Annotated in this window: 111 protein-coding genes (2 of these 111 only partly in view); 60 read left to right on the plus strand and 51 right to left on the minus strand. The window is 68.9% G+C overall.

Going from position 1 to position 110,186, the window contains the following annotated elements; genetic code table 11:
- The 10 genes from gmhB to D8S75_RS03695 all read right to left on the minus strand — a co-directional run.
- Window positions 1–87, minus strand: partial view of a D-glycero-beta-D-manno-heptose 1,7-bisphosphate 7-phosphatase gene (gene gmhB / locus D8S75_RS03650; RefSeq protein WP_119964585.1) — the 5' end (the start) only. Its footprint begins 483 nt before the window's first position; only the first 87 of its 570 coding nucleotides appear in the window; its start codon is at window positions 85–87; the stop codon falls past the left edge of the window.
- Window positions 88–94: 7 nt separating this feature from the next.
- Window positions 95–712: a hypothetical protein gene (locus D8S75_RS03655; RefSeq protein ID WP_119964586.1), complete on the minus strand. Its 618-nt coding sequence runs from the start codon at window positions 710–712 to the stop codon at window positions 95–97.
- A gap of 1 nt (window position 713) precedes the next feature.
- Window positions 714–2,855 carry a glycine--tRNA ligase subunit beta gene (glyS, locus tag D8S75_RS03660; protein ID WP_119964587.1) on the minus strand — a complete coding sequence of 714 codons (2,142 nt, stop codon included), beginning with the start codon at window positions 2,853–2,855 and terminating at the stop codon, window positions 714–716.
- 18 nt (window positions 2,856–2,873) lie between these two features.
- The gene (glyQ, locus tag D8S75_RS03665; protein ID WP_119964588.1) at window positions 2,874–3,794 is read right to left on the minus strand and encodes a glycine--tRNA ligase subunit alpha; all 921 of its coding nucleotides are present in this window, start codon (window positions 3,792–3,794) and stop codon (window positions 2,874–2,876) included.
- A gap of 152 nt (window positions 3,795–3,946) precedes the next feature.
- The gene (gene fabB, locus D8S75_RS03670; RefSeq protein ID WP_119964589.1) at window positions 3,947–5,164 is read right to left on the minus strand and encodes a beta-ketoacyl-ACP synthase I; all 1,218 of its coding nucleotides are present in this window, start codon (window positions 5,162–5,164) and stop codon (window positions 3,947–3,949) included.
- Complete coding sequence (gene fabA, locus D8S75_RS03675; RefSeq protein ID WP_119964590.1) at window positions 5,161–5,685, minus strand: bifunctional 3-hydroxydecanoyl-ACP dehydratase/trans-2-decenoyl-ACP isomerase; 525 nt, start codon at window positions 5,683–5,685, stop codon at window positions 5,161–5,163. The genes fabB and fabA overlap by 4 nt, the downstream gene beginning before the upstream one ends.
- A gap of 81 nt (window positions 5,686–5,766) precedes the next feature.
- A complete protein-coding gene (gene lnt / locus D8S75_RS03680) occupies window positions 5,767–7,356 on the minus strand; it encodes an apolipoprotein N-acyltransferase (RefSeq protein ID WP_119964591.1) in 1,590 nt (529 codons plus the stop codon).
- Window positions 7,356–8,234, minus strand: a complete 879-nt coding sequence (locus D8S75_RS03685) for a CorC family transporter (protein ID WP_119964592.1) — start codon at window positions 8,232–8,234, stop codon at window positions 7,356–7,358. Before D8S75_RS03685 ends, lnt begins: the two co-directional genes overlap by 1 nt.
- A gap of 106 nt (window positions 8,235–8,340) precedes the next feature.
- Window positions 8,341–9,069 carry a GNAT family N-acetyltransferase gene (locus D8S75_RS03690; protein ID WP_119964593.1) on the minus strand — a complete coding sequence of 243 codons (729 nt, stop codon included), beginning with the start codon at window positions 9,067–9,069 and terminating at the stop codon, window positions 8,341–8,343.
- 159 nt (window positions 9,070–9,228) lie between these two features.
- A complete protein-coding gene (locus D8S75_RS03695) occupies window positions 9,229–9,711 on the minus strand; it encodes an Lrp/AsnC family transcriptional regulator (RefSeq protein ID WP_119964594.1) in 483 nt (160 codons plus the stop codon).
- A gap of 164 nt (window positions 9,712–9,875) precedes the next feature.
- On the opposite strand from D8S75_RS03695, the gene D8S75_RS03700 reads away from it, so the two are divergent.
- The 4 genes from D8S75_RS03700 (at window position 9,876) to phhA (ending at window position 14,114) form a co-directional block, all read left to right on the plus strand.
- On the plus strand, window positions 9,876–10,817 hold the full coding sequence (locus D8S75_RS03700; RefSeq protein ID WP_119964595.1) for an esterase/lipase family protein: 942 nt from the start codon (window positions 9,876–9,878) through the stop codon (window positions 10,815–10,817).
- Window positions 10,814–11,794: a lipase secretion chaperone gene (locus D8S75_RS03705; RefSeq protein WP_119964596.1), complete on the plus strand. Its 981-nt coding sequence runs from the start codon at window positions 10,814–10,816 to the stop codon at window positions 11,792–11,794. The genes D8S75_RS03700 and D8S75_RS03705 overlap by 4 nt, the downstream gene beginning before the upstream one ends.
- 163 nt (window positions 11,795–11,957) lie before the next feature.
- Window positions 11,958–13,100 (plus strand): 4-hydroxyphenylpyruvate dioxygenase, encoded by a 1,143-nt coding sequence (gene hppD / locus D8S75_RS03710; protein ID WP_119964597.1) that lies wholly within the window; start codon window positions 11,958–11,960, stop codon window positions 13,098–13,100.
- 174 nt (window positions 13,101–13,274) lie between these two features.
- Window positions 13,275–14,114 (plus strand): phenylalanine 4-monooxygenase, encoded by an 840-nt coding sequence (phhA, locus tag D8S75_RS03715; protein ID WP_119964598.1) that lies wholly within the window; start codon window positions 13,275–13,277, stop codon window positions 14,112–14,114.
- A 67-nt stretch (window positions 14,115–14,181) separates the two neighbouring features.
- Here phhA and D8S75_RS03720 read toward each other — a convergent pair whose 3' ends face one another.
- Complete coding sequence (locus D8S75_RS03720) at window positions 14,182–15,096, minus strand: esterase/lipase family protein (RefSeq protein WP_119964599.1); 915 nt, start codon at window positions 15,094–15,096, stop codon at window positions 14,182–14,184.
- Between the two features lie 150 nt (window positions 15,097–15,246).
- Between D8S75_RS03720 and D8S75_RS03725 the strand changes: the two genes are divergently transcribed.
- From D8S75_RS03725 to D8S75_RS03735, 3 genes are all read left to right on the plus strand, one after another.
- Entirely contained in the window at window positions 15,247–15,987 is a 741-nt protein-coding gene (locus D8S75_RS03725) for an FFLEELY motif protein (RefSeq protein WP_119964600.1), read from the plus strand.
- Window positions 15,988–16,055: 68 nt separating this feature from the next.
- Entirely contained in the window at window positions 16,056–17,744 is a 1,689-nt protein-coding gene (locus D8S75_RS03730) for an AMP-binding protein (RefSeq protein ID WP_119964601.1), read from the plus strand.
- Window positions 17,745–17,764: 20 nt separating this feature from the next.
- The gene (locus D8S75_RS03735; protein WP_119964602.1) at window positions 17,765–18,694 is read left to right on the plus strand and encodes an MBL fold metallo-hydrolase; all 930 of its coding nucleotides are present in this window, start codon (window positions 17,765–17,767) and stop codon (window positions 18,692–18,694) included.
- Between the two features lie 73 nt (window positions 18,695–18,767).
- Here D8S75_RS03735 and D8S75_RS03740 read toward each other — a convergent pair whose 3' ends face one another.
- Window positions 18,768–20,750, minus strand: coding sequence for a lytic transglycosylase domain-containing protein (locus D8S75_RS03740; RefSeq protein WP_119964603.1), 1,983 nt, complete (start codon window positions 20,748–20,750; stop codon window positions 18,768–18,770).
- Window positions 20,751–20,764: 14 nt separating this feature from the next.
- Here D8S75_RS03740 and D8S75_RS03745 point away from each other — a divergent pair, with 14 nt between their 5' ends.
- From D8S75_RS03745 to D8S75_RS03760, 4 genes are all read left to right on the plus strand, one after another.
- Window positions 20,765–21,337, plus strand: coding sequence for a 5-formyltetrahydrofolate cyclo-ligase (locus D8S75_RS03745; protein WP_119964604.1), 573 nt, complete (start codon window positions 20,765–20,767; stop codon window positions 21,335–21,337).
- Between the two features lie 254 nt (window positions 21,338–21,591).
- On the plus strand, window positions 21,592–22,437 hold the full coding sequence (locus tag D8S75_RS03750; protein ID WP_119964605.1) for a PaaX family transcriptional regulator C-terminal domain-containing protein: 846 nt from the start codon (window positions 21,592–21,594) through the stop codon (window positions 22,435–22,437).
- Between the two features lie 31 nt (window positions 22,438–22,468).
- The gene (locus tag D8S75_RS03755; RefSeq protein WP_119964606.1) at window positions 22,469–24,154 is read left to right on the plus strand and encodes an isovaleryl-CoA dehydrogenase; all 1,686 of its coding nucleotides are present in this window, start codon (window positions 22,469–22,471) and stop codon (window positions 24,152–24,154) included.
- A 107-nt stretch (window positions 24,155–24,261) separates the two neighbouring features.
- A complete protein-coding gene (locus D8S75_RS03760; RefSeq protein ID WP_119964607.1) occupies window positions 24,262–24,945 on the plus strand; it encodes a glutathione S-transferase family protein in 684 nt (227 codons plus the stop codon).
- 3 nt (window positions 24,946–24,948) lie between these two features.
- Here D8S75_RS03760 and D8S75_RS17845 read toward each other — a convergent pair whose 3' ends face one another.
- Window positions 24,949–26,874, minus strand: a complete 1,926-nt coding sequence (locus D8S75_RS17845; RefSeq protein WP_198673135.1) for a tetratricopeptide repeat protein — start codon at window positions 26,872–26,874, stop codon at window positions 24,949–24,951.
- 18 nt (window positions 26,875–26,892) lie between these two features.
- A complete protein-coding gene (locus tag D8S75_RS17685; protein WP_157982585.1) occupies window positions 26,893–27,333 on the minus strand; it encodes a hypothetical protein in 441 nt (146 codons plus the stop codon).
- A 183-nt stretch (window positions 27,334–27,516) separates the two neighbouring features.
- Between D8S75_RS17685 and D8S75_RS03770 the strand changes: the two genes are divergently transcribed.
- Window positions 27,517–27,801: a type II toxin -antitoxin system TacA 1-like antitoxin gene (locus D8S75_RS03770; protein WP_119964609.1), complete on the plus strand. Its 285-nt coding sequence runs from the start codon at window positions 27,517–27,519 to the stop codon at window positions 27,799–27,801.
- A gap of 20 nt (window positions 27,802–27,821) precedes the next feature.
- Window positions 27,822–28,115 carry a type II toxin-antitoxin system RelE/ParE family toxin gene (locus D8S75_RS03775; RefSeq protein WP_119964610.1) on the plus strand — a complete coding sequence of 98 codons (294 nt, stop codon included), beginning with the start codon at window positions 27,822–27,824 and terminating at the stop codon, window positions 28,113–28,115.
- Between the two features lie 9 nt (window positions 28,116–28,124).
- Here the strand turns inward: D8S75_RS03775 and D8S75_RS03780 are convergent, their stop codons facing one another.
- Window positions 28,125–28,577, minus strand: coding sequence for a hypothetical protein (locus D8S75_RS03780; protein ID WP_119964611.1), 453 nt, complete (start codon window positions 28,575–28,577; stop codon window positions 28,125–28,127).
- 51 nt (window positions 28,578–28,628) lie between these two features.
- On the opposite strand from D8S75_RS03780, the gene D8S75_RS03785 reads away from it, so the two are divergent.
- Window positions 28,629–29,876 carry a multifunctional CCA addition/repair protein gene (locus D8S75_RS03785; RefSeq protein WP_119964612.1) on the plus strand — a complete coding sequence of 416 codons (1,248 nt, stop codon included), beginning with the start codon at window positions 28,629–28,631 and terminating at the stop codon, window positions 29,874–29,876.
- Between the two features lie 13 nt (window positions 29,877–29,889).
- On the opposite strand, the gene D8S75_RS03790 is transcribed toward D8S75_RS03785, so the two are convergent.
- Together D8S75_RS03790 and D8S75_RS03795 are read right to left on the minus strand one after the other, a co-directional pair.
- Window positions 29,890–30,531 carry a DUF1109 domain-containing protein gene (locus D8S75_RS03790; RefSeq protein ID WP_119964613.1) on the minus strand — a complete coding sequence of 214 codons (642 nt, stop codon included), beginning with the start codon at window positions 30,529–30,531 and terminating at the stop codon, window positions 29,890–29,892.
- The gene (locus D8S75_RS03795; protein ID WP_119964614.1) at window positions 30,528–31,070 is read right to left on the minus strand and encodes a sigma-70 family RNA polymerase sigma factor; all 543 of its coding nucleotides are present in this window, start codon (window positions 31,068–31,070) and stop codon (window positions 30,528–30,530) included. The genes D8S75_RS03790 and D8S75_RS03795 overlap by 4 nt, the downstream gene beginning before the upstream one ends.
- A gap of 177 nt (window positions 31,071–31,247) precedes the next feature.
- Here D8S75_RS03795 and D8S75_RS03800 point away from each other — a divergent pair, with 177 nt between their 5' ends.
- The 4 genes from D8S75_RS03800 to D8S75_RS03815 are packed head-to-tail and all read left to right on the plus strand — an operon-like array spanning window position 31,248 to window position 33,660.
- A complete protein-coding gene (locus D8S75_RS03800) occupies window positions 31,248–31,547 on the plus strand; it encodes a BufA1 family periplasmic bufferin-type metallophore (protein WP_119964615.1) in 300 nt (99 codons plus the stop codon).
- Window positions 31,548–31,561: 14 nt separating this feature from the next.
- The gene (gene bufB / locus D8S75_RS03805; protein ID WP_119964616.1) at window positions 31,562–32,404 is read left to right on the plus strand and encodes an MNIO family bufferin maturase; all 843 of its coding nucleotides are present in this window, start codon (window positions 31,562–31,564) and stop codon (window positions 32,402–32,404) included.
- Window positions 32,395–33,168, plus strand: a complete 774-nt coding sequence (locus D8S75_RS03810; protein WP_119964617.1) for an HvfC/BufC family peptide modification chaperone — start codon at window positions 32,395–32,397, stop codon at window positions 33,166–33,168. The genes bufB and D8S75_RS03810 overlap by 10 nt, the downstream gene beginning before the upstream one ends.
- A 9-nt stretch (window positions 33,169–33,177) precedes the next feature.
- Window positions 33,178–33,660 (plus strand): DoxX family protein, encoded by a 483-nt coding sequence (locus tag D8S75_RS03815; protein ID WP_119964618.1) that lies wholly within the window; start codon window positions 33,178–33,180, stop codon window positions 33,658–33,660.
- A gap of 10 nt (window positions 33,661–33,670) precedes the next feature.
- Here the strand turns inward: D8S75_RS03815 and trxC are convergent, their stop codons facing one another.
- From trxC to D8S75_RS03835, 3 genes are all read right to left on the minus strand, one after another.
- Window positions 33,671–34,105: a thioredoxin TrxC gene (trxC, locus tag D8S75_RS03820; RefSeq protein WP_119964769.1), complete on the minus strand. Its 435-nt coding sequence runs from the start codon at window positions 34,103–34,105 to the stop codon at window positions 33,671–33,673.
- Window positions 34,106–34,314: 209 nt separating this feature from the next.
- Window positions 34,315–34,509, minus strand: coding sequence for a DUF2905 domain-containing protein (locus tag D8S75_RS03830; protein ID WP_119964619.1), 195 nt, complete (start codon window positions 34,507–34,509; stop codon window positions 34,315–34,317).
- Between the two features lie 2 nt (window positions 34,510–34,511).
- On the minus strand, window positions 34,512–35,645 hold the full coding sequence (locus D8S75_RS03835) for a class I SAM-dependent methyltransferase (protein ID WP_119964620.1): 1,134 nt from the start codon (window positions 35,643–35,645) through the stop codon (window positions 34,512–34,514).
- Window positions 35,646–35,654: 9 nt separating this feature from the next.
- Between D8S75_RS03835 and D8S75_RS03840 the strand changes: the two genes are divergently transcribed.
- From D8S75_RS03840 to D8S75_RS03875, 8 genes are all read left to right on the plus strand, one after another.
- Window positions 35,655–36,455, plus strand: a complete 801-nt coding sequence (locus D8S75_RS03840; RefSeq protein WP_119964621.1) for an SDR family oxidoreductase — start codon at window positions 35,655–35,657, stop codon at window positions 36,453–36,455.
- Window positions 36,452–36,850 carry a dihydroneopterin aldolase gene (locus D8S75_RS03845; protein ID WP_119964622.1) on the plus strand — a complete coding sequence of 133 codons (399 nt, stop codon included), beginning with the start codon at window positions 36,452–36,454 and terminating at the stop codon, window positions 36,848–36,850. The genes D8S75_RS03840 and D8S75_RS03845 overlap by 4 nt, the downstream gene beginning before the upstream one ends.
- Entirely contained in the window at window positions 36,847–37,227 is a 381-nt protein-coding gene (locus tag D8S75_RS03850; protein ID WP_119964623.1) for a dihydroneopterin aldolase, read from the plus strand. The genes D8S75_RS03845 and D8S75_RS03850 overlap by 4 nt, the downstream gene beginning before the upstream one ends.
- A 17-nt stretch (window positions 37,228–37,244) precedes the next feature.
- Window positions 37,245–38,183: a tRNA 2-thiocytidine(32) synthetase TtcA gene (ttcA, locus tag D8S75_RS03855; RefSeq protein WP_119964624.1), complete on the plus strand. Its 939-nt coding sequence runs from the start codon at window positions 37,245–37,247 to the stop codon at window positions 38,181–38,183.
- A gap of 52 nt (window positions 38,184–38,235) precedes the next feature.
- The gene (locus tag D8S75_RS03860; RefSeq protein ID WP_119964625.1) at window positions 38,236–38,829 is read left to right on the plus strand and encodes a DUF4136 domain-containing protein; all 594 of its coding nucleotides are present in this window, start codon (window positions 38,236–38,238) and stop codon (window positions 38,827–38,829) included.
- Window positions 38,830–38,833: 4 nt separating this feature from the next.
- On the plus strand, window positions 38,834–39,472 hold the full coding sequence (locus D8S75_RS03865; protein WP_119964626.1) for a histidine phosphatase family protein: 639 nt from the start codon (window positions 38,834–38,836) through the stop codon (window positions 39,470–39,472).
- Window positions 39,456–40,625 (plus strand): DSD1 family PLP-dependent enzyme, encoded by a 1,170-nt coding sequence (locus D8S75_RS03870; RefSeq protein ID WP_119964627.1) that lies wholly within the window; start codon window positions 39,456–39,458, stop codon window positions 40,623–40,625. The genes D8S75_RS03865 and D8S75_RS03870 overlap by 17 nt, the downstream gene beginning before the upstream one ends.
- Window positions 40,626–40,692: 67 nt before the next feature.
- Window positions 40,693–41,538, plus strand: a complete 846-nt coding sequence (locus tag D8S75_RS03875) for a lysoplasmalogenase (protein ID WP_119964628.1) — start codon at window positions 40,693–40,695, stop codon at window positions 41,536–41,538.
- On the opposite strand, the gene maiA is transcribed toward D8S75_RS03875, so the two are convergent.
- The 3 genes from maiA to D8S75_RS03890 are packed head-to-tail and all read right to left on the minus strand — an operon-like array spanning window position 41,539 to window position 43,772.
- Complete coding sequence (gene maiA / locus D8S75_RS03880) at window positions 41,539–42,183, minus strand: maleylacetoacetate isomerase (RefSeq protein WP_119964770.1); 645 nt, start codon at window positions 42,181–42,183, stop codon at window positions 41,539–41,541.
- A 5-nt stretch (window positions 42,184–42,188) separates the two neighbouring features.
- A complete protein-coding gene (locus tag D8S75_RS03885) occupies window positions 42,189–43,211 on the minus strand; it encodes a fumarylacetoacetate hydrolase family protein (RefSeq protein WP_119964629.1) in 1,023 nt (340 codons plus the stop codon).
- An 18-nt stretch (window positions 43,212–43,229) separates the two neighbouring features.
- On the minus strand, window positions 43,230–43,772 hold the full coding sequence (locus D8S75_RS03890) for a VOC family protein (RefSeq protein WP_119964630.1): 543 nt from the start codon (window positions 43,770–43,772) through the stop codon (window positions 43,230–43,232).
- Between the two features lie 102 nt (window positions 43,773–43,874).
- Between D8S75_RS03890 and D8S75_RS03895 the strand changes: the two genes are divergently transcribed.
- Window positions 43,875–44,789, plus strand: coding sequence for a LysR family transcriptional regulator (locus D8S75_RS03895; protein WP_119964631.1), 915 nt, complete (start codon window positions 43,875–43,877; stop codon window positions 44,787–44,789).
- Between the two features lie 149 nt (window positions 44,790–44,938).
- Here D8S75_RS03895 and cobA read toward each other — a convergent pair whose 3' ends face one another.
- Complete coding sequence (gene cobA, locus D8S75_RS03905; protein ID WP_119964632.1) at window positions 44,939–45,769, minus strand: uroporphyrinogen-III C-methyltransferase; 831 nt, start codon at window positions 45,767–45,769, stop codon at window positions 44,939–44,941.
- A 153-nt stretch (window positions 45,770–45,922) separates the two neighbouring features.
- Here cobA and D8S75_RS03910 point away from each other — a divergent pair, with 153 nt between their 5' ends.
- The 8 genes from D8S75_RS03910 (at window position 45,923) to D8S75_RS03945 (ending at window position 52,874) form a co-directional block, all read left to right on the plus strand.
- A complete protein-coding gene (locus tag D8S75_RS03910) occupies window positions 45,923–46,312 on the plus strand; it encodes a c-type cytochrome (protein ID WP_119964771.1) in 390 nt (129 codons plus the stop codon).
- Window positions 46,309–47,499, plus strand: coding sequence for a cytochrome D1 domain-containing protein (locus D8S75_RS03915; RefSeq protein ID WP_119964633.1), 1,191 nt, complete (start codon window positions 46,309–46,311; stop codon window positions 47,497–47,499). The genes D8S75_RS03910 and D8S75_RS03915 overlap by 4 nt, the downstream gene beginning before the upstream one ends.
- Window positions 47,500–48,531, plus strand: coding sequence for a siroheme decarboxylase subunit beta (ahbB, locus tag D8S75_RS03920; protein ID WP_119964634.1), 1,032 nt, complete (start codon window positions 47,500–47,502; stop codon window positions 48,529–48,531).
- A complete protein-coding gene (locus D8S75_RS03925; protein WP_119964635.1) occupies window positions 48,515–48,985 on the plus strand; it encodes an Lrp/AsnC family transcriptional regulator in 471 nt (156 codons plus the stop codon). The genes ahbB (D8S75_RS03920) and D8S75_RS03925 overlap by 17 nt, the downstream gene beginning before the upstream one ends.
- On the plus strand, window positions 48,975–49,457 hold the full coding sequence (gene ahbB / locus D8S75_RS03930) for a siroheme decarboxylase subunit beta (protein WP_119964636.1): 483 nt from the start codon (window positions 48,975–48,977) through the stop codon (window positions 49,455–49,457). The genes D8S75_RS03925 and ahbB (D8S75_RS03930) overlap by 11 nt, the downstream gene beginning before the upstream one ends.
- An 11-nt stretch (window positions 49,458–49,468) precedes the next feature.
- A complete protein-coding gene (gene nirJ / locus D8S75_RS03935; RefSeq protein WP_119964637.1) occupies window positions 49,469–50,722 on the plus strand; it encodes a heme d1 biosynthesis radical SAM protein NirJ in 1,254 nt (417 codons plus the stop codon).
- Window positions 50,715–52,343 (plus strand): cytochrome D1 domain-containing protein, encoded by a 1,629-nt coding sequence (locus tag D8S75_RS03940; RefSeq protein ID WP_198673137.1) that lies wholly within the window; start codon window positions 50,715–50,717, stop codon window positions 52,341–52,343. Before nirJ ends, D8S75_RS03940 begins: the two co-directional genes overlap by 8 nt.
- Window positions 52,344–52,514: 171 nt before the next feature.
- The gene (locus D8S75_RS03945; protein ID WP_119964638.1) at window positions 52,515–52,874 is read left to right on the plus strand and encodes a RidA family protein; all 360 of its coding nucleotides are present in this window, start codon (window positions 52,515–52,517) and stop codon (window positions 52,872–52,874) included.
- Here D8S75_RS03945 and D8S75_RS03950 read toward each other — a convergent pair.
- The 4 genes from D8S75_RS03950 to ruvB form a co-directional block, all read right to left on the minus strand.
- The gene (locus tag D8S75_RS03950; protein ID WP_119964639.1) at window positions 52,849–53,589 is read right to left on the minus strand and encodes an ABC transporter ATP-binding protein; all 741 of its coding nucleotides are present in this window, start codon (window positions 53,587–53,589) and stop codon (window positions 52,849–52,851) included. The genes D8S75_RS03945 and D8S75_RS03950 overlap by 26 nt on opposite strands.
- A 5-nt stretch (window positions 53,590–53,594) precedes the next feature.
- Window positions 53,595–54,821, minus strand: coding sequence for an FtsX-like permease family protein (locus D8S75_RS03955; RefSeq protein ID WP_119964640.1), 1,227 nt, complete (start codon window positions 54,819–54,821; stop codon window positions 53,595–53,597).
- Entirely contained in the window at window positions 54,821–56,104 is a 1,284-nt protein-coding gene (locus tag D8S75_RS03960; protein WP_232828884.1) for an efflux RND transporter periplasmic adaptor subunit, read from the minus strand. The genes D8S75_RS03955 and D8S75_RS03960 overlap by 1 nt, the downstream gene beginning before the upstream one ends.
- Before the next feature lie 131 nt (window positions 56,105–56,235).
- Window positions 56,236–57,300 (minus strand): Holliday junction branch migration DNA helicase RuvB, encoded by a 1,065-nt coding sequence (ruvB, locus tag D8S75_RS03965; RefSeq protein ID WP_119964774.1) that lies wholly within the window; start codon window positions 57,298–57,300, stop codon window positions 56,236–56,238.
- A gap of 157 nt (window positions 57,301–57,457) precedes the next feature.
- Here ruvB and D8S75_RS03970 point away from each other — a divergent pair, with 157 nt between their 5' ends.
- Entirely contained in the window at window positions 57,458–58,006 is a 549-nt protein-coding gene (locus D8S75_RS03970) for a hypothetical protein (protein WP_157982586.1), read from the plus strand.
- A gap of 65 nt (window positions 58,007–58,071) precedes the next feature.
- Here the strand turns inward: D8S75_RS03970 and D8S75_RS03975 are convergent, their stop codons facing one another.
- Both D8S75_RS03975 and ruvA read right to left on the minus strand, forming a co-directional pair.
- A complete protein-coding gene (locus D8S75_RS03975; protein ID WP_232828886.1) occupies window positions 58,072–59,625 on the minus strand; it encodes a trypsin-like serine peptidase in 1,554 nt (517 codons plus the stop codon).
- A 7-nt stretch (window positions 59,626–59,632) separates the two neighbouring features.
- Entirely contained in the window at window positions 59,633–60,208 is a 576-nt protein-coding gene (gene ruvA / locus D8S75_RS03980) for a Holliday junction branch migration protein RuvA (RefSeq protein ID WP_119964642.1), read from the minus strand.
- A 46-nt stretch (window positions 60,209–60,254) separates the two neighbouring features.
- Here ruvA and D8S75_RS03985 point away from each other — a divergent pair, with 46 nt between their 5' ends.
- From D8S75_RS03985 to D8S75_RS04005, 5 genes are all read left to right on the plus strand, one after another.
- A complete protein-coding gene (locus D8S75_RS03985; RefSeq protein ID WP_119964643.1) occupies window positions 60,255–61,205 on the plus strand; it encodes a PhoH family protein in 951 nt (316 codons plus the stop codon).
- A 62-nt stretch (window positions 61,206–61,267) separates the two neighbouring features.
- Window positions 61,268–61,726 (plus strand): rRNA maturation RNase YbeY, encoded by a 459-nt coding sequence (gene ybeY / locus D8S75_RS03990; RefSeq protein WP_119964644.1) that lies wholly within the window; start codon window positions 61,268–61,270, stop codon window positions 61,724–61,726.
- A gap of 298 nt (window positions 61,727–62,024) precedes the next feature.
- Complete coding sequence (locus D8S75_RS03995) at window positions 62,025–63,836, plus strand: FG-GAP repeat protein (protein WP_198673138.1); 1,812 nt, start codon at window positions 62,025–62,027, stop codon at window positions 63,834–63,836.
- 149 nt (window positions 63,837–63,985) lie between these two features.
- Window positions 63,986–64,726, plus strand: a complete 741-nt coding sequence (locus tag D8S75_RS04000; RefSeq protein WP_119964646.1) for a sulfite exporter TauE/SafE family protein — start codon at window positions 63,986–63,988, stop codon at window positions 64,724–64,726.
- Window positions 64,727–64,737: 11 nt separating this feature from the next.
- Window positions 64,738–65,982 carry an MFS transporter gene (locus D8S75_RS04005; protein WP_119964647.1) on the plus strand — a complete coding sequence of 415 codons (1,245 nt, stop codon included), beginning with the start codon at window positions 64,738–64,740 and terminating at the stop codon, window positions 65,980–65,982.
- Between the two features lie 55 nt (window positions 65,983–66,037).
- Here the strand turns inward: D8S75_RS04005 and dtd are convergent, their stop codons facing one another.
- A complete protein-coding gene (gene dtd, locus D8S75_RS04010; RefSeq protein ID WP_119964648.1) occupies window positions 66,038–66,490 on the minus strand; it encodes a D-aminoacyl-tRNA deacylase in 453 nt (150 codons plus the stop codon).
- On the minus strand, window positions 66,487–67,437 hold the full coding sequence (locus D8S75_RS04015) for a cation diffusion facilitator family transporter (protein ID WP_119964649.1): 951 nt from the start codon (window positions 67,435–67,437) through the stop codon (window positions 66,487–66,489). The genes dtd and D8S75_RS04015 overlap by 4 nt, the downstream gene beginning before the upstream one ends.
- Window positions 67,438–67,477: 40 nt before the next feature.
- On the opposite strand from D8S75_RS04015, the gene D8S75_RS04020 reads away from it, so the two are divergent.
- The 4 genes from D8S75_RS04020 to D8S75_RS04035 all read left to right on the plus strand — a co-directional run bounded on the left by D8S75_RS04020 (window position 67,478) and on the right by D8S75_RS04035 (window position 70,927).
- Window positions 67,478–68,962: a sensor histidine kinase gene (locus tag D8S75_RS04020; RefSeq protein WP_119964650.1), complete on the plus strand. Its 1,485-nt coding sequence runs from the start codon at window positions 67,478–67,480 to the stop codon at window positions 68,960–68,962.
- Window positions 68,959–69,582 (plus strand): response regulator transcription factor, encoded by a 624-nt coding sequence (locus tag D8S75_RS04025; protein ID WP_119964651.1) that lies wholly within the window; start codon window positions 68,959–68,961, stop codon window positions 69,580–69,582. The genes D8S75_RS04020 and D8S75_RS04025 overlap by 4 nt, the downstream gene beginning before the upstream one ends.
- A gap of 141 nt (window positions 69,583–69,723) precedes the next feature.
- Window positions 69,724–70,215: a GlcG/HbpS family heme-binding protein gene (locus D8S75_RS04030; protein WP_232828888.1), complete on the plus strand. Its 492-nt coding sequence runs from the start codon at window positions 69,724–69,726 to the stop codon at window positions 70,213–70,215.
- A gap of 13 nt (window positions 70,216–70,228) precedes the next feature.
- Window positions 70,229–70,927, plus strand: coding sequence for an ankyrin repeat domain-containing protein (locus tag D8S75_RS04035; RefSeq protein ID WP_119964653.1), 699 nt, complete (start codon window positions 70,229–70,231; stop codon window positions 70,925–70,927).
- A 67-nt stretch (window positions 70,928–70,994) separates the two neighbouring features.
- Here the strand turns inward: D8S75_RS04035 and dbpA are convergent, their stop codons facing one another.
- Window positions 70,995–72,413: an ATP-dependent RNA helicase DbpA gene (gene dbpA / locus D8S75_RS04040; protein ID WP_119964654.1), complete on the minus strand. Its 1,419-nt coding sequence runs from the start codon at window positions 72,411–72,413 to the stop codon at window positions 70,995–70,997.
- 122 nt (window positions 72,414–72,535) lie between these two features.
- On the minus strand, window positions 72,536–73,801 hold the full coding sequence (locus D8S75_RS17850; protein WP_119964655.1) for an MgtC/SapB family protein: 1,266 nt from the start codon (window positions 73,799–73,801) through the stop codon (window positions 72,536–72,538).
- Window positions 73,802–73,950: 149 nt separating this feature from the next.
- Here D8S75_RS17850 and D8S75_RS04050 point away from each other — a divergent pair, with 149 nt between their 5' ends.
- From D8S75_RS04050 to D8S75_RS04060, 3 genes are all read left to right on the plus strand, one after another.
- The gene (locus tag D8S75_RS04050; RefSeq protein ID WP_119964656.1) at window positions 73,951–76,020 is read left to right on the plus strand and encodes a putative bifunctional diguanylate cyclase/phosphodiesterase; all 2,070 of its coding nucleotides are present in this window, start codon (window positions 73,951–73,953) and stop codon (window positions 76,018–76,020) included.
- Between the two features lie 42 nt (window positions 76,021–76,062).
- Window positions 76,063–77,544, plus strand: coding sequence for an AMP nucleosidase (locus D8S75_RS04055; RefSeq protein ID WP_119964657.1), 1,482 nt, complete (start codon window positions 76,063–76,065; stop codon window positions 77,542–77,544).
- A gap of 67 nt (window positions 77,545–77,611) precedes the next feature.
- On the plus strand, window positions 77,612–78,769 hold the full coding sequence (locus D8S75_RS04060; RefSeq protein WP_119964658.1) for a GGDEF domain-containing protein: 1,158 nt from the start codon (window positions 77,612–77,614) through the stop codon (window positions 78,767–78,769).
- A gap of 46 nt (window positions 78,770–78,815) precedes the next feature.
- On the opposite strand, the gene D8S75_RS04065 is transcribed toward D8S75_RS04060, so the two are convergent.
- The 5 genes from D8S75_RS04065 to D8S75_RS04085 form a co-directional block, all read right to left on the minus strand.
- A complete protein-coding gene (locus D8S75_RS04065) occupies window positions 78,816–80,048 on the minus strand; it encodes an acetate/propionate family kinase (protein WP_119964659.1) in 1,233 nt (410 codons plus the stop codon).
- A 5-nt stretch (window positions 80,049–80,053) separates the two neighbouring features.
- Window positions 80,054–81,484 carry a bifunctional enoyl-CoA hydratase/phosphate acetyltransferase gene (locus D8S75_RS04070; RefSeq protein WP_119964660.1) on the minus strand — a complete coding sequence of 477 codons (1,431 nt, stop codon included), beginning with the start codon at window positions 81,482–81,484 and terminating at the stop codon, window positions 80,054–80,056.
- 31 nt (window positions 81,485–81,515) lie between these two features.
- Window positions 81,516–82,292, minus strand: a complete 777-nt coding sequence (gene fabI / locus D8S75_RS04075) for an enoyl-ACP reductase FabI (protein WP_119964661.1) — start codon at window positions 82,290–82,292, stop codon at window positions 81,516–81,518.
- Between the two features lie 82 nt (window positions 82,293–82,374).
- Window positions 82,375–82,812, minus strand: a complete 438-nt coding sequence (locus D8S75_RS04080; RefSeq protein ID WP_119964662.1) for a hypothetical protein — start codon at window positions 82,810–82,812, stop codon at window positions 82,375–82,377.
- Window positions 82,802–84,562, minus strand: a complete 1,761-nt coding sequence (locus tag D8S75_RS04085) for a PHA/PHB synthase family protein (RefSeq protein ID WP_232828890.1) — start codon at window positions 84,560–84,562, stop codon at window positions 82,802–82,804. Before D8S75_RS04085 ends, D8S75_RS04080 begins: the two co-directional genes overlap by 11 nt.
- Window positions 84,563–84,823: 261 nt before the next feature.
- On the opposite strand from D8S75_RS04085, the gene D8S75_RS04090 reads away from it, so the two are divergent.
- Genes D8S75_RS04090 through D8S75_RS04105 form a run of 4 tightly spaced genes read left to right on the plus strand, consistent with a single transcriptional unit; the run spans window position 84,824 to window position 88,506 of the window.
- The gene (locus tag D8S75_RS04090) at window positions 84,824–85,780 is read left to right on the plus strand and encodes an ATP-binding cassette domain-containing protein (protein ID WP_119964776.1); all 957 of its coding nucleotides are present in this window, start codon (window positions 84,824–84,826) and stop codon (window positions 85,778–85,780) included.
- Window positions 85,781–85,832: 52 nt separating this feature from the next.
- On the plus strand, window positions 85,833–86,660 hold the full coding sequence (locus tag D8S75_RS04095) for an ABC transporter permease (RefSeq protein WP_119964664.1): 828 nt from the start codon (window positions 85,833–85,835) through the stop codon (window positions 86,658–86,660).
- Window positions 86,661–86,665: 5 nt separating this feature from the next.
- On the plus strand, window positions 86,666–87,160 hold the full coding sequence (locus tag D8S75_RS04100; RefSeq protein WP_119964665.1) for a hypothetical protein: 495 nt from the start codon (window positions 86,666–86,668) through the stop codon (window positions 87,158–87,160).
- Window positions 87,157–88,506, plus strand: coding sequence for a GAF domain-containing protein (locus tag D8S75_RS04105; protein ID WP_119964666.1), 1,350 nt, complete (start codon window positions 87,157–87,159; stop codon window positions 88,504–88,506). Before D8S75_RS04100 ends, D8S75_RS04105 begins: the two co-directional genes overlap by 4 nt.
- A gap of 4 nt (window positions 88,507–88,510) precedes the next feature.
- Here D8S75_RS04105 and D8S75_RS04110 read toward each other — a convergent pair whose 3' ends face one another.
- Both D8S75_RS04110 and D8S75_RS04115 read right to left on the minus strand, forming a co-directional pair.
- Window positions 88,511–89,242, minus strand: a complete 732-nt coding sequence (locus D8S75_RS04110; protein WP_119964667.1) for a hemerythrin domain-containing protein — start codon at window positions 89,240–89,242, stop codon at window positions 88,511–88,513.
- 189 nt (window positions 89,243–89,431) lie between these two features.
- Window positions 89,432–91,006 (minus strand): GMC family oxidoreductase, encoded by a 1,575-nt coding sequence (locus tag D8S75_RS04115; protein WP_119964668.1) that lies wholly within the window; start codon window positions 91,004–91,006, stop codon window positions 89,432–89,434.
- 96 nt (window positions 91,007–91,102) lie between these two features.
- Between D8S75_RS04115 and D8S75_RS04120 the strand changes: the two genes are divergently transcribed.
- The 8 genes from D8S75_RS04120 to D8S75_RS04155 all read left to right on the plus strand — a co-directional run bounded on the left by D8S75_RS04120 (window position 91,103) and on the right by D8S75_RS04155 (window position 98,264).
- The gene (locus D8S75_RS04120; protein ID WP_119964669.1) at window positions 91,103–91,951 is read left to right on the plus strand and encodes a 3-hydroxybutyryl-CoA dehydrogenase; all 849 of its coding nucleotides are present in this window, start codon (window positions 91,103–91,105) and stop codon (window positions 91,949–91,951) included.
- 36 nt (window positions 91,952–91,987) lie between these two features.
- Window positions 91,988–92,590: a hypothetical protein gene (locus D8S75_RS04125; protein ID WP_119964670.1), complete on the plus strand. Its 603-nt coding sequence runs from the start codon at window positions 91,988–91,990 to the stop codon at window positions 92,588–92,590.
- Between the two features lie 142 nt (window positions 92,591–92,732).
- Window positions 92,733–93,194: a MarR family winged helix-turn-helix transcriptional regulator gene (locus D8S75_RS04130; protein WP_119964671.1), complete on the plus strand. Its 462-nt coding sequence runs from the start codon at window positions 92,733–92,735 to the stop codon at window positions 93,192–93,194.
- Window positions 93,195–93,245: 51 nt separating this feature from the next.
- Window positions 93,246–93,662: an organic hydroperoxide resistance protein gene (locus D8S75_RS04135; RefSeq protein WP_119964672.1), complete on the plus strand. Its 417-nt coding sequence runs from the start codon at window positions 93,246–93,248 to the stop codon at window positions 93,660–93,662.
- 144 nt (window positions 93,663–93,806) lie between these two features.
- Entirely contained in the window at window positions 93,807–94,574 is a 768-nt protein-coding gene (locus D8S75_RS04140; protein ID WP_119964673.1) for a metallophosphoesterase family protein, read from the plus strand.
- Window positions 94,571–96,007 (plus strand): serine/threonine protein kinase, encoded by a 1,437-nt coding sequence (locus D8S75_RS04145; RefSeq protein WP_119964674.1) that lies wholly within the window; start codon window positions 94,571–94,573, stop codon window positions 96,005–96,007. The genes D8S75_RS04140 and D8S75_RS04145 overlap by 4 nt, the downstream gene beginning before the upstream one ends.
- A 72-nt stretch (window positions 96,008–96,079) precedes the next feature.
- Window positions 96,080–97,171, plus strand: a complete 1,092-nt coding sequence (locus tag D8S75_RS04150; RefSeq protein ID WP_119964675.1) for a DUF2855 family protein — start codon at window positions 96,080–96,082, stop codon at window positions 97,169–97,171.
- A 52-nt stretch (window positions 97,172–97,223) separates the two neighbouring features.
- Window positions 97,224–98,264: a serine/threonine protein kinase gene (locus D8S75_RS04155; protein WP_119964676.1), complete on the plus strand. Its 1,041-nt coding sequence runs from the start codon at window positions 97,224–97,226 to the stop codon at window positions 98,262–98,264.
- Between the two features lie 109 nt (window positions 98,265–98,373).
- Here D8S75_RS04155 and D8S75_RS04160 read toward each other — a convergent pair whose 3' ends face one another.
- From D8S75_RS04160 to D8S75_RS04205, 10 genes are all read right to left on the minus strand, one after another.
- On the minus strand, window positions 98,374–98,823 hold the full coding sequence (locus D8S75_RS04160; RefSeq protein ID WP_119964677.1) for a hypothetical protein: 450 nt from the start codon (window positions 98,821–98,823) through the stop codon (window positions 98,374–98,376).
- A gap of 102 nt (window positions 98,824–98,925) precedes the next feature.
- The gene (locus D8S75_RS04165; protein ID WP_198673139.1) at window positions 98,926–99,480 is read right to left on the minus strand and encodes a hypothetical protein; all 555 of its coding nucleotides are present in this window, start codon (window positions 99,478–99,480) and stop codon (window positions 98,926–98,928) included.
- 290 nt (window positions 99,481–99,770) lie between these two features.
- The gene (htpG, locus tag D8S75_RS04170; RefSeq protein WP_119964679.1) at window positions 99,771–101,723 is read right to left on the minus strand and encodes a molecular chaperone HtpG; all 1,953 of its coding nucleotides are present in this window, start codon (window positions 101,721–101,723) and stop codon (window positions 99,771–99,773) included.
- 346 nt (window positions 101,724–102,069) lie between these two features.
- A complete protein-coding gene (locus tag D8S75_RS04175) occupies window positions 102,070–103,005 on the minus strand; it encodes an exopolyphosphatase (RefSeq protein WP_119964680.1) in 936 nt (311 codons plus the stop codon).
- A 106-nt stretch (window positions 103,006–103,111) separates the two neighbouring features.
- Window positions 103,112–104,392 carry an esterase/lipase family protein gene (locus D8S75_RS04180; RefSeq protein ID WP_119964681.1) on the minus strand — a complete coding sequence of 427 codons (1,281 nt, stop codon included), beginning with the start codon at window positions 104,390–104,392 and terminating at the stop codon, window positions 103,112–103,114.
- A 20-nt stretch (window positions 104,393–104,412) separates the two neighbouring features.
- A complete protein-coding gene (locus D8S75_RS04185; RefSeq protein WP_119964682.1) occupies window positions 104,413–105,429 on the minus strand; it encodes a pseudouridine synthase in 1,017 nt (338 codons plus the stop codon).
- 53 nt (window positions 105,430–105,482) lie between these two features.
- A complete protein-coding gene (locus tag D8S75_RS04190) occupies window positions 105,483–107,816 on the minus strand; it encodes a putative bifunctional diguanylate cyclase/phosphodiesterase (RefSeq protein WP_119964683.1) in 2,334 nt (777 codons plus the stop codon).
- The gene (locus D8S75_RS04195; RefSeq protein ID WP_119964684.1) at window positions 107,813–108,424 is read right to left on the minus strand and encodes a methylamine utilization protein; all 612 of its coding nucleotides are present in this window, start codon (window positions 108,422–108,424) and stop codon (window positions 107,813–107,815) included. The genes D8S75_RS04190 and D8S75_RS04195 overlap by 4 nt, the downstream gene beginning before the upstream one ends.
- Window positions 108,421–109,317: a DUF4394 domain-containing protein gene (locus tag D8S75_RS04200; RefSeq protein ID WP_119964777.1), complete on the minus strand. Its 897-nt coding sequence runs from the start codon at window positions 109,315–109,317 to the stop codon at window positions 108,421–108,423. The genes D8S75_RS04195 and D8S75_RS04200 overlap by 4 nt, the downstream gene beginning before the upstream one ends.
- Window positions 109,318–109,481: 164 nt before the next feature.
- A protein-coding gene (locus D8S75_RS04205; RefSeq protein WP_119964685.1) for a Crp/Fnr family transcriptional regulator crosses the window boundary here: on the minus strand, window positions 109,482–110,186 show its 3' portion. It continues 6 nt past the right edge of the window; the window shows 705 of its 711 coding nt (coding positions 7–711); its start codon lies beyond the right edge, outside the window — the gene reads right to left on this strand; its stop codon occupies window positions 109,482–109,484.

Here is a 110,186-nt window from a genome sequence, read left to right on the forward strand (position 1 = left end):
GGGAACCCAGTCCTCGGGCGAGGCCACGAACTCGTCGCTGCCCAGGGCATTGATGGTGCCGTCGCGGTTCAGGATGACGATTTTCATGGGGCCATTATCGAAGATCCGGCATGGACAGCGTGGATGGCTCCCCGGCCTGCCAGCGCGTGACGAAAAGCCCGTGGAAACGGCCGTGCGCCCAGTGCAGCAGCAGGGGCTGGCCCGGCCGCCACTGCGCGGCCCGCGGATCGTCGAGCACCAATTGGCGCGGCGCGGACAGCCCGGCCACGCGCAGCACGAGTTCGGTGCCGCCCACGGCGTGCAAGCTGGGCGGACGCGGCCGGCTGCCCAGCACCTCGGCGCGCACGGGCGATAGCGGCTGCAGCCCCCGCAGGTTCAGGTGGCGCTCCAGCAGCGCGCCGCTGCCCGCCAGCCAAAGCAGCGCCCAGGCCCAGGCCAGCACCGCGCGCACGCGCGCCCCGCCCCAGCGGCGCACGGCCCAGAACACCGCCAGGCCCAGCAGAAGAAGCGCGCCCATCGCCCAGAGAGCGGGCAGGAACAGGTCCAGCGCCGTGGCGGAGGGCGGCGCCATGGGCACGAGCGGCAGCGCCGGCAGTTGCGGCCGGCGCCCATCCTGCCATTGCAGGAACCAGCGCAGCCCCGCCAGCAGCGCGGGCGGCGCGAACAGCAGCCAGGCGGTGCGCCGCACGGCGGCAGGCTGGGACTCGGGCACCTCAGGCCGCCAGGCGCGAGAGGTCGGCCACGCGGTTCATGGCGTCGTGCAGGGTCTTGAGCAGGCCCTGGCGGTTCAGGCGCAGGTCGAGCTGCTCGGCGTTGACCATCACGTCATCGAAGAACGCATCGACCGGCGCGCGCAGCACGGCCAGGGTTTGCAGGCTGGCGGTGTAATCGCCCGCGTCGAACTGCGCGTTGGCCTCGGGCACGAAGCGCTGCAGCGCGGCATACAGGTCCTGTTCGGCCTGCTCCCGCAGCAGTTCGGGGTTGACATGGGCATCCACCGGGCCTTCGACCTCGGCCTTCTTCAGGATGTTGCCCACGCGCTTGTTCGCCGCCGCCAAGGCCGGGCTCTCGGGGAGCTGAGCAAACGCGCGCACGGCGGCGAGCTGCTGGCCGACCAGCGCCAGGCGCTGCGGGCGCAGGGCCAGCACGGCATCGACTTCCTGGGCGCGGTAGCCCTGCTCGCGCAGGCTGCCGGCGAGGCGGTCGTAGATGAAATCGGCCAGCGACGCCGTGGCGTCCTGGATCTTGTCGCCGAACGCGGGCACGGCGCTCTGCAGCAGCGCCTGCAGGTCCAGCGGCAGGTTCTTCTCGACCAGCATGCGGATCACGCCCAGCGCGTGGCGGCGCAGCGCGAACGGGTCGCGGTCGCCCGTGGGCAGGTTGCCGATGCCGAACATGCCCACCAGGGTTTCGAGCTTGTCGGCCAGCGCCACCACCACGCCGGCCAGGTTGCGCGGCAGCTCGTCGCCAGCGAAGCGGGGCTTGTAGTGGTCCTCGATGGCGTCGGCCACCTCGGTGGCCAGGCCGTCGTTGAGCGCGTAGTAGCGGCCCATGATGCCCTGCAGCTCGGGGAACTCGCCCACCATGTCGGTCACGAGGTCGGTCTTGGCCAGCAACGCGGCCTGGTCGGCCTGCTGCACGAGTTGCGCATCGCCCAGCTGCGTTGCGATGGCCTGGGCGATGGCGCGCACGCGCTCCACGCGCTCGCCCTGCGTGCCCAGCTTGTTGTGGTAGACCACCTTGGCCAGGCTGTCCACGCGCGAGGCCAGCGTCTTCTTGCGGTCCTGGTCGAAGAAGAACTTGGCGTCGGCCAGACGCGGGCGCACCACGCGCTCGTTGCCGCCGATGACGAAACTGGCGTCCTCGGGGCTGATGTTGCTCACCACCAGGAACTTGTTCGTCAGCTTGCCGGCCGCGTCGAGCAGCGGGAAGTATTTCTGGTTGGCCTTCATCGTGAGGATCAGGCATTCCTGCGGCACGCCGAGGAACTGCTCCTCGAACTCGCAAACCAGCACGTTGGGGCGCTCGACCAGCGCCGTCACCTCGTCGAGCAGGGCATCGTCCTCGATGGGACGCGCGCCGCCGCCCACGCGCGCGGCCGCCGCGGCCAATTGGCGCGCGATCTCGGCCTTGCGCTCGGCGAAGCTGGCGATCACGGCGCCGTCACGCGCCAGGGTGTCGGCGTACTGGTCGGCATGGGCCAGCACCACCTGGGCCTTGGCCGCCTCGAAGCGGTGGCCGGTGGTGGTGTTGCCTGCGCTCAGGCCCAGGGCCTTGACGGGCACCACGGTGCTGCCGTGCAGGGCCACGAGACCGTGCGCGGGGCGCACGAAATGCACGCTGCTCCAGCCGGGCAGCTCGCAGTCGGTCTCCAGCTGGTAGCTCATCACCTTGGGGATGGGCAGCTTGGCAATGGCCTCGTCCAGCGCTTTTTGCAGGCCGGTGTCGAGCGTGGCGCCGCTCACCAGGCTGTCATAGAACAGCACCTCGGCCTTGCCGTCGCTGGCGCGCTTGAGCGCTGCCACGGCGGCGGCCGGGTCGGACAGGTCGGCGCCCAGCGCCTGCAGCTTCTTGAGCAGGGCCGGCGTGGGAAGGCCCTCGGCGTTCAGGCCCACGCTCACAGGCATGAGCTTCTGCTGCACGGCCTTGTCCTCGGCCTTGAGCCAGACATGGCTCACATGGGCCGCCAGGCGGCGCGGCGAGGCAAAGGCGGTCACGCCCGAATCGGCGCCGACCAGGCCCAGCGACTTGAGCTGATCGAACAGCACGCCGGCGAAGGCATCGCCCAGCTTCTTGAGCGCCTTCGGGGGCAGCTCTTCCACAAACAGTTCAACGAGAAGGTTTTGGGTCGTCATGGTGTCGTGTTCCTGCGCTCAAGCGGCCTTCTTGGCGATCTGCTGCACCCACTCACGCGGTGCCATGGGGAAGCCCAGGCGCTCGCGGCTGTCGTAGTAGCTCTGCGCCACGGCGCGCGCCAGGTTGCGGATGCGGCCGATGTAGGCGGCGCGCTCGGTCACGCTGATGGCGCCACGCGCATCCAGCAGGTTGAAGCTGTGCGCGGCCTTGAGCACCTGCTCGTAGGCCGGCAGCGCGAGCTGCTGCTCCATCAGGTACTTGGCCTGCTTTTCGTGCGCATTGAAGGCAGTGAACAGGAAGTCGGCGTCGCTGTGCTCGAAGTTGTAGGTGGACTGCTCCACCTCGTTCTGCTTGTACACGTCGCCATAGGTGAGGCGAGAGCCGTCCGCGCCTTCCGTCCAGACCAGGTTGTAGACGTTGTCCACGCCCTGCAGGTACATGGCCAGGCGCTCCAGGCCGTAGGTGATCTCGCCCGTGGCGGGCTTGCAGTCGATGCCGCCGACCTGCTGGAAGTAGGTGAACTGCGTCACCTCCATGCCGTTGAGCCAGACTTCCCAGCCCAGGCCCCAGGCGCCCAGCGTGGGGTTCTCCCAGTCGTCCTCGACGAAGCGGATGTCGTTCTTCTTGAGGTCGAAGCCTAGCGCTTCGAGCGAGCCCAGGTACAGCTCCAGGATGTTGCTGGGCGCGGGCTTGAGGACCACCTGGTACTGGTAGTAGTGCTGCAGGCGGTTGGGGTTCTCGCCGTAGCGGCCGTCCTTGGGGCGGCGGCTGGGCTGCACGTAAGCGGCCTTCCAGGGCTCGGGGCCGATGGCGCGCAGGAAGGTGGCGGTGTGCGAGGTGCCCGCGCCCACTTCCATGTCGTAGGGCTGCAGGAGGGCGCAGCCCTGGGCGTCCCAGTAGGTCTGCAGCTTCAGGATGATTTGTTGGAATGTCAGCATGGCTGGGGATTCGGAGGGAGGGGCGCGGCGACTGCGCGCAAGCCCGTCATTTTACGGGGCGCGCCACACGCCGCAATTGATAAGCAAAAAGAGCTGCCAGCGCTTATTCAGCAAGCGCTGGCAGCTCTCTTTTTTGGAGCAACAAACCCGCCTTACGGCTTCCAGCGGCGCAGTACCAGGCTGGCGTTGGTGCCGCCGAAGCCGAAGCTGTTGGAGAGCACGGTGGCGAGCTGGGCGTCGCGCGTCTGCGTGACCAGGGGCATGCCGTCCAGCGCCGGGTCCGGCGTCTCGACGTTCACCGAGCCGGCGATGAAGCCCTTGTTCAGCATGATCAGGCAGTAGATCGCCTCCTGCACGCCCGTGGCACCCAGCGAGTGGCCAGTGAGCGACTTGGTGGACGAGAACGGCGGCACCTGGTCGCCGAACACCGCCTGCATGGCGCGCACTTCCTGCATGTCGCCCACGGGCGTGGAGGTGCCGTGCGTGTTGATGTAGTCGATGGGGCCGTCCAGCCCTTCCATGGCCTGCCGCATGCAGGCCATCGCTCCGTCGCCCGAGGGGGCCACCATGTCCTCGCCGTCGCTGGTGGCGCCAAAACCGACCACTTCGGCCAGGATGGTGGCGCCACGTGCCTGGGCGTGCTCCAGGCTCTCCAGCACCACGGCGCCGCCGCCGCCGGCGATGACGAAACCATCGCGGTTGGCGTCATAGGCGCGCGCGGCCTTCTCGGGCGTGGCGTTGTACTTGCTGGACATCGCGCCCATGCCGTCGAACAGCAGGGCCATGCCCCAGGACAGTTCCTCGCCGCCGCCGGCGAACATCACGTCCTGCATGCCCCAGGCGATCTGCTGCGCGGCCGCGCCGATGCAGTGCGCGGACGTGGAGCAGGCCGAGGTGATGGAGTAGTTGATGCCCTTGACCTTGAAGTTGGTCGCCAGGCAGGCCGAGACAGTGGAGCTCATGCAGCGCGTGACCTGGTAGGGCCCGACACGGCGGATACCCTTTTCGCGCAGCGTATCGGCCGCCTCGATCTGGTTGGCCGGCGAGCCGCCGCCCGAACCCATGATGAGGCCGGTGCGCGGATGGCTGACCTGCTCGGGGCTCAATCCTGCTTGCGCGATGGCGTCTTCGAGCGCGATCTGGGCGTAGGCCGCCGCGTCGCCCATGAAGCGCAGTTGCTTGCGGTCGATGCGCGATTCAAGGTCGATCTCGGGCACGCCCGCCACCTGGCTGCGCAGACCCAGCTCGGTGAACTTCTCCACGGCCTTGATGCCGCTCTTGCCCGCGCGCAGCGAGGCCTCGACGGTGGCCAGATCGTTGCCAATGCACGAGACGATCCCCGCGCCCGTGATGACGACACGCTTTTTCATGCTGCGGCTCCCGGAACGCCTTCCTCGCGCAGGAACAGGCCCACGCGCAGATCGTTGGCGACGTAGATTTCCTTGCCATCGGCCAGCAGGCGCGCATCGCCGATGGCCATGTTGAGCTTGCGCTTGATGACGCGCTTGATGTCGATCTCGTAGGTTACGAGCTTGACGTCGGGGCCGACCTCGCCGGTGAACTTGACCTCGCCCGCGCCCAGCGCGCGGCCCCGGCCCGGCAGGCGCAGCCAGGTGAGGTAGAAGCCGATGAGCTGCCACATGGCGTCGAGCCCCAGGCAGCCGGGCATGACCGGGTCACCCTGGAAATGGCAGGCGAAAAACCACAGATCGGGCTTGACGTCGAGTTCGGCGACGATCTTTCCCAGGCCATGCGCGCCGCCATCGCCGTCGATGTGCGTGATGCGGTCGAACATCAGCATGGGCGGCAGCGGCAGACGTCCGCTGTCAGGATTGAACAGCCGGCCTTCGCCCGAGGCGATCAGTTGTTCATAGGAAAAGGAATCTGCCATTTTCAGTCGTGCTCCAGATCGGCGGTCGTGCCGCCTTGATTGCCCATCGCGCCATCGCTTGTGTGGAATTGTAGGGACGCATTATCCCGCACGGCCCCCGGCCTCACGGCGCCGCAGCAGCAGCGCCGCCAGCACCACGAGCCCGCCCAGGCTCCACAGCGGCCACAGGCCCCAGCGCGCGGCCCAGGCGGCATAGGGCGTGGGCTCGCCCCCCCGGCCCTGCACCTGGCCGCGCAGGATGCCGCGCACATGGCGCTCGAGCTGGTGCGTGACCACGCCCCGGTGGTCGATGATGGCCGTGGCGCCGGTGTTGGTGGCGCGCACCATGGGGCGCTCGAATTCCAGCGTGCGCATGCGGCTGATTTGCAGGTGCTGGTCGATGGCCAGCGTGTTGCCAAACCAGCCGATGTTGCTCAGGTTGACGAACACCGTGGGCGCGCTGGCGGGGTCCCGAAAATGCGCCGCCAGCTCCTCGCCGAACAGGTCCTCGTAGCAGATGTTGGGTGCCAGGCGCTCGCCGCGCCACACGAACGGCGGCTGCGCCAGGCCGCCCCGGCCGAAGTCGCCCAGCGGGATCTCCATCAGCTCGGTGAACCAGCGGAACAACGGCGGGATGAATTCGCCGAACGGCACGAGGTGGTGCTTGTCGTAGCGGTAAGGCTCGGCCTGGCCGGCCTGCAGGCCCACGACCGAGTTGGTGTAGCCCGTCTCCAGGCTGCCCAGCGGCATGCCGAGCAGCGCGGCCTGGTCGCCACCGGCCACATGCTGCGCGATGGCGTCGAGGTAGCCCTGCGGGAGCTGCTGGGGCAGCAGCGGCACGGCCGTCTCGGGCGCCACCACCAGGGCGCCAGCCAGCGTGGTGAGCCGGTCGCCATACCACTGCAGCGCCATGGGCACGCCGCTGCCGGGCTGGAATTTCTCGTCCTGCGGAATGTTGCCCTGCAGCAGCGCCAGGGGCAGTGGCGGCGCGGGTTGCGCGATGGGCGTTTGGCACAGTTCCACGGCGCAATGGCGCTGCAGCGCGGCGCCCGCGCCCAGCGCGGCCAGCGCCAGGGCCAGCGCCCAGGCGCGCGCGCTGCGCAGGTCCTCCCCGCGCACCTGCACCAGCAGCATGGCGAGCAGGGCCGCCACGCCGCTGATGCCGTACACGCCAATCGCGCGCGCCAGCGCGGCCAGCGGGCCCTCGACATGCGCATAGCCGCCCGCGCCCCAGGGGAAGCCGGTCCACCAGACGCCGCGCGCCAGCTCGGCCAGCATCCACAGCGCTCCGAAAAAAATAGCTGCCAGCACTCGCCCATTGGGCGCCAGGGCCTTAAAAAGCCCTGAAATCACCGCGTAGTAGCTACCCAGGAAAGCCGCCAGCGCCAGCACGGCCGCTGCGGCCAGCGGCGCGGCCAGGCCGCCATAGGTGTGCATGGAAATGAACAGCCACCAGAAGGTGCCCGCCAGCCAGGCGGTGGCGAACAGCCAGCCCAGGCCGGCGGCGCGGCGCCAGGACGCGCTGCGGCGCAGCAGACCGGCCAGCACCGCCAGCGAGGCCAGTTGCAGCCACCAGGCGGGCTGTCCGTTGCCGGGCAGCGCCAGCGACGCCGCCTGCGCCAGACCGGCGCACAGCGCCAGCGGCCACTGCCACGCCGCCGCGCGCGGCGTTTGCGGGAAGGGCGCGGGCATCAGGGGGACTGCGTGTTGTCCTGCGCCACGGGTGCCACCTTGAACCAGCGCACCGCGCCACCCTTGGTGTGCAGCACGACGAATTGCAGGCCGGCCAGTACGGTCTGTTCGCCGCGCTTGGGCACATGGCCCATCTCGTGCGCGATCAGGCCGCCGATGGTCTCGAAGCTTTCCTCGGGGTCCGAGCCCGCGATGGCCACGCCGAAGGCTTCGGCCACGCGCTCGATGGGCGTGTCGCCGCTCACGCGGAAGGTGTGGTCGGCCAGGCCGAAGATGTCGCCCTCGTCCTCGGCGATGTCGAACTCGTCCTCGATTTCGCCGACGATCTGCTCCAACACGTCCTCGATGGTGACCAGGCCTGCGACGCGGCCGAATTCGTCGATCACCACGGCCAGGTGGTTGCGGTTGCCTCGGAACTCGCGCAGCAGGTCGTTCAGGCCCTTGCTCTCGGGCACGAAGACGGCCGGGCGCAGCAGGGCGCGGATGTTCAGCTCCGGGGCCCGCTGCAGCTTGAGCAGGTCCTTGGCCATGAGGATGCCGATGATGTTCTCGCGCTCGCCCTGGTACACCGGAAAGCGCGAGTGCGCCGTGCTGATCACGACGCGCAGCAGTTCTTCGAACGGCGCATCGATGTCGAGGAGATCCATGCGCGGAGCGGCGACCATCACGTCGCCGGCTGTCATGTCGGCCATGCGGATCACGCGTTCGAGCATCACGCGCGAGTCGGCGCCGATGACGTCGTTGCTCTCGGCCTCGGCCAGGGTTTCGATCAGCTCTTCCGGCGAATCGGGGCCGGGGTGGATGAACTCCACCACTTTTTGCAGGAATGTGCGCTTGTCTTCCTTTTCAAGCGCTCGCGCGGGGTGCGGGTCTGACACAGCCTTGGGGTGCAGGACGTGCGGTAGTGAAACAACCTCCTAGGATAACGGATTGTCGTGACACCCCGTCACGCGTCCGCCGCAGCCCGCCGCTGGCGGGCTGCGCTCACTCGGCGGACTGGTGGCGCGCGTTGCGCACGCCCTCGCGCACTTCCTGCACGCCGGCCAGGAAATCCCAGAACTGCTTGGCCTGGCGCTTGATCTGGTAGTCCACCTCGGCGAACTGCTGCTCGACCATCTCGGTCATGCGCGTGTCCAGGCTCGCGGGCGGCAGCTCCAGGAAGGCCTCGGACTCGGAGCCATCGCGGCGCACCACGGCGCCCGCGTTGCGCGCGATCTTGAGCATGGCGGTGTTTTCCGTCAGCGCATGGATGAACACCATGCTCACGCCCTCGTTGCGCGCATGCATCACGGCACGCTCGAACAGGCGCGCGCCATAGCCCCGGCCGCGCGCCGACTTGAGCACGGACACGCCGAACTCGGCGCAGTTCTTGTGCTCGGGCAGCGCGGTGTAGGCCAGGTGGGCCATGGCGATGAGCTCCAGGCGCCGGTTGTAGATGCCGAAGATGTCATCGTGCTCGAAATCGAGCTGGCTGGCATAGCGCCGCACCTGCTCGTCCGTGGCCGGGTAGCCGAAGCGCAGATAGCGGTCGGCCGGCTCCAGCGCCAGCAGGTGCGCGGTGATGCGCTCGCGGTACGTGGGGCCCAGGGAGCGGATCGGCACCATCAGCGGCGTGCTGACTTGGCCGGGCTTGGGCTCGCCGACCCCCACGGGGCGCAGCAGGTCCGTGCCCGCGTCCCAGGATGCCTTGAGCCAGTCTTTGGTAGCGATCATGCGACCAATGTAAGGGTTTTCCCTGAGACCTCCAAGTCTTTTTTGCTGCGTTGCAACAAATTAGAACCAAATGCCAAATCCTCCAATGGAATCAAGCATTTGTCTGCGCTCACCGGGTGCTTCCAGCAGATTCTGCTGTCGGCGGCGCGACAGGCGGGATCACACGGGAACCGCGGTCGTGGCCTTGACCCGGTCGAGCACGAAGCTGGTCTTGCAGTCCTGCACGCTGGGGTGCTTGAGCAGTGTGTCCATGATGAAACGGCTGTAGTGCGCCATGTCGGCCACCACCACGCGCAGCAGGTAGTCCATCTCGCCGGTGAGCGACGCGCACTCCACCACCTCGGGCCAGGTCTGCACGCTGGCACGGAACAGGTCCATGGGGTTGCGCTTGTGGCTTTCGGTGTGCTTTTCCAGCCGCACGTTGAGGTAGGCGGTGAGGCCCAGGCCCACGGCCTCGGGCTTGACCAGGGCCACGTAGCGATCGATCACGCCGCTGTCTTCCAGCCGCTTGACGCGGCGAAGCACGGCGCTGGGCGACAGGCCCACCTGCTCGCCGATGACATCGTAGGTTTCGCGGCCGTTTACCTGTAAACAGCGCAAGATGGCCCGATCAAGCTTGTCCAATGCGTCATTTGCACTCATGGCGCACGATTTTACAGACGCATCCGCCTTCTGTGGAACCTGTGGCACCGGCCCAGGGTATGTCCCGATGGTGACACCGGGCCACATGGCAAAAAATTTCCTCTGCAAAAACGCACGGTCGTTCGTTTTTGCAGCACCCATAAAAACCATTCCAGGAGACATCCATGACCGGTTTCTTCGGCCGCCTGCTGCGCGGCCTGGCCTTCGCCTCGGCCGCCTTCGCCCTGCTGCCCCTGCACAGCGCCCATGCCCAGAGCGGCTACACCCAGACGCGCTACCCCGTCGTGCTGGTGCACGGCCTGTTCGGCTTCGACAACGCCCTCGGGGTCGACTATTTCTACGGCATCCCCGATGCGCTGCGCCGCGATGGCGCCAAGGTGTACGTGGCCCAGGTGTCCGCCGCCAACAGCACCGAGGTGCGCGGCGAGCAACTGCTCGCGCAGGTGAAGAACATCCTGGCGCTCAGCGGCGCCAGCAAGGTCAACCTGGTCGGCCATTCGCACGGCGGCCCGACCACGCGCTACGTGGCCGGCGTGGCACCGCAGCTCGTGGCCTCGGTCACATCGATTGGCGGCGTGAACCGCGGCTCGCGCGTGGCCGACATCGTGCGCGGCGTGGCACCCGCCGGCAGCGTGAGCGAAACCCTGGCCAACGGTGCCGCCACGGCCCTGGTCACGCTCATCAACCTGGCCTCGGGCGGCTCCAGCCTGCCACAGCTGCCCACCGCGGCGCTCGACTCGCTGACCACCGCCGGCTCTGCCCAATTCAACCAGCGCTTCGCCGCCGGCGTGCCCACCAGCGGCTGCGGCAACGGCGCCGAGCTGGTGAACGGCGTGCGCTACTACTCGTGGACCGGCACCAAGACCCTGACCAATGTGTTCGATGTCAGCGACGGCGCGCTCGGCGTGCTGGGCCTGGTGTTCGGCGAAGCCAACGACGGCCTGGTGTCGGCCTGCTCCTCGCGACTGGGCAAGCACCTGGGCGACTACCGCCAGAACCACCTGGACGAGGTCAACCAGCTGCTGGGCCTGCGCGACTGGTTCTCCACCGACCCCGTCACGCTGTACCGCCAGCATGCCAACCGCCTGAAGGTGGCCGGACTGTGAAGCCCGCCACCGGCGTCCTGGCGCTGGCGGCCTGCGCGCTGCTGGCGGCGGGCGCCTTGTGGTGGACCCAGGCGGGCGAGCCCTCCGGCGGCACGGACGCCCTCGGCGCTGGCGCGGCCCGCCTCGCGCCAGGCGCCACGGTGCCGCACAGCGGCGGCCCGGCGGACGCACCTGCAGAGCCCTGGCGCGCCAGCCCCCGCGCCCCCCAGGGCCAGGCCCACAGCGACCCGCTGCTGGCCCCGGGCCTGCGCGATGCGCTCGAAGCACTGCTACACGCCGCGGGCGACGCCCCTGATCCGGAAACCCTCAAGCAGCGCCTGGAGGCCCTCGCCGGCCAGCACTTCCCGGCCGAACTCTCGACCCGCGCCCTGGCCCTGGCCCGCCGCTACGTGGACTACCGCGTGGCCCTGGGCCAGCTCAAGGCACCGGCCGACCTCACAGACCCCCGGGGCCTGCGCGAAGCCATGGAGGCGCGCCAGAAGGTGCGCCGGCAGTATTTCGACGCCGACGAATACGACGCCCTGTTCGCGCACGAAGCGGAACTGGACCAGTACATGCTGGCCCGCCTGGAGATCGAGCGCAACACCGCGCTGACCCCTGCGCAAAAACGCAGCGCCCTGCAGGATGCCGAGGCCGGGCTCGGCGCCGAACAGCGTGCCCAGCGCGCCGAGGCGGTGGCCCATGTGGGCGCGGCCCAGCAAACCGCCGCCTTCAATGCCCGAGGCACGGACGACCGCACGCGCCACGCCGAGCGCAGCGCCCAGTATGGCGAGGAGGCCGCCCAGCGCCTGGCGCAGCTCGACCAGCAGGAAAACGACTGGCAGTCGCGCCTGGACCAGTACCAGCAGGCGCGCGAGGCCACGCAGGACCCAGCGCGGCTGCAGCAACTGCGCAACCAGCTGTTCAGCCCGCAGGAACAATTGCGCATCGACGCGGCACTGGCCCTGCGCGCCCAACCCGCCGCCGCATCGCACTGATTTGCACAAGCACCGCGAAAGCACCAAAATTTCACCGCGCACTGCCTTGATTTCACGCAAATTTCCTGCAAATAGACCATATCGGGAGGCGCATTACGCCTGAATGCTGAGCACCCCCATCCCTACAGTGCATGACATACATCAATTCACTGACGGAGACACCATGAACGCAGCACTGCCCGGGCAGGCCCTGAACGACACCGCCGCCTGGGACAACCCCATGGGCACCGATGGCTTCGAGTTCATCGAATACGCCGCGCCCGACCCGGTGGCCATGGGCCGGGTGTTCGAAGGCATGGGCTTCAAGCCCGTGGCACGGCACCGGCACAAGAACGTGCTGCTGTACCGCCAGGGCGGTATCAACTTCATCATCAACGCCGAGCCCGACAGCTTCGCCCAGCGCTTCGCACGCCTGCACGGGCCCAGCGTCTGCGCCATTGCCTTCCGCGTGCACGACGCCAAGGCCGCCTACGAGCGCGCCGTGTCGCTGGGCGCCTGGGGCTATGCCGGCAAGGCCGGCCCGGGCGAGCTGAACATCCCGGCCATCAAGGGCATCGGCGACAGCCTGATCTACTTCGTGGACCGCTGGCGCGGCAAGGGCGGCGCGCAGCCCGGCGACATCGGCAACATCGGGTTTTTCGACGTGGACTTCGAGGCCCTGCCGGGCGTGAGCGCGGAGGAGGCGCTGCACCCCTTCGGCCACGGCCTGACCTACATCGACCACCTCACGCACAACGTGCACCGGGGCCGCATGGCCGAGTGGGCCGACTTCTACGAGCGCCTGTTCAACTTCCGCGAGATCAAGTACTTCGACATCGAGGGCCAGGTCACGGGCGTCAAGAGCAAGGCCATGACCAGCCCCTGCGGCAAGATCCGCATCCCGATCAACGAGGAAGGCAAGGACAAGCCCGGCCAGATCCAGGAGTACCTGGACATGTACAAGGGCGAGGGCATCCAGCACATCGCCATGGGCTCGGACGACCTCTACGCCACGGTGGACAAGCTGCGCGCCAGCGGCGTGCGCCTGCTCGACACGCCCGACACCTACTACGAACTGGTGGAGAAGCGCATCCCCGGCCATGGCGAGCCGCTCGAAGCCCTGCGCGAGCGCAAGATCCTCATCGACGGCAAGAAGGACGCGCTGCTGCTGCAGATCTTCAGCGAGAACCAGCTCGGCCCGATCTTCTTCGAGTTCATCCAGCGCAAGGGCGACGACGGCTTCGGCAACGGGAATTTCAAGGCGCTGTTCGAGTCCATCGAACTGGACCAGATCCGCCGTGGCGTGCTGCAGGCGCCCACGAAGTAAGGCAGCACCCCCCTGAGGTGCTGCGCACCTTCCCCCCGCTCTCGCAGCGCTGCGGGCAGGGGGACGCTCCCGGCGCGGCGGGGCGGCCCTTGCACGGGAGCCCTGGCCTGGGGCGCGCCCATTGCATGCGCCGTGGGTGGCGCGTGCACCATACAAAACCAGAAAGGAGACACCATGGCCGTCGAACCTGTCGTCTATGGCGCCAGTGAGCGCCCGCCGCGCGGCGACTATGCGCGCGCCAACGCGGACTACACCTGCGCCCAGGACTGGGCCGCCTACACCGCCCAGGACCACGATACCTACCGGCGCCTCTACGAGCGCCAGAGCGCCCAGCTGCCGGGTCTGGCGAGCGAGGCCTTCATCGCCGCCCTGCCCTTGCTCGGCATCAAGGACCATATCCCGCGCATCGACGAGATCAACGAGCGCCTGTACCGCGCCACGCGTTGGGAGATCGTGGCCGTGCCCGGGCTGATCCCGGAACTGCCGTTCTTCACGCTGCTGGCCAACCGCAAGTTCCCGGTGACGGACTGGATCCGCACGCCCCAGGAGTTCGACTACATCGTCGAGCCCGACATCTTCCACGACCTGTTCGGCCATGTGCCGTTGCTGTTCAACCCGGTGTTCGCCGACTACGTACAGCGCTACGGCCAGGGCGGCCTCAAGGCGCATGCCCTGGGCGCCTGCGAGATGCTGGCGCGCCTGTACTGGTACACCATCGAGTTCGGGCTGATCCGCGAGCCCGGCGGCCTGCGCGCCTACGGCGCCGGCATCCTCAGCTCGTCGGGCGAGCTGCCTTATGCCGTGCACAGCCCCGAGCCGCAGCGCCTGCCGCTGCAAATCGAACGCACCATGCGCACGCGCTACAAGATCGACAGCTACCAGCAGACCTATTTCGTGATCGACAGCTTCGAGCAGCTGTTCCAGCTGACCGAGCCCGACTTCACGCCGGTCTACGAGCGCCTGCGCGGCCTGCCCGAGTTCGCGCCCCATGGCCCGCTGGCCCAGGCCGCTTGAGAAGCATATTGCTACCAAATCAATAGCTAATGACGCTTGTACTGCAAGCGCCAGAGGCGATTTTTGCTCAAACCTTCAGTCCGCCCACCGAGCCCGCCAATGCCTCCAGGCTGGTCTGCACCACCCGTGGGTGGCAGGCCATGTCCACATGCGGCACGCCCTCGATGAAGCGGTGCGCCGCCCCGGGCAGGGCCGCCGTGCCCGCCGGGAAGACGATGTTGTCGCAGTTCGAGTACCAGCAGGTGAACAGGCCGGCACGCGCGCGCGGCTCGTCCGCCTGCAACTGGCGCACCCAGCCGCTGCCCAGCCGCATCTGCCGGCCGTTGGCGGTATGGCTGTAGCGGCCCAGCCAGGTGCCGCCGTGCGGCGTGCCCAGGGTGATGACGTGCTGCACGCGCGCATCGGCCTCGTAGGCGCGCAGCCAGGCGCGCGCGGCCAGTCCGCCCATGCTGTGGCCGATGATCACCGGCGCCATGCCGGTGGCCAGGGTCACGCGGCGCACCGCGTCCTCGATGAGGGCGGGGTAGTCGTCGATGGAACCGAACACCGGCTCCAGGTTCACCGCCACATAGGCATGGCCGCCCGCGCGCAGCCGCTCCATCCACGGCAGCCACAGCCCCCGGTTGCACAAGAAGCCGTGCACCAGCACCACGCCGCGCTGGCCCGTGGGGGCGCCCGGCAGCCAGTCGGGCACGGAGCGGCTGCGAAACGGCTGGCGCCAGCAGAACACCACCAGCGCCACTCCCATCTCGCGCCACCAGGCGCGCAGCACCAGCGGCAGGCCGGCGCGCGGCGCGGGGTCGGCACGGTTGGCGCGGTGCATCAGCACGAACTGCAGCCCCATCACCGCCGCGAAAATCACCCAGCCCAGCGCCACGCCGGCCAGCGCCCAGGCACGCGAATGCGGCCATAGCGCGAGCAGCCAGGCGAGGGGGCCCAGCACCAGGGCCAGGGTCCAGAGGGTTTGCATGCGGGCGATCATGGTGGGCGCGGGGGGAGGTCGGAACGGAACTCGGCGCAGGGTAACCGAAAGCGCGGGCGCCGCATTCGAGTGAACTGTCGAAAACGCATGCGCTGCACAGGGCCGTTTTTGGGTCTAATGGGCTCTTCTAGCGCCAACCCCCGGGAGCCCATGGACGCCGCCGACACCATCCGCAACAGCATCGCCGACGTGACGGCCCTGCGCAGGCACCGCATGGGCGACCCGTCCCTGGCCCAGGCGGTGCAAGAGGTCAAGGAACTGCAGTCGCGCCGCTTCACCGGCACCTATGCCGACCTCATGGCCGACCCGATGGTCCAGCCGGCCACGCATTTCTTCCTTGAAGAGCTCTACAGCCCGGGCGACTTCTCCGACCGCGACGACCAGTTCGGCCGCATCGCCGGCACGCTGCAGACCGTGTTCCCCAAGCCCGTGGTGCAGACCGCCGTGTCGCTGGCGCTGCTGCACGCCCAGACGGAGGAGCTGGACCATGCCATGGGCCATGCCTGGCGAGACCTGGCCGCCACCCCCGGCGAGGCCGCGCGCTACGCCCGCGCCTGGCGCGCCGTGGGCGAGCGTCCGGCGCGCCACCAGCAACTCGCCAGCGTCATCGCCATCGGCGAGGACCTCACGCGGCTCACGCGCATGCCCGGCCTGCGCACCCTGTTGCACATGATGCGCCGCCCCGCGCGCGCGGCGGGCCTGGGCGCGCTGCAACGCTTCCTGGAGTCGGGCTTCGACACCTTCGGCGAACTGGCGCGCCAGCGCGGCGCGGTGGAACGCTTCCTGGCCACGGTGCAGGAGCGCGAGTCGCGCCTGATGCAGACCCTGTTCGAGGCCCCCGCTGTCGCCTGCGAGACCGAATTGACGACCACCCTAGGACAAGCCCGATAACACCAAGCACCCGCTTGCTTGGAAAATCGTGGCCCACCCTTTCCACCTTTTTGACCACAGAACATCGCATGGACAAGATCTGGCTGAAGAACTACCCCGCTGGCGTGCCGCACGACGTGGACCCTGAGCAGTACCGCTCGGCAGCGCACCTGCTGGAAGAAGCGATGCGCAAGCACGCATCCAGCCCCTTCTCTGTGTGCATGGAACGCTGGATGACCTACGGCGAGCTGGACCGCCATTCCGCCGCCCTGGGGGCCTGGCTGCAGGGCCAGGGGCTGGAGCCCGGCGCGCGCGTGGCCATCATGCTGCCCAACGTGCCGCAGTTCGCCGTGACCATGGCCGCCGTGCTGCGCGCGGGCTACACCTGCGTGAACGTGAATCCGCTCTACACCGCGCGCGAGCTGGAGCACCAGCTCAAGGACTCGGGCGCCACCGCCATCGTCATCCTGGAGAACTTCGCCCACACGCTGGCCGAGGTCATCGACCACACCAGCGTCAAGCACGTCGTCATGGCCTCCATGGGCGACCTGCTGGGCTTCTGGTACGGCCAGTGGATCACCTTCGCCGTGCGCCACCTGGCCAAGATGGTGCCGGCCTACGACCTGCCGCTCACCGGCGGCCGCCAGGTGACCGGCTTCAAGAAGGCGCTGGCCCTGGGCGCGCGCCGCACGCTGCAGCCCAGCCAGGCCAACCACGACTCCATCGCCTTCCTGCAGTACACAGGCGGCACCACGGGCCTGTCCAAGGGCGCGGTGCTCACCCACCGCAACATCATCGCCGCCACGCTGCAGGCCGAGGCCTGGTTCACGCCGGCGCTGGCCAAGATCGGCGACCTGAGCAAGGCCAACAGCATCGCCGCGCTGCCGCTGTACCACATCTTCGCGCTCACGCTGTGCCTGCTGGCCATCCGCCAGGGCTCGCGCCTGACGCTGATCCCGAACCCGCGCGACATTCCCAAGTTCGTCGAGGTGCTGAAAAAACGCCCCTTCCACATGCTGCCGGCGGTGAACACGCTGTTCAACGCGCTCTTGCAGAACCCGCAGTTCCGCGCGCTCGACTTCTCGCACCTGTGCGTTTCGCAGGCCGGCGGCATGGCGGCGTCCGAGGGCACGGCCAAGCAGTGGCAGAAGGTTACGGGCAGCACCATGATCGAAGGCTGGGGCATGAGCGAGACCTGCGCCATCGGCACCAACAACCCGGTCAACAACACCACCTTCACCGGCAGCATCGGCCTGCCGCTGCCGGGCATCGAGATCGCCATCAAGGACGATGACGGCAACAGCGTGCCGCAAGGCGAATCGGGCGAGATCTGCATCCGCGGCCCCAACGTCATGCCCGGCTACTACAACCAGCCCGAGGAAAACGCCAAGGCCTTCACGCCCGACGGCTTCATGCGCACGGGCGACATCGGCATCATGGACGCCGAGGGCTACACGCGCATCATCGACCGCAAGAAGGACATGATCCTGGTCAGCGGCTTCAACGTCTTCCCCAACGAGATCGAGAACGTCATCTCCACCTGCCCCGGCGTGCTCGAATGCGCCGCCGTCGGCATCCCCGATGAAAAATCGGGCGAGGCCGTCAAGGTGTTCGTGGTGCGCAGCGACCCCTCGCTCGAAGAGGACGACGTGGTGCGCTTCTGCCACGACAACCTCACCGGCTACAAGCGGCCCAAGTACATCGAGTTCCGCGACGACCTGCCCAAGACCAACGTGGGCAAGATCCTGCGGCGCGAGCTGAGAACCACCAAGGCGTGACGCTATTTTTGTCATAGCTTATGACGCAGCATCCATCGGCCCTGCCGCCAGAAATCACGGTATTTGAACGCGGCTGGCTGTCGTCCAACAACGTCCTGTTCACGGGGAAGCATTCGGGGGCGGCGCTGGTGGACACGGGCTACTGCACCCACGGCGCGCAGACCCTGGCGCTGGTGCAGTCGGCGCTGGACGGGCGGCCACTCGACCGCATTCTCAACACCCACCTGCACAGCGACCACTGCGGCGGCAACGCCGCGCTGCAGCAGGCCTGGCCAGCAGTGCAAACCGCCATTCCGCCCGGCCAGGCCGCGCATGTGCGCGACTGGGACCCGTATGCGCTGAGCTACACGCCCACCGGGCAGGAATGCCCGCGCTTCCGCTGCGACGCGCTGCTGCAGCCCGGCACCGAGGAGCTGCTGGGCGACCGCCCCTGGCAGGTGCACGCCGCGCCGGGGCACGACCCGCACTCCATCGTGCTGTTCGAGCCCCGGGACCGCATCCTCATTTCGGCCGACGCGCTGTGGGAGAACGGCTTTGGCGTGGTCTTTCCCGAACTCGACGGCGAAGGCGCCTTCGCCGAGGTGGCCGCCACGCTCGACCTGATCGAGCGCCTGGCCCCGCGCACCGTGATCCCCGGCCACGGCCCGGTGTTCCACGACGCCCCCCGCGCCCTGGGCGTGGCGCGCAAGCGGCTCGATGGCTTCGCCAGCCACCCCGGCAAGCACGCGCTCTATGCCGCCAAGGTGCTGCTCAAGTACAAGCTGCTGGAGTGGCAGCGCATCAGCCTGGCCGACCTGCGCGCCTGGACCGACGCCACGCCCTACTTTGGCGCCATGCATGCGCGCCATTTCAGCGACCGCGGCCAGGGCGAATGGCTGGAGGGGCTGATGGACGAGCTGGTGCGCTCGGGCGCGGCGCGGCGCGAGGGCGAGTGGCTGGTGAACCTGTGAGACAGCAGGCGTGTAAGCTATTAAAAATATAGCTGATGACGCTTGATGCGTAAGCCCAGAGGCCCAAAAACACTCAAGGAAGATCCTTGTTCGACTCCGGCTCCGCGCTGCCCCGGGGGCCCACGGTGCCCAGGCGGCTCTTGAGCGACTGCGGCTGACCGGTGATGAGCGCCGCGTAGTTGGTGGTGTTGGCCAGCACCTTCTTCACGTAGTCGCGCGTTTCGGCGAAGGGCACGTTCTCGGCCCAGATGGCGGCGTCCAGCACCGGGCCGTTGCGCCAGTTGCGCGGGCGGCCCGGGCCGGCGTTGTAGGCGGCGGCGGCCATGGGCATGGAGCCGGCGAAATCGTCCAGCGCCAGCTTGAGGTAGGCCGTGCCGATGGCGATGTTGGTGTCGCGCTGGGTGATGTGCTCGGGGCGGAAGTCGGTCAGGCCGATCTTCTTGGCCGTCCAGCGCGCCGTGGCGGGCATGACCTGCATGAGGCCCGAGGCGCCCACGTGCGAGCGGGCGTCCATGATGAAACGGCTTTCCTGGCGGATGAGCCCGTACACATAGGCCGGGTCCAGTCCGATGGCGCGCGAGCGCTCCAGCACCGCGTCGCGGAACGGCATGGGAAAGCGCTGTGCCATGTCGATCACGCCGCGCGTGCGCTCGCTGGTGTTGATGCAGCGGTCCCACACTTCCTGCGCACAGGCAAAGTCGGCGGCGGCCAGCAGCTCGCGGTCGTTCATGCCGCCGTTCTGGTGGCGGTTGGTGGTGTAGTTCCATTCGCGCACGCCTTCGCCGCGCAGGCCCAGCAGGATGGCGTAGAGGCCCCGGTTCAGCCCCAGGTTGGCGCGCGCGGCGGCTTTTTCCTCGGCCGTCAGCGGCGCGGGCGGGGGCGGCAGCGGCACGCGCTGGCCCAGTTCCTCCAGCGCCAGCTGCTCGTAGAAGCCCCGCGTGCCAGCGATGCTCTCGAACAGACGCTGCGCCTCGGCGCGCTCGGCGTCGTGGGGCCGGCCCTCCAGCAGGGCACGCGCCTTCCAGTACACCCAGGTGCTGTCCTGGCGGGCTTCGTCGCTCATGGCGTCCACGGCCTTGCGCACCACCTTCCACTGGCCGGAGCGCAGCGCGGCGCGCACCTTCCAACCCAGCAGCTCGTCGTTCAGGTCCGTGTCGCGCGTGACGTTGGCGAAATACGCCGACGCCTCGGGCGCAAGCTTTTGCGCCGCCGTCTTGCCCACCACGCCCCAGGCCCAGTTGCGCTCCTCGGGCGAGAGATGCACGCCCCACTTGCCGTCAAGCTGCGCTGCGGCGGCATCGACGTCGCTGGTGGCCAGCTTGATGAGCGCCAGCAGCACCAGCTCCTGGCGCGCCTTGCCGCGCGCCGTGGCGTGCGCCTTGAGGTACTTGGTCGGGGAATCGAGCAGCTCGCGCAGCGCGGGCAGCGCATCGGGCGCGACGATCTCCACGGCGCTGCGCGCCACGCGCGGCCGGTTGGCCTCGACGGCCAGGCGGGCCTTGCGCCAGATGTCGAGCGCGCCAAGCTTCTTGCTGGCATGCAGCTCGCTGGCCGCATGGGTGCAGCCATCGTCGGCGTCGCGCAGCGCATGCCAGGCACGGCGCACCTCCTCGCCCACGTTGGCGGGGGCGGCGCCCTTGATCTCGTCGATCAGCAGCGCATAGCAACGCACCTCGCGGTCGTCCTGCATGCGGTACTGCGGGTGCAGCTCGGCGAACTGCGCCCAATCGCGGCGCTGGCCCAGCAGCAGCAGCCAGTCGTTGCGCAGGCGGTCTTCCTGGTAGGTGCCGGCGTAGCGCTGCAGGAAGGACTGCACCTCCTGTGCCGAGGCCTCGCCCAGGCGGGCTTTCAGCTCCCAATAGGCCGCCCAGGGTTCGAGCGCGTGACCGCGCGCCGAGGGCAGGAGCTGCTCCAGCTTCTTGCGGTCGCCCTTGCGGAACGCCTGGTGCATGTCCAGCAGCACCTGGTCGCCCTTGGACTGCGCCAGCGCGGGCAGCGCAGAAGTCGCCAGCAGCACACAGGCCACCAGCGGTGTCAGAATCTTCGGTAAATGCATGAGGGAATTATGTGATGGACAAAACAGCCCTGCGGCGCACTCTGGTGGAACAACGCCTGAACCTGCGCGATCGCCTACTGCGCGCCGACCTGCTGCAGCAGGTGATGCGCATCTGGCTCATCAACCGTCCCGACACCATCATCGGCGCCTACTGGCCCATCAAGGGCGAATTCGACCCCCTGCCCGCCCTGCACCGCTGGAAGGAGGACGGCGAACTGCTCGACGAACCGCAGCTGCGTCGCATCGGCCTGCCGGTGGTGAACAAGCAGCACAAGACCCTCACCTTCCACGCCTGGTACCCCGGCTGCCCCATGGAGGAAGACGCCTACGGCATCCCCAAGCCCAAGGACACCGAGGTCATCGTGCCCACGCTGCTCTTCGTGCCCTGCGTGGGCTACGGGCCGGGCGGCTACCGCCTGGGCTACGGCGGTGGCTTCTACGACCGCACCCTGGCCACGCTGCAGCCCCGGCCCTTCACCGTGGGCCTGGGCTACACCCAGGGCTACCTCGACGACTTCGAGCCCGAGGCGCACGACATGCCGCTGGATGCCATCCTGAATGACAACGGGGTGGTGTGGCCTGTATGAGGCACTTCCCCCTGAGGCGCTTCGCGCCTTCCCCCTTCTCTGGCATCGCTGCGCGATGCGGAAGGGGGACGACACCAGCGCGGCGGGGCGGCCCTTGCGCGGTGCCTGCTGGCCCACGCCGCTGAGGCCGTCACGTCAGCGCGCAATACGCCCACCGCATCCTTGAGAAAGACGGACGAAACCACAGAGGCTTCGTACGCGTCATTTCATTACATTTATTTTCTTTTATTAGATATTTATGTAATATTTGAGGCATGTCCTCTTCCCCCAGTACCAAAGTCCAGCCCAAACACCTGCTGCTGGAGCTGTTGCTCGCCAGCGGCGACGACCCGCTGCCTGTCAGCCACGCGGTGGCGGCGGGCGCCGTGTTCGGCATCAGCGAGAACCATGTGCGCGTGACGCTGGCGCGGCTGGCCGCGCAGGACATGGCGCAGGCCACCGAGCGCGGTGCCTGGCGCCTGGGGCCCGCCGCGCAGAGCCTGGCGCAGGACGTGTCCCACTGGCGCAGCACCGCCGAGCGCCTGCGCCCCTGGAACGGACAGTACGTGGCGGTGCACTGCGGCGCCCTGGCGCGCGGCGACCGCGCCGCCACGCGGCAGCGCGAGCGCGCGCTGCACCTGCTGGGCTTTGCCGAACTGCAGCGCGACTTCTGGCTGCGCCCTGACAACATCGAGGCCGACATTGCCGCCATCCGTGCGCGCCTGCACACGCTGGGCCTGGAGGCGCAGGCCGTGGTCTGCGGTTGCACTTCGCTCGATGCCGCCACCGAGGCCGCCGTGGACGCGCTGTGGGATGGCGTGGCTCTCAACCAAGGCTACCGCGCCACGCAGGAGCGCCTGCAACGCTGGCTGGACGGCGCGGCACGCCTGCCGATCGACCAGGCGGCGCGCGAGTCGTTCTTCCTCGGTGGCGCCGCGATCCGCCAGCTGGTGTACGACCCGCTGCTGCCCGAACCCATGGTGGACGGCGCACTGCGCGCGGCCTTCATCGACAGCGTGCACGCCTTCGATGCGGCGGGCCGCGCCATCTGGGACCGCTTCTACGAGGCCCTGTCCACCCCCGACACCGCTGCGCGCAAGGCCCGCCTGCGCATTGCCTGACCCCCTTCCCCCGCCCCCCGGAGACACCGCCATGAACGCCCTGACCGACACCACCGCCCTGCCCTCGCATTACCTGGCCGACACCCACCGGGTCGAGAACGTGTCCTGCGAACTCGCCGACTACAACATGTACGCGCAGGACACCGCGCTGCGCGAGGCCGTGCAGCGCGAGGGCGCGGCCTGGGCCGAGGCCGATCTGCTGCGCTTCGGCCAGCTCACCGGCTCGGCCGAATACCTGGAACAGGGCCATCTCGCCAACAAGCACCAGCCCGAGCTGGAGACGCACGACCGCTTCGGCAACCGCATCGATCTGGTCAAGTTTCACCCGGCCTACCACCGCTTCATGGGCACGGCCATCGAGCACGGCCTGCATTCCTCGCCCTGGACCGACCCGCGCCCTGGCGCCCATGTGGCGCGCGCCGCCGGCAACTACCTGCAGACCCAGGTGGAGGCCGGCCACGGCTGCCCCATCACCATGACCTTTGCCGCCATCCCCGCGCTGCGCCTGCAGCCCGACCTGGCGCGGCTGTGGGAACCCAAGATCACGGCGCGCGTGTACGACCCGCGCAACGTGCCCGTGGAGCAGAAAACCGGCGTGACCATCGGCATGGCGATGACCGAGAAACAGGGCGGCTCCGACGTGCAGGCCAACAGCACGCGCGCCTACCCCGTGGGCCAGGGCGGCCCCGGCCAGGCGTATGAACTGGTGGGCCACAAATACTTTGTGTCGGCGCCCATGTGCGACGCCTTCCTGGTGCTGGCGCACACCGACAAGGGCCTTTCGTGCTTTCTGCTGCCGCGCTGGCGCCCGGACGGCACGAAGAACCCGTTCCAGGTGCTGCGCCTGAAGAAGAAGATGGGCAACGCCTCGAACGCGTCGAGCGAGACCGAGCTGCGCGGCGCGCTGGCCTGGATGGTGGGCGAGGAAGGGCGCGGCGTGCGCAACATCATCGAAATGGTGGCCATGACGCGCTTTGACTGCATGGTGGGTTCCAGCGCGGGCATGCGCATGGCGCTGTCGCAGGCGCTGCACCACTGCGCGCACCGCAGTGCCTTTGGCGCGCGCCTGAACCAGCAGCCGCTGATGCAGAACGTGCTGGCCGACCTGGCGCTGGAGAGCGAGGCCGCCATGACGCTCTCCATGCGCATGGCCCGCGCCCTGGACCACCGCGACAACCGCCACGAGGACCTGCTCGTGCGCCTGGTGACCGCCGTGGGCAAATACTGGATCTGCAAGCGCACCCCCGGCCACGCCTACGAGGCCATGGAGTGCATCGGCGGCAGCGGCGTGATGGAGGACAGCATGTTCCCGCGCCTGTTCCGCGAATCGCCGGTCAACGCCATCTGGGAAGGCAGCGGCAACATCCAGTGCCTGGACGTGCTGCGCGCCATGGCCAAGACGCCCGAGGTGGTGGACGCCTTCTTCGCCGAGCTGCGCCATACCCAGGGCCAGAACACCCTGCTCGACCAGCATGTGCGCGACCTTGGCAAGGAGTTCGCCGACCCCACCGACCTGCAATACCGCGCCCGCCACGTGGTCGAGCGCATGGCGCTGGCGCTGCAGGCCTCGCTGCTGGTGCGCGGCGCGCCCGCCTTCGTGGCCGACGCCTTCTGCGCCTCGCGCCTCGCGCCCGAAGGCAGCTTCAACTACGGCGCGCTGCCACGCGGCGTGGACGTGCAGGCCATCATCGAGCGTGCCACGCCCCGCGTGGGCTGATAACCCTGGCCGGGGCAGCGGCATGGGATTGCCGCCTTTCGCGCCCTTCACACCTTGCCGCACAATGGGCCGCTCTTTTGCGGCCCCTTTTCTTCAGCAGGTGAACCATGCTCCAGCTCTACATCGGCAACAAGAACTACTCCTCCTGGTCCATGCGCCCCTGGGTGCTGCTGCGCCAGGCCGGCATTCCGTTCGAGGAAGTGCTCGCGCGCTTCGACAGCTTCGACCACGATTCGAAGTTCAAGGCCACGATCGCCGGCATCTCGCCCACCGGCAAGGTGCCGGTGCTGGTCGATGGCGACCTGAGCATCTGGGACACCCTGGCCATCGCCGAATACCTGGCCGAGACCTACCCCGAAAAAAACCTTTGGCCCCGTGACAAGGCCGCCCGCGCCCGCGCACGCAGCGTGTGCGCCGAGATGCACAGCGGCTTCACCGCCCTGCGCGGCGCCTGCCCCATGAACATCGAGGCCCACCTGCCCGACATCGGCGCGCTGCTCTGGCGCGACAAGCCGACCGTGCGCGCTGACGTGCAGCGCCTGGTGGAGATGTGGAGCGGCCTGCTGGAGCAGCACGGCGGCCCCCTGCTGTTCGGCGAATTCAGCATCGCCGACGCCTTCTACGCGCCGGTCTGCATGCGCCTGCACAGCTACGGCCTGCCGGTGCCCGCGCACATCCAGGCCTATGTCCAGCGCGTGCGCGCGCTGCCGGGCGTCAAGGCCTGGATCGACGGCGCGCTGGCCGAGCAGGACTTCCGGGAGTTCGAGGAGCCGTACCGGCTGCGGCGCTGACCATCAGCACGACGGCGAGGGGTACTCCCACTGGCTGTTCAGTGGATTAAATTTCGGGCTGACCTGCGCGCGCATGCGGCAGCCATTGGCATAGGTCACCACGCAATTGCCATTGGTGCAAGCCGAGCGACAGGTCAGGCTGGCCGTCTTGGGGCGGCAGTCGGTGCTGCTAACCTGTGGCTCGGCAGGCGCGGCGGCGCGCGGCTCCGCCTTCGGCTTGGACTGGACAGCGGGCTTGGAGGTCGGCTGCTTCCAGGTGGCTGTTTTGGTGGGCAGCGGCGTATTCACTCGCCACGCGCTTGAAACGGCCTGCGCTTCTTCCAATTGCTTGGGTGACAGCTGCTCGGCGACACGCGCACGGTTGTTGGGCGCTTTGCTATTGCCACCAGCCGCAGCCAGGTTGAACAGGGCATAGGCGATCACAGGATTCTGGGCAACGCCATTGCCGTTTTCGTACATGACGCCCAAATTGTTCTGGGCATTGATATGCCCTTGTTCAGCCGCCAAACGGTACCAGCGCTCCGCCTCGGTAGCGTCCTGAGGAACCCCCTGTCCGTTGGCGTAATTCACCCCCAGGTTGTACTGCGCCATGGCACTCCCTTGCGCAGCCGCCTTGCGATACCAAGTGACTGCCTCGCTGTGGTTTTGCAGCACGCCACGGCCTTCGCCATACATGAAACCAAGGTCGTTCTGGGCTTGGGCATGGCCTTGCTCTGCTGCCTTGCGGTACCAGTTCGCGGCCTCTCTATCATCCTGCGGCACACCCGTCCCTAAAAAGTACGAGTCAGCCAGATTCGCTTGCGCCCGTGCCAGTCCCTGGTCGGCGGCCTTGCGGTACCACTGCACCGCCTGAAGCGCATCCTTCTTCACGCCCCGACCTTGATCATGCATCCAGCCCAGCATGTTCTGCGCCAACGCGTAGCCCCGCATGGCGCCCTGGTGGTACAAATTGAACGCATCCTGATCACTTTGCGCGACCCCTTTGCCATCCAAGTACATGCGCCCCAGGCTGAACTGCGCCTCCATGTCACCCAGGTCGGTTGCCTTGCGGTACAGCTCCACGGCGAGCCGATGGTCTTGCTGCACACCCAGCCCCTCCTCATGCATTTCACCGAGCCGGTTTAGTGCCGGCGGATAGTTCTGGTCTGCCGCCTGACGGTACCAAGCCAGGGCGTCGGCGTATTCCTTCCCTCGCTCATGCAATCTGCCCAACTGCATCATGGCCTGGAAGTAGTTTTGCTCCGCCGCTTTGCGGTACCAATTGATGGCCTCGGCACGGCTTTGCGGCACGCCTGTGCCGTTCAGGTACATGCCGGCCAAGTTGGCTTGCGCATCCTCCAAACCCGCATCTGCTGCCTTGCGAAACCAGGATGCGGCTTCACGATCGTCCTTGGGAACCCCTCGTCCATTGGAGTAGGCCAAGCCCAGGTTGTTTTGCGCCCTGGTATTGCCCTGGTCAGCGGCTTTCCTGTACCACTGCACGGCTTCGCGTGCATCTTGCGAGACGCCCTGCCCCTGTTCATACAGCACGCCCAACAGGTTTTGCCCCCAGGAGTCGCCTTGATCCGCCGCCTTGCGGGCAAGAACAACCGCTTGCGAAACGTCGCGCGCCACCCCCCGGCCCATGAAGTAAAAATTGGCGAGTGATGCCTGTGCGGAGGCAAACCCCTGATCCGCCGCCTTGCGATACCAAGCTGCGGCCTCCTTGTCGTCGCGCGCTACGCCTTGGCCATTCGCGTACATGAAGCCCAGCGCACTTTGAGATTTTGCCTCGTGCTGTTCTGCTGCTGTCTTGAACTCTGCCAAAGCAGTGGCGTAGTCTTTCTGCTGGTACGCTGCCAAGCCTTTGTCAAAATCGGCATGCACTGATGGCGCATAGACGAAGGCCGCCAAGGAGACCGCCAGGGCAGAAATGAAGCGGTGTTTCATTTGCATATCAACGAGGTTTCAAGGTTTGGATGCAGGCTGGCTGGCATCTGTCGCTGCTGGCTGTGCGGGAGCTGGCTGAATGGGGCTGTAGATGCAAGTCACCGCCCCCTCCGTAAGCGCCACGGCATAGCGCAGATCGCAATTGACCGCCGCAAAAAGGATGGGCAGTTGCGCATTGCCGAAGGAGCGAGGCAAAAACACCACCTTTTGCCCAGGCTTGCAGACACTGGCGACCAAGTCATGCTGCCAGGCGTTGACCTCGCACAGCTGAGCCTGATCAATGACCATCTGTGGTGCGGGTGCCGCGCTCGTAGCGGGAGATTGTGCTTGTGGGCTGCAGCCAGCCATCGAAGCCGCAACAACAGTGGCAATAACCAGTGACGAACACCGTACCGCCGAGGCGGCAAAGACATGGCTCTGCTCGCCTTTGCCAAGGCACAAAACAGATGAACTACGCATATTCCCTCTCCGCTGGTTTGTGTTTTTTGCGATTCTGGTCGATGGCCGCTCTAAAGTTACAAAAAGCCTTTATTAAATACGGCTTCTTACAAATTGCCATGGATCGCTCCCGATACCCTCTGGCCATGCGCCCGCCGATATGTAGCATGAATGTGCTACATTGAGCCAAGCACAGGAGCCGCCATGTCCACCACCACCATCCGCCTGGAAGATGAGCTAAAAACCCGCATCAACGCCGCTGCGGCGCAGGCGGGCAAGACAGCCCATGCCTTCATCCTGGACGCGATTGCCCAGAGGGTGGAGCAGGTGGAGCAGGACAACGCCTTCCAGGCCCTGGCGGACGAGCGCTGGACTCGCATCCGCACCACGGGCCAGACCGTGGCCTGGGACGACGCCAAGGCCTACCTCGCCGCACGTGCGGAGGGTGGCCGCCCCCGTAAGCCTGCAGCGCGCATCCAGAGCAAGTAAGCGTCAGCGCCCATCGCCACATGACCCGCATTGAGCTGGCTCCGGAAGTCCTGGACGACTTCGACCGCTTCTTTGACCATGTCGCCCAATACGACCCCGGCTCCGCGCCCGAGCGCATCGGCGGCATTCTGGAAGCCCTGCAGATCCTCACGCACAGCCCGCAGATCGGGCGGCCCGTGCAGGGTGGCAAACGCGAATTGGTGATAGGCCGCGCATCGCGGGGCTATGTCGCTCTGTACCACTACGTGGCGACCATCGACACCGTGTTCGTGCTGGCGCTGCGCAGCCAGCGGGAGGCTGGCTTCAAGCGCTGAGCCGCAGCATCACCGGAACTGCTTGCGCAAAAATGCCTTGTGCCGCCCGATGTGCGCCAGCTGCGCCGGGGCGATGGAGCCGCCCAGGGTCTCGTCCTCGGTGTTGAGCACTGCGTTGGCGTAGCGCATGGCGCGCGCCACCACCTCGGCCTCGCTCACCCCCTGCTGCGCGGCCAGGTCCATGGCCACGCGGCGCATGGCGCGCTGCGACAGCACCCACATGGCGCCGAAGGCGTCCCAGGCGCCAGCGGCCTCCAGGGCTTTTTCACGGTCGGCCAGTATTTCGTTCAGGGGCTTGGCCAGCACCTCCTGCAGGGCGTCGAGCTGCTGTTGCAATGCCTCGGCGCGCTCCTGCAGCTGCGCGGCGGCAGCCTCGGCGGCGCTGGGCGCGGCCGGCGCCGGAATGGGCAGGCTGCCGTCGGGGTTGGGCTGGACGATGGTGATGGCGGGGGGTGTGGACATGGGCGAACTCCTGGCGCGAACAGGGGCGTGAATAGTAACTACACTGCCCGCATGCAAATCTACATGGTGGGGGGCGCCGTGCGCGACCGGCTGCTGGGCCGCCCCGTGAACGACCACGACTGGGTGGTGGTGGGCGCCACGCCCGAGCAGATGGTGGCCCAGGGCTACCTGCCCGTGGGACGCGACTTTCCGGTCTTTTTGCACCCGCAGACGCGCGAGGAATACGCGCTGGCCCGCACCGAGCGCAAGAGCGGACGCGGCTACCGTGGCTTCGTGGTGCAGACCTCGCCCGACGTGACGCTGGAGGAGGATCTCTCGCGGCGCGACCTCACTATCAATGCCATAGCACTTGGCGCAGATTCCACGGGCGCTGAGGCCATTTTTGACCCCCATGGCGGCGCGCGTGACCTGCGCGACAAGGTGTTGCGCCACGTGACCCACGCCTTCCACGACGACCCGGTGCGCATCCTGCGCGTGGCGCGCTTTGCTGCGCGCTTCACCGACTTCAGCGTGGCGCCCGAGACCCTGGCGCTGATGCGCTCCATGGTGGCGCACGGCGAGGCCGACCACCTGGTGGCCGAGCGCGTGTGGCAGGAGCTGGCGCGCGGCCTGATGGAGGAAAAGCCCTCGCGCATGTTCGAGGTGCTGCGCCAGTGCGGCGCGCTCCAGGTGGTGCTGCCCGAGGTGGACCGCCTCTGGGGCGTGCCCCAGCGCGCCGACTACCACCCCGAAATCGACACCGGCGTGCACCTGATGATGGTGCTGGACATGGCCGCGCGCCTGCAGGCGCCGCTGTCCGTGCGCTTTGCGTGCCTCACGCACGACCTGGGCAAGGGCACCACGCCCGAGGACGTGCTGCCGCGCCACATCGGCCACGAGCAGCGCAGCGCCCAACTGCTCAAGGGCCTGTGCGAGCGCCTGCGCGTGCCCACGGACTGCCGCGAGCTGGCCGACGTGGTGGCGCGCGAGCACGGCAATATCCACCGCAGCGGCGACCTGGGCGCGGCGGCGCTGGTGCGGCTGCTGGAACGCTGCGACGCGATCCGCAAACCGGCGCGGCTGGACGAGATTCTGCTGGCCTGCGAGTGCGACGCACGCGGGCGCCTGCACTTCGAGGAATCGCCCTACCCGCAGCGCGCGCGCATCAACGCCGCGCTCACTGCCGTGCAATCGGTTGCTACCAGTGTGATAGCTGCCCACGCAGCATCCAAGGGCGTTACAGGCCAAAAAGTGGGTGAACTGATCCACGCCGCACGCGTGGAGGCCGTGGCCCAGTGGCTGGCCCAGCCCGCGCCGTAACCGCCAGGCCCATTCACCAGCGCAGCACGCGCGGCCCCAGCCAGGCACCCGCCAGCGTGGGCAAGGCCATGCCCGCCAGGTACCACACGGCCAGGAAGGGCGCGGCCATCTCGGGGCAATGCAGCGCGTAGGCCAGCGACCCCAGCGCGCCCGCCAGCAACCCGGCCCCGGCCCCCGCCCAGGCCAGGCGCGTGGGCGCCGCACCGCGCAGCGCCCACAGGCTGGCCACCAGGGCCGGCAGCGACAGCGCCGCAATGTTGAAGGCGCAGCTGCGCCAGGTGCTGCCCAGCACCAGGGGCAGGCGCTCGGCAGGCCCGGCCTGGCCCAGCGCCACGGCGGCTAGGCCCCACAGCACCAGCGGCGGCAGTGCCAGCAGCACCAGGCTGTGGCCCAGCCCCATGCCGGGCCGCGCCAGGCGGCGCAGCACGGCCAGGCAGCCGGCGGCCAGCAGGGCGGCGAACACCAGCTTGCCCCAGAACATGGGCAACGCCATGTCCTGCGCCAGCCCGGGCCGCACGCCAAAAAGCACCAGCATCAGCACCAGCGCGCCCAGCCAGCCCCCGGCCGCCGCGAGGGCAAAGCGCCGCTCGATGGCATACGGCGCCACCGGCTCGGCATCCTGCGCCAACAGGCCAATCAGTTCCTCGGTTCTCATGACGTTCCCCTGATACGGGCGGCCAGGGCCTTGAGCCCCCGATGCACGCCGACCTTGACCGCCGACTCCGACAGCCCCGTGATACGCGCCGTTTCCACCACCGACAGGCCTTCGAGCTTGACGTGCACGATGGGCAGGCGCTGGCGGTCAGGCAGTGTTTGCAGCAGTTGGCCCAGGTCACGCCGCGCCTGCGCGGCCTCGCTGTCGCTGCTGGAAAACAGCTCCTGCACATCGTCCAGCGGCACGTTGAGTGCGCCCTTGGCCGCGTGCGCGCGCAGCCAGTCGATGAGCTTGTAGCGCGCGATCGCATGCGCCCAGGCCGTCACCGGCAGATCGTGCCGGTAGGTGTGGCGCTGGTTGTGCACGGCGAGCAGGGTCTCCTGCACGAGGTCCTCCACTTCATCGGGCCGCTGGGCCAGGCGGCGGCGCAAAAAGGCCCGCAGGTGCGCGCTCAGCTCCTTCAGAAAGCGCTGGTAGGCGTTGCTGTCGCCCTCCAGGCCCTGCAGCAGCAGCGGGCGCAGCCGCTGTTCTATCTCCATGGCGTCTCCCTCGCTGGTATTCGGGGCCGGTGCGCGGCCGGTTACACGGGGGCCGAAAAATAAATTTTCGACCACAGCGTAACCCGCTGAGCAATGCCTGCGAATTACAGCGCAGACCGGCCGGATGCGTGGGCATTGCAGGCAGAGGTCTCTTTCATCACCCAAGGAGCAATCAACATGACCACCCGTTCCCTCACCCTCGGCGCACTGGCCTTTGCCGCCCTCGCCTCCGGCGCCGCCCTGGCGCAGTCCGACAGCATGAACAAGTCCGGCGACATGGCCAAGCCCGCCATGGAAAAATGCTACGGCGTCTCCATGGTCGGCAAGAACGACTGCGCCGCCGGCCCCGGCACGACCTGCGCGGGCACCGCCAAGGTGGACTACCAGGGCAACGCCTGGAAGTACGTGCCCGCAGGCACCTGCACCACCATCAAGACGCCCAAGGGCATGGGTTCGCTGGAAGCCATGAAGAGCTGACCGGAAGCCGCGCCATGACATCCCCTCTCACCGCAGGCCTGGGCCTCAAGCCCCAGCACTATGACGAGGCCCTGCACTGCACCGCCAGCGGTCTGTGGTGGGAGGTGCACCCCGAAAACTACCTGGCCGATGGCGGCCCGCGCCTGACCTGGCTTGAAGCCATCCGGGCGCGGCACCCGGTGTCGCTGCATGGCGTTTCGCTCTCGCTCGCGGCCGACGCGCCGCCCGATGCGAGCCACCTGCGGCGCCTGGCGCAACTGGTGCGGCGCATCGAGCCCGTGCTGGTGTCCGAGCACCTGGCCTGGTCGGCCTGGCGCGGGCGCTACCACCCGGACCTGCTGCCCTTTCCGCGCACGCACGAGGCGCTGGCGCGCATCGCGGCCAACATCGCCGCCACGCAGGAGGCCCTGGGCCGCGCCATCGCCATCGAGAACCCCACGCACTACCTGCACATCGACGGGCACGACTGGGCTGAAACCGATTTCCTGGCCGAGTTGGCGCGCCGAACCGGCTGCGGCCTGCTGCTGGACGTGAACAACGTGTACCTCAGCGCCCACAACCTGGGCACCCGCGCCAGCGACTACCTGGACGCCTTTCCGGTGCAAGCCATCACCGAGATCCACCTCGCGGGCCACCACGCCGACCCGCGCCTGGGCGACGCGCTGCTGATCGACAGCCACGACGCGCCCGTGGCCGAGCCCGTGTGGGCGCTGTACCAGCGCCTGATCGCGCGCACCGGCCCCCGGCCCACGCTGATCGAGCGCGACGATGCCATTCCGCCCCTGCCCGAGCTGCTGGCCGAGCGCGAGCGCGCGCACCGCGTGCTCACCACCCCGGAGGCCCTGCCATGCGCCTGAGCGACTTCCAGGACGGCCTGGCCAGCGCCCTGCTGCCCTCGCCCGGCGCCAGCGCACCACCGCCCGCCTGGCTGGACGCGCTGCTGGCCCAGCCGGGCTTTGCCGTGTACCGCAACACCGTGGCCCAGGGCTGCATTGACGCGCTGCAAGCCAACTACCCCGCCGTGCACGCTCTGGTGGGCACCGACTGGCTGCGCGCGGCGGCACACGCCTTTGTGCACCGGCACCCGCCCAGCGACGGGCGGCTGATGGGCTATGGCGCGGGCTTTGCTGAATTTCTGGAAGGCTTCGGCCCGGCTGCCAGCCTGCCCTACCTGGGCGCCGTGGCGCGGCTGGACCGCTGCTGGACCGAAGCCCACCTCGCTGCCGACGCCCCCACGCTGCAAGCTGCCTGGCTGGCCCAGCAACCGCCCGAAGCATTGGCGCTGCTGCGCCTGCGGCCCCACCCGGCCGCGCGCTGGCAGTGGTGCGCAGCGCACCCGGCCTACCAGCTGTGGCAGCGCCAGCGTGCCGGTCTGCCCTGGGATGACCAACTGCCCTGGCAGGGCGAAGGCGCCCTGCTGACGCGCCCACACGACGCCGTGCAATGGGCGCCCCTGCCCCGCGCGGGCTGCGCGCTGCTGGACGCCTGCGCTGCGGGCGCCCCCTTTGAAGACGCCGCCGTCCAGGCGCTGCAGGCCGACCCCGGCGCCGACCTGCCCGCGCTCGTGGCGCTGCTGCTGCGCACCGGCGCCCTGCGCGCGCCCGAAACCCCTTTGCCCTAGGAGGCCCCCATGCACACCACCCATTCCCCGATCGACCTTGCACCAGCATCCCACCCCGGCCTGCGCGGGCTGTGGAACGGCCTGGCCCAGCGGCTGGAGCAGCTCACGCCACACGGCCTGATCGCGCTGGCCGCGCGCCTGGCGCTGGCGGGCATTTTCTGGACGTCGGGCCGCACCAAGGTGGAGGGCTGGTTCACCATCACCGACACCACCTACCTGCTGTTCCGCGAGGAATACCAGCTGCCGCTGATCTCCCCGGAATGGGCAGCGCCCATGGCCACCGTGGCCGAGCATCTGTTCCCGGTGCTGCTGGTCCTGGGGCTGGCCACGCGCCTGTCGGCCCTGGCGCTGCTGGGCATGACGCTGGTGATCCAGGTCTTCGTCTACCCCGACGCCTGGCCCACGCACCTGTCGTGGGCCGCGCTGATGCTGTACCTGGCCGGACGCGGCGCGGGTGCGGCTTCGCTCGACCGAGCTCTCGGATTGCGCTGAGGTCTTCCGATCAGAGCACGCTGCGCACCCAGCGCTCAATGTCCGCCACACCCAGCGCGCCCGAAATGCGCGCCACCTCACGCCCGCCTTTGAACAGCACCATGGTGGGGATGCTGCGGATGTTGTAGGGCGCTGCCACCTGGGGGTGCGCCTCAGTATCCAGCTTGGCCAGGCGCACGCGGGGCTCCAGCGCGCGCGCTGCCTGGGCAAAGGCCGGGGCCATCTGGCGGCAGGGCCCGCACCAGGGCGCCCAAAAGTCCACCAGCACCGGGATATGGCTGCGCTGCACATGCTTGGCAAAGCTGGCGGCATCCAGCGCCAGCGGCGCGCCGGTGAACAAGGGCTGGTGGCAACTGCCGCAGTCGGGCTGGCTGCCGAGCTGCTCCGCCTGGACGCGGTTGGTGGTGTGGCAGTGGGGGCAGACGATGTGCAGGGATTCGGTCATGCCCCAGACATCGGGCCGCACCAAGAAAAAATCAAGTCGATGGCTCCACGGCGCATCGCACGACCCTCAGCGCAAAATGCCGACGCGGACCAGGCCAGGGCTCCCGCGCAAGGGCCGCCCCGCCGCGCCGGGAGCGTCCCCCTGCCCGCAGCGCGCGGCGCTGCGAGAGCGGGGGGAAGGAGCGAAGCGACACAGGGGGGTGCCTCTCCCTAGAGCCATTTCACGACGAGGCTCAGCAGAAAGCTCAGCAGCACGGTGCTTGCCAGCGGGATGTACCACTCACGCCCGAACAGCCGGAAATGGAAATCCCCCGGCAGCTTGCCCAACCCCAGGCGCCGCAGCCAAGGCGTGAGCCCGTTGATGAGCACCAGCGCAAGAAAGACGACGATGAGCCAGCGGATCATGGTCAGAGCCTGTGCGTGCGGTCACCGTGTGCGAAGCCCACGGCGTCCCAGAACTCGCCCTTGGCGAGCAGCAGCACCTTGAACAGCTCGCCCATCTCGTGTTCCATGATCAATTTGGCCGCGATGGTCCGCTGCTCCAGCGTCTGCCGCTCCATTTTTGGGAGCAATCCGCAGTTGATGAGGAAGTGCGCCTGCGTGGTGTAGCCCAGCACGTTCCAGCCCTGGCCTTCGGCTAGGGGCTGGTCCTGCGCGGCGAGCGCCATGGCGGTGAAGTTGACGTGGGCGGTGATGTCCTTGAGGCCCACGTCCGCCAGCGGATCGTCGTCGGAGCGGTGCGCGCGGTGGCACATCACCGTACCCATGTGGCGCTGCGGGTGGTAGTACTCACTCTCGCCGAAACCATAGTCCAGCAACAGGACGGCACCGCGCGTGAGCCGGTCACCCAGGGTGTGGATGAAGGCCTCGGCCTGGGGGTGGATTTCGGTCAGGTAGTCGTGCGGACCCTCGATCTCGACGGGCGGGCGCAGGCCGGTGGGCCGGTCTTCCCAGGCGAAAGCCTCGCCCTGCACCACCACGCCGCGCTCGTGCCACACGCCGCCCTGCGCACCGCCGTGGCGCGCCAGCAGCTTGACGGGCATGGCGTCGAGCACCTCGTTGCCCACCACCACGCCTTCCATGCGCTCGGGCAGCGCGTCCACCCAGCGCACCTTGTCCGCGTGTGCTGTCAGCAGCGCCTGCTGGCGCGCGCGCAGGCTGCCCGAAAGGTCGACGATGGTGTAGCGGCGCACGCTGTCGCCCAGGGTGTCGAGCAGTTGCAGCGCCAGCGCGCCCGAGCCGGCGCCGAACTCCCAGACCTCGTCGGTGCCGGTCTGCTCCAGCGCCTGCGCCACCTGCACGGCCAGGGTCTGGCCGAACAGCGGCGTCATCTCGGGGGCGGTCACGAAGTCGCTGCCCGAACTGGGCAGCGCGCCGAACTTGGGCAGGTCGCCCGCGTAGTAGCCCAGGCCCGGCGTGTACAGCGCCAGCTCCATGAAGCGGTCAAAACCGATCCAGCCACCGGCGGCGCCAATGGCCTGCGCGATGTGGGCTTGCAGGGCGGTCGTTAAACTTGAGGGTTCTTTCGTCACGGCCTGCATTGTCCCTGAATGTCCACCGCTCCCCGTCCGCGCACCGTCCTGGTCACCGGCGCCGCCCGGCGCCTGGGGCGCGCGTTCGCCCTGGCTTTTGCCCGCGCTGGCTGGGACGTGGCCTGCCATTACCAGCACTCGCGCGATGAGGCCCTGGGCACCTGCGCCGAGGTGCAGGCGCTGGGCCGGCAGGCCTGGGCCCTGGCAGGCGACCTGGCCGACACGGCGGCGCTGGAGCGCCTGTTTGCCGACACGGTGCAGGCCACCGGCGGCGCGCCCGACGCCATCGTCAACAACGCCTCGCTGTTCGAGCCCGACACCGGCCTGGACTTCTCGCCCGAGCTGCTGCAGCGCCAGTTGCAGGTGAACCTGGTGGCGCCGCTGCAGCTGGGCACGCTGCTGGCGCGCACGGCGCCGCCCGCCGGGAGGCCTCTGCCCGCCGTGGTCCACGTGCTGGACCAGAAGGTGTTCAACCTGAACCCCGACTACTTTTCCTACACGCTGTCCAAACTGGCGCTGGAACGCGCCGTAGCCCTGCAGGCGCAGGCGCTGGCGCCGCGCGTGCGCGTCAACGGCATCGCTCCGGGCCTGGTCTATGTGAGCGGCCCGCAGAGCGGCGACAACTTCCAGCGCGCGCGCAGCGTGAACCTGCTGCGCAGCCCCACCGACCCCGACGACGTGGCGCGCACGGCGGTGTTCCTGGCCGAGAACGCGTCCATCACGGGCGTCACCCTCGCTGTGGACAAGGGCCAGCACCTGGTGCCGCTGGAGCGCGACATCATGTTCGTGGCCGAACAACTGGCGCGCCCGCAACCATGACCGCCACCATCGATCCCCTGCTGGCCGACTGCCGCCGCATCTTCCTGCGCGGACTCACGCGCCATGTGCGCATCGGCGTGCACGATTTCGAGCGCGCGGCCGCCCAGCGCATCGTCTTCGACATCGACCTCTGGGTGCCGCTGGCCCAGGCCACGCCGCGCAACGACCATATCGACGAAGTGGTGGACTACGATTTCGTGCGCGACGAGGTCACGCGCATCGTCACGCAGGGCCACATCGACCTGCAGGAAACACTGGGCGACGCCGTGCTCGACGCGCTGCTGGCCCACCCCCGGGTGATGGCCGCGCGCGTGTCCACGCGCAAACCCGACGTGTACGACGACTGCGACGCCGTGGGCGTCGAAACCTTCCGGCGCAAGCCCCCGCAAGCATGAACACGACCGCGCCGGCCACGGGCCTGCAGACTCTCACCCTCACCGGGCTGCGCTTCAACGCCAACCTGGGCATCCTCGCGCACGAGAAGAACGCGCCCCAACCCATCCAGGTCGATGCCGAGCTGAGCCTGGGCGCACAGCCGCTGCAGCCGCACGACGACGACATCGAGCATGTGCTCGACTACCGCAAGGTGCGCCAGATCATCATCGACGAGTGCACGGCCGAGCATGTGAACCTGCTGGAAAGCCTGATCGGCAAGCTCGCGCACCGGCTCATGCTGCTGCCCGGCGTGCGCGGCGTGCGCGTGAAAATCGCCAAACTGGAAATCTTCGACGACTGTGAAGTCGCCATCCGCATGGAAACCGGGCAGTGGTGACACCCCTGCCAACCGCTATGAACACCTGGACCGACGAAACCGAAACCGCCGCCCCCGCCGCGCCGCAGGGCCGCCCTGACTTCAAGATCGAGCGCGAGGCGCACAAGCTCGAAAAACGCCTGTGCCGCGAGGTCGGCAAGGCCATCGTGCAGTACAACATGATCGAGGAAGGCGACAAGGTCATGGTCTGCATGTCGGGCGGCAAGGACAGCTACGCCCTGCTCGACATCCTGCTCAAGCTGCAAAAGCGCGCGCCCATCCATTTCGACCTGGTGGCCGTCAACCTCGACCAGAAGCAGCCGGGCTTTCCCGAGCATGTGCTGCCCGATTACCTGCGCGCGCAGGGCATTCCGTTCCACATCGAGAACGAGGACACCTACAGCATCGTCAAGCGCCTCATCCCCGAGGGCAAGACCACCTGCAGCCTGTGCTCGCGCCTGCGCCGGGGCATCCTCTACCGCGTGGCCGACGAGCTGGGCGCCACCAAGATCGCCCTGGGCCACCACCGCGACGACATCCTGCAGACGCTGATGCTCAACATGTTCTTCGGCGGCAAGTTGAAGAGCATGCCGCCGAAGCTGGTGAGCGACGACGGCCGCCACGTGGTCATCCGCCCGCTGGCCTTCGTGCCCGAGAAGGACACCACGCGCTGGGCGGCGCAGCGTAACTTCCCCATCATCCCGTGCAACCTCTGCGGCAGCCAGGAGAACCTGCAACGCAAGCAGGTGGGCGAGATGCTGCGCGAATGGGAGAAAAAATACCCCGGCCGCGTGGAGAACATGTTCAACGCGCTGCAGAACGTGGTGCCCAGCCACCTGCTCGATGGCCAGCTCTACGACTTCCAGAACGCCAAGGCCACGGGCATCGCCAGCGAGGATGGCGACAAAGCTTTCGACGAAGAGGAATTTCCCGCGCCGCCCGGCCTGCCGGGCATGCAGGTAGTACGCATCGGATGACAATAGCGGTGTCTGCACCGCCCGCTCCTTTTCCTACCAGGAGACATGAACCATGACCCCGCTCTGGCTCCGACGCTCTTTCCTCTGCGCCAGCGCCGCCGCGCTGCTGTCGGGCTGCGCCTCGGTGCGCGTGGTCGACAGCCAGGTGCAGAGCTGGTCCACGCTCACGGCCGTGCCGGCGCCGCCGACCTACCGGCTCGCAAAACTCCCCTCGCAACAGGCCTCCGATCAGGCCTTCGCGCCCATCGAGGCGCTGGCGCACCAGGCCCTGCAACGCGCGGGCCTGCGCCGCGACGATGCCAGCGCGCGCCTGATGGCAGAGGTGGGCGTGCGCTCCAGCACCGCCCTACCCGACTGGCCGCACTACCCGCCCATGTGGGGCTGGGGGGCCGGCTGGGGCTGGCGCCCGGGCCTGCGCGCGGGCGTGATGCTGCGCGAGATGCCGCCCACGCTGCACCGGCGCGAGGCCAGCCTGGTGCTGCGCGATGCAGCCACGCAGCAGGTGGTCTATGAAACCTCGGCCCTGCACGAAGACGTGTGGACCGACGACCCCGCCATCTTCGGCGTGCTGTTCGATGCCGCGCTCCGTGGCTTCCCGCAACCGCCCACCGGGGTGCGCCAGGTGCACACCACGGTTCCCCGCTGACCCCATGCAAGCCACCCGCCTCATCGCCATCCGCCACGGCGAAACCGCCTGGAACGTGGACACACGCATCCAGGGCCACCTCGACATTCCGCTCAACGACACCGGCCTGTGGCAGGCGCGCCAGGTGGCGCGCGCGCTGGCCAGCGAGCCGCTCAGCGCCATCTACGCCAGCGACCTGCAGCGCGCCCACACTACGGCGCGCGCCATCGCCGAGGCCACGGGCGCGCCGCTGGTGGCCGAACGCGGCCTGCGCGAGCGCAGCTTCGGCCAGCTCGAAGGCCGCACCTTCGCCGAGATCGAGGCCGAGCTGCCCGAACAGGCGCGCCGCTGGCGCCAGCGCGACCCGCATTTCGCGCCCGAGGGCGGCGAGACGCTGGTGCAGCTGCGCGAGCGCATCGCCGCCACCACGCACCGCTTGGCTGCCCAGCACACCGGCGGCCTGGTGGTGCTCGTTGCCCACGGCGGCGTGCTCGACGTGCTCTACCGCCTGGCCACGGGCCAGGAACTGCAGGCGCCGCGCACCTGGCAACTGTCCAACGCCGCCATCAACCGCCTGCTCTGGACGCCCGAGGGCCTGACCCTGGTCGGCTGGGCCGACACCCAGCACCTCGACACGGCCACGCGCGATGAAACCACTGCCTGACTACGTGAACGCCTGCTTCGGCCAGCGCACCAGCGCGATCGACACGCCCGCGCTGGTGGTCGATCTCGACGCCATGGAACGCAACATCACGCGCATGGCCGAGTTCGCGCGCAAGCACCAGGTGCTCTGGCGCCCGCACGCCAAGCTGCACAAGAGCGCCGAGATCGCGCTGATGCTGCAGCGCGCCGGTGCCGTGGGCGCCTGCGTGCAGAAGACGGCCGAGGCCGAGGCGCTGGCGGCCGGTGGCGTGCGCGACATCACCATCACCAACCAGGTCATCGCCCACCCCAAGCTGCTGCGCGTGGCGCGCCTGGCGGCCTCGCTGCAGGCCCAGGGCGGGCGCCTGGCGCTGGCCGTGGACAGCGCCGAGGGCATCCAGCGGCTGGCCGAAGCCATGGCCCAGGCGGCGCCGCAGGCGCGCATCGACGTGCTGGTCGAGATCGATGTCGGCCAGGGCCGCTGCGGCGTGCCGCCGGGCGAGCCGGCCCTGGCGCTGGCCCAGGCCGTGGCACGGCTCACGCAGCTGCGCTTCGCCGGCCTGCACGCCTACCACGGCCGCGCGCAGCACCTGCGCGGCGCGGCCGAGCGACGCGCAGCCATTGGCGCGGCCGTGCAGGCCGCGCGCCACACGCGCGACCTCATCGCCGCAGCCGGGCTGCCCGTGCCGCTGGTCACCGGCTCGGGCACGGGCACGCTGGTGCACGAGGCGGCCAGCGGCGTCTATGGCGAGCTGCAGGCGGGCTCCTTCCTGTTCATGGACGCCGACTATGCGCAGAACGAACGCGAACCGGCGCAGCCCGCGTTCGAGCATGCGCTCTACGTCAAGACCCAGGTCATCTCGGTCCAGGGCGATCACGCCGTGTGCGACGCCGGCCACAAGAGCCACGCCATCGACTCCGGCCTGCCGCGCGTGGCGCTGCTGCCACCCGAGCGCGCGCTGCACTACGCCAACGGCGGCGACGAGCACGGCATCCTCACGGCGCAGGGCGCCCAGGCCAAGCTGCCGGCCATCGGCCGCATGCTCTGGCTGATCCCCGGCCACTGCGATCCCACGGTGAACCTGCACGATGCCCTGATCGGCGTGCGCGGCGGTCTGGAGACCGGGGTGGTGGAGCGCGTCATCCGGGTTGATGCCAGAGGCGCGCTGAGCTGATCGGCGCCAGAATCGGTGGCTTCGCGCGGCCCGGCCGCGCCCTGCCCTGTTGTGGAACGCCCTGCCCATGCATGCCTTGCCCGCCCCACCCCACCCGCTCCTGCGCCCCTTCGCCGCTGTGCAGGCGGTGCTGCTGCTCGCCGCGCTGACCGCGCTCGCCGTCCAGCCCCCCGCCGCCCTGCCGCTGTGGGTGGCCGCCTGGCTCACCGCCGCCTGGGCCCTGTGGGCACTGCTGCGCGGGCGCATAGCCATGCTGCTGGCGCTGGTGGTGCAGTGCGGCGCGCTGGCCACGGTCACCAGCGCCACGGGGCTGCTGCACTGGCACTGGCTGTTCAAGCCGCTGACCATGGTGATTGCTATTGTTTTGGTAGCTTATAGCGCTCGCCAATCAAGCGCCGGAGTCCGATTTGATTCAAAGTCCTGGTGGCTGCTTGGCGCGGCGCTGGCGGGCTCGCTCGCGGGCGACGCCTTCCTCATGGTCGAGGGCTTCTTCATCCCCGGGCTGGTGAGCTTTCTGCTGGCACACATTGCCTACATCGTGCTGTTCCGCCAGGGCGTGGCCTGGCTGCCCCGGCCTGGCGCCTTGGCCGCCACGCTGGGCGTGGGCGGCGCCATGTACGCCTATCTGTGGCAAGGCGGGCTGCCCGCCGAGCTGCGCATTCCGGTGGCGGTGTATGTCACCGCGATCGCGCTCATGGCAGCACAGGCCCTGGGCCGCGCCAGCGTGCTGGGCGACCGCGCGGCGCGCCAGGTGGCGTGGGGCGCCTGCTTCTTCATGCTCAGCGATTCGCTGCTGGCCACCAACCGCTTCGTGCAGCCGCTGCCGCTGGCGCAGGTGGGCGTGTTGGCCACCTACTACGCGGCGCAGGCGTTCATCGTGCACGGCATGGTCGTGGGCCTGCGCCAGCGCTGACTATTCAGCGTCGGGCTGCCGCGCCGGGTGCGCGGCCTGGAAAGGTGCGAGGCCCTCGCAGTGCTCCGCGATGCGCTGCACCGTGGGGTACGGCGCCAGGTCCAGCGCGAAGCGCCGCGCGTTGAACACCTGGGGCACCAGGCAGCAATCGGCCAGGGTGGGCGTGTCGCCATGGCAGCACAGGCCGGTCTGCGGGTCGCGCGCGAGCTGCGCCTCGATGGCCTGCAGGCCCAGCGCCATCCAGTGGTGTATCCAGGCGGTGCGCTGCGCGTCGCTGGCCCCGAGCGTGCCAGTGAGGTAGTTGAGCACGCGCAGGTTGTTCAGCGGGTGGATGTCGCAGGCCACGCTGAGCGCCAGCGCGCGCACGCGGGCGCGGCCCGCCGCATCGGACGGCAGCAGCGCGGGCGCGGGGTGCGTCTCTTCCAGGTATTCGAGGAGGGCGATCGACTGCGTGAGCGTGGCGCCCTCATCTTCCAGCGCGGGCACGAGCGCGGCCGGGTTCACCGCGCGGTAGGCGGCCTGGAGCTGCTCGCCGCCGCCGCGCAGCAGGTGCACGGGCACGCTCTCGTACGCCAGCTCCTTGAGCGCGAGCGCGATGCGCACGCGGTACGCGGCCGAGCTGCGGAAGTAGGTGTAGAGGCGCAGCATGGTCACTCGGGCGCTGGCACGCGGCGCACGGTCTGGTCGATGGCGCCGAAGATGCTCTGGCCGGCGGCGTCGAACATCTCGATGCGCACGCGATCGCCAAAGCGCAGAAAGGGCGTGACGGGCGCGCCACCCTCGATGGTCTCGACCATGCGCAGCTCGGCCAGGCAGGCGTAGCCCACGCCGCCGTGGGCGATGCGGGAGCCATGCAGGCTGCCGTGCTTGTTCGACACCGTGCCCGAGCCGACGATGGAACCCGCCACCATGGCGCGCGTCTTGGTCACATGCGCCACGAGCTGGGCGAAGCTGAAGGCCATGTCCTGGCCCGCGTCGGGGCAGCCGAAGGGCTGGCCGTTGAGCTGCACGTTCAGCGGCCGGTGCAGCTTGCAGTCTTGCCAGGCATCGCCCAGCTCGTCGGGTGTGACGGCCACGGGCGCGAAGCTGCTCGCGGGCTTGGACTGGAAGAAGCCGAAGCCCTTGGCCAGCTCGGCCGGGATGAGATGGCGCAGGCTCACGTCGTTCACCAGCATGACGAGGCGGATCGCCTGCGCGCACCGCGCCACGCCCGCGCCCAGCGGCAGGTCGCCCGTGACCACGGCCACCTCGGCCTCGAAGTCGATGCCCCAGTCCTCGGTGAGCGCGTCGATGGGGGCCAGCGGCGGCACAAAGCTGTCCGAGCCGCCCTGGTACATCAGCGGGTCGGTCCAGAACGACGCGGGCATCTCGCTGCCGCGCGCCTTGCGCACCAGCTCCACGTGGTTGAGGTAGGCCGAGCCGTCGGCCCACTGGTAGGCGCGCGGCAGGGGGGAATGGCACTGCGCCGGGTCGAAGGGCCGGGCCTCGGGCGCATGACCCGCGTTGAGCGCGTCGGACACCTGCTGGAGCTGGGGCGCGCAGCGCTCCCAGTCGTCCAGCGCGGCCTGCAGCGTGCGCGCGATGGCGGGCACGGGCTGGCAGCGGGTGAGGTCACGGCTGACGACGACGAGCGTGCCGTCGCGGCCGCCTTGCTGGAGGGTGGCGAGTTTCATGGCGATGGTTCCGATCCGTCAGGCGTTGGTGCGGTGGCTGCCGTCATGCATCCACGCGGCGTGCTTGGGCGCCTTCTTGGTGCGTGCCCATTCGTTGAGCATGTCCCACTTCACCTCGTCGAGCTTTTGCAGCATCTCGGGCGTGCCGGTGTTCACGGCCAGCTCCAGGCGGTGGCCGCTGGGGTCGAAGAAGTAGATGGACTGGAACAGCGTGTGGTCGGTCGGGCCGATGACCTCGATGCCATCGGCCTGCAGGCGCGCCTTGGCGGCGAGCAGTTCCTCCATGGTGTCCACCTGCAGCGCCAGGTGCTGTGTCCAGACGGGGGTGTTGCGATCGCGGTCCATGGGCGGCTGGCCCGGCAGCTCGAAGAAGGCCAGGATGTTGCCGTGGCCCGCGTCCAGGAAGATGTGCATGTAGGGGTCGGGCTCGCCGGTGGAAGGCACGCTGTCCTCGGCGATGGCGAGCACGAAGCCCATGTTCAGGTACTTGCCGTACCACTCCACCGTCTGCTTGGCGTCCTTGCAGCGGTAGGCCACGTGGTGAATTTTCTGGATCTGCATGGCGGTGTCTCCTGTGCCGTTCGTGGCACCTTGGACCGCATTACACGGCTTTTCGATCTATCATTCAAACGGTATTTTTCAATTCATTTATTAATTTTTCATATGAATGTGACCCTGCGGCAGTTGCGCGCCCTGGTGGCGCTGGTGCGCACCGGCAGCTTTACCCAGGCGGCCGCCTCGCTGCATGTGACGCAATCGGCCCTGAGCGGCCAAATCAAGGAGCTGGAGCAGGCCCTGGGCGTGCGCCTGGTCGAGCGCAGCACGCGCCGCATCGGGCTGACCGAGGCAGGCCGGGGCTTCTACCCGCTGGTCGACAAGATCCTGCAGGACCTGGAGGGCGTGCTGCACGGCATCGACGATCTCAAGGCGCTCAAAAAAGGCGTGGTGCGCGTCGCGGCGCCGCAGCTCATGGCCTGCACGCTGCTGCCGGACGTGATCGCGGCGTTCAGCCAGGCCCATCCGGAGGTGCAGGTGCGTCTGGCCGATTGCGAGGTGGACAGCGTGCTGGCGCGCGTGGCGAGCGGCGAGGTCGATTTCGGCGTGGGGCCCGAGCGCCCGACGGGCGCGGACATCGCCGCGCAGCCGCTGTTCGAGCTGCCCTTCATGGTGGTCTTCCCGCCGGGCCATGCGCTCGAAGCACTGCCGCGCATTGGCTGGAGCGATGTGGTGCAGCACCCGTTCATCGCCCTGCAGGGACAGTTCACCGAACTACTCACGCACGACCTGCACGGTGCGCTGCGCGACCTGACGCTGCGCCCCAGCCACGAGGTGGCTTTCATGAGCACGGCGCTGAGCCTGGTGCACGCGGGCCAGGGCATCACGACCTGCCTGCCCTACGCCGACTCGCTGGTGAATCTCTACCAGTTGCAAATGCGCCCATTGCTGGGCCCCGAGCTGCGGCGCAAGTTCCAGGTCTATCAACGCGCCAGCGCCACGCTGGCGCCAGCGGCGGCGGAATTCGCACGCTTCCTGTACGCGCAGGTGGCGTCCCGGGGCTGGAACACCACCAGTGAATGACCCATGGCGGCGCGCATTCCGTCGGAACGCATGCAACAGGCGCTGCCCAGGCCAGCGACCGCCGCGCAAGGGCCGCCCCGCCGCGCTGGCGGTGTCCCCCCTCCCGCAGGAGAGGGGGGAAGGCGCGAAGCGCCACAGGGGGGGATGGATTACCTCAACGCCGGGCCGCCAATGCGCTCCTGCAGCGACACGGTGTCGCCGATCATGATGAGCGCGGGCGGGTGCACGCCGTGCTTCACGCTGAGCGCGGGCAGGGTTTCCAGCGTGCCGACGATGGTGCGCTGGTCCGGCCGGGTGGCGCGCTCCACTAGGGCGGCGGGCGTGTGGCCCGGCAGGCCGTGCTCGATGAGCTTGGTGCAGATCACCGGCAGGGTGCCCACGCCCATGTAGATCACCACCGTCTGGCGCGGCCGGGCCAGCGCGGCCCAGTCGAGCGCCACGCTGCGCTCCTCGCCCTCACCCTGCAGGTGGCCGGTGGCGAACACCAGCATGCCGGTGTGGTCGCGGTGCGTGAGCGGGATGCCGGTGCTGGCCGAGGCGCCTTGCGCGGCGCTGATGCCGGGCACGGTCTCGCAGGCGATGCCTTCGGCCACCAGGGCCTCGGCCTCTTCGCCGCCGCGACCGAAGATGTAGGGATCGCCGCCCTTGAGGCGCACGAGCGACTTGCCGGCCTTGGCCAGGCGCACCATGAGTTCGATGATGCCTTCCTGGGGCAAGGTGTGGTTGCTGCTCTGCTTGCCGACGTAGATGCGCTCGGCGTCCTGGGGAATCTGGCGCAGCACATCGTCGGACACCAGGTTGTCGTAGAGCACCACGCGCGCGCTCGCGAGCACGCGGGCGGCCTTGAGGGTCAGCAGTTCGGCGTCGCCCGGGCCGGCGCCCACCAGCGTCACGCGCCCCCATTCGGAAGGCGGCAGGACAGGGGTCGCGGGGGCGGCGGGCTCAGAAGCGTCGTGCGCGGGAGGGCGGGCGGTATCCATCAATGCTCCGGTAAAAGCGGGATGCGGTGTCGGGTGTTCCCATTGTCAAAAGCCCTTGCCATAATGCCCTTGACTCACATCAAGGACATGCAGAACCATTGCGGTGAACATCGGCGCATGCCGGTCGCCATACGCGGCCGGCAGCTTCCCAACATGGTAAACCTCCATTCTCCCCCGCGCCGGCCTGCCCCCCCGGCCTCCGCCCTGCGGTTCTGCGGCGCCCTGCTGCTCCTGGGCCTGGTGGCCAGCGTGCACGCCCAGACCACCGCTCCGGACGCCGCGCGCCAGCGCGAGCTGATCCGCATGGTGCGCCAGGACTGCGGCTCCTGCCACGGCCTGCACCTGACGGGGGGCCTGGGCCCCGCGCTCACGCGGGAAGCCCTGGCCGACAAACCCCTCGATTCCATGGCCTCCACCATCTACGGCGGCCGCCCCGGCACCCCCATGGCGCCCTGGAAGGCCATGCTCAGCGAGGCCGAGGCCCTGTGGATTGCCCAGCAATTGATGGCCGGATTCCCCGAGCCGCAGAAGGATTCCCGATGAAACGCCGTGACTGCCTCGCCCTGTTGGGCGCTTCCTCCCTGCTGCTCGGGGGCTGCGCCAGCACCGGCCCGGCGTCCTCCCTGGTCGGCACGGGCGATCTGGGCGTCGTCGTGGCGCGCTCCACGGGCACGCTGGCCATCGTCAACACCAGCCAGCGCAAACTGCTGGCCGAGGTGAAAGGCCTGGGCGACCTCTCGCACGCCTCGGTGGTGTTCTCGCGCGATGCGCGCCATGCCTTCGTCTTCGGGCGCGATGGCGCGCTGACCAAGGTGGATCTGCTGACCCAGCGCATCGCCGGCCGCGTGATGCAGGCGGGCAACTCCATCGGCGGCGCCATCAGCGCCGACGGCAGCCTGGTGGTGGCGCAGAACTACACACCCGGCGGCATCAAGGCCTTCGACACCGCCACGCTGGAACTGGTGGCCGACGTGCCCGCCGAATTCGAACCCGGCCGGCTGTCGCGCGTGGTCGGCCTGGTGGATCTGCCGGGCCGTCGCTTCGCCTACAGCCTGTTCGACGCCGACGCCATCTGGATCACCGACCTGTCCAACCCCGCGCGCCCCGTCACCACCAAGCTGCCGAACATCGGCCGCCAGCCCTACGACGCGCTGGTCACGCCCAACGGACGCCACTACATCGCCGGCCTGTTCGGCGAGGACGGCCTGGCCATGGTGGACCTGTGGGAGGAAAAGCCCCAGGTACGCCGCATCCTCGCGGGCTACGGCCGGGGCCAGGAGCCGCTGCCGGTGTACAAGATGCCACACCTGCGCGGTTGGGCCGTGGCCGGGCGCCGCGCCTACCTGCCCGCCATCGGTCGCCACGAGGTGCTGGTGGTGGACACCGACACCTGGCAGGAAGTGGGCCGCATCCCGGTGGCGGGCCAGCCCGTGTTCGTGATGGCCCGGCCCGACGGCCGCCAGGTGTGGGTGAACTTCTCCGTGCCCGACTACCGCCGCGTGCAGGTCATCGACACCACCACGCAGAAGATCGTGCGCACGCTGGAGCCCGGCAAGGCCGTGCTGCACATGGAATTCACGCCGCGGGGCGAGTCGGTCTGGATCAGCTCGCGCGACGACCACCGCGTCAGCGTGATCGACACCCAGAGCTTCGCCACCCAGGCCACGATGACGCTCGACTCCCCGAGCGGTATCTTTTTCACCTCCCGCGCAGCACGGGTGGGGTTCTAGATGAAACCCCACTCCAACCTGCGCCTGGCCCTGCTCAATCCGTGGCAGCGTGGCTTCCCACTGGTGCGCGAGCCCTTCGCGCACATCGCGGCCACCCTGGGCATCACCACCGATGACGTCCTGGCCGGCTACGCACGGCTGCAGGACGAAGGTGCCCTGAGCCGCATCGGCGGCGTGTTTGCGGGCAATGCCGGCGGCGCCGCGCTGCTGGCCGCCATGGCCGTGCCGCCCGAGCGCCTGGACGCAGTGGCCGCCGTGGTTTCCAGCCACCCGGGCGTGAACCACAACTACCAGCGCGAGCACCATTACAACCTCTGGTTCGTGATGACCGGGCAGGACGATGCCGCCGTGCGCACCGCCATGCGATCACTGGAGGAAGCCACCGGCCTCCCCGCGCTGCAGCTGCGCATGCAGCGCGCCTACCGCATCGACCTGGGCTTCGACCTGCGCGAACGCACCGCGCCCGCGCCCATGGCGGCCGCGCGCGAGGCCATGCCGGTGCTGGATGCCGACCGGCCGCTCGCCGCCCTGCTCGAAGACGGCCTGCCCCTCACGCCGCGCCCCTACGACGCCTGGGCACAGGCGCTGGGCCGCACCGGCGAATCGGTGCTGCAGACGCTGCAGCAATGGCTGGACCAGGGCACGGTGCGGCGCATCGGCGCCATCGTGCGCCACCATGAGCTGGGCTTCGACGCCAACGCCATGACGGTGTTCAACATCCCCGATGCCCAGGTGGACGCCTGCGGCGAGGCGCTGGCGCGCGTGACCGGCGTGACGCTGGCCTACCGGCGCGAGCGCGCCGAGGGCTGGCCCTACAACCTGTACTGCATGGTGCATGGCCGCGACCGTGCCGCCGTGCGCGACGTGATCGCACGCGCCATCGCCGAAGCCGGCCTCGGCGACTTTCCGCACGAGGTGCTGTTCTCCTGCCGCCGCTTCAAGCAGACCGGCCCACGGCGCTTCCGCGCCCTGCCCGCCGCTGCGTCCGGCACCGCCACGACCCCGGAGGTGCTTGATGCTGTCGCCGGATGACGCCCGCCTGCTGGAGCGCCTGCACGGCGACCTGCCGCTGACCGAGCGGCCCTTCGCCGATGTGGCCTTGGAGTTCGGCTGGACCGAAGACTACGTGATCGGCCGGCTCTCGGCCCTGCTGGAAAGCGGCATGCTCACGCGCTTCGGCCCGCTGTTCCAGATCGAGCGCGCGGGCGGCCTGTTCGTGCTGGCTGCCATGGCCGTGCCCGAGGAGCGCTACGAGGCCGTCACGGCCCAGGTCAACGCGCACCCCGAGATCGCGCACAACTATCGGCGCGCGCACGCGCTCAACATGTGGTTCGTGCTCGGCACCGAAACGCCGGCGCAGTGCGCCGCCGCCATCGAACGCATCGAGGCCGAGACGGGCTTGCCCGTGCTGGCCTTCCCGAAGGAGCGCGAGTTCTTCGTCGAACTCAAGCTCCCCCTGACCAGCGGAGAAGCCCATGGCGCTTGACGATTTCGACCGCGCCCTGATCGCCGCCACGCAGGGCGGCCTGCCGCTGGTGCCACGCCCCTACGACGCCGTGGGCGAACGCCTGGGCGTTTCGGGCCAGCAGGTGCGCGAGCGCCTGGCGCAGATGCTGGAAAGCGGCCTGGTGCGCCGCATCGGCGCCGTGCCCAACCACTACCGCCTGGGTTTCACGGCCAACGGCATGAGCGTGTGGGACGTGGACGACGCACAGGTAGACATCCTTGGCGAGCGCATCGGCCAGCTGCCCGGCGTGAGCCACTGCTACCGCCGCCCGCGCCGCCTGCCGAGCTGGCCGTACAACCTGTTCGCCATGCTGCATGGCCGCACGCGCGCCGAGGTCGAACAACAGGCCGTGCAACTGCGCGAACTGCTGGGCACCGCCTGCCGGGGCCACGACATTCTTTATTCCACCGCCATCCTCAAGAAGACCGGTCTGCGTCTTCGGGAAAGCTAAGAAAGCCCATCATGTTCCGCATCAGCCAATACATGCGCGAGCTCGCGCAAGCCCAGGCCACGGGCACCTACCCCGTTCCCGCCCGCCGGGGCAGCGGCCAGCCGCCGGGGCCCGTGGTGATCTGGAACCTGATCCGCCGCTGCAACCTGACCTGCAAGCACTGCTACGCGCTGTCGGCCGACCACGACTACGAGGGCGAGCTGTCCACGCAGGAGGTGTTCGGCGTGATGGACGACCTCAAGACCTACAAGGTGCCGGTGCTCATCCTCTCGGGCGGCGAGCCGCTCATGCGGCCCGACATCTTCGAGATCGCCGAGCGCGCCCGGGACATGAAGTTCTACACCGGCCTGTCGACCAACGGCACGCTGATCGACGAGCCCATGGCCGACCGCATCGCCGCCATGGGCTTCGACTACGTGGGCATCAGCCTGGACGGCCTGCGCGAGACGCATGATTTCTTCCGCCGCCTTGATGGCGCCTTCGACCGCAGCCTGGCCGCCGTGCGCTACCTGCACCAGCGCGGCGTGAAGGTGGGCCTGCGCTTCACCATGACGGCCATGAACGCGCACGATTTCCCGCCGCTGCTCGACCTGATGCGCCAGGAAGCCGTGGACAAGTTCTACTTCTCGCACCTCAACTACGCGGGGCGCGGCAACATCCACCGCGGCAAGGATGCGCAGTTCCAGGCCACGCGCGACGCGCTCGATCTGCTGTACGAGCGCGCCTGGCAGTCCGCGCTGGAAGGCCGCGAGGAAGACTACGTGACCGGCAACAACGACGCCGACGGCCCCTACCTTCTGCAATGGGTGCGTGAACGCATGCCGCAGTGGGAGGCGCCGCTGCGCGAGCGCCTCATCGCCTGGGGCGGCAATTCGAGCGGCGTGAACGTGGCCAACATCGACAACCTGGGCACCGTGCACCCCGACACCATGTGGTGGCACCACGACCTGGGCAACGTGCGCCAGCGCCCGTTTTCAAGCATCTGGTCCGACACCTCCGAGCCGCTGATGGCGGGCCTCAAGGCCAAGCCGCGCCCGGTGGGCGGACGCTGCGCGTCGTGCCACTATTTCGAGATCTGCGGCGGCAACACACGCGTGCGCGCCCAGCAGCTCACGGGCGATGCCTGGGCCGAGGACCCCGGCTGCTACCTGCGCGACGACGAGATCGGCCTGGTCTCGGGCAGCGATGCGCAACGCGTGGCCGTGACACCGTTCAGCAACCGCCGCCGCACCATCGAGATCCACCCGGAGAACGAGAATGCCTGAGTCCCTGCGGCGGTGGATCGCGACCGCCGGCAAGCTGGCCCTGAGCGCCGGCCTGGTCTGGATGGGCCTGGACCTGGCCCACGCCCAGTCCGCCCCGGCCCCCACCACAACCACCGCCGTGGACGCGGCGGCGCTGTTCCAGCAGCACTGCGCGTCCTGCCACGGCACCCAGCGCACCGGCGGCATGGGCCCGGCCCTGCTGCCCGAGAGCCTGGAACGCCTGCGCAGGCCCGAGGCGCTGAAGGTCATCGGCGAAGGCCGCGCGGCAACGCAGATGCCAGGCTTCGCCGCCACGCTGTCGAGCGCTGAGATCGCCGCGCTGGCCGGCTGGATCTACCAGCCCGTGACGCCCGCGCCCGGCTGGAGCGATGCCGACATCCGTGCCTCACGCACCGTGCCCGCGCTGGAGAAGCCCCTCGTCGACAAGCCGGCCTGGAAGGCCGACCCGATGAACGTGTTCCTGGTCGTCGAGGGCGGCGACCACCATGTGTCGGTGCTCGACGGCGACCGCTTCGAGGTCATCCACCGCTTTGCTAGCCGCTATGCGCTGCACGGCGGCCCCAAGTTCACGCCCGATGGGCGCTACGTGTTCTTCGGCTCGCGCGACGGCTGGATCACCAAGTACGACCTGTGGAACCTGGCCGTGGTGGCCGAGGTGCGCGCCGGCCTGAACATGCGCAACGTGGCCGTCAGCGGCGACGGCCGCTGGGTCATGGCCGCCAACTACCTGCCGCGCACCGTGGTACTGTTCGATGCCGACCTTCAACTGGTCAAGCGCTATGACGCCACCACGCTCGACGGCAAGAGTGCCTCGCGTGCCTCGGCGGTGTACGACGCCACGCCGCGCAAGAGCTTCGTGGTCGCGCTCAAGGACATCCCCGAGGTCTGGGAGATTTCCTACGACCCCAAGGCGCCGCCCATCCATGACGGCCTGGTGCACGACTACAAAATGGGCGAGGCCATCGCCAAGCCGGGTTACCAAAACGTGCGGCGCACGCCGCTGGACGAGCCCCTGGACGACTTCTTCTTCGACCAAAGCTACCGCCACGTGCTCGGCGCCACGCGTCCCAAGGCGGGAAGCAGCGAGGGCGCATCGGCCCAGGTGGTGAACCTGGACGCGCGCCGCAAGATCGCCGACCTGCCGATCGCCGGCATGCCGCACCTGGGCTCGGGCATCACCTTCGCCTGGAACGGCACGACGGTATTGGCCAGCCCCAACCTGAAGGACGGCGCCATCGACGTGATCGACATGAAGACCTGGCGCACGGTCAAGACCATCCCCACGCCGGGGCCGGGCTTCTTCATGCGCAGCCACGAAAACTCGCGCTACGCCTGGACCGACTCGATGATGAGCCCCAAGGCCAAGGACACCCTCACGCTGATCGACAAGACCACGCTGGAGCCCGTGGCCAGCCTGCGCGAGCCCGGCAGGACGCTGGCGCACATCGAGTTCACCAAGGACGGCCGCCATGCGCTGGCCAGCGTGTGGGAGATGGACGGCGCCATCATCGTCTACGACGCGCAGACGCTCAAGGAAGTCAAACGCCTGCCCATGAGCAAGCCCGTGGGCAAGTACAACGTGTGGAACAAGATCACGCGGTCTGAGGGCACGTCGCACTGAGGAACACCCCCCTGTGGCGCTGCGCGCCTTCCCCCCGCTCTCGCATTGCTGCGCCATGCGGGCAGGGGGACGCTCCCAGCGCGGCGGGGCGGCCCTTGCGCGGGAGCCCTGGTCTGGGCCGCGCCTGTTCCACCGCTCAAGGACAATGCGACCTGTTCTGGAGCAACTGATATGGAACCCACCCCCATCACCCGCATTCACCCGCAAGCCCAATGGTCGGACGCCGTGGTGCACCAACAGACTGCGTACTTTGTGGAGGTGCCCGAGAGCGGCACCGACATCACGGGCCAGACGCAGGCCCTGTTCGCACAAGCCGAGCGCACCATGGCGCTGTGCGGCACCGACAAGCGCCACATCCTGATGGCGACGATCTACCTCAAGCACATGGCCGATCGCGCCGCCTTCAACGCGCTGTGGCAAGCCTGGCTGCCCGAGGGCTGCGCCCCGGCGCGTGCCTGCGTGGGCGCCGAGCTGGCCAGCCCGGACTATCTGCTGGAGATCGTGTTCACGATGGCGGTACCTCGGGCATAGCCTGCGCTGCCGCCTGCACCACCGCTTCGTCCCGCGCGATGCGGCCGTCGATCAGCTCCACCAGCCGGTCGCAGCGCGCTGCCAAGCGCGGGTCGTGCGTGACCACGACGAAGGCCGTGCCGCGCTCGGCGTGGATGCGGCGCATCAACGCGAACACCTCGGCGGACGACACGGTATCGAGGTTACCCGTGGGCTCGTCGGCCAGTACCAGGGGCGGGTCCATGACCAGCGCGCGCGCCATGGCCACACGCTGCTGCATGCCGCCCGACAGCTCCTTGGGCCGCTTGTCCATCGCCGCGCCCAGGCCCACGGCCGCTAGCAGGTCGCGGGCCTTTTCGTGCTGCGCGGGCGAAACCCGGCCTTCGCCCATGAGCGCGGGCAGGGTCACGTTCTCCAGGGCCGTGAACGCTGGCAGCAGGTGGTGGAACTGGAACACGAAGCCCAGCGTGCGGCGCCGGCGCAACGTGAGTTCGGCGTCGCTCAGGCCACGCACCAGCTCGCCCTGCAGCCAGTAATCGCCCGAGGTCATGCGTTCGAGCAGCCCCAGGATGTTGAGCAGCGTGCTCTTGCCCGAGCCCGAGGGCCCCATGAGCGCGATGAACTCGCCGCGCCGCACGCACAGGTCCAGCCCGTGCAGCACCTCGGCCTCGTTGGGCTGGCCCAGGTTGTAACTCTTGCGCAGAGTCTGCAGTTTGATCAGCGTGTCGGCAGCCATCGTCTTCAGATGCGGATGGCCTGCGCCGGGTCCATGCCGGCCGCTCGCCGCGCCGGCGCCAGCGCCGCGAGCACGCCGCAGGCCGTGGCCAGCAGGGCCACGCGCAACGCCGTGGCGGGCGGCAAGGTGATGGAGAAGAGGGGCTGGCCGTCCGCCCCCCGCACGAAAGTGGTGAAAGCCCAGACCAGCGCCACCGCCAGGGCCACGCCGAGCGCCGAACCCACGGCGCCCACCACGGCGCCCTGCAGCAGGAAGACACGCTGCACCTGCCCGCGCGTGGCACCCATGGCGCGCAGGATGCCGATCTCGCGGCTTTTCTGCACCACCGACACGACGAGCACGCTGGCGATGCCCAGCACCACCACCACCATCACCACGGCGCGGATGATGGTCGTGCTGACCGACTGCGCATGCAGCGCCGACACCAGTTGCGCATTGGTCTCCTGCCAGCTCTCCACGCGCGCCGGGTACTGCTGACGCAGCTGGCCGGCCAGCGCCTGGGCGCCCCAGACGTCGCGCACCGACAGCTCCAGATGCGTGGCGCCGCCGGGCAGCGCCAGCAGGCTTTGCGCGGCGCGCAGCGGCACGATGACGGTGCGGCGGTTGAGATCCTTCACGCCCAGGTCCACAAGGGCAGTGACGCGCAGCGGATCGCCCACCGTGCCGGTGCGCACGGTGAAGCGGTCTCCCACGCGCACGCCCAGGTCGGCCGCCAGTTCGCGCCCGATGATGGCCTCGCCAGGGCCGAGCGAAGCCGTGCCCGCCACCACCTTGGAGCGCAGGCCGACGATGCGGTCGTAACGGTCCAGTTCCACGCCCATGAGCACGATGGACTGCGTGGCCTCGCCGCGCAGCGCCAGCCCCGCGCCCGAGACCATGGGCGAGACCGCCGCGACGTCCGGAAAGGCTTCGAGCAGGGGCACCAGCGCCTGCCAGTTGGCCACTGCGCGCAAGCGCTGGGCGCGGGGCTGGATGTCGGTGGCCACCGTTTCGCCCGGCGCATGCAGCGCGGCCGGCGTGACCACGTCGTCGGGCGCGCGCAGCGTGATGTGCGCCTGCGCGCCCAGGGTCTTGGCCAGGGTGTTCGACTGCAGGCCGTTGATGAGCGCGGAGATATAGGCCACCACGGCCACCCCTGCGGCCACGCCAACGATGATGAGCAGCGTCTGCATGCGGCCCTCGCGCAGGAAGCGCAACGCCACCTGCAGCTCGAAACCGGGCCAGAACCGCATCAGCGCCCCATGGCGCCGGTCAGCGCCGCGCCCACATCCGCCCCTTGCGCGGCCCGGGCGGCCGATGCCGCGTCCCAGGCCACGGCACGGGGTCTGACCCGGTCGCCTGGTTGCACTGCCGGGGCGCGCAGCACGGTATCGCCCTCGGCCAGCCCATCCAGCACCTCGAACGCATCGAGCGTGCGCAGGCCCATGCGCACGCTACGGGTCTGTGCGCGGCCGTCCCGCGCCACCAGCAGCTCGGCAGTGCCGTCCCGCACCGGCCCGCGCAGCGCCGACAGGGGCAGCACGGCCGCTCGTTCGCTCCGCCCGGTCTCGACCTCGACCGACAGCGTCATGTCCTCGCGCAGAAAGGCCGGCGGTGCCTGCTCCAGGGCCAGCTTGACCTCGATGGCGCCGCGCTGCGCGTCCACGCCCGGGGCGATGGACAGGACCCGCGCCGCCATGCGCTGCCCGGCATAGGCATCGGCCACCGCCACGGCCTTCTGGCCCGTGGCGAGCTGCTCCAGAAAGCGCTCGTCCACCTGCGCCACCAGCTGGGTGGGCCCGGCCAGCGCCAGCGTCAGCAAGGCCTTGCCCGGCTGCACGATCTGCCCCGGCTCGACCGTGCGCGCCAGCACGCGCGCATCGGCCGGGGCGCGCAGCGTGGCCTGTTCCAGGCGCGCGCGCGCGGCCTCCGTGGCCGCGCGCGCAGCCTGCGCCTGCGCCTGGGCCTGGGCCATGTCGACCCCGGTATCGGCATTGGCCAGCCATTGCGCACGCGCCGCCGCCTGCTGCGCCAGTGCGACATCCAGCGCGCGCCGGGCCTCGTCGCGCTGTGCGGCACTGTAGAAACCCTGCGCAACCAGCGGCTCGGTGCGCGCCCAATGGGCCTGCGCGGCACGCACCGCCGCATCGGCCTGCGCCAGGGCCGCCTGGGCGGCCGTCCGGCCCGTGCCGCGCAAGCCGGCCAGGCGAGCCTGTGCCTGGGTTTCCGCCGCGACCGCCTGCGCCAGGGCGGCGCGCCATTCATCGTCTTCGAGCCGCACCAGTGCGTCGGCCGCGCGCACCCGGGCGCCTTCAGCCACGAGCACGCGGGCAACGCGCCCGGTCAGGGTGCTGCCGATGTCCACGCGCGAAAGCGTGGCCACGCGCGCGGAGAATTGCAGGGTGCGCACCAACGGAGCTTGGCGCACCACGAGCGCATCCACCTGCGGCGCGCGCTGTGCCAGGAAGGCACCGCCCAGCAGTGCCGCCAGCAGCATGGCCCCGGCCAGGCCCCAACGCATGCGCCGGGACATCATGCAGGCTCCACGGAAGCGGGAGGGTGGGGAACGGTGCGCGAAGAAATCATGGATTTTGTTGGATCAGCGAAAGGCGACGGCCTCTGGGGGCCATTCCAGCGGACGGCTGGACCCAGTGTAGCGCCGGGCCCTCAGCCGCCGAACAGATCCTGCCCGCCCCGTGCCACCGGAGGCTGCAGCCCCAGGTGCCGGAACGCCGCCAGGGTGGCGATGCGCCCACGCGGCGTGCGCTGCAGAAAGCCCTGCTGGATCAGGTAGGGCTCGATCACATCCTCGATGGTGCCGGCCTCTTCGCCGATGCTCGCGGCGATGTTGTCCAGCCCCACCGGGCCGCCGTCGAAGCGGTGGATCACGGCTTCGAGCAGCTTGCGGTCCATCACGTCGAAGCCCTGCGGGTCCACGTCGAGCATGGCCAGCGCGCGGTGCGCCATGTCCAGCGTGATGCGTCCATTGCCCTTGACGTCGGCGTAGTCGCGCACGCGGCGCAGGAGCCGGTTGGCAATGCGCGGCGTGCCGCGCGAGCGCCGCGCGATCTCGAAGCCGCCCTCGTCGTCGATGGGCGCGCCCAGCAAGCCCGCGCTGCGCATAACGATGCGGGCCAGCTCCTCGGGCGTGTAGAACTCCAGCCTCGCCACGATGCCGAAGCGGTCGCGCAGCGGGTTGGTGAGCATGCCCGCGCGCGTGGTCGCGCCCACGAGCGTGAAGGGCTGCAGGTCGAGCTTGATGCTGCGCGCCGCCGGCCCTTCGCCGATCATGATGTCGATCTGGTAGTCCTCCAGCGCGGGATAGAGGATTTCCTCGACCACAGGCGAGAGGCGGTGGATCTCGTCGATGAACAGGACATCGTTGCGCTCCAGATTGGTCAGCAGCGCCGCGAGATCCTTGGGTTTTTCCAGCACCGGCCCGCTGGTCTGGCGCAGGTTCACCCCCAACTCGGCCGCGATGATGTGCGACAGCGTGGTCTTGCCCAGCCCCGGCGGGCCAAACAAGAGCACATGGTCCAGCGCCTCTTCGCGCTTCTTCGCCGCGCCGATGAAAATCTCCAGCTGCTCGCGCGCCTTGGCCTGGCCCACGTACTCCTGCAGCAGCTTGGGGCGCAGGGCGCGTTCGAGGGCTTCTTCGTGGGGTGAGACAGGCGCAGCCGACACCATGCGCTGGGGTGCGGCTGGGGCAAAATTGTCGGTATGGATGGTCACGTGGCAAGGCAGCTTGCGCCGCAAAAATGTAGGCTGCAGCACCTCGAAAGGCGACGCTCGCGATTCTTGCACAGCCCAGGCCCGATGCAATAATGGCCAGCTGTCATTCGCTCTGCCCACACCGAAGACTGCGGAGCATTTTTATAAGGGACATGGAATGAGAAACCACCAATGGATGGGATTCGTTGCCTCGGCATGCCTGGCATTTTCTGCCCACGCCGACCTCCTGAACATCAGTAGCACATCGCTACAGTCTTCTTCCGAAGAAGCCATTGCATGCACCATCATCGCCACGGGCGGCTCTACCTACCAAGGCTATAAAGTGTTGGTCGCCTATTCGGAAGGCGGCGCCTCCGATTCAAACCCTACGCTGCGCGTCCGATCACTCAGCTCGACCGTCGTTTTTGAAAACGACAACTGGCAGGGCGTGCAATACCTCAACGGCCAGTCTGTAAACAATGGTTCGGATTTGTCCAGTCTGTATACCAACACCCTGGGAAGAACGCCAAACCAGGCGAACGACTCCGCCTTGCTGGTGCTGTTTTCTCCGGGCGAGGCCGTTTGTGCGCACTCCAAAGAAGCCAGCAACACCAGCCTCAAAAAAGTGAGCGTGTCTCTCACGGACATCACCAACAAGGTGCTCAGTGTCCAGTCGCTCAGCACGCAGGAAACCTTCCTGCTGCAAAAAAGGCTGCCTAAAGACTGATCACACGCTGTGCGGCCCCGCAGGCTGTGGCCGCACAGCGCGTCAATCGCCTTGACGCTTGTATTTCAGCCGCCCCGCAGGCTTCTCAACACCCGCAGAATGTTTTCAATGGGCTCGACCCCGGACCCCGTACCCGAACCACTCTGACCGCCCAGCCAGTTCTTGAGCGCCTGGCTGTACGACACATCGAAGCGTCCGTACATGTCCAGCCCACCAGTGTTGGTGCACGAAGCCGATCCACCATACAGCGTACCCACGACATAGCGCCCGTCCGTGGAGAACAAGGCCGAACCACTGCTGCCACCCTGGGTGGTGCCCGAACTCCAGGTCACCATGTAGAAGTTACCCGAGTTGCCGGTGCAGCCGAACTGATTGCCTCCGGTACTGGAGCAACTGGTCTGGCCCGACACCTCACCCTTGCTGATCTTGAGCATGTCCCCCGCGGGGTGATGCAACCCGACAATGGGCGTGCGATTCGCCAGCGCCGCCCCCGATGCGTCCCAACCGGCAAAGTAGGCACCAGCGGGCGCGGCATCGTTAAGCCGCATGAAGGAAACATCGGTACTGCTGCTGGCATGCAACAACGTGGCACCGTTGTACAACTTGGTCGTGCGGTCTGACAGCGCCCGCGTATTGCAGCCCGATGACTGGTAGAACCAATCGGTCTGCAGCGTTGAGGCCGCCGTCTGCGTGGAAATGCAGTGGTTGGCGCTGAGGAAATAGGGTGTGCCCGAACTCTGCGCATCATTGAGCAAGGTACCAGTGCAAGCATAGGTATTGCCCCCCGAGGTGAACAGCATGCGCGCCACGGCGTTGCTCTGTGTGGCGTAGCTGGCGTCGCATACTGCATCCAGGTTGCACGCAGCTGATTCGTTGATCTTGACCGATGCATCGCCTGCTGCCGGCTCCAATTCGGCAAAGATGTGCGATACGGTTGGAACCGCGATCTCGACAGCTTGCGTCGATACGCCTTCGGGCAGTTCAATTTCGAGCGTGACTTCTTCAGAACCAAAATCCGGCGTCCACCAGGTGCGCGCCTCTGCGCTGTCACCCACGGCTTGCGTGTTGCGCAGCACATGCATCAACACATCCTTGCCCATGATCTGGTACACGGTCTCGGGGCGCGCTTGGCTATAGACGCGCAACACGGCCGCTTCTGGCAGCGCAGTGACCTGCACGCCCAGGCGCAGACCCAGGGCGTCCTTGGCGGAAATACTGAGGGCCGCAACCTGCGCGCCAGTGCCGGTGCGTGTCCACTGAAGCTGCTGCTGGGTCTGCGTTGTAGTGGCTGCTGCGGACACTGACCGCGCCTCGCCCACCATGCGAGGACCAGGCACCGCCTGTGCCAGATCGCCCTTGCTGGACTGCAAAATTCCGAGTTCGATACGCGCAGGCACTGGCAGCGCACTTGCATCACGGGTTTTCACAGACGCAGGGGCAATCGCTGTCTGGGGTGCAGCCATGCCTTCGACTCGCAGCACGGACGCGGCAGACCCCGTCGACTGCTGGCCGTCACCACCGCATCCTGCCAATGTTGCGCCAAGCAGCACCAATGCGGTACCGCACATCGTTTTCCAGTTCCCGTGCATCTGAACCCCCATTTCAAACATCACTAACATCAGAAGATCATTTCGCCAGCGTTTTGAGAGCGAGCTTAATCCCATCGCTGACCGCCACATCCTGAGGCAAAGCCTTGAGCGCAGCAGCCGCTTCCTTGTCGCTGTACCCCAAAGCGAGCAACGCCTGAAGAATATCGCCTTGTGCGCCGCTTGCTGGCTGGGCGCCGGCGCTCCCCATTTCTCCTCCCAGCTTCCCCTTGAGTTCCAGCAGCAACCGCTCGGCCGTCTTCTTGCCGATGCCCGGCACCTTGACCAGGCGCCCGGACTCCTGCAACGTGATGGCCTGCGCCAGGTCCTGCACGCCCATGCCGCTCAGGATGGACAGCGCCGTCCGCGGTCCCACACCCGATATCTTGATCAGCTCGCGGAACGCCGCGCGCTCCTCAGCGCTGCCGAAACCATACAGCAACTGCGCATCCTCGCGCACGATGAACTGCGTAAGCAGGCTCACCGCCTGGCCCACCGCCGGCAGGTTGTAGAAGGTGCTCATCGGCACCTGCACCTCGTAGCCCACGCCGTGGCAGTCCACCAGCACCTCGGGCGGATTCTTCTCCAGCAAGGTGCCGGTCAATTTGCCTATCATTGATGTCCTTTGTCGCCGTCCGGCGCATTCCGACGGAATTATCAACGTGATCCTGCGCCACACCTTCACCCCCCACAACAATACCCGCCTCACGCACCTGTGCGGCCCGGCCGACAGCCACCTGCGCACCATCGAGGCGGCCTTGCAGGTCAGCATCGCGCACCGGCACGAACAGTTCAAGGTGGACGGCCCGAAGGCGCGCGCCACCCAGGCGCTGGAGGTACTGCAGGCCGTGTACGAAATGGCCGAGCGCCCCATCAGCGAAGAGCACCTGCAGCTCATGCTGGCGGGTGACAGCGCGATGAGCGCCGAGGCCGAGGGCGCCCCCTCTCCGCTGACCACGCGCCGTGCCGATCTGCGCGCACGCACGCCCACGCAGGCCGTGTACCTCGACAACATCGCCACGCACGACATCACCTTCGGCATCGGCCCGGCTGGCACCGGCAAGACCTACCTCGCCGTGGCCTGCGCCGTCGATGCGCTGGAGCGCAGCAACGTGCAGCGCATCGTGCTCACGCGCCCGGCGGTGGAGGCGGGAGAGCGCCTGGGCTTCCTGCCCGGCGACCTGGCGCAGAAGGTCGACCCCTACCTGCGACCGCTGTACGACGCCCTCTACGACCTCATGGGCTACGACAAGGTGCAGAAGGCTTTCGAGCGCAACGCGCTGGAGATCGCCCCGCTGGCCTTCATGCGCGGGCGCACGCTGAACAACGCCTTCGTCATCCTCGACGAAGCGCAGAACACCACCCCCGAGCAGATGAAGATGTTCCTCACGCGCATCGGCTTCGGCGCCAAGGCCGTGATCACGGGCGACGTGAGCCAGGTCGATCTCCCCAAGGGTGCGCTGAGCGGGCTGATCGACGCCGAGCGCGTGCTCAAGCGCGTCAAGGGCATCGCTGTCACGCGCTTCACCAGTGCCGACGTGGTGCGTCACCCGTTGGTGGCGCGCATCGTCGATGCCTACGACGCCCAACGGGGCCGCCGCAGCGCCGATTGACAACCACCATACTCCTATATTAATAGCTGCTCGCGCAATCAGGACGGGCGCTGGAGGCCAAAATGGCTTTGAATCAACTCACGCTCTCCTTGCAGTTTGCCCGCAGTAACGACGCGGCAGCCCACCGCGCCGTGCTGCCGCGCCACAAGGTGGCGCGCTGGATCCGCCACGCCCTTGCTCAGGATGCCGAAATCACCGTGCGCATCGTCGGCGAGAACGAAGGCCGCCAGCTCAACCGCGACTACCGGCACAAGGACTACGCCACCAACGTGCTGACCTTCGATTACACCCAGGAGCCTGTGGTTACCGCCGACCTGGTGCTCTGCGCCCCCGTGGTCGAACGCGAAGCACGCGAACAGAACAAGAGCCTGGAAGAACATTACGCCCACCTGCTTGTGCACGGCACGCTGCATGCCCAGGGCTGGGACCATGAAACCAGCGAGCAGGATGCGCAGGAGATGGAGGCCTACGAGACGGACATCCTGCGGGAGCTGGGGGTCGCAAATCCTTACGCGACCTGAGAAAGCGTACGCAAGCTCTCACTATCCGAAAGGATAGAACAAGAGACTCCTGAAGTTGTCTGCCAGCATGACATGTTGTCTCGGATGGCGATCGTTCACGTCTCGCAGCAATGTTGTGACGCACTTTTTTGACATATTCATCCTGAGCGTCGCAAGTCCCTAAAGTATCCTCGCGCACGGCCCCACACAACCCCTGTCACTTGACCGCGAACCCTCCCGGTCAAGCAGCATTTGGTACTGAACCCTTAAAAACAACTATGCGCAGACCAACACGCATCCATTCTCTCGCCGCCCTGTTGTGGGTCGCCCCCTGCTGTTGAGCGCCTGCGGCGGTGGCACGGACACAGGCCAGGGATCCACCAGCCTCAATGCGCCCACAGATTTGGTGGTGGACTATGGCCCGAAAGGCTACCAATTCAAATGGGCTACCACCATTGGCGCCACACACTACGAATTGGCAGAAGATCCTGATGGAGCCGCCGGCGCACTTACAGAAACCGCCATTGGCGGCAACATCACCAACAACGGCTACGCTTACAGTCAGGCAGATCGGTTACTTCACACGCGCGTGAACGCCAGCTACAGGGTACGCGCTTGCGATGCCAATGGCTGCAGCGCCTACAGCACAGCCATCACACCAGATATCGGCAAGGCCATCGGTTACTTCAAAGCCAGCAACGCCGACAAAGGCGACGCCTTTGGCAGCAGCGTGGCGCTTTCGGCGGATGGCAGCACCATGGCCGTCGGTGCGACAGACGAGGATAGCAATGCCACCGGCGCCAACGGAAACCAAGCCGACAATACCGTCAGCGGGGCGGGTGCGGTGTATGTGTTCACACGCTCAGCCCTAGGTTGGGTCCAGCAAGCCTATCTCAAGGCCAGCAACACCAAGCTCGTCACCAATGAAAGAGGTAACCCCCACGTTGCGAGCTTTGGCTTCAGCTTATCGCTCTCGAGTGATGGCAGTACGCTGGCTGTGGGCGCCCCCGATGAAGCTAGCAATGCACGCGGCATCGATGGCGATCAAACCAATACCCAGACCCCTGGTGCAGGTGCAGTGTATGTATTTCACCGCACCGGCGATGCCTGGAGTCAGCAGACCTATCTCAAGGCCAGCAATACAGCAGCAGTGGCCCAATACAGCGGCGATATCGCCTATGGCTCCTACGTTGTCCAAGCCGCCCGCTTTGGCATGAGCGTCTCCCTCGCGGCCGATGGCAAGACACTGGCTGTGGGCGCGCCGGGCGAAGCCAGCAACGCCACAGGCATCAACGGAGACCAAACCGACACATCCACTCCCGGCAGAGGGGCTGTGTACATGTTCACCCATGGCTCGACCTGGGAGCAAAAAGCCTACATCAAGGCAGTAGCCACCAACGAAAGCGTAGGCTTCCCAGTTGCACTGTCGGCTGACGGACGTACATTGGCCACCGGCGGTGGGGGGATGGTGGCACTGTTCACCCACGACGGCAGCCAATGGCGTCAGCAGACCGTGGTACGGGGCAGCAACACCGAGCTCGAGGATAGCTTCGGGTACAAACTAGCCCTTGCGGCCGATGGCAACACCCTGGCGGTGGGTGCCATCGGGGAGACCACCAACGGCACTGGCATCAACAATCCACCGGGCACACGCTCGCTGATCCGTGCAGGTGCGGCCTATGTGTTCACCCGCAGCAACGGCGGATGGAGCCAACAGGCCTACATCAAGCCCAGCAACACCAATCAGGACGACTGGTTTGGCTTCGGCATCGCCCTGTCCGGTGATGGCAACACGCTGGCCGTGGGTGCCGCCGCAGAAGCCGGCAGCAGCTCAGGCCTGGCGGGCAACCAGACCGACAACAACGCCGGAGGCGCTGGTGCGGTTTACCTCTTCCAGCGTAGCAGCAGCACCTGGGACCAGCGCGCCTATATCAAGGCCAGCAACACCGATGCGGGCGATATGTTTGGCACCAGTGTGGCCCTGTCGGCGGATGGAAACACCCTGGTCGTGGGAGCCCCTACCGAAGGCAGTCTTGCTACGGGCATACAAGGCGACCAGGCCGACAATTCGGGTGCCGCAGGCACCACGGTGGGCAGAAGGGTTGCAGCGGGCGCAGTGTACATGTACTGATCTTGCTGATTCATTGCAAGCCGTAGCTTGTTGCCGATACCGGTTGCGGTGCTTGCTGCATTGACCTATACGGCATGCAAAACACCTGTGCCTGCACGTGACCCAATCATCTGCGCTGCAGCCAGTAGGATCGAAAGCAGGAGTGACCCATGTTCGAGACTGCCCTGCTGCTCACCGCCGCCTTCATCGCCGGCGCCCTCAATGCCGTCGCCGGAGGCGGTAGCTTTCTGACGCTGCCCGCCCTCGTCTTCACCGGCGTGCCGCCCGTGGCGGCCAATGCCACGGGCACGGTGGCGCTGCTGCCGGGCTACATCGCCGGGGCCTGGGGCTTCCGTGAAGACACCGCCCCGCCGCCGGGCCTGTCGATGCGTCTGCTGGTGGTGCTCTCGCTGATCGGCGGCGCGGCGGGTGCGGCGCTGCTGCTGGTCACGCCCGACGCCACCTTCCGGCGCGTCGTGCCCTGGCTGCTGCTGGCGGCCACGGCGCTGTTCGCCTTTGGGCCCTGGCTGCGTGCGCGGCTGGCGGGCGGCAAGCCCTCCACGGCCCGCGCCACCATCGGCGTGCTGGCCGTGGCGGGCTACGGCGGCTACTTCAACGGCGGGCTGGGCATCCTGCTGCTGGCGCTGTTCGGCCTCTTGGGCCAGACCAACCTCAACGCCATGAACGGGCTGAAGAACTGGGTGTCGGCCCTGCTCACGGCCATCGCCGTGGCCATCTACGCCGCAGGCGGCGTGGTGCACTGGCCCCAGGCGCTAATGATGATGCTGGCCGCCACGGCGGGCGGCTACGGCGGCGCGCGCGTGGCGCGCAAGCTGCCCGCGCCGGTGCTGCGCTGGGGCATTGTGGCGACGGGACTGGTGATGGCGGGGCTGTTCTTCTGGCGACAGTGAACCGCAACGGAATGCCTCCCCCCAGCCCCGGGCGTGCGAACGACCGCGCGCTCTGGGCCATGCTGCTGGCCCTGCTCAGCAGCTTCGCGCTCAGCCAGGCCTTCCGCACCACCACGGCCATGATGGCCCAGGGGCTGACGGCGGAGTTCGGGCTGTCCGCCCAGTCGCTGGGCGCCTTCGCCGGGCTGTTCGGCCTGTCCTTCGGCGTGGCCCAGTTGCTGATGGGCGTGGGGCTGGACCTGTACGGCCTGCGCCGCACCGTGCTCATCGCCTTTCCATTCACCATCGCGGGCTCCGCGCTCTCCGCCCTGGCGCCCGGCTATGCCTGGCTGATGGCGGGCCAGTTGCTGATCGGCATGGGCTGCTCGCCCGCCTTCCTGGCCTGCACGCTGTTCATCGCGCGGCACTTTCCGGCGGATCGCTTCGCCTTTCTCTCGGGCGTGGCCATGGGCGTGGGCGGGCTGGGCCTGCTGTTCACCGGCACGCCGCTGGCCTGGCTGGTGCAGCACGGTGGCTGGCGCACCGGCTACGCGGCGCTGGCCGGTTTGAGCGCGTTGTCGTGGCTGCTGATCTACCTGCGCGTGCACGAGCCACCGCTGCCTGCTGCTCCTGTGGCCGCGCGCGAAACCTGGGGCCAGGCCCTGCGCGGCTTTGCCGAGCTGCTGCTCCTGCCCCACACCTGGGGCATCCTGCTGCTGGGCATGTCGGGCTACGCCGCCTTCCTGTCGCTGCGCGGCCTGTGGCTGGCGCCGCTGCTGATGGACCGCTTCCACCTCACGCTGGTGGACAGCGGCAACGTCGCGCTCGCCCTGTCGCTCATCGCGCTGTTCGCGCCCGGCCTGTCGGGCCGGCTGGACCCCGGCACCGCAAAGCGCCGGTTCTGGATCGCCAACGCCTCGCTGCTGATGGCCGGGATGTTCGTGGCGCTGGCACTGCTGCGGCAGCACACGGGCGCCAGCGTGGCGCTGATCCTGCTGATGGGTCTGCTGTCGGGCTACGGCGTGCTGCAGTACGCCGACGTGCGCACCTCCTACCCACCCGCGCTGACGGGCCGCGCCCTCTCTGCGTTCACCATGGCCATGTTCCTGGGCGTGGCGCTGATGCAGTGGTTCACCGGCATTGTCGCCACCTGGGCCGCGCAGCGCGGCACAGACCCGCACACCGCCGTGATGCTCGCCATCGCCGGGTGGCTGGCGCTGGCGTCGATGGGGTTCCGGTGGTTGCCGGTGTCGCCGTTGCTGGTCCAGAAAAAATAAGAAAAAACAGACCTTTGCGCTGAGCCATCAAGCGTCAGCAGCTATCGTTTTTGAATCAAACTCTGGCTGGTTCCATGCGCATTGGAATCGTCACCGGCCCATCGTTGACCAGGTGCACCTGCATCTCGGTGGCAAACCGGCCCGTCTGCACCACGGGGTGCAGGGCACGCGCCCGCTCCACCACGTAGTCGAACAGCCGCCGCCCCTCGTCGGGCGCAGCGGCCTGGCTGAAGCCGGGGCGGTTGCCGCTGGAGGTGTCTGCCGCCAGGGTGAACTGGCTCACCAGCAGCAGGCCGCCGCCGATGTCCTGCACGCTGCGGTTCATCTTGCCAGCCTCGTCGCTGAAGATGCGCAGCTTGAGGATCTTGGCCAGCAGCTTGTCGGCCTCTTGCTCGGTGTCGCCGCGCTCGGCGCACACCAGCACCAGCAGGCCTGCGCCGATGGCGCCCACGGTCTGCCCTTCCACATCGACCCGTGCTTCGCTCACGCGTTGCAAGATGCTGATCATTTCATTCCCTCCTTGGAGGCGTCGGGCAGGTCGTCAAAATGCGCCTCCACATCGGTCGGCAGCAGCTCGATGGTGGCGCGCAGGCCGGGCACGGCGGCCATCAGCGCGCGCTCGACCTGGCCGCGCAGTTCGGCGGCGTGGCGCAGGGTCCAGTCGGCCGGCATGTGCATGTGCATGTCCACGAAGCGGCGCTGCCCGGCGCGGCGGGTGGACACATGGTCAAAACGCAGCGCCCCCGGAGGCTGGCCCTGCACGAAGCGCTGCAGCGTGGCCTCGATGGTGGCCTGCACCTCGGGCTCGGCGGCCTCGTCCATCAGACCTTGCGAGGAGCGCCAGACCAGCTCCACACCTTCCTTGAGGATGTTGAGCGCAACGATGATGGCCGCCACGGCATCGAGCCACAACCAACCCGTGAGGGCTGCGCCCACCAGGCCCACCAGCACGCCGGCCGAGGTCCAGACATCGGTGACGAGGTGGCGCGCGTCGGCCTCCAGCGCGATGGAGCGGTGCTCGCGCGCCGCGCGGAACATCACCCAGGCCAGCAGGCCATTGAGCGCCGAACTGAGCACCGACAGCCCCAGGCCCCAGCCCACCTGCTCCAGCGGCTGCGGGTCCAGCAGCCGGTGCACAGCCGCCCACAGGATGCCCGCCGATACCCCCACGATGAGGATGCCCTCGAAGCCCGAGGAAAAATACTCGGCCTTGTGGTGGCCGTAGGGGTGGTTGTCGTCGGCGGGCAACTGCGCCACCGTCACCATGGCCAGGGCGAACACCGCGCTGGCGAGGTTGACGAAGGACTCCATGGCGTCCGACAACAGGCCCACCGAGCCCGTCACGTACCAGGCCAGGGTCTTGAGCGTGATGGTGAGAATGGCCACGCAGACCGACGCCCACAGCAGGTTGCGGGGCGTGAGCCAAGGGCGCGGCGAAGATGCGGTGGATGACATGGCCCCGGATTACACCAGACTGGCATGCCAGAATCCCGCCATGAACAAGGCATGGCACCGCCGCACCGCCGCCACGCTGGCCTGCCTGCTGGCCGCCGGCAGTAGTGCCGGGTGGCTGGCGCATGCACGGCTGCAGCAACTGCAGGCGGCCTTCGAGACCGATGCGCGCATCGTGCACCGCCTGCTGAGCCAGCGCATGGTGCAGCACGACGCCATCCTCTCCACCCTGGCGCTGCTGCAGCCCGCCGAGCCCGGCCTGGGCGGCGCCGATGCCGCGCTGCCGCGCCTGCCCTCGGTGTACCCGCAGATCCTGGACGTTCTGCGCCGCCCTGCCGACGGCACCTGGCCCGCCGCCGCGCCGGAGCTCGACGCCGCCGAGGCCACCTCGCGCGCCACGGGCCACGCCACGCTGGCCCGGCCCGATCTCGCCGCAGGACGCTACCACCTGGTGCTGGCCAGCACCCCCGCCAGCTACGCGCTGCACATCGACCTGCACGCCACCGTGCCGCACGACGAATGGCCCATGGACCCGGTCACCAGCCCCATCCGCGTAACGCTGGAACATGCCGGCCAGGCCTTCACGGTGCAGCCTGGAAGCACCCCAGCCCGGGGCTGGACCTACGGATTTCGCAAGGCCCTGGCCTCGCCGAGCCAGCCGCTGGACGTGGTGGCACAACGCGTGGTGGGCTGGGACGAGCTGCCCTGGTTCGCCATGCTGGGTTGGTGCGCGGCCACCGCCGCCGCCGCCGTGGCCGGGCGCGCGCTGTGGCGCCACCGCGTGGCGCGCCGACGCGCCGAGGAGCTGCTGCGCCTGGGCCAGGTGGCGCGCCTGAACACGCTGGGCGAACTCGCCGCCGGCATGGCGCACGAACTCAACCAGCCCCTCACCGCGCTGCTGTCGGGCACGCAGGCCGCGCAGCGCCTGCTGGGCGACGACCCACCCGACCTGGACACCGCGCGCACCGCCATGGCCCGCGCCGTGGAGCAGGCGCGCCGCGCCTCCGACGTGGTGGGCCGGCTGCGCCGCCTGGTCGAGCGCCCCGACCTCGCCGGCCAGATGCAGCCCCTGCAACTGCCCGCCGCCGTGCACGACGTGCTGCACCTGCTGGAGCCCGAATGCCGCGCCCGCGCCGTGGTGCCCGAGGTGCAGGCCGAGCCCGGCCTCCCCGCCGTGCTGGCCGAGCCCGTGGCGCTGCAGCAGATCGTGCACAACCTCGTGATGAACGCGCTGCAGGCGCTGGAGCAGGTACCCGCCGCCGAGCGCCGCCTGGAGCTGCGCCTGGGCACCCCCACCCCCGGCCAGGTGCAGCTCACCGTGCGCGACCACGGCCCCGGCATCCCGCCCGAGGCCCGCGAGCGCCTGTTCGAGCCCTTCTTCACCACGCGCGCCGGCGGCCTCGGGCTGGGCCTGCCGCTGTGCGAAAGCCTGGCCCAGGCCATGGGTGCCAGCCTCCAGCTCGCCCCCGGCAACGGCCGGGGCGCGGCCTTCGTGCTCCTGCTGCCCGCCGCCACGCCCACACCATGAACGACAGCGCCTCCTCCCTCTCGCCCCTGATCCACCTCGTGGACGACGACGCCGCCGTGCGCGAGGGCCTCTCCCTGCTCATCGCCACCGTGGGCCTGCGCGTGCAGGCCTGGGCCGACCCGCAGGCCTTCCTGGCCGGGTTCGACCGCGCCAGCATCGGCGCCATCGTGCTCGACGTGCGCATGCCCGGCACCAGCGGCCTGGCCGTGCTGGAGCAGCTGCAGGCCCAGGGCGCGGACCAGCCCGTGATCCTGCTCACCGGCCACGGCACGGTGGACATGTGCCGCCGCGCCTTCAAGGCCGGCGCGGCCGAGTTCCTCGAAAAACCCGTGGAAGACGAGGTGCTCATCGAGGCCCTGCAGAACGCCGTGCGCCAGCATGTGCGCTCGCGCGAACGCCACCAGGCCGATCAGCAAGCGCGCGAGCGCCACGCCCAGCTCTCGGCGCGCGAGCGCGAGGTGCTGGGCCTGATCGTCGAGGGGCTGACGAACAAGGAGATCGGCCGCGCGCTCGAACTCTCGCCGCGCACCGTGGAAACGCACCGCGCCAACCTGTTCGCCAAGCTCGGCGTGGACTCGCTGGCCCAGCTCATCCGGCGCTACGCGGCGCTGGTGGAATAAGGCGCCCGTCCGGCAGGTGCTCCGTAGAACTACGGACATGTGCGCGTAGCCGTCCGCATGGTGCGGCGCAGCGGCTTTTTCTACAGTTCTCCCCACGGCGCCGCAACGGGTGGCGCCGAAAGACCACCACCGGAGAACACCATGCGCCACAGCCTCAAGACCACCGCCTTCGCCCTCGCCTTCATCGCCACGGCCGCCAGCGCCGAAGGCGTGCGCACCGAGCGCAACATGTCGCTCGACCTGGCCAACCAGATCGCCGCGCACACCGTCGCCGCCTGCACCGCCGGCGGCTACAACGTGACGGCCACCGTGGTGGACCGCGCCGGCACCGTGCGCGCCGTGCAGCGCGCCGACAACGCCGGCCCGCACACGCTCGAAGCCAGCCGCCTCAAGGCCTACACCTCGGCCTCGGCCAAGAACACCACGCTGGCCATCATGGAAGGCTCGCAGAAGAACCCCGCCGCCGCCAACCTGGGCCAGATCCCCGGCTACCTGCTGCTGGGCGGCGGCGTGCCGGTGAAGGTGGGCAACGAGGTCATCGGCGCCGTGGGCGTCGGCGGCGCGCCCGGCGGCCACCTGGATGAGCAGTGCGCCATGGCGGCAATCGCCAAGGTCCAGGATCAACTCAAGTAAGCAGGCCCCCGCCATGGCACAGCGCAAGCTTCTGTCCTGGGTCTTGCTGGCGGCGCCCCTGCTGCTGGTGCTGCCCGCACAGGCCCAGGTGGCACCCACGGCCAGCGAGATCGCGGCATACCAGGGTCTGCACGCCGCCGCCGCGCGCGGCGACACCGCCGGGCTGCAGCGCCTGCTGGCAGCACGGCCTGACGTGAATGCGCGCGACGCCCATGGCCGCACGCCGCTGCACGTGGCCACCTTCGCGCGCCAGCGCGAGGCGGTGCGCCTGCTGGCCCAGGCGGGCGCGGCGCTCGACCTGCTGGAGAACGACCGCTACGACGCGGTCACCATCGCCGCCGTGGCCGATGACGAGGACACGCTGCGCCTGCTGCTGCAGCTGGGCGCCAGCGCCAGGCAGGTGACCAGCCGCTACGACGGCACCGCGCTCATCGCCGCCGCCCACCTGGGGCATGTGGGCGTGGTGCGCCAGCTCATCGCGGCCGGCGCGCCGCTGGACCATGTGAACAACCTGCACTGGACGGCACTGATCGAATCCATCGTGCTCGGCGACGGCGGGCCGCGCCACCAGGCCACGCTGCAGGCGCTGCTCGACGCGGGCGCCAGCACCCGGCTCGCCGACCGCCACGGCAACACGCCGCTGCAGCTCGCGCGTCAGCGCGGCTATGACGCCATGGTGAAGATGCTGGAGGCGGCCGGCGCACGCCCGTGAGGGCGGCGCAAAACGCTATTGAATCAATAGCTGGTAGCGCTTATGGTTAAAGCGCCACAGGCCGATTTCATTCAGAAAACTCGCCGTCGGTCACCAGCCGCGCCTTGACGCTCTTGCCCTTGACGCGGCCGCTGTTGAGGCGCTGCACGACCTGGGCGGCGATGGCGCGGTCCACCGCCACGTAGGTGGAGAAGTCGTTCACGTTGATCTTGCCGACCTGCTCGCGCGTGAAGCCCATCTCGCCGGTGAGCGCGCCCAGCACGTCGCCCGCGCGGATCTTCTCCTTGCGCCCGCCGATGATCTGCAGCGTGGCCATGGGCGGCAGCAGCAGGCCGCTTCCGGTGGGCGTGAGTTCGGCCAGCGGGTACCAGCGCGATTCGCGGCCCTGCAACTGCTCGATCTTGCCCACGCTGCCCATCTCGTCCATGCTCGCCAGGCTCAGCGCCAAGCCCTCGGCATCGCCCCGGCCGGTGCGGCCGATGCGGTGGATGTGCACCTCGGGGTCGGGCGTCACATCCACGTTGATGACGGCGGCCAGGTTGGCGATGTCCAGCCCGCGCGCGGCCACGTCAGTGGCCACCAGCACCGAGCAGCTGCGGTTGGCAAAGCGCACCAGCACCTGGTCGCGCTCGCGCTGCTCCAGCTCGCCGAACAGCGCCAGCGCGCTGTAGCCTTGCGCCTGCAGCACGGCCACGAGGTCGCGGCACTGCTGCTTGGTGTTGCAGAACGCGATGGACGACTCGGGCCGGAAATGGCCCAGCAGCAGCGAGACCGCGTGCAAGCGCTCGGAATCCTTCACCTCGTACCAGCGCTGCTCAATCTTGGCCTCGGCATGCTGGGCCTGCACCGTGATCTGCTGCGGGTTCTTCAGGAACTGCGCGCTGAGCTTGGCGATGCCCTCCGGGTAGGTGGCCGAGAAGAGCAGCGTCTGGCGCTCTTTCGGGCACTGGCGCGCCACGGTGGCGATGTCGTCGAAGAAGCCCATGTCGAGCATGCGGTCGGCCTCGTCGAGCACCAGGGTGTTGAGGGCTTCGAGCGTGAGGCTGCCGCGCTCCAGGTGGTCCATCACGCGGCCGGGCGTGCCCACCACGATGTGCGCGCCGTGCTCCAGGCTGGCGATCTGGCCGCGCAGCGGCACGCCGCCGCACAGGGTCACGACCTTGATGTTCTCCTCGGCGCGCGCCAGGCGGCGGACCTCGGTGGCCACCTGGTCGGCCAGCTCGCGCGTGGGGCACAGCACCAGCGCCTGCACGGCGAAGCGGCGCGGGTTCAGGCGCGCCAGCAGGGCCAGGCCGAAGGCGGCCGTCTTGCCGCTGCCGGTGCTGGCCTGGGCGATCAGGTCCTGGCCGCGCAGCGCCAGCGGCAGGCTGGCCGCCTGGATGGGAGTCATCTGGGTGTAGCCGAGCTGCTGCAGATTGGCGAGCTGGGCGGAGCCCAGGGCCAGCGTGCTGAAGGCCGCGCCGGCTTGGTTGTCTTGGGATGTCATGGGCGGGATTATCCGGCCCGGCCGGGATCCCGGTGGCTCCACCGCGCTGCGCGCGCCCCACGGCGCATGAAACGCCCCCAGGCCAGCGCCCGCGCGCAAGGGCCGCCGCCTCCGAGGGGTGTTCACCCCAGCAGGGCCATGACACCCACGAAGGCCAGGGTGTGCGCCACGATGCCCGGCGCCACGGCCAGCGCGTAGCGCCAGCCGCCGCTGGCCAGCGCCACCGCGCTCTTGCTCCCGGCGTGCACCAGCAGCGCCGCCATCAGGGCCTGCGCCACGACCGGCGCCATGGGGCTGGCCGGGCCGCCCTGCACCAACAGGGCGGCGGTCGCGGCGTGCACATCGGCCAGCGCGGCGAGCAGCGCGCCCACCAGCATGCCGGCATCCCCCTGCCAGCGCGTGAGCAACAGCACGCCCACTTGCACCGCCGTCAGCAGCGCCGCGATGAGGGCCGCATCGCGCAGCTTGAACATGGCCGTGTCGGGCGGGAGTTGAGGGCGGGCCGTTCCATCCTCGGGGCCTGCAGTCGCACCCCGCACCCGCCACCAGCCCCAGGCACCCGCCACCACGGCCCCGGCGAGCGCCGGCGCCCAGAGCCGCGCCAGCCAGGCGGGCTGCACGGTGGCCGCGACCACCACGATCTGCGCCATGGTGGCCACGCACGACAGCACCGCCGCGCCGGCCTGCGCGCGCACCGCCACGGCGCCCTCGCGCGCCTCCAGGCCCAGGCTGGCGATGGTGGCGGTGCTGGAGACAAACCCCGAGGCCAGCGCCGACAGCGCCATGGCCTGGCGTGCCTGCAGCAGGCGGCGCCCCACGTGGGCCAGCGACTGGATCACCAGCAGCACCAGCAGCAGGCGCATGACGACGCGCGGATTCAGCAGCCCCTGCCACAGCGGCTCGTTCGGCACCAGCGGCGCCACCAGCAGCAGCAGCGCCGCCAGGACGAGGCCGCTGCGCACCTCGCCCGGCTGCAGCCAGTCGCGGGAGAACTGGTGCAGGCTGTCCCGCGCCGCCAGCAGGCCCGTGGCGGCCACGGCCAGCGCGGCGGCGAGCATCTGGTCGCGCGCGCACAGCACGCCGATCAGGTAGGCCAGCAGCAGGGCGATCTCGGTGGTCACGCCGGGGTCACCCGAGCGGTCGCGCGCATAGGCCGTGACCGCCAGCGCGGCGATGAAAACGCCCACCACGGCCACCAGCGCCGGCGAACCGATCAGGGCCGCCGCCGCGCCGCTGAGCGAGGCCAGGGTGAACGAGCGCACGCCCGCGAGCGAGCGGAAAGGTCCGTCGCCCTTGCGCCGCTCGCGCTCGATGCCCATCAGCAAGCCGCAGCCCAGCGCGCTGGCCAGCACCGCCATGGCGGCCGAGAAATCGCCCCATTCCTGCATGCACGCTCCCGCGAACCGTTCCTGGATATGCCCCGATGCTGCCAGAAACCAGGCCCGCGCGGCCTGCTGCGGCCGGGCTGGATGCGGATTTGTCCCAAGTCGCGCGCCCCGGCAATCGGCTATAAACAAATCAACCAGTGCGGTGCTCCATGCCAGACACATCGAACGATGCCCACACCCCGGCTGCCGGGGCACCCAGCGACTCCCTGCTGCGGCTGATCGCAGACTCCGTCCCCGCGCTGATGGCGTACTACGACCTGCCCAGCCTGCACTGCCGCTTCGCCAACCAGGGCTACGCCGCCTACAACGGCCACAGCACCGAATCCATCCTCGGCCTCACGGTCCGCGAGGCCATCGGCGAGAAGGCCTGGCAGGCGATCGAGCCCCACGTCGAGCGCTGCAAGCAGGGCGAGCGCGTGAAATACGTGCGCGAACAGACACTGCCGAGTGGCGAGGCGCGCATGATCGAGGTCAACCTCATCCCCCACGTCATGCCGCCCGCGCAGCTCGTGGGCGCCTTCGTGCTGATCACCGACATCACCGAGCGCTGGCGCGCCGAGAACGCGGTGCGCCAGAGCGAGGAGCGCATGCGCAAGTTCGCGGCGGCCACCGACGAGGCCATCGTGTTCCACCGTAACGGCCTCATCATCGACGGCAACGAGGCGCTGCAGCGGCTCACCGGCTACACCCTGCCCGAGGTGCTGGGTCTGTCGATCTTCAGCTTCATCACCCCCGAATGGCGGCCGGTGGCGCTGGAATACACGCGCAGCGGGCGCGAGGACCCCTACGAGGTCACCATCACCCACAAGGACGGCCGCACCATCCCGGTCGAGGCGGTGGGCAAGACCATGCCCATGCACCACGCGGACTACCGCATCGTCGTGCTGCACGACATCACCGTGCGCAAGCAGGCGCAGGAACGCGAGGCCTTCATCGCGCTGCACGATCCGCTCACGCAGTTGCCCAACCGGCGCCACCTGATGGAGCAGCTCGACCGCGTGCTCTCGCTGGCCCAGCGGCAGCGCGGGCGCGCCGCCGTGCTGTTCGTCGACCTGGACCACTTCAAGACCGTGAACGACTCGCTCGGCCACCACGCGGGCGACCAGTTGCTGTGCGACGTGGCCGCGCGCATCAAGCAGTGCGTGCGCGAGGCCGACATGGTGGCCCGCCTGGGCGGCGACGAGTTCGTGGTCGTGCTCGCGGATATCCACGGCCCCGACGACGCCGCCCATGTGGCCGACAAGCTGCTCGAAGCCATGCACGGCGCGTTCACGCTCGACAACCAGCCGGTCACCATGTCGCCCTCGATCGGCATCAGCCTCTTCCCGGACGACGGCAGCACCGGCGACGTGCTGCTGCGCTGCGCCGACGCCGCCATGTACCACGCCAAGGAGAACGGGCGCGGCAACCGCCAGTTCTTCCAGCCCGGCATGGACGGCCGCGCCATGGAGGTGCTGCAGCAGGAACGCCAGCTGCGCGCGGCCATCACCAGCCACGCCTTCGTGCTGCACTACCAGCCCCAGATGAGCCTGCGGGACGGATCGCTCCAGGGCTTCGAGGCCCTGGTGCGCTGGAACCACCCCGAACGCGGCCTGGTCGGTCCGGACGAATTCATCGGTTTCGCCGAATCGCGCGGCCTCATCGCGCCCATCGGCCGCTGGGTGCTGCACGAGGCCTGCCGCCAGCTCAAGGCCTGGCAGGACGAAGGGCTGGCCCAGGTGCCCATGGCCGTGAACCTGTCGGCGCTGGAATTCCGCCAGCGCGACCTGGTGGGCGAGATCGCGGCCGTGCTGCGCTCCACCGGCCTGCCGCCGCGCTTCCTGGAGATCGAGCTCACCGAATCGGTGCTGATGCACCAGACCGGCCCCGTGCTCGACACGCTCAACGCCATCCAGGCGCTGGGCGTGGGCGTGTCGGTGGACGACTTCGGCACCGGCTACTCGTCGCTGGCCTACCTCAAGCGCTACCCCATCGACAAGCTCAAGATCGACCGCTCCTTCGTCATGGACACGCCCGGCGACGCCGACGACGTGGCCATCGTCACCGCCATCATCCAGATGGGCCACAGCCTGCAGCTCAAGACCGTGGCCGAGGGCGTGGAAACCGCCGCGCAGATGGAACTGCTGCGGCAGCTGGGCTGCGACCTGGTGCAGGGCTTCCTGATTTCGGTGCCGATGGATGCGCAGGACACCCGCCGCTGGCTGACGCGCCCGGAGTGACGGTGTCACACGCCGGTGTCCGCGCTTGTGGACAATAGGCCCATGCCCCAGATCCCCGACTTCATCGCCCCGACCCGCCACACCGACCCCGCCGATGCCCTGGCCCAGGTGCAGCGCATCTACCAGCAGCAGATCGAACACCTGCGCGGCGCCATGCAGCGCTTCGTGGCCGGCGAGACGCCAGACGCGCCGGTGCGCGCGTTCTACCCCTTCGTGCGCGTGCACACCACCACCGTGGCGCGCGCCGACAGCAAGCTGGCCTACGGCTTCGTCGAGGGCCCGGGACGCTACGAGACCACGCTGACGCGGCCCGACCTGTTCTCCGACTACTACGAGGAACAGTTCCGCCTGCTGCGGCGCAGCCACGGCGTGGCGCTGGAGGTGGGCACGAGCACGCACCCGATCCCGATCCACTTCTCGTTCGCCGAGCACGACCATGTCGAAGGCCAGCTGGGCCCCGAGCGGCGCATGCTGATGCGCGACCTGTTCGACCTGCCCGACCTCGCCGCCATGGACGATGGCATCGCCAACGGCACGCGCCAGCACCGCCCCGGCGAGGCCCAGCCGCTGTCGCTGTTCACCGCGCCGCGCGTGGACTATTCGCTGCACCGCCTGCGCCACTACACGGGCACGGCGCCCGAGTGGTTCCAGAACTTCGTGCTGTTCACCAACTACCAGTTCTACATCGACGAGTTCGTGCGCCTGGGCCACGCCGAGATGGCCAAGCCCGACAGCGAGTACATCGCCTTCATCGAACCGGGCAACGTGGTCACGCGCCGCGTGGGCCTCGCCGCCGAACCCGGTGACGAGCTGGGCGCGCCGCCGCCGCGCCTGCCGCAGATGCCGGCCTACCACCTGATGCGCGCGGACCGCAGCGGCATCACCATGGTGAACATCGGCGTGGGCCCGGCCAACGCCAAGACCATCACCGACCACATCGCCGTGCTGCGCCCGCACGCCTGGCTCATGCTGGGCCACTGCGCCGGCCTGCGCAACAGCCAGCAGCTGGGCGACTACGTGCTGGCCCACGCCTATGTGCGCGAGGACCATGTGCTCGACGAGGACCTGCCTCTGTGGGTGCCCATTCCCGCGCTGGCCGAGATCCAGGTGGCGCTGGAGCAGGCCGTGGCCGACGTCACGCGCATGGGCCGCGACGAACTCAAGCGCATCATGCGCACCGGCACCGTGGCCAGCACCGACAACCGCAACTGGGAGCTGCTGCCCGACAACCTGCCCCAGCGCCGCTTCAGCCAGAGCCGCGCCGTGGCGCTGGACATGGAAAGCGCCACCATCGCCGCCAACGGCTTCCGCTTCCGCGTGCCCTACGGCACGCTCCTGTGCGTGAGCGACAAGCCGCTGCACGGCGAGATCAAGCTGCCCGGCATGGCCAACCACTTCTACCGCGAGCGCGTGGACCAGCACCTGCGCATCGGCATGCGCGCCATCGACATCCTGCGCGAGGGCGGCGTGGACCGCCTGCACAGCCGCAAGCTGCGCAGCTTCGCCGAAGTGGCGTTCCAGTGAGCCTCGGAGCGCCGATCCATGCGGCCTTCAAAGGGATAATGAGCGATCAACTGTCTGACAGAGGGCGATGCAACTGGACTTCCTGACCCTGCTGGCCACCACGGCCATCAGCCTGTTCATGATCTCGGCGTCGCTGCCGCTCATCATGGGCCGGAACATCAGCGCCGCCGCCCGCTACGTGCAGGCCAGCCTGCTGCTGCAGGCCCTGGCCTGGGCGGCCATCATCGCCTCCACCTACGTCCCCGCCACGCTGGCCGACCGCATCATCTCCACCATCTCCATCGGCTGCGGTTCGGCGGCTCAGTGGATGAACTACCGCGCCCTGGCCGGCTGGCTAGGCCCCCGGCCCTGGCCGCGCCTGCTGCTGGTGCTGGTGGCAGCCACGCCGCTGGGCTACTTCCTCGGCTTCGACAGCTACGCCTTCCGCGTCGGCTGGGCCAACGTTCTGCTGGCCGCCGTGACGCTGCTGGTGGCCCGCGCCACGCTGCAACCACAACGGCCTGCGGAGGCGGGATGGCGCAGGTTGATCCTATTCAGCATGCTGACCATGGCGGGCCTGACCCTGGCGCGCGGCATCGTGGGCGCCTTCACCGACCAATACCCCAGCTTTCGCACACCCCATCCGGTCAACTTGGCCTTTGCATTGGGAGCCTGCGTGACGGTGATACTCAACACCATCGCCATGCTGGTGGCCTGGCGCGATGAGGCCGAGTTCAAGCTGCGCGAGCTGGCGGTGACCGACCCGCTCACCGGCCTGCCGAACCGGCGCGGTTTCGAGGAGCGCGCCCAGGCCATGCTGGCGCACGCCCGGCGCCACGAGCTGCCGCTCACGGCCCTCATGCTCGACCTCGACCATTTCAAGCAGGTCAACGACCTGCATGGCCACGAGGTGGGCGACCATGCGCTGGAGTTGTTCGCGCGGCTGCTCAAGGACACGCGCCGCAACGGCGACCTGGCCGCCCGCCTCGGCGGCGAGGAGTTCTGCCTGCTGCTGCACGACGACACCTCGGCCGGCCTGCCGCTGGACCAGCGCCTGCGCCAACGCCTGCGGCTGGCGGCGCCCGCCGAACTGGGCCTGGCGCTGGACTTCAGCGCTGGCATGGCCGCGCTGCGGCCCGACGATACCGGCATCCTGTCGCTGCTGGCGCGCGCCGATGCCGCGCTCTACGAGGCCAAGACCGCCGGACGCGGGCGCCTGTGCAACGCCGCGCCCATTCGCTCCTGATTCAATAGCTGACAGCGCTTACCACAAGGGCGCTACAGCCATTTTTTTATTGCATATTTCCCGCCCATGCGCCGGCCTCCGGCCCGCCATCGTCACGCGGGTGCAGCAGGCGCGCCGCCTCGCGCGCGGCCACGCGGCCTTCGTCGGTGGGCACGACCCAGACCTCGACGGCGCTGTCCGGCGCATGGATGGCGTGGGCGGCATCACCCCGGGCCTGGGCGTTGCGCGCGGCGTCCATGCGCACGCCCATCCAGCCCAGCCGCTCGCACACCTCGGCGCGCAGCGCGGCGTCGTTCTCGCCGATGCCGCCGCTGAAGGCCAGCAGGTCCAGCCCCTCCATGCAGGCCGCCATGGCGCCGGCCTCGCGCACCACGCGGTAGGTGAACTGGTCGATGGCGCGCCGCGCCGCCACGCTGCCGTCGGCGCGCAGCCGGCGCATGTCGGCCGAGATGCCCGAGACGCCCAGCAGCCCGCTCTGCTTGTAAAGCAGCTTCTGGATGCGGTCGTGGTCCCAGCCCTGCTCCATGAGGTAGAGCAGCACGCCGGCGTCGAGCGTGCCGCTGCGCGTGCCCATCATCAGCCCGTCGAGCGCCGAAAAACCCATGGTGGTGGCCACGCTGCGCCCGCCGCGCGCGGCGCACAGGCTGGCGCCGTTGCCCAGGTGGGCCATGAGCACGCGGCCGCGCGCGCGCGGCGTGCGTTCGAGCAGCGTGTCCATGAGGTAGTGGTACGACAGGCCATGGAAGCCGTAGCGTCGCACGCCTTGTCCGGTCAGCGTGGACGGCAGCGCGAAGGCGCTCGCCACCTCGGGCAGGCCGGCGTGGAAGGCGGTGTCGAAGCAGGCCACCTGGGGCAGTGCCGGGAAGGCCTGGCGGAACGAGCGGATGCCCGCGAGGTTGTGCGGCTGGTGCAGCGGCGCCAGCGAGTTGAGAAGCGCCAGGCGTTCGAGCACCGCGTCGGTGACGAGCACGCTGTCCTGGAAATCCTCGCCGCCGTGCACCACGCGGTGCGCCACGGCCGCGATGGCGGGCGCGCCCTCCAGGTCGGACAGCAGCGCACGCAGACGCTCCAGCGCCTGCAGGAAAGGCGTCTCGCCCGGGCCGCTGACGGCCTGGCGGCGCGCCGCGCCGGCGAAGGTCCAGCCCATCTCGGGCTGGCCGCCGGGCTCCAGGCCCTCGATGCAGCCGCTGAGCACGCTGGGCTGCACCTGCCCGCCGATCAGGGGGTGCAGCGAGAACTTGAGCGAGGACGACCCCGCATTGACGGACAGGATGGCCATGGGATTCACGCCTGCACGGTGGCCTGCGGCTGGCGCTGGCGGCGCGCGTCATAGGCCGCCAGCGTAGCCAGCAGGGCCGAGGACACGCGGGCCGTGGGGCCGTCGGCGCGGCTGGTCAGGGCGATCGGCACGCGCGCGCCGAGCACGATGCCCGAGCCCGAGGCACCCGCCAGGTATTCGAGCTGCTTGGCCAGCATGTTGCCGCTCTCCAGGTCGGGCACGGCCAGGATGTCGGCGTCGCCCGCCACGCTGGACTCGATGTGCTTGATCTCGGCGGCCTGGGCCGAGATGGCGTTGTCGAAGGCCAGCGGGCCGTCGAGCAGGCCGCCCTTGATCTGGCCGCGGTCGGCCATCTTGCACAGCGCGGCGGCGTCCAGCGTGGACGGGATGTTCGGGCTCACGGTCTCCACCGCCGAGAGGATGGCCACCTTGGGGGTGGCCACACCCAGGATGCGTGCGAAGTCGATAGCGTTCTGGATGATGTCCTGCTTCTCGGCCAGGCTGGGGCGGATGTTGAGCGCCGCGTCGGTGATGAGCAGCGGCTTGGGGTACAGCGGCACGTCGAAGCGGAACACGTGCGACATGCGCCGCCCGGTGCGCAGCGCGGGCTGGGCCAGCACGGCCTTGATCATCTCGTCGGTGTGCAGGCTGCCCTTCATCAGCACCTCGACCTCGCGGCGCGCGGCCATGGCGGCGGCCAGCTCGGCGGCCGCGTGGCTGTGTTCGACCGAGTGAATCTCCACGCCTTCGAGGTCGATCTCGGCTTCGGCGGCCACGGCGCGGATGCGCGCCTCGGGGCCGATGAGCACCGGCACGATGAGGCCATAGCGCGCCGAATCCATGGCGCCGCTGAGCGAACCCACGTCGCAGGGATGCACCACGGCGCAGCGCACGGCGGGCATGCCGTCGGCCAGCGCCAGCAACTCCTTGAAGCGCGCCTCGGGATCGAACAACTGGATCTGCGGGGCATTCACCTTGGGGATGCGCACCTTGGTCGTGGGCGGCAGCACACGGGCCGAGCCATGCAGCACGCTCTGGCCCTTCTGGTTGGTGACCATGCAGTCGAGCTCGACGCGCTTCTTCTCGTCGTCCTTGCTCGCCACGGTCACGGTCACGGTGAGCGTGTCGCCGATGCGCACCGGCTTGGTGAAGTGCAGCACCTGCTCCAGGTAGATGGTGCCGGGGCCGGGGAACTGCGTGCCCAGCAGCGCCGAGATCAGCGCGCCGCCCCACATGCCGTGCGCGATGACGCCGTGGAACAGCGTGTCGTTGGCGTATTCAGGGTTCAGGTGCGCCGGGTTGGTGTCGCCCGAGACGGCGGCGAAGGCCTGGATGTCGGCCTGCGTGAGGGTGCGCAGCAGGCGCGCGCTCTGGCCCACGGTGAGTTCGTCATAGGTGACGTTTTCCAGCCATTCGGTGTTCGGTGCCATGTTCATGTTGCTAGCGTCCTCGGTGAAAAGGGGAAGTTCAGGCGACAGCGTGGCAGCCGCCGTCGACGTAGATGGTCTGGCCGGTCATGCCGGAGGCCGCGTCGGAGCACAGGAAGGCGCTGAGCTGCGCGATCTCGTCGAGCGTCACCAGGCGCTTGAGCGGCGCCTTGAGCACGGCATTGGCCATGAGTTCGTCGAAGCCGGCGATGCCCGAGGCGGCCCGCGTCAGGATGGGGCCCGGCGAGACGGCATGCACGCGGATGCCCTGCGGCCCGAGTTCCAGCGCCATGTAGCGCACCATGGATTCGAGCGCGGCCTTCACCGGGCCCATCAGGCCGTAGTGCGGCACGGCCTCGTCGGCGCCCAGGTAGGTCATGCTCAGCAGGCTGCCGCCCTGCGCCATGTGCGGCACGCACAGGCGCGCCAGCTCGGCGAACGAATGGCAGGAGACCTCCATGGCGCGCGAGAAGCCCTTGCGCGAGCTGTCGACCACCTGGCCGTGCAGGTCCTCCAGTGGCGCCCAGGCGATGGAGTGGATCACGAAATCGAACCGCCCCAGGCGCCGGGCGGCATGCGCCACCAGGGCTTCAAGCTCGCCCTCCTGCTCGACGTTGCAGTGCACCAGCTCCACGTCCAGCGGTTCGGTCAGGGACTCGACGAAGCGCCGGGCCTTCTCGTTGAGGCAGGACACCACCAGCTCGGCGCCCATCTGGTGCGCCAGCTGGGTGCAGCCCCAGGCGATGCTGTTCTCGTTGGCCAGGCCCAAGACCAGGCCTTTCTTGCCGGCCAGGCTGAATGCGTTCTTCTTCGTCATGCGTTGCAGGCTCCAGGGAAACAGAAATACGGCACCCCACCGTGGCGCACCCGGCGGGCACGGCCCACGGACAGGCAAGGGATCAGTCGGTATCGAACAGGCGGCGCAGGCTGGCGCCGGCGGCGCCAGGCTTGAAGCCCTCGCGCACCAGTTGCTCGTGCGTGGCCACGACGATGTGGCGCGTGGCGTCCACCCCCACGCGGTTCACGTAGCTGCGCGCCACGCCGTAGCGCAGCACCAGCAGCCCGCGCAGCTCTTCGCGCAGGTGGGCCTGGCGGCGATCGGGGCTCATGCTGGCGCGCGAGGCCGCACGGCGGTCGGGCGTGACGCGCCGGTCCGGCACGGGCACGCGCACCGCGTCGATGTGCAGCACGCGCTCCAGGTCGGCCTCGTTCTCCAGGTCCACGCGCAGCGTGGTGGCCAGGCGGGCGATGCGGGCGCTCAGCTCGTGCACGGAGTCGCCCATGCGGCGCAGGTGGTCCGCCACCGGGTCGTTGCCGGGCCGGTGGTCAATCGGCATAGCGCACCATCACGTACTCCCCCGGTGCGTCGCACAGCACATGGGCCGGGTCCATGGCGGGCGGCGCCACGGGCTTGCCCGAACGCGCCTTGAGCCAGGCGTCCATGGCCTCCCACCAGGAGCCCTCGCGCACCGGCGCGTTGGCCGCCCATTCCTCGGGGTCGGTCCAGCCATGGCCGTCTTCCGTCGCGGCGATCTGGTAGCTGCGCCGGGGGCGGCCGGGTTCGGAGACGATGCCCGCGTTGTGCCCGCCCGCGGCCAGGATGAAGGTGACATGCGTGTCGGTCTGCAGGTGGATCTTGTAGACCGAGCGCCAGGGCGAGACATGGTCGCGCGTGGTGCCCACCACCAGCATGGGCGCATGGATGTCCATGAGCGCCACGCCCACGCCGCCCACGCGGTACTGGCCCGTGGCCAGCGCGTTGTTGAGGAACAGCGAGGACAGGTACTCCGAATGCATGCGCGCGGGCAGGCGCGTGAGGTCGGCGTTCCAGCTCATGAGGTCGAAGTCCACCTCGTCCTGCCCCAGCAGGTAACGGCGCGTGCTGCGCGACCAGACCAGGTCGCGCGCATTGAGGAACTGGAACGAACCGGCCATGGCCTTGCCCGAGAAATAGCCCTTGCGGTCCATCTCCTGGCGCAGCGCCTGGATCTGGTCGTCGTCGATGAACACGCCCATCTCGCCGGGTTCGCTAAAGTCGGTCTGCGCCGCCAGCAGCGTGACGCTGGCCAGTTCGGGCAGCTTGTCCAGGCCGCCGGCATCCTCGCGCCTGCGCTGGGGCGCCTTGTTCTGCTCCGCGCGGCTGCGGTGCCCCAGGGCGGCGGCCACCATGGCCAGGAAGGTGCCGCCCAGGCAGTAGCCCAGCGCATGGATGCGCGGCGCCTTGGTGCGTTCCTTGATGGCGGCCATGGCATCCATGACGCCCAGGCGCAGGTAGTCCTGCATGCCCAGGTCGCGGTCGGAGGCATCGGGGTTGCGCCACGAGACGATGAACACCGTGTAGCCCTGGCCCACCAGGTAGCGCACCATGGAGTTGGCGGGCGAGAGGTCCAGGATGTAGTACTTCATGATGCACGAGGGCACGATGAGCAGCGGTTCGGGGTAGACCTTGGCCGTCGTGGGCGCGTACTGAATGAGTTCGATCAGGTGGTTGCGGAACACCACCTTGCCAGGCGTGGTGGCCACGTCCTGGCCCACCGCGTAGGTGAGCGGCTCCAGCACCGGCGGGTCGGTTTCCTGCTGGGCGGCCTGCTGCTTCTTCAGGTCGTCGGTGAAGTTCTGGTAGCCGCGCGCCAGGCTCTGGCCGCCGGTCTCGCGCGCGCGCTGCTGCGCCTCGGCGTTGGTGGCGGGCCAATTGGAGGGCGAGAGCGCATCGAAGGCCTGGCGCGTGAAGAACTCGACCATGTGCTGGTGGTGGCGCGTCATGCCGTCCACCTGGGCGGCCTCGCGCCACCAGGCATCGCTGGCCTTGAAGCCTTCCTTGAGGGCATTGAAGGGCCAGTGCTGCCAGCTCTCGTCCTGGAACCGCGCATCCTTGTCGGGCAGCGCGCTGCCCTGCTCGTCGGTTGGCGGGCGCATCGCGGACAGCCAGGCCTGCTGCGCCAGCGCCAGGGCGCGCTGCCCCAGCACCATCTGGCGGCCCGGCGACAGCGCCAGATGCATGGCCCAGTCGGCCGCCGCGAGCGCCATCGACACGGGCGACAGCCCCATGTTGGCCCGCGCCATCCGGGCGTGGACACTTTCATCCAAGGCCTTGGCGGCCTGGCGCTGCCGTTCGTACGGTGAACCTGGAGAAGACTGTTGACCCATGCACTACCCCCCGCACTTTTCGTTACGAACTATGAGTATGCCCGGATTGACAGCAATTCCCATTTCATTAATAAGGCAATCCAGCAGATGTTGACGACCGTCAAAATCAGCACCGGTATTCTTTCCAGGGCGCTATATATTTCATAGCTTGCAGCGCTCATGCAACAAGCCCTGACTGCCGATTTCATCCACAATCACCGCATGGACCCATCCTCCGCGCCCCCACCCCTTTTCGAGGTCCGCCACCTGAGCAAGCGCTACGGCGAGGCCACGGTGGTGGACGATGTGTCGTTCTCCATGGCGCCCGGCGAATGCCTGGGCGTCATCGGGCCCAACGGCGCCGGCAAGACCACCACCATCCGCATGTGCCTGGGCCTCACCGCGCCCGACGGCGGCAGCATCCACTACCAGCCAGCCAGCGGCCCGAGGCTGCAGATGCCGCGCGACGCACTGGCCATCAAGGCCGAGATCGGCGTGGTGACGCAGTTCGACTCGCTCGACCCCGACTTCACCTGCGCCGAGAACCTGCGCGTGTTCGGCCGCTACTTCGGCCTCGGGCCGCGGGTGATGGACGAGCGCGCCCCACGCCTGCTGGAATTCGCCTCGCTCATGCACAAGGCACAGGCCAAGCCGGGCGAGCTTTCGGGGGGGATGAAGCGGCGCCTGTCGCTGGCCCGCGCGCTGGTCAACGAACCGCGCCTGCTGCTGCTCGACGAGCCCACCACCGGCCTGGACCCGCAGGCGCGCCACCTGATGTGGGAGCGGCTGCAGCGCCTGGTGCAGCAGGGCACCTCCATTTTGCTGACCACGCACTTCATGGACGAGGCCGAGCGCCTGTGCTCGCGCCTGCTGGTGCTGGACCACGGCCGCAAGATCGCCGAGGGCGCGCCGCGCGCGCTCATCGCCGAGCACCTGGAGCCCGAGGTGGTGGAGGTGTACGGCAACGGCGCCCTGGCGCTGGCGCACGATGCCGCTCTGCAGGCCCTGGCGGCGCGCACCGAGGTCAGCGGCGAGACGGTGTTCTTCTATACCCGCGAAGCGCGTCCGCTGCTCGACGCGCTGATGCGGCACCCGCACCTGCGCACGCTGCACCGGCCGGCAAACCTGGAGGACCTGTTCCTCAAGCTGACCGGGCGGCAGATCCGCGAGGACGGCTGATCCCGGCCGCGCGGCCCATGCAAGCCGCGCGCCAAATGCGCACAATACGGCCATGCCTTCCACCGCCCTGCCCGGCCGCGCCGCCGGCCCCTCCCTCTGGCGCCCGCCCGGCCTCTCGCTGCGCTGGTGGCCGGTGTTCCTGCGCAACCTGCTGGTGTGGCGCAAGCTCGCCATCCCCAGCCTGGTGGGCAACATCGCCGAGCCGCTGATGTGGCTGGTGGCCTTCGGCTACGGCATGGGCGCGCTCGTCGGGCAGATGCAGGTGAATGGCCAGCAGGTGCCCTACATCCTGTTCCTGGCCAGCGGTTCGATCTGCATGAGCGCCATGAACGCCGCCAGCTTCGAGGCGCTGTACTCGGCCTTCTCGCGCATGCATGTGCAGAAGACCTGGGAGGGCATCATGAACACCCCCGTGGCGCTGGACGACGTGGTGCTGGCCGAGATGCTCTGGGCCGCCTTCAAGGCACTGTTCACGGTCACGGCCATCATGGGCGTGATGCTGGCGCTGGGCATCAGCCATTCGCCCAAGCTGCTCGTGGCCTGGCCGGTGCTGCTGTGCGTGGGCATCATGTTCTCCAGCATCGCGCTGATCTTCAACGCGCTGGCCAAGGGCTACGACTTCTTCACCTACTACTTCACGCTGGTGCTCACGCCCATGATGTTCCTCTCGGGCGTGTTCTTCCCGCGCGAGCAATTGCCCGCCGTGGTGCGGCACATTTCCGACTGGCTCCCGCTGACCAACGCCGTCGAGCTGGTGCGCCCGCTGTTCATGGACCAGTGGCCCGCGCACCCGCTGCGCCACGGCCTGGTGATGGTGGCGACCACCGTGCTGGCCTACTGGGTGGCGCTGGCGCTCACGCGCCGCCGCTTCGCTGCCTGAGCGCCATGACCGCGCCCGCCCTGCTGAGCCCGGAACACATCGCCATGGTGGACCGGGGTGTCTCGGTGATCGTGGCCTCGCGCGATGCCGCGCTGCGCCCCAGCCTCATGCGCGGCGTGGGCAGCGCCATCAGCGCCTGCGGCACGCAGGTCACCGTCTACCTGCGGCGCAGCCAGTCGCGCCAGCTCTTGCAGGACATCGCGGCTGGCGGCGGCGTGGCCGTGGTGTTCAGCGAGCCGCCCACGCACCGCACGCTGCAGCTCAAGGCCGCCACAGCCTCCCAGCGCGAAGCCGGTCCGGCCGACCTGCCGCTGCTGCGCCGCTACCTCGCGTCCATGCAGCACGAACTGGCCCAGGTGGGCTACGGTCCCGCCTATGCCGCCGCCATGCTGTCGGCACCGCTGGAGGACGTGGTGGCCCTGCAGTTCACGCCCGAGGCCGCCTTTGACCAGACGCCGGGCCCACGCGCAGGCGCGCCCCTGGCCCCCGCCGCGCCATGACCGCGCCCCAGCTCCCCGCCATCCGCGCCTGCCTGGAAGGCGCCATTCCGGCCATCATGGCCACCTGCGCCAGCGATGGCACGCCCAACGTGGCCTACATCTCGCAGGTGGTCTACGTGGACGAGGGCCATGTGGCGCTGTCGTTCCAGTTCTTCAACAAGACGCGCGCGAACATCCTGGCCAATCCGCAGGCCTCGGTGCTGCTGCTCGACCCGGTGACGGCGCGCTTCTACCGCCTGCACCTGCGCTACCTGCGCACCGAAACCAGCGGCGCGCTATTCGAGAGCATGAAGGCGCGGCTGGCCGGCATCGCCTCGCACACCGGCATGGCCGAGGTGTTCCGCCTCAAGGGCTCAGACGTGTATGCGGTGGAGCATATCGACGCCCTCGACGGCGAGGGCCTGCCGCCCGCGCCCTGCCGCACCGGCCTGCTGCACCGCCTGCGCCAGTGCAGCGAACGCCTGGCCGCCTGCACCGGCCTGGACGAACTGCTGCAGGCGGCGCTGTGCGCGCTGCAGGAATGCATGGGCATGGAACACGCCATGGTGCTGATGCTCGACGCGCCGGCCCGGCGCCTCTACACCGTCGCCAGCCGGGGCTATGCCACCTCGGGCGTGGGTTCGGAGATCGCGCTGGGGCACGGCGTGGTCGGCACGGCCGCGCGCGAGAACACGCCGGTGCGCATCAGCCACATGACGCACGCGGCGCTCTACAGCCACGCCATGCGCAGCAGCCTGCAGGCCGACGCCCCGGATGGCGGGGCTCCCGGCATGGAGATTCCCTACCCCGGCCTGCCCGAACCCCACAGCCAGCTCGCCGTGCCCATGGTGGCCGGCGGGCGCGTGCTGGGCGTGCTGTTCGCCGAGAGTCCGCGCGACATGGCCTTCGACTTCGAGGACGAAGACCTGCTGGTGGCGCTCGCCGGGCACCTGGGCGCCGCCATCGACCTGCTGCAGGCCGCGCCCGACACCGGCGAGCCCCCCGTTCCCGCCGCCGCGCAGGCGCCCGCCGTGAGCGGCACTCCCGTACGCGTGCGCCGCTACGCGGCCAACGACAGCATCTTCATCAACGACGACTACCTGATCAAGGGCGTGGCCGGGGCCATTTTCTGGAAGCTGCTGCGCGACTACACGCAGGCCGGGCGCACCGAGTTCAGCAACCGCGAGCTGCGGCTCGACCCGTCGATCCGCCTGCCCGACGTGGCCGACAACCTGGAGGCCCGCCTGCTGCTGCTGCAGCGCCGGCTGCAGGAGAACAACCCGCCCATGCGCATCGAGAAGACCGGGCGCGGGCGCTTCCGCCTGTGCGTGGCCTGCCCGGTCCAGCTCGAAGAACAGGCGGGCTGAGCCTTCACTGAAGGGCAACGCCGGCCATTCCCAGGCCCGCCATGAGCTTGTCCCACTCGCGCGCGGCGAGGTGGGGGCGCACCACATCCAGCACCGCGCCGAACGCCTCGCCAGGCACCTGCTGGCGCATGCCACCGAGCAGGGCCAAGCGCTCTGCGGGCGCCATGAAAGGCACCATCCAGCGCATCACCAGCATCATCTCGCCGGGCGGAATCGACGACACCAGCACGTCGTGCACAGCCATCAGCTCGCCGTCCGTGTAGTGCCGCCACAGCGCGGCGTTGTGCGCCGTTTCTTCGAGGTGCATGTGCTCGTAGTTGTGCGCCACGAACAGCGCCAGCGCGTGGTACAGCGCCTGGGCGCGCGGCGCGCGGTCGGCACGCGCGCAGGCCATCAGGTCGGCCACCGCGCGCACCAGGCGCAGGATGGCCCGCTCGTGCTCCTCATGCTCGTCCGCGATGGCATGGCTGCCGCCCTGGGCACGCGCCTCGATGGCCGGGTGCACGAAGCGGTTCTCGTGTTCCAGGTGGGCCTGGAGCACATCGAGCAGTTGCGCCACGCGCTGGCAACCCTGGGCAAAATCCAGGTCGTCGTCCACATCCATGCGGCCCAGGCCCAGCAGGGTGTCGGCCATGAAGGCGCGCAGCGCCTTGTGGATGCCGGCATACAGGTCCACGCGCGGCACGGCGGGCTGGGCGGCGGCGATTTCGGCAATTTCACGGGTATCGATCTTCATCACGTTCTTTCCTGGCCCCGGGGGCCTGCTTGCGGCGCGGCGGAAGCCGTGCCGGGCCGGGTGCACCATGCACCCGCAACCGTGGAATGAAGTCTAGGAAGCGACGCTCCGTTGCACTGCTAAAAAACTCTTAACCGAACCCTATTCCATCCTTAAAAACGCCATCGTCCGCCAATTGCGTGAATTCCATCACGCCGCGGCGCGCACCATGTCCACCGCCTTTTCCGCGATCATGATGGTGGGCGCATTGGTGTTGCCGCTGACGATGCGCGGCATGATGGACGCGTCGACCACGCGCAACCCCTGCACGCCGCGCACGCGCAACTGCGCATCCACCACATCGTGTTCGCCCGGCCCCATGCGGCAGGTGCCGACGGGGTGGTAGATGGTGTCGGCATGCTGGCGGATGAAGGCCTCGATCTCGGCGTCGGATTCCAGCACGGGCGCGGCGCCATAGCGCGCCAGCGCGGGCTGCGCCAGGATCTCCTGCATGCGCCGGAAGCCGTGCACCATGCGGTCCATGTCGGCGCGCTCGCCGAGGAAGTTCGGGTCCACCAGCGGCAGCGCCATGGGGTTGCCGCTGGCGAGCTGCACGCTGCCCCGGCTCACGGGCTGCAACAGGCAGACATGGCAGGAATGGCCATGGCCCAGCACCGTCTTGCGGCCATGGTCCACCAGCTTGCCGATGACGAAATGCAGCTGCACATCGGGCGCCGTTTCGCAGGGCTGGCTGCGGATGAAGCCGCCGGCCTCGGCGAAGTTGGTTGTCAGCATGCCGCTGCGCTGGCGGCGCCATTCCTGCACGCCGCGCGCGATGCGCGCCACGCCGGGTAGCGAGATACCGAACAGCTCGCTCTGCCCCGGCGCATCGACCACGCGCACCACATCGGGATGGTCGTGCAGGTGCGCACCCACGCCCGGCTGGTCGTGCAGCACGGCGATGCCGTGGCGCTGCAACTGCGCTCCGGGGCCGATGCCCGAGAGCATGAGCAGCTGCGGCGACAGCAACGCCCCCGCGCTCAGCAACACCTCGCGCTTGCAGCGCAGCTGCTGCAGGCGGCCGCCCTGGCGGAATTCCACACCGACGGCGCGGTGCCCGTCGAACAGCACGCGCGTGGCGTGCGCCCCGGTGAGTACCTGGAGGTTGGGCCGCGCCAGGTGCGGCGTGAGATAGGCCTTGGCCGCGCTGAAGCGCTCGCCATCGCGGTGGGTGACCTGGTATTCGCCCACGCCTTCCTGCGTGGCGCCGTTGAAGTCGCGGTTGTGCGCGTGGCCCGCCTGCACGCCGGCCTCGACGAACACCCGGGCGAAGCGGTTGGGCGAGCGCAGGTCCATCACGTTGAGCGGGCCGCCCGTGGCATGCCAGGCGTCCGCGCCGCGCTCGTTGTTCTCGGAGCGCAGGAAGTAGGGCAGCACATCGGCCCAGCCCCAGCCCGGGTTGCCCTGCGCGGCCCAGTGGTCGTAGTCCCGCGGCTGGCCGCGCGCGTAGATCATGGCGTTGATGGAGCTGGAGCCCCCCAGCACCTTGCCACGCGGCTGGTAGCCCCGGCGGCCATTCAGGCCGGGCTGGGGCGTGGTGTTCAGCCCCCAGCCGTTGAGCATGTACTTGGCCATCACGGCCAGCCCCGCCGGGCAATGGATCAGCACGCTGCGGTCCGCAGGCCCGGCCTCCAGCAGGCACACGCGCACGGCCGGGTCTTCGCTCAGGCGACCGGCCAATACACAGCCCGCTGAACCCCCACCCACCACGATGTAGTCGAACATACCCGCCTCCTCCGTGTTTGATACACCTTAACCGATGGTGAGGGCAAATGCCGATACGATGGTGGCTGTTGTTTCACTTTGAAGAGAGCACTCCACATGAGCATCACCACGGTTGGCATCATCGGCGCCGGCACCATGGGCAACGGCATCGCGCAGGCCTGCGCGGTTTCCGGCATCAACGTCGTCATGGTCGACATCTCCGACGCGGCCGTCCAGAAGGGCCTGTCCACCGTCGCCGGCAGCCTGGACCGCCTGATCAAGAAGGAAAAGATCAGCGCCGCCGACAAGGACGCGGCGCTCGCGCGCATCAAGGTCTCCACCAGCTACGACGACCTCAAGGCCGCCCAGCTCGTCATCGAGGCCGCTACCGAGAACTACGAGCTCAAGCTCAAGATCCTCAAGCAGGTGGACGGCATCGTCGGCCCCGACGTGATCATCGCGTCGAACACCTCGTCGATCTCCATCACCAAGCTGGCCGCCGCCACCAGCCGCGCCGACAAGTTCATCGGCATGCACTTCTTCAACCCCGTGCCGATGATGGCGCTGGTGGAGATCATCCGTGGCCTGCAGACCAGCGACGCCACGCACGACGCCGTCAAGACGATGGCACTGGCGCTGGGCAAGAGCCCCATCACCGTGAAGAACGCCCCGGGCTTCGTGGTCAACCGCATTCTGGTGCCCATGATCAACGAGGCTTTCTTCGTGCTGGCCGAAGGCCTGGCCACGCCCGAGGACATCGACGCCGGCATGAAGCTCGGCTGCAACCAGCCCATCGGCCCGCTGGCCCTGGCCGACATGGTGGGTCTGGACGTGTGCCTGGCCGTGATGGACGTCTACCTCGCCGAGTTCGGCGACAGCAAGTACCGCGCCTGCCCGCTGCTGCGCGAAATGGTGGCCGCCGGCCGCCTGGGCCGCAAGACCGGCCAGGGCGTCTACCAGTACTGAGCAACGGGGACGGGGCGCCCCCCGTCCCGGGCGCCCATGCCCTCGCCCCACGCCCCACGCAAAGAGCCCCTGAACTGGCGCGTGGGCCGCTGGTTCACCGAGCGCCCCGCGCTCCAGATCGGCCTGTGCGCCGTGGCCTTCGGCCTCCCCATCTACTACTTCGGCGTGATGTCCGCCGTCCTGTTGGCGCCGGTTTTCGCGGCACTCATCGTGCGCCCGCTGATCAACCTGGCCTCCAACCTGCGCTACCACATGCGCGCGCACCAACTGCGCGATTCGCAGGGCCGGTACTACGAATACAAGGGCCAGGCCGTGCATGTGGCGCAGGACGCGGACGGTGAACGCTGGGTCCTCCTGTCGGATGTGCGCAAGATCATCGGTCCGATGTCCAGCGAGCGCGCCCTGCGGCTGACCTACCCGGACCGCCTCCAGCCCATGGACCGCAAGGGCCGCATCCACATCCGCGCCGATGCCCTGGTTACCCACCTCGGCAAGCACAACGATCTGCTGGTGCTGCGCTTTCGCACCTGGGTGGAGCGCACCCTGGCCGTGCCCGGACGCCACGCCCGCCCCACGCTAGGCGACCCGACCGCCGGCAAGCCCTCCGAATTCCCGGACGACGAGCGCCCCGCCCCCTGACCCCGCCCCCTGACCCCGCCCCCTGACCCCGCCCCCTGACCCCGCCGCCGCGCCCGCGCAAGCGCGCGCAATACCCAGGCGAAAGCCAGGGAATTTGGCAATTAAATTGTGCGCAATTTAATTGCCATCAATAATTCAACCCATGCCCAGCCCGCACGCCACCGTCCGCCCCAGCCCCCCGGCCCTGCTGCTCGACAACCAGGTCTGCTTCGCGCTGTACTCCGCCTCGCTGGCGATGACCAAGCTCTACAAGCCCCTGCTTGATGCCATCGGCCTGACCTATCCGCAGTACCTGGTGATGCTGGTGCTATGGGAGCGCGACAGAATCACGGTATCCGAACTGGGCGAGCGCCTGTTCCTCGATTCCGGCACGCTGACGCCGCTGCTCAAGCGCCTGGAGGCCTCGGGCCTGCTGGAACGCCAGCGCGACGCGCAGGACGAGCGCCGCGTGCGCATTTCGCTCACGCTCCAGGGCCGCGCGCTGCGCGACAGCGCCGAGAGCGTGCCCGCCTGCGTGCTGCAGGGCAGCCGCACCCCCCTGCCCGAACTGCAGGCCCTGACCCTCCAGATCCAGGCCCTGCGCAACGAACTCAGCCAACGCTGACGCCCCCATCCCTCCCGCCCGTTTTGGGCACCACACGCAAAGGAAACCACCATGGCCTCCCTCGACAAAGTCCTCTACACCGCCCGCGCCCACACCACCGGGGGCCGCGATGGCGCCTCGCGCACCGACGACGGGCGCCTGGATGTGAAACTGTCCTCGCCCGGCACCTCGGGCACCGGCACCAACCCCGAGCAGTTGTTCGCCGCCGGCTACTCGGCCTGCTTCATCGGCGCGCTCAAGGCCGTGGGCGGCATGCAGAAGATCGCCATCCCCCAGGACGTGGCCGTGGACGCCGAGGTGGACCTGGGCCCCATCACCGGCGGCTATGGCATCGCCGTGCGCCTGCAGGTGCACCTGCCCGGCATGGACCGCGCCGCCGCCCAGGCGCTGGTGGACGCGGCCCACAAGGTCTGCCCCTACTCCAACGCCACGCGCGGCAACATCGACGTGACGCTGACCCTGGCCTGATCCGCCGCGCACGAACGGCCTCAAAAACCATAGCACTCCACGCCCTGACCATGGGCCTGGAGCGCTTTTTCATTGGGAGTAATGGTTTTCCCTGAGGCGCCATGCAAGCTTGCGCTCAGCGAACCGCGCCATCATGGATGGCCCATGAAGATCGCCCTCCTGTCCGACATCCACGCCAACCGCCAGGCCCTCGACGCCTGCCTCCAGCACGCGCGCGCCCATGGCGCGCAGCACATCGCGCTGCTGGGCGATCTGGTGGGCTATGGCGGCGACCCGCGCTACGTGGTGCAGCAGGCCATGGCCATCGCGGCCGAGGGCGGCACCGTGCTGTGCGGCAACCACGACGCGCTGGCCGTGCTGCCGCCGGCCGCGCTGGGCAAGTCGGCGCAGACCGGCGCCACGCAGGGCGCCAGCTGGTCGCACGGCCAGCTCTCGTCCGAGGAGCGCGACTTCCTCGCCCACCTGCCGCTGACCGCCGTGGTGCACAACGTGATGCTCGTGCACGCCAGCGCCGACGCGCCCGAGCGCTGGCGCTACGTGGACAACGAGGTGGTGGCCGGCCAGTGCCTGGACGCCGCGCTGCGCCACCACGGCGTGCGCCATGTGTTCTGCGGCCATGTGCACAAGCAGATGCTCTACTACCGGGGCACCGGCCACGGCCTCATGCGCTTCGCCCCCATGCCGGGCGTACCCGTGCCCGTGCCGCCGCGCCGCGCCTGGGTGGCCACCGTGGGGTCGGTCGGCCAGCCGCGCGACGGCGACACGCGCGCCATGTACGCGCTGCTCGACACCTCGCACTGGCAGTTGCGCTTCGAGCGCGTGGCCTACCACCACGCGGAGGCCGCCGCCGCCGTGCGCGCCACGGGCGCGCTGCCCGAATCGTTTGCCCACCGGCTGGAGACTGGACGATGAAGATGCTCGAACCCGGCACCGAGGTGGATGGCTTCACGGCGCTCGAATGCATCCACTCCGGCGGCATGGCCCACATCTACCGCGTGGAGTACGCCATGGGGCCGCCCAACCCGGGCTTCCCCCTGGCCATGAAGATCCCGCGCATGACGGCCGGCGACGGCGCCGAGACCATCGTCAGCTTCGAGGTCGAGAACCAGATCCTGCCCTCGCTCACCGGCCCGCATGTGCCGCGCTTTGTCGCCGCCGGCGACATCGACCGCCTGCCCTACCTGGTGATGGAATACGTGCACGGCCGCACGCTCGACCACTGGCTGGAGCAGCCCGAGCGGCCCGACACCGAGACCATCGCGCGCCTGGGCGCGGCCATGGGGCGCGCCGTGCACAGCCTGCACCAGCAGAACGTCTGCCACCTCGACCTGAAACCGGGCAACGTGCTGTTCACCAGCGAGGACCACGCCTACCTGCTGGACTTCGGCCTCTCGTGCCACGCCTACTACCCCGACCTGCTGGCCGAGGAGCTGCGCAAGGCCGTGGGCTCGCCCGCCTGGATCGCGCCCGAGCAGGTGGTGGGCGTGCGCGGTGACCCGCGCAGCGACATCTTCGCCATCGGCGTCATGCTTTATGAACTGGCCACGGGCGAGCTGCCCTTCGGCGCGCCCACCACCAAGGGCGGCCTGCGCCAGCGCCTGTGGATGACACCCGCGCCACCGCGCCAGTTCCGCCCCGACATGCCCGAATGGCTGCAGGAGACCATCCTGCGCTGCCTGGAGCCCGAGGCCGCCCGGCGCCACCCCTCGGCCGCGCACCTGGCCTTCGACCTGGCCCACCCCGGGCAGGTGCAGATCACCCCGCGCGGCCAGCGCACCCAGGGCCCGGGCCTGCGCACGCACTTCAAGCGCTGGATCAAGGCCGCGGGCATGCACTACCAGCCCAGCCCGCTGCCCACGCGCCAGATCGAGGAAGTGCCCATCGTCATGGTGGCCGTGCCGCACGCCGACGTGAGCGACGCCACGCTGTACTCGCTGCGCCAGGCCGTAGGCCGCTCGCTCGGCATCCGCCCCGGCGCGCGGCTGGCCTGCGTGACCGTGATCTCGCCCTCGGCCAGCAGCAGCACCGACGACGAACGCAGCGAGACCTCCCTGCACCGCCAGCACTCCACGCGCCTGCGCCAGTGGGCCGAGGGCCTGGACCTTGCGGGCCACAGCGTGAGCTACCACGTGCTCGAATCGGGCGACGTGGCCCAGGCCCTGGTGCGCTACGCCGAGGGCAACCAGGTCAGCATGATGATCCTGGGCGCGGCCACGCACGGGCTGCAGACGCAGCGCTTCATCGCCACCGTGCCCATGCGCGTGGCGCGCGATGCGCCCTGCACCGTCATCCTCGTCAAGCAGGCGCTGCCGTTCGCGCAGCTCGCGGCTGAATACACCGAATAGCGCGCGAGCGCACTGTCGCGCAGGCGGCGCGCCGGCCTTGAGCCCACGCGCCGTTTCGCCTACCGTGGCGGCATGAGCACCACCACCCTTCTCGTGCGCCAGGATGCGCTGGCCACCACCGAACTGCGCAGCACCGAACCCGCCCCGCTGGCCGACGGCCAGGTGCGCGTGCGTGTCGATCGCTTCGCGCTGACCGCCAACAACATCACCTACGCCGCCATGGGCGAGATGCTGGAGTACTGGCGCTTCTTCCCCTCGGGCGAGCCGGGCTGGGGCATCGTGCCGGTGTGGGGCTTCGGCACGGTGACCGAATCGCGGCAGCCCGACGTGGCCGTGGGCGAGCGGCTCTATGGCTACTGGCCCATGGCCAGCGAGGCCGTGCTCCAGCCGCACAAGGTGTCGCCCGCGGGCTTTGCCGACGGTGCCGCGCACCGCGCCGGCCTGCACGCGGTCTACAACCACTACCTGCGCTGCGGCGCCGACCCGTTCTACCACCCCGACACCGAAGACATCCAGGCCCTGCTGCGGCCGCTGTTCATCACCTCCTGGCTCATCGACGACTTCCTGGCCGACCAGGGCTTCTACGGCGCGGGCACGCTGCTGCTGTCCAGCGCGTCGAGCAAGACCGCCTACGGCACGGCCTTCCAGCTCGCCCGGCGCGCGGGCGTGCAGGTGATCGGCCTGACCTCCCCGGCCAACCGCGCGTTCTGCGAAAGCCTGGGCTGCTACCACCGCGTGGTGACTTACGACGAGCTGGAGCAGCTCGACGCCGACACGCCCTGCGTCTACATCGACTTCGCCGGCAGCGTGGCCCTGCGCCAGCGCATCCACCAGCACTTCACCCAGCTCGCCTACAGCTGCGCCGTGGGCGCGAGCCATGTGGGCGACCTGGGCGGCGCCGGCCAGCTGCCCGGCCCGCGCCCGGTGATGTTCTTCGCCCCCGCACAGGTCAAGAAACGCACCCAGGAGTGGGGCGTGCAGGGCCTCAACGACCGCCTGGTCGCCGCTTGGCAGGCCTTCAGCAGCGCCGTGCAAGCGCCGCCCCGGCCCTGGATCACGGTGCAGCGGCACCAGGGTCCGCAGGCCGTGCAGGCCCTGTTCGGGGAGCTGCTGCGCGGCCAGGGCGACCCGCGCACGGGCCACGTTGCCTCGCTGCGGCCCTGAACGGAAAGGGCATTCTTGGCGCGCGGCGGCGCCAGCCGACGACAATCGCCGCATGCACGCCACGCCCGATACCTCGCCGCTCCACCCCTTCGCCTCCCTCACGCCCGACGTGGTGCTCGACGCGCTGGCCAGCGTGGGCCTGTACGGCGACGGGCGGCTCATGGCCCTGTCGTCCTACGAGAACCGCGTCTACCAGGTGTGGCTCGAAGACGGCCAGCGCGTGGTCGCCAAGTTCTACCGCCCGGGCCGCTGGAGCGAGGCGCAAATCCTCGAAGAACACGCCTTCGCCGCCGAACTCATGGCCGCCGAGGTGCCCGCCGTGGGCCCGCTGGTGCTGGACGGCCTCACTCTGCACCCGCACGGCGGCTTCCAGTTCTCGGTCAGCCCCTGGCGCGGCGGGCGCCAGCCCGAGCTGGACGACTTCGAGGTGCTCGAATGGACCGGCCGCTTCCTCGCGCGCATCCACACCGTGGGCGCCGCGCAGCCCTTTGCGGCCCGCCCCACGCTCGACCTGCAGCAATTCGGCACCGAGCCGCGCGACTGGCTGCTGGAGCACGCCCTGATCCCGCTCGACGTGCAATCGGCCTGGCGCGACGCCTGCAATACTGCTCTTGATCTAATAGCTGCTGGCGCACAATCTACGGGCGCTGGAGGCCAATTTTGCTTGAAAGACGCCGCCGTGCTGCGCCTGCACGGCGACTGCCACCCCGGCAACATCCTCTGGACCCCGCTCGACGAATGGGGCCGTGGCGGCCCGCACTTCGTCGACCTGGACGACGCCCGCATGGGCCCCGCCGTGCAGGACCTGTGGATGCTGCTGTCAGGCGACCGGCGCCAGCGCACGCACCAGCTCGGCGCCCTGCTCGACGGCTACGAACAGTTCCGCAGCTTCGACCGCCGCGAGCTGGCCCTTATCGAGCCGCTGCGCACCCTGCGCCTGATCCACTACAGCGCCTGGCTCGCCCGCCGCTGGGAAGACCCGATCTTCCCGATCAACTTCCCTTGGTTCGGCAGCAGCGACTATTGGCGCGGGCAGGTGGACATGCTGCACGAGCAGATCGAGGCGATGCAGGAGGAGCCGCTGGTGGCGTGAGGGTTGGGAGGCGGAAATCGGCCAGGAGCGTGCGGTGGCAGTCAGAGAAAGCAGACGCTCAACGTTGAAGCTGAGCCGACTCGCGTCGGCTCGAACGACAGGTTGGGCGTCACTTCGAGACAGCGGCCAGCACGACCGGAGTGGCGGCCACTGCTGCCGCAAATGCTTGCTGTGTAAGCAACTTCACTGTTTCTGAGCCGGCCTCCTTGGCGCCGCCAGCCAGCACTTTTCGAATCCGATCAATGAGCGACTGCTTGCCCTCAAGTGCGTCGGGAACGGATCCAAGAATGGCAAGTCCTTTTAGCGTGAGGCGTGCCTGCAAAAACGTCCCGCCCTCTAGGTACGTACCTTTATGAGTCAGAAATCCTTCTTGCGCGAGAAAGTCAATTGCGTCTTCAGCAGCTTGCAGGCTGTCCCAGGTTTCGTCGTACTCGGCCCCTTCAGGAATGACCGACATCGCGATGCTGTTGATCTTGAGATCGACGGGCGTTGGAAATGCAGAGTAGAGCTTATCGAACAACGCGAGCGTCATGCGGTTGAAGAATGCGATGTTGTCCATGGAGCTTGACTTGAAATAGGTCGAAGAGGCGAAACGTCAGTTCTGTGACGCCCGACGTTTGAGATAAGCGGCGGCTTTTAGACCTTCTGCTTGACCGAGTGGTTAGCTTTCTTCCGCGACGACATATGGGCAGGCTACATAGTTCCTTGCAGCATCGACATGCCACATGACCCTGGCGAGACAACGAACGGGAATGCCGATGTTCCCCTTCAGCGCCGGTGACGCGTGCAGCACTTGTGCGAAGCCAGCCGCGAAATAGCTCTGCTGTGCGAGAAGCGCGATGCGGTCTCCATCGTGCTTTAGCTCGAAGTACTCGTAGCCTGGGGCCTCACCGCCGCGCTGCTTCCATTCACCAACCGTAAGGACTCCAGTAACCCACAGGACTTTCGTACCCTTGTAGTTCTCGAATGCCGTGAAGTGCTCGTAGTGTTCGTTCAAGTGTGCCCAAAGGCGTTGAACCATCTCGCGCGACGTGATTGAGTAGGTTCTAGATTCCTGCGTAGTGATTCCCGCATTCGCGAACAATGCCTTTATGCCAGCTGTCGCGCCTTCTTGCCGCGTGACTGTCGTGCCGGGGTCAACCCCAAAGACTTCTTCAAACTTTCTGGAAACGAACTCAAGGTCGAGATACACAAGCTTGTCGAGATCATTGGGCATGGTGCTCACCCTCCTTCCTAAGAAAGCTGACGAATGTAGACGTACCAAGCCGCAGGCCATTCGTTCAAAACACTATAGCTTGTGCACGAGGCTGAGCCGTGCCGTGGCTCCGTACATCATCAGATGACAGCTTTCTGGCTTTGCTCTGACCGGCTGCTTAGTGTCGAAAGCAGGCACCAACCCAAGAAAAAGACCTCGGTGGAATTCCAGCTCCACCGAGGTCTTTTTGCTCATTTTTTAACAGCTACTGACGCTTATACCGTAAGCGCTAGCGCCACTTTTCATTCACATCACGCCAGCAGCGCATTCACGCGCTTGACGTAAGCCGCCGGGTCTTCCGGCAGGCCGCCTTCGGCCAGCAGGGCCTGGTCGAACAGGATGTGGGCCAGGTCGTGGAAGTGCACGCTGCCATCAAGCTTCTTGACCAGCGGGTGCTCGGCGTTCACCTCCAGCACGGGCTTGGTTTCGGGGGCCTTCTGGCCGGCCTGCTTGAGCATGCGGGCGAGCTGGGTGCTCATGCCGTCGTCCTGCACCACCAGGCAGGCGGGCGAGTCGACCAGGCGGGTGGTCACGCGCACGTCCTCGGCCTTGTCCTTGAGGGCTTCCTTGAGCTTGGCAAGCACGGGCTTGAAGGCTTCGGCGGCCTCCTCGGCGGCCTTCTTCTCGGCCTCGTCCTGTAGTTTGCCCAGGTCCACGGCGCCCTTGGCCACGCTTTGCAGTGGGGTGCCGTCGAAGTCGTGCAGGTAGTTCAGCGCCCACTCGTCCACGCGGTCGGTCATCAAGAGCACCTCGATGCCCTTCTTCTTGAAGACTTCGAGCTGCGGGCTGTTCTTGGCGGCGGCTAGGGTGTCGGCGGTGATGTAGTAGATGGCCTCCTGGCCTTCCTTCATGCGCGCCTTGTAGTCGGCAAAGCCCACGCTCACGGCGTCGCTGGTGGTGCTGGCAAAGCGCAGCAGCTTGGCCAGGCGCTCGCGGTTGGCAAAGTCTTCGCCCAGGCCTTCCTTGAGCACGGCGCCGAACTCGGCGTAGAACGCGGTGTACTTGCCTTCCTTGGCCTTGTCTTCCTCGCTCACCACGTCGGTCACGCCGTCGGCGCCCTCGGCGGGGGCGTCATGTTTGTCGTGCTTGGCCAGGTCTTCCAGCATGCTCAGCACGCGCTTGGTCGAACCCTCGCGGATGGAGCGCACGTCGCGGCTTTCCTGCAGCAGTTCGCGGCTGACGTTGAGCGGCAGGTCGCTCGAATCGATCACGCCCTTGACGAAGCGCAGGTAGCTGGGCATCAGCGCCTCGGCGTCGTCCATGATGAAGACGCGCTTGACGTAGAGCTTGACGCCGGCCTTCTTGTCGCGGTTCCACAGGTCGAACGGCGCCTTGGCGGGGATGTAGAGCAGCTGCGTGTATTCGGTGTTGCCCTCCACGCGGTTGTGCGCCCAGGTCAGCGGGTTCTCGTGGTCGTGGCTGATGGCCTTGTAGAACTCCTGGTACTGCTCTTCGGTGATGTCCTTCTTGGGGCGGGTCCACAGGGCGCTGGCCTTGTTCACGGTTTCCCATTCGCCGGTCTTGACCATGCCGCCGGGTTCGCCTTCCTTCTCGCTCTCCTTCCATTCCTCTTTTTCCATGAGGATGGGCAGGCTGATGTGGTCGGAGTACTTGCCGATCACCTGCTTGAGCTTCCAGGCGTTGAGGTATTCGGAGGCGTCGTCGCGCAGGTGCAGGATGACGCTGGTGCCGCGCGCGGGGCGGTTGATGGTCTCGACCTCGAAGTCACCGGCGCCGCCGCTGACCCAGCGCACGCCCTCGTCGGCCTTGAGGCCCGCGCGGCGCGATTCGACGGTGATCTTGTCGGCCACGATGAAGCCCGAGTAGAAGCCCACGCCGAACTGGCCGATGAGCTGGGCGTCTGCCTTCTGGTCGCCCGTGAGCTTGCCCATGAAGTCCTTGGTGCCGCTCTTGGCGATGGTGCCCAGGTGGTCGATGGCCTCCTGCGCGCTCATGCCGATGCCGTTGTCCTGGATGGTGAGCGTCTTGGCGTCCTTGTCGAAGCTCACGCGCACTTCGAGGTTGGGCGCGTCCTCGTACAGCGCGTTGTTGTTCAGCGCCTCGAAGCGCAGCTTGTCGCAGGCGTCGGAGGCGTTGGAGATCAGCTCGCGCAGGAAGATTTCCTGGTTGGAGTACAGCGAGTGCGTGACCAGATGCAGCAACTGGGCCACTTCGGCCTGGAAGGAAAGGGTTTGTTTGCTCATAGGGGTTGTAGTGACAAATCCGATGCGAGAAAAGGCGGCACGCAGTCGCCTCCTGGGCGAGGCTGCGCCTGCAGGCGTGCATTTAGGGGCGATTGTGCGGGTTTCAACCCTGGGCCGCGCCGAGGTTGGCACGGCCCAGGCCATCAAAAATGATAGCTACTTGCGCTTGATGGATAAGCGCTAGAGGCTATTTTTACTATAACCCACCTGTTTCCTTTGCGCTGCGCGTGTCCGGCACTGTCCATGCAAGCAGCGCGGCGCGGACCAGCGCTGGCGGCGTCCCCCGTCCCGCGCGCAGCGCGAGAGAAGGGGGAAGCGGCGCAGCCGCTCCGGGGGATGGCCCGGCCTAGCCGTCCGCGTTGATGCGCTGCACCAGCATCTGCAGCACGCGGTCGGCCTTGTCGTTGGCGATCTGACAGGTGCCGGCCGCGGCGTGGCCGCCGCCGCCGTATTCCAGCATCAGGTTGCCCACATGGGTCTTGCTGCTGCGGTCCAGGATGGACTTGCCCGTGGCGAACACCGTGTTCTGCTTCTGCAGGCCCCACATCACGTGGATGGAGATGTTGGCCGTGGGGAACAGCGCATAGATCATGAAGCGGTTGGTGGCCCAGATGGTTTCCTCGGGCCTCAGGTCGAGCACCACCAGGTTGCCGATCTGGGTGGCGCAGTGCAGGATCTGCTCCTTGGCCTTGGCCGCGTGCTCGCGGTACAGCGCCACGCGCTCCTGCACGTCGGGCAAGGCGAGGATCTGCTCGATGGTGTGGTCGCGGCAGTATTTGATGAGGTCCATCATCAGCGCGTAGTTGCTGATGCGGAACTCGCGGAAACGGCCCAACCCGGTGCGCGAATCCATGAGGTAGTTGAGCAGCACCCAGCCCTGGGGATCGAGGATGTCCTCGCGCGAGTACTGGGCAGAGTCGGCCTGGTCCACGGCCTCCATCATCTCGTCGGTGATGCGCGGGAAGGCCGCCTTGCCGCCGTAGTGGTTGTAGACCACGCGCGCCGCCGACGGGGCGTGCGCCTCGATGATGTGGTTGACATCGCGCCGGCCCGAGTTGCGCACGGTTTCCGACTCGTGGTGGTCGAACACCAGGTGCGCGCCCGGCACATAGGGCAGGTTGGTGGTGATGTCGCGCTCGGTGATCTCGATCTTGCCGTCCTGCATGTCCTTGGGGTGGACGAACAGGATGTCGTCGATCAGTTCCATCTCGTTGAGGAGCACGGCGCACACCAGGCCGTCGAAATCGCTGCGGGTCACCAGACGGTACTTGCGGTCACTCACGAGTCTCTCCTTGTTACATATCGTTGCTAGCGTGGATGGTAGCAATCCTGTGCGCCTCCCCGGCCATTCCCTTTCCAAAAAAAGGATGGACGGCGGCCCCGCCTGCTCAACCGGCAGGCGGCGGCGCCAGCCAAGCGGCCAATTGGCGGGCCACGCCTGGGTCGCAGAGCAGTTCCAGGTGCCCTGTCCGGTGGGCCACGTACTGGCGGGAGGGCGCAAACGCCAGGCCGCGCACCGCATCATCGTGCACGCCCAGGGCGCTGCGCAAGGGCACCAGACCATCGCCCACCAGCCGCTCGGCCACGGGGCTGCGGCGCGCGGCCAGGGTGGCGGCCACGGCGAAGCACTCCACGCCAGAGGGCAGGGGCACCGGGGTGCGCGCGTCGGGACTGCGGCGGAAGCGGTCGCGGCCCTGCCAGTCGGCATCGAGCACATGGCCGTGGCGCAGGTCGGTGATGCCCGCGCTGCGCAACTGGCCCAGCCGGGCGAACGGCCGGCTGTAGGGGGTGCTGCCCAGCAGCACGTCCACCCAGTTCCCCGCGCGCTCCAGCGGCGCGCCATGGTGCGGTGTGCCCAGGAAGACGATGCGGCGCAACTGCGCGGGCCAGCGCTGCCCGGCCTCGGCGCCGTAGTGGCAGGCCGCGCGCGCCACCAACCCGCCCATGCTGTGCGCCAGCATGCTGAATTCCTGCACCGGCACGGGCCAGTCGCGGAGCAGCGCCTCGATGTGCCCTGCGAGCAGGCGCCCGTTCTCCGAGGTGTGCCGGCCGGTGTTGTAGCGCAGGTAGACCGGCGTATAGCCCAGCGCCCGCGCCAGGTGGGCGCCGTGGTCGTGGCCCGCGCGCTGCCACTGCAGGTCGTTCATGCACAGGCCGTGCACCAGCAGCAGCACCTTGCCGGTGGCGGCGCCGCTGGCGCGCAGCGCGGCCAGGTCCAGCGGCCGGCCCTGCTGGCGCAGTTCCATCGGCACGGCCAGCGGGTTGGCGTCGGCCGCGAGGCGGTCGCCCATCACGCCGTTCAGCGCCGAGAGCACGGCTTCGCGCTCGAAGGGCGGCGCCGCGTCCGCGCCGCCAGCCGCGCGCTCCAGAAAGGGTTCGAGCCGCAGCAGCGCGGCCTGCAGGCCCGCATCGACCAGGCGCGTGACGCCCTGCACTCCCTGGTAGACCATGCCGGTGAGCCCGCGCGCGCGGCCCGCCTCGGCGCCGCCGGGCAGCCCCAGCGTGCCCAGCACCGACTGGTGCACGCCTTCGGCGATGCGCGCCACGCCGGCCGTGGCCTGGGTGGCCAGGCGCGCCGCACCGCGCAGGTCGCTGGCGCGCAGCTGCCGCGCGGCGGCCATGCCCGCCCTCGCGGCCTGGCCCGGTTTGGGCGGTGGAGGAAGGGCCATGGTGTTGCTCCGAAAAAGGTTCAGAAGCGCTCGTGCGCCCCCAGGTAGCGCCACTGCCCCACGGGCAGGTTGCCCAGCGTGACGCGGCCGATGCGGATGCGCTTGAGGCCCACCACCTTCAGGCCCACCAATTCGCACATGCGGCGGATCTGGCGCTTCTTGCCCTCGGTGAGCACGAAGCGCAGTTGTTCGGGGTTCTGCCACTCCACGCGCGCGGGCTTGAGCGGCTGGCCGTCCAGGCTCAGGCCATGGCGCAGGCGTTCGAGCTGCTCGCGCGGGAACACCGCTTGCACGTTGGTGCTGACGGGGTCGCGTTCGTCAATCTCCTGCAGCGGCTCGGCGCGCGCGCCCGGCGGCAGGGCGCGCAGCGGGCCCGGCCCCTGGTAGACCACGCGCACGAGGTATTCCTTGTCCATCGTCGAGTCCTCGCCGATGATCTGCCGCGCCACGCGCCCGTCCTGCGTGAGCACCAGCAGGCCCACCGAGTCGATGTCGAGCCGCCCGGCCGGCGCCAGGCCGCGCAGGTGTGGCGGCGTGAAGCGCAGGCCGCTCGGGTCTTCGCGCCAATGGGTGCGCGGGTTGATCAGCGCCACGGCGGGCTGGTGCCCGTCCTCGGCCTGGCCCGACACATAGCCGATGGGCTTGTTCAGCAGGATGGTGACCTGGCTGTCCTGCTGGCGCTGCGCCGCGCGCTCGACGGTGACGCGGTCCTGCGGCGTGACCTTGACGCCCATTTCGGCCACCTGGCCGTTGACGTAGACCCAGCCGCGCGCGATCCAGTCGTCGGCCTCGCGGCGCGAGCACAGGCCCAGCTCGGCCAGGCGCTTGTTCAGGCGCGTGCCGCCCTCTCCGCTGGCGGGCGCAGCCGGTGGCGGCGCGGCGCGTGGCGGGCGTGGCGCCGGGGTGGCGCCGCGCGGCGCCGGCGCGGAGGGCCGGGGGGGCGGTGCGGCGGCCGGGGCCGCCGGGCGGCGCAGCGTCAGGCGGCGGGAGGCGGCGGGTTCAGGCGGCGCGGCGGGCGGGCGGGGGCTGGAAGGCATGGTGTCGGTGTGCTTGCAAGGGGGCGCGGCGGCGGTGCCGGCGGCGCCAGGGTTCAGGCGTGTTGGGCGTGCCAGGCCAGGAAATCGTCGACCGGCAGCGGCCGGCTGATGTGGTAGCCCTGCGCCTCGTCGCAGGCCAGCACGCGCAGGCGCTCCAGGATGTCGGCATTCTCCACGCCCTCGGCCACCACGCTCAGGCCCAGATTGTGCGCCAGGTCGATGGTGGAGCGCACGATCTGCGCGTCGCCCTCCCCGGCCTGCATGCCCATCACGAAGGATTTGTCGATCTTCAGCTCCTGCACCGGCAGGCGCCGCAGGTAGGCGAGCGATGAGTAGCCCGTGCCGAAATCGTCGATGGAGAGCTTGAAGCCTTGTTGCGACAGGCGGTTGAGCATGGCCTCGGCACGCTGCGGGTCGTCCATGATGGCGCTCTCGGTGATCTCCAGGCAGAAGCTCGCGGCCTGCACGCCGTGGCGCGCGAGGATGGCCTCCAGCCGCGCGCTCAGCTCGATGTCGAGCAGGTCGCGCGTGGACAGGTTGACCGACACGCGCAGCCCCAGCGGCCGCACGCGCGCGTCGGCCAGCAGGCGCGCCACGGCCTCGAAGATCCACAGCGTGAGCTGGCGCACGAAGCCGGTCTGCTCGGCGAAGGGGATGAACTCCATCGGCGGCACCAGGCCGCGCTGCGGGTGCTGCCAGCGCACCAGGGCCTCGGCCGCGTGTCCTGCCTGGCCGTGCAGCGCCACCTTGGGCTGCAGGTACAGGCGCAGTTCGCCCCGCTCGACGGCGCGGCGCAGGTCGCCCAGCAGCGTCAGGGTCTGCACGCTCGCCGAGTCGAACGCCGGGTCGTAGAGCAGGGCCACGCTCAGATGGCGCTTGGCCGCGTACATCGCGATCTCAGCGCGGTTGAGCAGGGTGTCGGCATCCTGCGCGTCGCCCGGCCAGCAGGCGATGCCGATGCCGGCGCTCAGGTCCACCGTCTGGTCGTCAAAGTCCAGCGGTGTCTCGAAGGAGCGCGCGATGCCCTCGGCCACTTCCAGGGCCTGGGCACCATCGGTGTCGTGCAGCAGCAGGGCGAATTCGTTGCCACCGACACGCGCCACCAGATCGCCCGGCGCGTGCACATGGGGGCGCAGCCGCCCCGCCACGGCCTGCAGCAGGCGGTCGCCGAAGGCATAGCCGAGCACGTCGTTGACATGCTTGAAACGGTCCAGGTCGAGCAGCAGCACGGCCAGCGGCCGGGGCGGGCTGCGGGGCGTGCCGATGGCCTGCATGACCGCCATGCGGAAGCGCTCGCGGTTGGGCAGGCCGGTGAGGCGGTCGCGGTAGGCCAGGTCGCGCACCTTGGCCTGCTGGCGCGCGATGTCCAGGCGCATGTGGTCGAACGAGCGCGCCAGGTCGCCGATCTCGTCAGCCCGCGCGGTGTGCTCCATGGGCACGCTGTAGTCGCCGCTGGCGAGCCGGTGCGTGGCCGCCAGCAGCGAGCGCAGCGGCGTGGTCACGCGCCGCGCCATGGCGCCGCTGCCCAGGGCGAACAGCAGCACGCCCCCCGCGGTGATGGTGGCCAGCAGGAACTGCAGCTGCCGATAGGGCGCCACCACGGCATCGACCGAGCGCAGCAGCAGGGCCTGCACCTCGCCGCCCACGGCGTCGAGCCGGCTGGTGCGCACCAGCAAGATACCGGCCTCGGTTTCCAGCTCCGACACGGGCCCGGCCGACGCGCGCAGCGGCGCGGCCACGGCCGGCGCGAGGGTGCTGACCGGCAGCGAGACGGCGCCTTCCGGCGTGCGCACGCGCACGGCCACGTCCACAGCAAGCAACTGGCGCATCTCGTCGGCCAGCGGCTGGCCGACCGGGAAGCCCATGAGCACCCAGCCGATCACCAGCGGCGCCTTCAGCGGCACCATGACGAACTGGTAGGGCCGCCCGTCCATCACCGCCACCTGGCTGCCCTGCGGCTGCGCGGCCAGGGCCCGCACCACCTGCGCCAGGGAGGCGGGCATCTGCTGCATGCCCCCCGCGAGGCTGACGGCGCGCGGCGCCAGCTGCGTATCGAGCAGTGCCGTGGCGGCCGCGCCGATGCGGCCGCCGTGGTTCTCCAGCGCCGACTGGATGGTTTCCTGGTCGCCCGAGGCGACCGCCGCGCGGAAGCCGTAGTCGGCCGCGAGCAGCGCCGAGCCCTGGCGCAGGCGCTCGGCGTTCTGCTCCAGCAGCCGGTGCCAGACGCGCTCGTCGGTGTCGAGTTCGCGCGCGATCTGGCCGCGCGCGTTGCGGTCGATGCCGCGGTTCACCACGGCGAAGCCCGCGGCCTGCACGATCAGCAGCAGCAGCAGCGAGATGCCCACCAGCCGCAGGATCAGGCTGTGGCGGATCGGGCGCGGCTTCAAGGCTGCAGCCCCATCATGCGCACGGTCGCAGCGGCGCCGCTGGCGGGCACGGTCAGCGCCTGCTCCGGCACGGGCACGCCCACCGGCAGCCGGGGATGCCAGGCGCGAAGGCGGTAGCTGCCCGGGGGGACGTCGGTGATCGGCACCGCGCCGGAGGCCGGCGTCTGCGCGTAATAGGGCGTGTCGAGCACGACGATCCAGCCGACCATGTGGTCATGGATGTTGCAGCCCAGCACCACGACGCCCGGCTGGTCAAAGCGCACAGGATGGGCCGGGGTGCCGGCGTAGAGCTTGAGCTCGAATGGCTTCGCGGGCGAGAACGAATACACGTGGTGGCGCACCGTGTCGCGGTTCGGGAAGCGCACCTCGGTGCCCGTGGTCAGCACCAGCACGCCTGGGACGAATGTCTTTTTCTCCTGCGACATCTCCTGCTCGGCCAGGGGCCGCACCTGGCGCCGCGCCTCGGCCGACTCCAGGAACACCACCGCGTCCGCCAGGGGCTTGCCCGCCGCGTCCTGCACCTCGACCCGCACGCCGACCGCCCCGGCGCCCACGGCCATGCCGAAGCCCAGCACCGCCAAGGTCAGGCCGCGCGCGCGATGGCTCATGGCGCGATGGCCATGCCCCGCAGGGGGCTGCCGTCGCCCACCAGGCCCATGGGCGTGGCGCGGCCGGTCTCCAGGTCCACGGTGTAGAGGCGGGTGCGGGCATCGCCGCTGGTGCGCGCCGCCAGCAGGGCGGTGTTGCCCACGTCGGCGATGTCGAAGGACGCATCGGTCAGCGGCCCCAGGCCCAGCGGCCCGACGGTGCGCAATTGCCCCGTGTTGGGCGAAACGGCAGGGGTGGCCCCCTCGCGCGAGCCCTGCAGGGCCAGCACGCCCAGCGCGCGGTCGATGGCGTAGTTGGTGGTGAGCTTGTCGTCCTGGGTGTTGTAGGTGTAGGCCGCCGCGACGATGTCCGGGTGGCGGCCCGCGTGCGTGTCGCTCCAGGCATAGCGCAGCGCGGGATCGGTCTGCACGCCTCCGGTGGCGGGGTCGCCGTCGACCAGCGCGCCGGTGTCGGGGTGCAGGCGCAGGTTCTGTCCGGCGTTGGAGACCACGCGGATGCGGTCGGCGGCCGGGTTGAAGTCGAAGCCGAACGCCGTGCCGCGCAGGGGAACGGCCAACGGCGCGGCGCCCACCGGGCTCAGCGCGCCCGAGGCCACGTCCAGGGTGTAGAGACGCCCCGCCTGCGACAGCGCATACAGCACGCCCCGGGCGACCCGGTAGTCGATGCCCACGAGCTGCTCGCCCGGCGCCAGGCCGGTCACGGGGCGGCGTTCGAGGATGCGCTGGGGCTCTCCGGCATGGAACAGGATCAGCTCGTGCTGCGCCGTGACCGCCACCACCTGTTCGCCCAGCCCGGCGGCTGGCGCCAGCGAGCCGGCGCAGGCCGCCAGCAGGGCGCTGGCCAGCAGGCCGGCCGCCAAGCCCGGGCGGCAGGAATTCGATGTCGATGCCATGGCCGTCACCTCCGATTCATTGCCTCCGGTTATACCTGATGCGCGCCGCCCGGCGCCCCCGGGGGTTTGCCCGCATGGTCGAAAAGAATCATCAAAAAAGATAGCGGCTAGCGCATTTCTGCAGGGCGCTACAGCCGTTTTTTTGCAATATCTCGACCCGCGCCCTATTGCATCACGCTGGAGCGCAAGGCCGCGAGATTCAGCACGCGCAGCCCCCCGTATTCCACGCGGATGGTGCCCTGGGCCTCCAGCGCCGTCAGCGCCTCATTGACGCGCTGGCGCGACAGGCCCACCAGGTAGGCCAGTTCCTGCTGGGTGATGCGCAGCACCTCGCCCACGCCCGGGTACAGGGCCGAGTTGAACAGCACGGCCAGGCTGCGCGCCACGCGGGCATCGGGGTTGTTCAGACGGTCGATCTCGCGCGCCGCGATGAACTGGCCCAGGCGTTCGTTGAGCTGGTTCATGACGTAGCGGTTGAAGCCGATGGAGTGGTCGAGCAGCCAGTGGAAGCTGTCGATCGGCAACCCGGCCACCACGCTCTTGCGCAGCGCCTGGATGTTGTAGCGGTAGGGTTCGCGCTTGAGCGCCGTGCCCTCGCCGAACCAGCCACCCGGTGGCAGGCCCGCGAAGGTCATGGTGCCGCCGTCCACGCTGTCGTTGCTCATCTTGAGCAGGCCTTCGATCACGCCGAACCAGTAGGTGACGGGCCGGCCGATGCGGCAGACGTAGTCGCCGGCGCGCGCATCGCCCACCAGCAGCGCCGCGACGGCGCGCTCGCGCTCCTGCGGCTGGAGCAGCGGCAGCCAGGGAATGCCGGCCAGTTCCTCGGAGGAGGGCTGGCGGCGGCGATGGTGCAATGACAGATCCTG

The organism is Simplicispira lacusdiani, assembly GCF_003604195.1.
GTDB classification, from domain to species: Bacteria; Pseudomonadota; Gammaproteobacteria; order Burkholderiales; family Burkholderiaceae_C; genus Simplicispira; species Simplicispira lacusdiani.

What these genes read in the sequence shown, in the direction of transcription:
- D8S75_RS04160 (WP_119964677.1), bottom strand. Translation starts at nt 98,823, where the DNA reads ATGGACAACATCGCATTCTTCAACCGCATGACGCTCGCGTTGTTCGAT.
- hppD (WP_119964597.1), top strand. Translation starts at nt 11,958, where the DNA reads ATGAACGCAGCACTGCCCGGGCAGGCCCTGAACGACACCGCCGCCTGG.
- D8S75_RS03910 (WP_119964771.1), top strand. Translation starts at nt 45,923, where the DNA reads ATGGTAAACCTCCATTCTCCCCCGCGCCGGCCTGCCCCCCCGGCCTCC.
- D8S75_RS04000 (WP_119964646.1), top strand. Translation starts at nt 63,986, where the DNA reads ATGTTCGAGACTGCCCTGCTGCTCACCGCCGCCTTCATCGCCGGCGCC.
- D8S75_RS03735 (WP_119964602.1), top strand. Translation starts at nt 17,765, where the DNA reads ATGACGCAGCATCCATCGGCCCTGCCGCCAGAAATCACGGTATTTGAA.
- D8S75_RS04200 (WP_119964777.1), bottom strand. Translation starts at nt 109,317, where the DNA reads ATGGCATCGACATCGAATTCCTGCCGCCCGGGCTTGGCGGCCGGCCTG.
- lnt (WP_119964591.1), bottom strand. Translation starts at nt 7,356, where the DNA reads ATGCCCGCGCCCTTCCCGCAAACGCCGCGCGCGGCGGCGTGGCAGTGG.
- D8S75_RS03845 (WP_119964622.1), top strand. Translation starts at nt 36,452, where the DNA reads ATGACCGCCACCATCGATCCCCTGCTGGCCGACTGCCGCCGCATCTTC.
- D8S75_RS03800 (WP_119964615.1), top strand. Translation starts at nt 31,248, where the DNA reads ATGACCACCCGTTCCCTCACCCTCGGCGCACTGGCCTTTGCCGCCCTC.
- D8S75_RS03890 (WP_119964630.1), bottom strand. Translation starts at nt 43,772, where the DNA reads ATGCAGATCCAGAAAATTCACCACGTGGCCTACCGCTGCAAGGACGCC.
- D8S75_RS04030 (WP_232828888.1), top strand. Translation starts at nt 69,724, where the DNA reads ATGCGCCACAGCCTCAAGACCACCGCCTTCGCCCTCGCCTTCATCGCC.
- dtd (WP_119964648.1), bottom strand. Translation starts at nt 66,490, where the DNA reads ATGATCAGCATCTTGCAACGCGTGAGCGAAGCACGGGTCGATGTGGAA.
- D8S75_RS04135 (WP_119964672.1), top strand. Translation starts at nt 93,246, where the DNA reads ATGGCCTCCCTCGACAAAGTCCTCTACACCGCCCGCGCCCACACCACC.
- D8S75_RS04090 (WP_119964776.1), top strand. Translation starts at nt 84,824, where the DNA reads ATGGACCCATCCTCCGCGCCCCCACCCCTTTTCGAGGTCCGCCACCTG.
- D8S75_RS04070 (WP_119964660.1), bottom strand. Translation starts at nt 81,484, where the DNA reads ATGAACATGGCACCGAACACCGAATGGCTGGAAAACGTCACCTATGAC.
- D8S75_RS03915 (WP_119964633.1), top strand. Translation starts at nt 46,309, where the DNA reads ATGAAACGCCGTGACTGCCTCGCCCTGTTGGGCGCTTCCTCCCTGCTG.
- D8S75_RS03690 (WP_119964593.1), bottom strand. Translation starts at nt 9,069, where the DNA reads ATGATCGCTACCAAAGACTGGCTCAAGGCATCCTGGGACGCGGGCACG.
- ahbB (WP_119964636.1), top strand. Translation starts at nt 48,975, where the DNA reads ATGGCGCTTGACGATTTCGACCGCGCCCTGATCGCCGCCACGCAGGGC.
- bufB (WP_119964616.1), top strand. Translation starts at nt 31,562, where the DNA reads ATGACATCCCCTCTCACCGCAGGCCTGGGCCTCAAGCCCCAGCACTAT.
- fabB (WP_119964589.1), bottom strand. Translation starts at nt 5,164, where the DNA reads ATGAAAAAGCGTGTCGTCATCACGGGCGCGGGGATCGTCTCGTGCATT.
- D8S75_RS03940 (WP_198673137.1), top strand. Translation starts at nt 50,715, where the DNA reads ATGCCTGAGTCCCTGCGGCGGTGGATCGCGACCGCCGGCAAGCTGGCC.
- D8S75_RS04125 (WP_119964670.1), top strand. Translation starts at nt 91,988, where the DNA reads ATGCCCTCGCCCCACGCCCCACGCAAAGAGCCCCTGAACTGGCGCGTG.
- D8S75_RS03960 (WP_232828884.1), bottom strand. Translation starts at nt 56,104, where the DNA reads ATGATGTCCCGGCGCATGCGTTGGGGCCTGGCCGGGGCCATGCTGCTG.
- D8S75_RS03755 (WP_119964606.1), top strand. Translation starts at nt 22,469, where the DNA reads ATGAACGCCCTGACCGACACCACCGCCCTGCCCTCGCATTACCTGGCC.
- D8S75_RS04120 (WP_119964669.1), top strand. Translation starts at nt 91,103, where the DNA reads ATGAGCATCACCACGGTTGGCATCATCGGCGCCGGCACCATGGGCAAC.
- D8S75_RS04050 (WP_119964656.1), top strand. Translation starts at nt 73,951, where the DNA reads ATGCCAGACACATCGAACGATGCCCACACCCCGGCTGCCGGGGCACCC.
- D8S75_RS04155 (WP_119964676.1), top strand. Translation starts at nt 97,224, where the DNA reads ATGCACGCCACGCCCGATACCTCGCCGCTCCACCCCTTCGCCTCCCTC.
- D8S75_RS03885 (WP_119964629.1), bottom strand. Translation starts at nt 43,211, where the DNA reads ATGAAACTCGCCACCCTCCAGCAAGGCGGCCGCGACGGCACGCTCGTC.
- D8S75_RS03835 (WP_119964620.1), bottom strand. Translation starts at nt 35,645, where the DNA reads ATGCAGGCCGTGACGAAAGAACCCTCAAGTTTAACGACCGCCCTGCAA.
- D8S75_RS04180 (WP_119964681.1), bottom strand. Translation starts at nt 104,392, where the DNA reads ATGGCCCTTCCTCCACCGCCCAAACCGGGCCAGGCCGCGAGGGCGGGC.
- D8S75_RS04105 (WP_119964666.1), top strand. Translation starts at nt 87,157, where the DNA reads ATGACCGCGCCCCAGCTCCCCGCCATCCGCGCCTGCCTGGAAGGCGCC.
- nirJ (WP_119964637.1), top strand. Translation starts at nt 49,469, where the DNA reads ATGTTCCGCATCAGCCAATACATGCGCGAGCTCGCGCAAGCCCAGGCC.
- D8S75_RS04130 (WP_119964671.1), top strand. Translation starts at nt 92,733, where the DNA reads ATGCCCAGCCCGCACGCCACCGTCCGCCCCAGCCCCCCGGCCCTGCTG.
- D8S75_RS03810 (WP_119964617.1), top strand. Translation starts at nt 32,395, where the DNA reads ATGCGCCTGAGCGACTTCCAGGACGGCCTGGCCAGCGCCCTGCTGCCC.
- D8S75_RS03700 (WP_119964595.1), top strand. Translation starts at nt 9,876, where the DNA reads ATGACCGGTTTCTTCGGCCGCCTGCTGCGCGGCCTGGCCTTCGCCTCG.
- D8S75_RS03945 (WP_119964638.1), top strand. Translation starts at nt 52,515, where the DNA reads ATGGAACCCACCCCCATCACCCGCATTCACCCGCAAGCCCAATGGTCG.
- D8S75_RS04195 (WP_119964684.1), bottom strand. Translation starts at nt 108,424, where the DNA reads ATGAGCCATCGCGCGCGCGGCCTGACCTTGGCGGTGCTGGGCTTCGGC.
- D8S75_RS03955 (WP_119964640.1), bottom strand. Translation starts at nt 54,821, where the DNA reads ATGCGGTTCTGGCCCGGTTTCGAGCTGCAGGTGGCGTTGCGCTTCCTG.
- D8S75_RS04020 (WP_119964650.1), top strand. Translation starts at nt 67,478, where the DNA reads ATGAACAAGGCATGGCACCGCCGCACCGCCGCCACGCTGGCCTGCCTG.
- D8S75_RS03770 (WP_119964609.1), top strand. Translation starts at nt 27,517, where the DNA reads ATGTCCACCACCACCATCCGCCTGGAAGATGAGCTAAAAACCCGCATC.
- D8S75_RS03815 (WP_119964618.1), top strand. Translation starts at nt 33,178, where the DNA reads ATGCACACCACCCATTCCCCGATCGACCTTGCACCAGCATCCCACCCC.
- D8S75_RS04100 (WP_119964665.1), top strand. Translation starts at nt 86,666, where the DNA reads ATGACCGCGCCCGCCCTGCTGAGCCCGGAACACATCGCCATGGTGGAC.
- cobA (WP_119964632.1), bottom strand. Translation starts at nt 45,769, where the DNA reads ATGGATACCGCCCGCCCTCCCGCGCACGACGCTTCTGAGCCCGCCGCC.
- D8S75_RS04110 (WP_119964667.1), bottom strand. Translation starts at nt 89,242, where the DNA reads ATGAAGATCGATACCCGTGAAATTGCCGAAATCGCCGCCGCCCAGCCC.
- D8S75_RS03730 (WP_119964601.1), top strand. Translation starts at nt 16,056, where the DNA reads ATGGACAAGATCTGGCTGAAGAACTACCCCGCTGGCGTGCCGCACGAC.
- htpG (WP_119964679.1), bottom strand. Translation starts at nt 101,723, where the DNA reads ATGAGCAAACAAACCCTTTCCTTCCAGGCCGAAGTGGCCCAGTTGCTG.
- ybeY (WP_119964644.1), top strand. Translation starts at nt 61,268, where the DNA reads ATGGCTTTGAATCAACTCACGCTCTCCTTGCAGTTTGCCCGCAGTAAC.
- D8S75_RS04005 (WP_119964647.1), top strand. Translation starts at nt 64,738, where the DNA reads ATGCCTCCCCCCAGCCCCGGGCGTGCGAACGACCGCGCGCTCTGGGCC.
- D8S75_RS04150 (WP_119964675.1), top strand. Translation starts at nt 96,080, where the DNA reads ATGAGCACCACCACCCTTCTCGTGCGCCAGGATGCGCTGGCCACCACC.
- D8S75_RS03865 (WP_119964626.1), top strand. Translation starts at nt 38,834, where the DNA reads ATGCAAGCCACCCGCCTCATCGCCATCCGCCACGGCGAAACCGCCTGG.
- D8S75_RS04035 (WP_119964653.1), top strand. Translation starts at nt 70,229, where the DNA reads ATGGCACAGCGCAAGCTTCTGTCCTGGGTCTTGCTGGCGGCGCCCCTG.
- D8S75_RS03760 (WP_119964607.1), top strand. Translation starts at nt 24,262, where the DNA reads ATGCTCCAGCTCTACATCGGCAACAAGAACTACTCCTCCTGGTCCATG.
- D8S75_RS04025 (WP_119964651.1), top strand. Translation starts at nt 68,959, where the DNA reads ATGAACGACAGCGCCTCCTCCCTCTCGCCCCTGATCCACCTCGTGGAC.
- D8S75_RS03745 (WP_119964604.1), top strand. Translation starts at nt 20,765, where the DNA reads ATGGACAAAACAGCCCTGCGGCGCACTCTGGTGGAACAACGCCTGAAC.
- D8S75_RS03790 (WP_119964613.1), bottom strand. Translation starts at nt 30,531, where the DNA reads ATGAGAACCGAGGAACTGATTGGCCTGTTGGCGCAGGATGCCGAGCCG.
- D8S75_RS03720 (WP_119964599.1), bottom strand. Translation starts at nt 15,096, where the DNA reads ATGATCGCCCGCATGCAAACCCTCTGGACCCTGGCCCTGGTGCTGGGC.
- glyQ (WP_119964588.1), bottom strand. Translation starts at nt 3,794, where the DNA reads ATGCTGACATTCCAACAAATCATCCTGAAGCTGCAGACCTACTGGGAC.
- D8S75_RS03830 (WP_119964619.1), bottom strand. Translation starts at nt 34,509, where the DNA reads ATGATCCGCTGGCTCATCGTCGTCTTTCTTGCGCTGGTGCTCATCAAC.
- D8S75_RS17850 (WP_119964655.1), bottom strand. Translation starts at nt 73,801, where the DNA reads ATGCAGGAATGGGGCGATTTCTCGGCCGCCATGGCGGTGCTGGCCAGC.
- ruvA (WP_119964642.1), bottom strand. Translation starts at nt 60,208, where the DNA reads ATGATAGGCAAATTGACCGGCACCTTGCTGGAGAAGAATCCGCCCGAG.
- D8S75_RS04060 (WP_119964658.1), top strand. Translation starts at nt 77,612, where the DNA reads ATGCAACTGGACTTCCTGACCCTGCTGGCCACCACGGCCATCAGCCTG.
- D8S75_RS04065 (WP_119964659.1), bottom strand. Translation starts at nt 80,048, where the DNA reads ATGGCCATCCTGTCCGTCAATGCGGGGTCGTCCTCGCTCAAGTTCTCG.
- D8S75_RS03895 (WP_119964631.1), top strand. Translation starts at nt 43,875, where the DNA reads ATGAATGTGACCCTGCGGCAGTTGCGCGCCCTGGTGGCGCTGGTGCGC.
- D8S75_RS03740 (WP_119964603.1), bottom strand. Translation starts at nt 20,750, where the DNA reads ATGCATTTACCGAAGATTCTGACACCGCTGGTGGCCTGTGTGCTGCTG.
- trxC (WP_119964769.1), bottom strand. Translation starts at nt 34,105, where the DNA reads ATGACCGAATCCCTGCACATCGTCTGCCCCCACTGCCACACCACCAAC.
- D8S75_RS03695 (WP_119964594.1), bottom strand. Translation starts at nt 9,711, where the DNA reads ATGAGTGCAAATGACGCATTGGACAAGCTTGATCGGGCCATCTTGCGC.
- D8S75_RS04140 (WP_119964673.1), top strand. Translation starts at nt 93,807, where the DNA reads ATGAAGATCGCCCTCCTGTCCGACATCCACGCCAACCGCCAGGCCCTC.
- D8S75_RS04115 (WP_119964668.1), bottom strand. Translation starts at nt 91,006, where the DNA reads ATGTTCGACTACATCGTGGTGGGTGGGGGTTCAGCGGGCTGTGTATTG.
- D8S75_RS03780 (WP_119964611.1), bottom strand. Translation starts at nt 28,577, where the DNA reads ATGTCCACACCCCCCGCCATCACCATCGTCCAGCCCAACCCCGACGGC.
- D8S75_RS03975 (WP_232828886.1), bottom strand. Translation starts at nt 59,625, where the DNA reads ATGTTAGTGATGTTTGAAATGGGGGTTCAGATGCACGGGAACTGGAAA.
- D8S75_RS03795 (WP_119964614.1), bottom strand. Translation starts at nt 31,070, where the DNA reads ATGGAGATAGAACAGCGGCTGCGCCCGCTGCTGCTGCAGGGCCTGGAG.
- D8S75_RS04095 (WP_119964664.1), top strand. Translation starts at nt 85,833, where the DNA reads ATGCCTTCCACCGCCCTGCCCGGCCGCGCCGCCGGCCCCTCCCTCTGG.
- D8S75_RS03775 (WP_119964610.1), top strand. Translation starts at nt 27,822, where the DNA reads ATGACCCGCATTGAGCTGGCTCCGGAAGTCCTGGACGACTTCGACCGC.
- D8S75_RS04165 (WP_198673139.1), bottom strand. Translation starts at nt 99,480, where the DNA reads ATGCCCAATGATCTCGACAAGCTTGTGTATCTCGACCTTGAGTTCGTT.
- D8S75_RS03950 (WP_119964639.1), bottom strand. Translation starts at nt 53,589, where the DNA reads ATGGCTGCCGACACGCTGATCAAACTGCAGACTCTGCGCAAGAGTTAC.
- D8S75_RS03725 (WP_119964600.1), top strand. Translation starts at nt 15,247, where the DNA reads ATGGACGCCGCCGACACCATCCGCAACAGCATCGCCGACGTGACGGCC.
- fabI (WP_119964661.1), bottom strand. Translation starts at nt 82,292, where the DNA reads ATGACGAAGAAGAACGCATTCAGCCTGGCCGGCAAGAAAGGCCTGGTC.
- phhA (WP_119964598.1), top strand. Translation starts at nt 13,275, where the DNA reads ATGGCCGTCGAACCTGTCGTCTATGGCGCCAGTGAGCGCCCGCCGCGC.
- D8S75_RS03840 (WP_119964621.1), top strand. Translation starts at nt 35,655, where the DNA reads ATGTCCACCGCTCCCCGTCCGCGCACCGTCCTGGTCACCGGCGCCGCC.
- D8S75_RS03860 (WP_119964625.1), top strand. Translation starts at nt 38,236, where the DNA reads ATGACCCCGCTCTGGCTCCGACGCTCTTTCCTCTGCGCCAGCGCCGCC.
- D8S75_RS04080 (WP_119964662.1), bottom strand. Translation starts at nt 82,812, where the DNA reads ATGCCGATTGACCACCGGCCCGGCAACGACCCGGTGGCGGACCACCTG.
- D8S75_RS03925 (WP_119964635.1), top strand. Translation starts at nt 48,515, where the DNA reads ATGCTGTCGCCGGATGACGCCCGCCTGCTGGAGCGCCTGCACGGCGAC.
- glyS (WP_119964587.1), bottom strand. Translation starts at nt 2,855, where the DNA reads ATGACGACCCAAAACCTTCTCGTTGAACTGTTTGTGGAAGAGCTGCCC.
- D8S75_RS17685 (WP_157982585.1), bottom strand. Translation starts at nt 27,333, where the DNA reads ATGCGTAGTTCATCTGTTTTGTGCCTTGGCAAAGGCGAGCAGAGCCAT.
- D8S75_RS03785 (WP_119964612.1), top strand. Translation starts at nt 28,629, where the DNA reads ATGCAAATCTACATGGTGGGGGGCGCCGTGCGCGACCGGCTGCTGGGC.
- D8S75_RS03970 (WP_157982586.1), top strand. Translation starts at nt 57,458, where the DNA reads ATGAGAAACCACCAATGGATGGGATTCGTTGCCTCGGCATGCCTGGCA.
- D8S75_RS03850 (WP_119964623.1), top strand. Translation starts at nt 36,847, where the DNA reads ATGAACACGACCGCGCCGGCCACGGGCCTGCAGACTCTCACCCTCACC.
- ttcA (WP_119964624.1), top strand. Translation starts at nt 37,245, where the DNA reads ATGAACACCTGGACCGACGAAACCGAAACCGCCGCCCCCGCCGCGCCG.
- dbpA (WP_119964654.1), bottom strand. Translation starts at nt 72,413, where the DNA reads ATGACATCCCAAGACAACCAAGCCGGCGCGGCCTTCAGCACGCTGGCC.
- D8S75_RS03870 (WP_119964627.1), top strand. Translation starts at nt 39,456, where the DNA reads ATGAAACCACTGCCTGACTACGTGAACGCCTGCTTCGGCCAGCGCACC.
- D8S75_RS04015 (WP_119964649.1), bottom strand. Translation starts at nt 67,437, where the DNA reads ATGTCATCCACCGCATCTTCGCCGCGCCCTTGGCTCACGCCCCGCAAC.
- fabA (WP_119964590.1), bottom strand. Translation starts at nt 5,685, where the DNA reads ATGGCAGATTCCTTTTCCTATGAACAACTGATCGCCTCGGGCGAAGGC.
- D8S75_RS04055 (WP_119964657.1), top strand. Translation starts at nt 76,063, where the DNA reads ATGCCCCAGATCCCCGACTTCATCGCCCCGACCCGCCACACCGACCCC.
- D8S75_RS17845 (WP_198673135.1), bottom strand. Translation starts at nt 26,874, where the DNA reads ATGAAACACCGCTTCATTTCTGCCCTGGCGGTCTCCTTGGCGGCCTTC.
- D8S75_RS04145 (WP_119964674.1), top strand. Translation starts at nt 94,571, where the DNA reads ATGAAGATGCTCGAACCCGGCACCGAGGTGGATGGCTTCACGGCGCTC.
- D8S75_RS04185 (WP_119964682.1), bottom strand. Translation starts at nt 105,429, where the DNA reads ATGCCTTCCAGCCCCCGCCCGCCCGCCGCGCCGCCTGAACCCGCCGCC.
- D8S75_RS03875 (WP_119964628.1), top strand. Translation starts at nt 40,693, where the DNA reads ATGCATGCCTTGCCCGCCCCACCCCACCCGCTCCTGCGCCCCTTCGCC.
- ahbB (WP_119964634.1), top strand. Translation starts at nt 47,500, where the DNA reads ATGAAACCCCACTCCAACCTGCGCCTGGCCCTGCTCAATCCGTGGCAG.
- D8S75_RS03750 (WP_119964605.1), top strand. Translation starts at nt 21,592, where the DNA reads ATGTCCTCTTCCCCCAGTACCAAAGTCCAGCCCAAACACCTGCTGCTG.